This window comes from Rhizobium album (assembly GCF_003122325.1).
GTDB classification, from domain to species: Bacteria; Pseudomonadota; Alphaproteobacteria; order Rhizobiales; family Rhizobiaceae; genus Metarhizobium; species Metarhizobium album.
This window is the reverse complement of record NZ_QFBC01000007.1, coordinates 112,080-222,952: the sequence shown is the minus strand read 5'-3', so window position 1 is coordinate 222,952 and position 110,873 is coordinate 112,080. Positions and strand designations below refer to the sequence as shown.

The 110,873-nt window shown below is 63.0% G+C and carries 111 protein-coding genes, 1 tRNA gene, 1 pseudogene and 1 riboswitch (2 of these 114 cut by a window edge); of the genes and pseudogenes, 68 read left to right on the top strand and 45 right to left on the bottom strand.

Translation table 11 applies throughout. The features are described from left to right. Nucleotides 1–1,412, bottom strand: partial view of an MDR family MFS transporter gene (locus DEM27_RS17320; RefSeq protein WP_109459493.1) — the 5' portion only. The gene continues 91 nt to the left of window position 1, outside the view; only the first 1,412 of its 1,503 coding nucleotides appear in the window; its start codon is at nt 1,410–1,412; the stop codon falls past the left edge of the window. A 113-nt stretch (nt 1,413–1,525) separates the two neighbouring features. Here DEM27_RS17320 and DEM27_RS17315 point away from each other — a divergent pair, with 113 nt between their 5' ends. Continuing rightward, complete coding sequence (locus tag DEM27_RS17315) at nt 1,526–2,065, top strand: MarR family winged helix-turn-helix transcriptional regulator (protein WP_109459568.1); 540 nt, start codon at nt 1,526–1,528, stop codon at nt 2,063–2,065. Nucleotides 2,066–2,123: 58 nt separating this feature from the next. On the opposite strand, the gene DEM27_RS17310 is transcribed toward DEM27_RS17315, so the two are convergent. The 5 genes from DEM27_RS17310 to DEM27_RS17290 all read right to left on the bottom strand — a co-directional run bounded on the left by DEM27_RS17310 (nt 2,124) and on the right by DEM27_RS17290 (nt 6,831). Beyond that, nucleotides 2,124–3,149, bottom strand: coding sequence for an aldose epimerase family protein (locus DEM27_RS17310; protein ID WP_109459567.1), 1,026 nt, complete (start codon nt 3,147–3,149; stop codon nt 2,124–2,126). Between the two features lie 89 nt (nt 3,150–3,238). Then, nucleotides 3,239–4,423, bottom strand: a complete 1,185-nt coding sequence (locus DEM27_RS17305; RefSeq protein WP_109459492.1) for a vWA domain-containing protein — start codon at nt 4,421–4,423, stop codon at nt 3,239–3,241. Between the two features lie 6 nt (nt 4,424–4,429). Continuing rightward, entirely contained in the window at nt 4,430–4,882 is a 453-nt protein-coding gene (locus tag DEM27_RS17300) for a GNAT family N-acetyltransferase (protein ID WP_109459491.1), read from the bottom strand. Continuing rightward, a complete protein-coding gene (metA, locus tag DEM27_RS17295; RefSeq protein ID WP_109459490.1) occupies nt 4,879–5,811 on the bottom strand; it encodes a homoserine O-acetyltransferase MetA in 933 nt (310 codons plus the stop codon). The genes DEM27_RS17300 and metA overlap by 4 nt, the downstream gene beginning before the upstream one ends. Nucleotides 5,812–5,862: 51 nt before the next feature. Then, nucleotides 5,863–5,940: riboswitch (SAM riboswitch) on the bottom strand. A gap of 54 nt (nt 5,941–5,994) precedes the next feature. Then, nucleotides 5,995–6,831 carry an AAA family ATPase gene (locus tag DEM27_RS17290; RefSeq protein ID WP_109459489.1) on the bottom strand — a complete coding sequence of 279 codons (837 nt, stop codon included), beginning with the start codon at nt 6,829–6,831 and terminating at the stop codon, nt 5,995–5,997. 167 nt (nt 6,832–6,998) lie between these two features. On the opposite strand from DEM27_RS17290, the gene DEM27_RS17285 reads away from it, so the two are divergent. Next, the gene (locus DEM27_RS17285) at nt 6,999–8,783 is read left to right on the top strand and encodes an ABC transporter ATP-binding protein/permease (RefSeq protein WP_109459488.1); all 1,785 of its coding nucleotides are present in this window, start codon (nt 6,999–7,001) and stop codon (nt 8,781–8,783) included. Nucleotides 8,784–8,804: 21 nt separating this feature from the next. Here DEM27_RS17285 and DEM27_RS17280 read toward each other — a convergent pair whose 3' ends face one another. The 3 genes from DEM27_RS17280 to DEM27_RS17270 all read right to left on the bottom strand — a co-directional run bounded on the left by DEM27_RS17280 (nt 8,805) and on the right by DEM27_RS17270 (nt 11,506). Then, complete coding sequence (locus DEM27_RS17280; RefSeq protein WP_109459487.1) at nt 8,805–10,625, bottom strand: ABC-F family ATP-binding cassette domain-containing protein; 1,821 nt, start codon at nt 10,623–10,625, stop codon at nt 8,805–8,807. A 3-nt stretch (nt 10,626–10,628) separates the two neighbouring features. Beyond that, the gene (locus DEM27_RS17275) at nt 10,629–11,279 is read right to left on the bottom strand and encodes a thiamine diphosphokinase (RefSeq protein WP_109459486.1); all 651 of its coding nucleotides are present in this window, start codon (nt 11,277–11,279) and stop codon (nt 10,629–10,631) included. A 152-nt stretch (nt 11,280–11,431) separates the two neighbouring features. Beyond that, nucleotides 11,432–11,506: transfer RNA gene (locus DEM27_RS17270), tRNA-Gly, on the bottom strand. Between the two features lie 265 nt (nt 11,507–11,771). Between DEM27_RS17270 and DEM27_RS17265 the strand changes: the two genes are divergently transcribed. The 4 genes from DEM27_RS17265 to DEM27_RS17250 all read left to right on the top strand — a co-directional run bounded on the left by DEM27_RS17265 (nt 11,772) and on the right by DEM27_RS17250 (nt 14,260). Then, entirely contained in the window at nt 11,772–12,281 is a 510-nt protein-coding gene (locus DEM27_RS17265) for a prolyl-tRNA synthetase associated domain-containing protein (protein WP_109459566.1), read from the top strand. A 72-nt stretch (nt 12,282–12,353) separates the two neighbouring features. Next, nucleotides 12,354–13,319 carry a thioredoxin gene (gene trxA, locus DEM27_RS17260; RefSeq protein WP_109459485.1) on the top strand — a complete coding sequence of 322 codons (966 nt, stop codon included), beginning with the start codon at nt 12,354–12,356 and terminating at the stop codon, nt 13,317–13,319. A gap of 96 nt (nt 13,320–13,415) precedes the next feature. Beyond that, on the top strand, nt 13,416–14,072 hold the full coding sequence (locus tag DEM27_RS17255; protein WP_109459484.1) for an LON peptidase substrate-binding domain-containing protein: 657 nt from the start codon (nt 13,416–13,418) through the stop codon (nt 14,070–14,072). Next, nucleotides 14,072–14,260: a Trm112 family protein gene (locus DEM27_RS17250; protein ID WP_109459483.1), complete on the top strand. Its 189-nt coding sequence runs from the start codon at nt 14,072–14,074 to the stop codon at nt 14,258–14,260. Before DEM27_RS17255 ends, DEM27_RS17250 begins: the two co-directional genes overlap by 1 nt. Before the next feature lie 7 nt (nt 14,261–14,267). Here the strand turns inward: DEM27_RS17250 and DEM27_RS17245 are convergent, their stop codons facing one another. After that, nucleotides 14,268–15,482: a ubiquinone biosynthesis hydroxylase gene (locus tag DEM27_RS17245; protein ID WP_109459482.1), complete on the bottom strand. Its 1,215-nt coding sequence runs from the start codon at nt 15,480–15,482 to the stop codon at nt 14,268–14,270. Between the two features lie 85 nt (nt 15,483–15,567). Here DEM27_RS17245 and tesB point away from each other — a divergent pair, with 85 nt between their 5' ends. The 6 genes from tesB to DEM27_RS17215 all read left to right on the top strand — a co-directional run bounded on the left by tesB (nt 15,568) and on the right by DEM27_RS17215 (nt 23,024). Beyond that, nucleotides 15,568–16,452, top strand: a complete 885-nt coding sequence (gene tesB, locus DEM27_RS17240; RefSeq protein ID WP_109459481.1) for an acyl-CoA thioesterase II — start codon at nt 15,568–15,570, stop codon at nt 16,450–16,452. A gap of 219 nt (nt 16,453–16,671) precedes the next feature. Then, the gene (locus DEM27_RS17235) at nt 16,672–17,022 is read left to right on the top strand and encodes a P-II family nitrogen regulator (RefSeq protein ID WP_165823466.1); all 351 of its coding nucleotides are present in this window, start codon (nt 16,672–16,674) and stop codon (nt 17,020–17,022) included. Between the two features lie 26 nt (nt 17,023–17,048). Then, a complete protein-coding gene (locus tag DEM27_RS17230; protein WP_109459480.1) occupies nt 17,049–18,413 on the top strand; it encodes an ammonium transporter in 1,365 nt (454 codons plus the stop codon). A 261-nt stretch (nt 18,414–18,674) separates the two neighbouring features. Further along, on the top strand, nt 18,675–21,329 hold the full coding sequence (locus DEM27_RS17225; RefSeq protein ID WP_109459479.1) for an FtsK/SpoIIIE family DNA translocase: 2,655 nt from the start codon (nt 18,675–18,677) through the stop codon (nt 21,327–21,329). Between the two features lie 83 nt (nt 21,330–21,412). Further along, complete coding sequence (locus DEM27_RS17220) at nt 21,413–22,108, top strand: outer membrane lipoprotein carrier protein LolA (protein ID WP_245445897.1); 696 nt, start codon at nt 21,413–21,415, stop codon at nt 22,106–22,108. Between the two features lie 112 nt (nt 22,109–22,220). Beyond that, nucleotides 22,221–23,024, top strand: a complete 804-nt coding sequence (locus DEM27_RS17215) for an exodeoxyribonuclease III (RefSeq protein WP_109459478.1) — start codon at nt 22,221–22,223, stop codon at nt 23,022–23,024. Nucleotides 23,025–23,049: 25 nt separating this feature from the next. Here the strand turns inward: DEM27_RS17215 and DEM27_RS17210 are convergent, their stop codons facing one another. After that, nucleotides 23,050–23,505, bottom strand: a complete 456-nt coding sequence (locus DEM27_RS17210) for a cyclic nucleotide-binding domain-containing protein (RefSeq protein WP_109459477.1) — start codon at nt 23,503–23,505, stop codon at nt 23,050–23,052. Between the two features lie 17 nt (nt 23,506–23,522). Next, complete coding sequence (locus DEM27_RS17205) at nt 23,523–24,206, bottom strand: response regulator transcription factor (RefSeq protein WP_109459476.1); 684 nt, start codon at nt 24,204–24,206, stop codon at nt 23,523–23,525. Nucleotides 24,207–24,354: 148 nt separating this feature from the next. Here DEM27_RS17205 and DEM27_RS17200 point away from each other — a divergent pair, with 148 nt between their 5' ends. Together DEM27_RS17200 and DEM27_RS17195 are read left to right on the top strand one after the other, a co-directional pair. Beyond that, nucleotides 24,355–24,900: a L,D-transpeptidase family protein gene (locus DEM27_RS17200; RefSeq protein ID WP_109459475.1), complete on the top strand. Its 546-nt coding sequence runs from the start codon at nt 24,355–24,357 to the stop codon at nt 24,898–24,900. Nucleotides 24,901–25,019: 119 nt separating this feature from the next. After that, a complete protein-coding gene (locus tag DEM27_RS17195; RefSeq protein WP_109459474.1) occupies nt 25,020–25,850 on the top strand; it encodes an aldo/keto reductase in 831 nt (276 codons plus the stop codon). 212 nt (nt 25,851–26,062) lie between these two features. Here DEM27_RS17195 and DEM27_RS17190 read toward each other — a convergent pair whose 3' ends face one another. From DEM27_RS17190 to ffh, 10 genes are all read right to left on the bottom strand, one after another. Next, a complete protein-coding gene (locus tag DEM27_RS17190; protein ID WP_109459473.1) occupies nt 26,063–26,584 on the bottom strand; it encodes a SixA phosphatase family protein in 522 nt (173 codons plus the stop codon). 16 nt (nt 26,585–26,600) lie between these two features. Then, nucleotides 26,601–28,010: a 3-isopropylmalate dehydratase large subunit gene (leuC, locus tag DEM27_RS17185; protein WP_109459472.1), complete on the bottom strand. Its 1,410-nt coding sequence runs from the start codon at nt 28,008–28,010 to the stop codon at nt 26,601–26,603. A 283-nt stretch (nt 28,011–28,293) separates the two neighbouring features. Further along, nucleotides 28,294–29,112: an amino acid ABC transporter permease gene (locus DEM27_RS17175; RefSeq protein WP_109459470.1), complete on the bottom strand. Its 819-nt coding sequence runs from the start codon at nt 29,110–29,112 to the stop codon at nt 28,294–28,296. Nucleotides 29,113–29,149: 37 nt separating this feature from the next. Beyond that, the gene (locus tag DEM27_RS17170) at nt 29,150–29,947 is read right to left on the bottom strand and encodes a basic amino acid ABC transporter substrate-binding protein (protein ID WP_109459469.1); all 798 of its coding nucleotides are present in this window, start codon (nt 29,945–29,947) and stop codon (nt 29,150–29,152) included. 204 nt (nt 29,948–30,151) lie between these two features. Then, nucleotides 30,152–30,679, bottom strand: a complete 528-nt coding sequence (gene rplS, locus DEM27_RS17165) for a 50S ribosomal protein L19 (protein ID WP_109459468.1) — start codon at nt 30,677–30,679, stop codon at nt 30,152–30,154. A 172-nt stretch (nt 30,680–30,851) separates the two neighbouring features. Then, the gene (gene trmD / locus DEM27_RS17160) at nt 30,852–31,568 is read right to left on the bottom strand and encodes a tRNA (guanosine(37)-N1)-methyltransferase TrmD (protein ID WP_109459467.1); all 717 of its coding nucleotides are present in this window, start codon (nt 31,566–31,568) and stop codon (nt 30,852–30,854) included. Beyond that, a complete protein-coding gene (gene rimM / locus DEM27_RS17155; RefSeq protein WP_109459466.1) occupies nt 31,565–32,113 on the bottom strand; it encodes a ribosome maturation factor RimM in 549 nt (182 codons plus the stop codon). The genes trmD and rimM overlap by 4 nt, the downstream gene beginning before the upstream one ends. 120 nt (nt 32,114–32,233) lie before the next feature. After that, nucleotides 32,234–32,593: a 30S ribosomal protein S16 gene (gene rpsP, locus DEM27_RS17150; protein ID WP_109459465.1), complete on the bottom strand. Its 360-nt coding sequence runs from the start codon at nt 32,591–32,593 to the stop codon at nt 32,234–32,236. Between the two features lie 35 nt (nt 32,594–32,628). Then, nucleotides 32,629–32,946, bottom strand: a complete 318-nt coding sequence (locus tag DEM27_RS17145; protein ID WP_109459464.1) for a chorismate mutase — start codon at nt 32,944–32,946, stop codon at nt 32,629–32,631. A 19-nt stretch (nt 32,947–32,965) separates the two neighbouring features. Then, nucleotides 32,966–34,534 (bottom strand): signal recognition particle protein, encoded by a 1,569-nt coding sequence (ffh, locus tag DEM27_RS17140; protein WP_109459463.1) that lies wholly within the window; start codon nt 34,532–34,534, stop codon nt 32,966–32,968. A gap of 331 nt (nt 34,535–34,865) precedes the next feature. On the opposite strand from ffh, the gene dapF reads away from it, so the two are divergent. The 5 genes from dapF to DEM27_RS17115 all read left to right on the top strand — a co-directional run bounded on the left by dapF (nt 34,866) and on the right by DEM27_RS17115 (nt 40,000). Continuing rightward, complete coding sequence (gene dapF, locus DEM27_RS17135) at nt 34,866–35,771, top strand: diaminopimelate epimerase (RefSeq protein WP_109459462.1); 906 nt, start codon at nt 34,866–34,868, stop codon at nt 35,769–35,771. Next, nucleotides 35,768–37,042: a tRNA (N(6)-L-threonylcarbamoyladenosine(37)-C(2))-methylthiotransferase MtaB gene (gene mtaB / locus DEM27_RS17130; RefSeq protein WP_109459461.1), complete on the top strand. Its 1,275-nt coding sequence runs from the start codon at nt 35,768–35,770 to the stop codon at nt 37,040–37,042. The genes dapF and mtaB overlap by 4 nt, the downstream gene beginning before the upstream one ends. Before the next feature lie 15 nt (nt 37,043–37,057). Continuing rightward, on the top strand, nt 37,058–38,614 hold the full coding sequence (gene ftsY / locus DEM27_RS17125) for a signal recognition particle-docking protein FtsY (protein WP_109459460.1): 1,557 nt from the start codon (nt 37,058–37,060) through the stop codon (nt 38,612–38,614). A 118-nt stretch (nt 38,615–38,732) separates the two neighbouring features. Further along, on the top strand, nt 38,733–39,410 hold the full coding sequence (locus DEM27_RS17120; protein WP_109459459.1) for a septation protein A: 678 nt from the start codon (nt 38,733–38,735) through the stop codon (nt 39,408–39,410). Further along, nucleotides 39,407–40,000, top strand: a complete 594-nt coding sequence (locus DEM27_RS17115; RefSeq protein ID WP_109459458.1) for a DUF2585 domain-containing protein — start codon at nt 39,407–39,409, stop codon at nt 39,998–40,000. Before DEM27_RS17120 ends, DEM27_RS17115 begins: the two co-directional genes overlap by 4 nt. Nucleotide 40,001: 1 nt before the next feature. Here DEM27_RS17115 and DEM27_RS17110 read toward each other — a convergent pair whose 3' ends face one another. From DEM27_RS17110 to ccmA, 5 genes are all read right to left on the bottom strand, one after another. Further along, nucleotides 40,002–40,592, bottom strand: a complete 591-nt coding sequence (locus tag DEM27_RS17110; RefSeq protein ID WP_109459457.1) for a DsbE family thiol:disulfide interchange protein — start codon at nt 40,590–40,592, stop codon at nt 40,002–40,004. Then, entirely contained in the window at nt 40,589–40,762 is a 174-nt protein-coding gene (gene ccmD / locus DEM27_RS17105) for a heme exporter protein CcmD (RefSeq protein WP_109459456.1), read from the bottom strand. Before ccmD ends, DEM27_RS17110 begins: the two co-directional genes overlap by 4 nt. A gap of 4 nt (nt 40,763–40,766) precedes the next feature. Beyond that, nucleotides 40,767–41,528: a heme ABC transporter permease gene (locus DEM27_RS17100; protein ID WP_109459455.1), complete on the bottom strand. Its 762-nt coding sequence runs from the start codon at nt 41,526–41,528 to the stop codon at nt 40,767–40,769. A gap of 45 nt (nt 41,529–41,573) precedes the next feature. Beyond that, nucleotides 41,574–42,233 carry a heme exporter protein CcmB gene (ccmB, locus tag DEM27_RS17095; RefSeq protein WP_109459454.1) on the bottom strand — a complete coding sequence of 220 codons (660 nt, stop codon included), beginning with the start codon at nt 42,231–42,233 and terminating at the stop codon, nt 41,574–41,576. A 346-nt stretch (nt 42,234–42,579) separates the two neighbouring features. Beyond that, the gene (ccmA, locus tag DEM27_RS17090) at nt 42,580–43,227 is read right to left on the bottom strand and encodes a heme ABC exporter ATP-binding protein CcmA (protein ID WP_109459453.1); all 648 of its coding nucleotides are present in this window, start codon (nt 43,225–43,227) and stop codon (nt 42,580–42,582) included. 272 nt (nt 43,228–43,499) lie between these two features. Here ccmA and acnA point away from each other — a divergent pair, with 272 nt between their 5' ends. From acnA to DEM27_RS17075, 3 genes are all read left to right on the top strand, one after another. After that, nucleotides 43,500–46,193: an aconitate hydratase AcnA gene (acnA, locus tag DEM27_RS17085; protein ID WP_109459452.1), complete on the top strand. Its 2,694-nt coding sequence runs from the start codon at nt 43,500–43,502 to the stop codon at nt 46,191–46,193. 261 nt (nt 46,194–46,454) lie between these two features. Further along, a complete protein-coding gene (locus DEM27_RS17080; protein WP_109459451.1) occupies nt 46,455–47,198 on the top strand; it encodes a DUF1223 domain-containing protein in 744 nt (247 codons plus the stop codon). A 266-nt stretch (nt 47,199–47,464) separates the two neighbouring features. Further along, a complete protein-coding gene (locus DEM27_RS17075; RefSeq protein WP_109459450.1) occupies nt 47,465–47,866 on the top strand; it encodes a DUF2794 domain-containing protein in 402 nt (133 codons plus the stop codon). 137 nt (nt 47,867–48,003) lie between these two features. On the opposite strand, the gene DEM27_RS17070 is transcribed toward DEM27_RS17075, so the two are convergent. From DEM27_RS17070 to DEM27_RS17060, 3 genes are all read right to left on the bottom strand, one after another. After that, entirely contained in the window at nt 48,004–48,741 is a 738-nt protein-coding gene (locus DEM27_RS17070; RefSeq protein WP_109459449.1) for a Bax inhibitor-1/YccA family protein, read from the bottom strand. 192 nt (nt 48,742–48,933) lie between these two features. Beyond that, nucleotides 48,934–51,483 carry an ABC transporter permease gene (locus DEM27_RS17065; protein WP_109459448.1) on the bottom strand — a complete coding sequence of 850 codons (2,550 nt, stop codon included), beginning with the start codon at nt 51,481–51,483 and terminating at the stop codon, nt 48,934–48,936. Next, nucleotides 51,480–52,190: an ABC transporter ATP-binding protein gene (locus tag DEM27_RS17060; protein ID WP_109459447.1), complete on the bottom strand. Its 711-nt coding sequence runs from the start codon at nt 52,188–52,190 to the stop codon at nt 51,480–51,482. The genes DEM27_RS17065 and DEM27_RS17060 overlap by 4 nt, the downstream gene beginning before the upstream one ends. Nucleotides 52,191–52,277: 87 nt before the next feature. Here DEM27_RS17060 and DEM27_RS17055 point away from each other — a divergent pair, with 87 nt between their 5' ends. From DEM27_RS17055 to DEM27_RS17015, 9 genes are all read left to right on the top strand, one after another. Beyond that, nucleotides 52,278–52,931 (top strand): arylesterase, encoded by a 654-nt coding sequence (locus DEM27_RS17055; RefSeq protein ID WP_109459446.1) that lies wholly within the window; start codon nt 52,278–52,280, stop codon nt 52,929–52,931. A gap of 65 nt (nt 52,932–52,996) precedes the next feature. Next, the gene (gene thpR / locus DEM27_RS17050) at nt 52,997–53,587 is read left to right on the top strand and encodes an RNA 2',3'-cyclic phosphodiesterase (RefSeq protein ID WP_109459445.1); all 591 of its coding nucleotides are present in this window, start codon (nt 52,997–52,999) and stop codon (nt 53,585–53,587) included. Nucleotides 53,588–53,643: 56 nt separating this feature from the next. Continuing rightward, nucleotides 53,644–53,949, top strand: a complete 306-nt coding sequence (locus tag DEM27_RS17045) for a 4a-hydroxytetrahydrobiopterin dehydratase (protein WP_109459444.1) — start codon at nt 53,644–53,646, stop codon at nt 53,947–53,949. A 22-nt stretch (nt 53,950–53,971) separates the two neighbouring features. Beyond that, nucleotides 53,972–54,382, top strand: coding sequence for a YkvA family protein (locus DEM27_RS17040; protein ID WP_109459443.1), 411 nt, complete (start codon nt 53,972–53,974; stop codon nt 54,380–54,382). Nucleotides 54,383–54,684: 302 nt separating this feature from the next. Further along, the gene (locus DEM27_RS17035; protein WP_109459442.1) at nt 54,685–55,188 is read left to right on the top strand and encodes an invasion associated locus B family protein; all 504 of its coding nucleotides are present in this window, start codon (nt 54,685–54,687) and stop codon (nt 55,186–55,188) included. A 231-nt stretch (nt 55,189–55,419) separates the two neighbouring features. Next, complete coding sequence (gene rlmN, locus DEM27_RS17030) at nt 55,420–56,661, top strand: dual-specificity RNA methyltransferase RlmN (protein WP_109459563.1); 1,242 nt, start codon at nt 55,420–55,422, stop codon at nt 56,659–56,661. Nucleotides 56,662–56,752: 91 nt separating this feature from the next. Beyond that, the gene (locus DEM27_RS17025; RefSeq protein ID WP_109459441.1) at nt 56,753–57,706 is read left to right on the top strand and encodes an ABC transporter substrate-binding protein; all 954 of its coding nucleotides are present in this window, start codon (nt 56,753–56,755) and stop codon (nt 57,704–57,706) included. Between the two features lie 122 nt (nt 57,707–57,828). Beyond that, on the top strand, nt 57,829–58,707 hold the full coding sequence (locus DEM27_RS17020; protein WP_109459440.1) for an ABC transporter permease: 879 nt from the start codon (nt 57,829–57,831) through the stop codon (nt 58,705–58,707). Next, on the top strand, nt 58,704–59,498 hold the full coding sequence (locus tag DEM27_RS17015) for an ABC transporter ATP-binding protein (RefSeq protein WP_109459439.1): 795 nt from the start codon (nt 58,704–58,706) through the stop codon (nt 59,496–59,498). Before DEM27_RS17020 ends, DEM27_RS17015 begins: the two co-directional genes overlap by 4 nt. 146 nt (nt 59,499–59,644) lie before the next feature. On the opposite strand, the gene DEM27_RS17010 is transcribed toward DEM27_RS17015, so the two are convergent. Then, a complete protein-coding gene (locus DEM27_RS17010) occupies nt 59,645–60,508 on the bottom strand; it encodes an SDR family NAD(P)-dependent oxidoreductase (RefSeq protein WP_109459562.1) in 864 nt (287 codons plus the stop codon). A gap of 83 nt (nt 60,509–60,591) precedes the next feature. On the opposite strand from DEM27_RS17010, the gene DEM27_RS17005 reads away from it, so the two are divergent. Together DEM27_RS17005 and DEM27_RS17000 are read left to right on the top strand one after the other, a co-directional pair. Continuing rightward, the gene (locus DEM27_RS17005) at nt 60,592–60,705 is read left to right on the top strand and encodes a type II toxin-antitoxin system ParD family antitoxin (RefSeq protein ID WP_165823464.1); all 114 of its coding nucleotides are present in this window, start codon (nt 60,592–60,594) and stop codon (nt 60,703–60,705) included. A gap of 447 nt (nt 60,706–61,152) precedes the next feature. After that, entirely contained in the window at nt 61,153–62,376 is a 1,224-nt protein-coding gene (locus DEM27_RS17000) for an argininosuccinate synthase (RefSeq protein ID WP_109459561.1), read from the top strand. Nucleotides 62,377–62,534: 158 nt separating this feature from the next. On the opposite strand, the gene DEM27_RS16995 is transcribed toward DEM27_RS17000, so the two are convergent. After that, nucleotides 62,535–62,981, bottom strand: a complete 447-nt coding sequence (locus DEM27_RS16995; protein ID WP_109459437.1) for a MarR family winged helix-turn-helix transcriptional regulator — start codon at nt 62,979–62,981, stop codon at nt 62,535–62,537. A 122-nt stretch (nt 62,982–63,103) separates the two neighbouring features. On the opposite strand from DEM27_RS16995, the gene DEM27_RS16990 reads away from it, so the two are divergent. Next, entirely contained in the window at nt 63,104–63,745 is a 642-nt protein-coding gene (locus tag DEM27_RS16990) for a LysE family translocator (protein ID WP_109459436.1), read from the top strand. Nucleotides 63,746–63,815: 70 nt separating this feature from the next. On the opposite strand, the gene DEM27_RS16985 is transcribed toward DEM27_RS16990, so the two are convergent. After that, nucleotides 63,816–64,247, bottom strand: coding sequence for a hypothetical protein (locus tag DEM27_RS16985; protein ID WP_109459435.1), 432 nt, complete (start codon nt 64,245–64,247; stop codon nt 63,816–63,818). A gap of 211 nt (nt 64,248–64,458) precedes the next feature. Between DEM27_RS16985 and DEM27_RS16980 the strand changes: the two genes are divergently transcribed. The 4 genes from DEM27_RS16980 (at nt 64,459) to DEM27_RS16965 (ending at nt 70,931) form a co-directional block, all read left to right on the top strand. Further along, on the top strand, nt 64,459–66,561 hold the full coding sequence (locus DEM27_RS16980; protein WP_109459434.1) for a M3 family metallopeptidase: 2,103 nt from the start codon (nt 64,459–64,461) through the stop codon (nt 66,559–66,561). Nucleotides 66,562–66,709: 148 nt separating this feature from the next. Further along, complete coding sequence (locus tag DEM27_RS16975; protein ID WP_109459433.1) at nt 66,710–68,287, top strand: alkaline phosphatase D family protein; 1,578 nt, start codon at nt 66,710–66,712, stop codon at nt 68,285–68,287. Nucleotides 68,288–68,409: 122 nt separating this feature from the next. Continuing rightward, nucleotides 68,410–70,230, top strand: coding sequence for a translational GTPase TypA (typA, locus tag DEM27_RS16970; RefSeq protein WP_109459432.1), 1,821 nt, complete (start codon nt 68,410–68,412; stop codon nt 70,228–70,230). A 194-nt stretch (nt 70,231–70,424) separates the two neighbouring features. Continuing rightward, nucleotides 70,425–70,931, top strand: coding sequence for a GNAT family N-acetyltransferase (locus DEM27_RS16965; protein WP_109459431.1), 507 nt, complete (start codon nt 70,425–70,427; stop codon nt 70,929–70,931). Between the two features lie 61 nt (nt 70,932–70,992). Here the strand turns inward: DEM27_RS16965 and DEM27_RS16960 are convergent, their stop codons facing one another. Continuing rightward, nucleotides 70,993–71,607, bottom strand: coding sequence for a hypothetical protein (locus tag DEM27_RS16960; protein WP_245445894.1), 615 nt, complete (start codon nt 71,605–71,607; stop codon nt 70,993–70,995). A gap of 215 nt (nt 71,608–71,822) precedes the next feature. On the opposite strand from DEM27_RS16960, the gene ppa reads away from it, so the two are divergent. Beyond that, nucleotides 71,823–72,359, top strand: coding sequence for an inorganic diphosphatase (gene ppa, locus DEM27_RS16955; protein ID WP_109459429.1), 537 nt, complete (start codon nt 71,823–71,825; stop codon nt 72,357–72,359). A 100-nt stretch (nt 72,360–72,459) separates the two neighbouring features. Here the strand turns inward: ppa and DEM27_RS16950 are convergent, their stop codons facing one another. From DEM27_RS16950 to hemC, 8 genes are all read right to left on the bottom strand, one after another. Continuing rightward, a complete protein-coding gene (locus DEM27_RS16950) occupies nt 72,460–72,780 on the bottom strand; it encodes a DUF167 domain-containing protein (protein WP_109459428.1) in 321 nt (106 codons plus the stop codon). Beyond that, nucleotides 72,777–73,067: a YggT family protein gene (locus DEM27_RS16945; RefSeq protein ID WP_109459427.1), complete on the bottom strand. Its 291-nt coding sequence runs from the start codon at nt 73,065–73,067 to the stop codon at nt 72,777–72,779. Before DEM27_RS16945 ends, DEM27_RS16950 begins: the two co-directional genes overlap by 4 nt. 218 nt (nt 73,068–73,285) lie before the next feature. Next, nucleotides 73,286–74,011, bottom strand: a complete 726-nt coding sequence (locus DEM27_RS16935; RefSeq protein WP_109459425.1) for a glutamine amidotransferase — start codon at nt 74,009–74,011, stop codon at nt 73,286–73,288. Continuing rightward, entirely contained in the window at nt 74,001–74,483 is a 483-nt protein-coding gene (locus DEM27_RS16930; RefSeq protein ID WP_109459424.1) for a tellurite resistance TerB family protein, read from the bottom strand. Before DEM27_RS16930 ends, DEM27_RS16935 begins: the two co-directional genes overlap by 11 nt. A 21-nt stretch (nt 74,484–74,504) precedes the next feature. Beyond that, nucleotides 74,505–76,127 (bottom strand): heme biosynthesis protein HemY, encoded by a 1,623-nt coding sequence (locus DEM27_RS16925; protein WP_109459423.1) that lies wholly within the window; start codon nt 76,125–76,127, stop codon nt 74,505–74,507. Nucleotides 76,128–76,140: 13 nt separating this feature from the next. Continuing rightward, on the bottom strand, nt 76,141–77,322 hold the full coding sequence (locus DEM27_RS16920; RefSeq protein ID WP_109459422.1) for a COG4223 family protein: 1,182 nt from the start codon (nt 77,320–77,322) through the stop codon (nt 76,141–76,143). Nucleotides 77,323–77,413: 91 nt separating this feature from the next. Then, nucleotides 77,414–78,139, bottom strand: a complete 726-nt coding sequence (locus DEM27_RS16915) for a uroporphyrinogen-III synthase (RefSeq protein WP_109459421.1) — start codon at nt 78,137–78,139, stop codon at nt 77,414–77,416. Between the two features lie 51 nt (nt 78,140–78,190). Further along, nucleotides 78,191–79,120: a hydroxymethylbilane synthase gene (gene hemC, locus DEM27_RS16910; protein WP_109459420.1), complete on the bottom strand. Its 930-nt coding sequence runs from the start codon at nt 79,118–79,120 to the stop codon at nt 78,191–78,193. A 73-nt stretch (nt 79,121–79,193) separates the two neighbouring features. Here hemC and tsaD point away from each other — a divergent pair, with 73 nt between their 5' ends. From tsaD to DEM27_RS16885, 5 genes are read left to right on the top strand one after another with little or no spacing between them, the layout of a single operon-like run. Continuing rightward, on the top strand, nt 79,194–80,288 hold the full coding sequence (tsaD, locus tag DEM27_RS16905; protein ID WP_109459560.1) for a tRNA (adenosine(37)-N6)-threonylcarbamoyltransferase complex transferase subunit TsaD: 1,095 nt from the start codon (nt 79,194–79,196) through the stop codon (nt 80,286–80,288). After that, nucleotides 80,285–81,280: an NAD(P)H-dependent glycerol-3-phosphate dehydrogenase gene (locus tag DEM27_RS16900; protein WP_109459419.1), complete on the top strand. Its 996-nt coding sequence runs from the start codon at nt 80,285–80,287 to the stop codon at nt 81,278–81,280. Before tsaD ends, DEM27_RS16900 begins: the two co-directional genes overlap by 4 nt. Before the next feature lie 25 nt (nt 81,281–81,305). Further along, a complete protein-coding gene (locus DEM27_RS16895) occupies nt 81,306–81,599 on the top strand; it encodes a YciI-like protein (RefSeq protein WP_109459418.1) in 294 nt (97 codons plus the stop codon). 6 nt (nt 81,600–81,605) lie between these two features. Further along, entirely contained in the window at nt 81,606–82,037 is a 432-nt protein-coding gene (locus DEM27_RS16890; protein ID WP_109459417.1) for an EVE domain-containing protein, read from the top strand. 9 nt (nt 82,038–82,046) lie between these two features. Continuing rightward, nucleotides 82,047–82,697: a class I SAM-dependent methyltransferase gene (locus DEM27_RS16885; RefSeq protein ID WP_109459416.1), complete on the top strand. Its 651-nt coding sequence runs from the start codon at nt 82,047–82,049 to the stop codon at nt 82,695–82,697. Here the strand turns inward: DEM27_RS16885 and DEM27_RS16880 are convergent, their stop codons facing one another. Then, nucleotides 82,698–83,042 (bottom strand): hypothetical protein, encoded by a 345-nt coding sequence (locus DEM27_RS16880; protein WP_109459415.1) that lies wholly within the window; start codon nt 83,040–83,042, stop codon nt 82,698–82,700. It abuts the gene before it with no gap. Between the two features lie 310 nt (nt 83,043–83,352). Here DEM27_RS16880 and sdhC point away from each other — a divergent pair, with 310 nt between their 5' ends. The 17 genes from sdhC to lpdA all read left to right on the top strand — a co-directional run bounded on the left by sdhC (nt 83,353) and on the right by lpdA (nt 101,431). Next, a complete protein-coding gene (gene sdhC / locus DEM27_RS16875) occupies nt 83,353–83,745 on the top strand; it encodes a succinate dehydrogenase, cytochrome b556 subunit (protein WP_109459414.1) in 393 nt (130 codons plus the stop codon). A gap of 12 nt (nt 83,746–83,757) precedes the next feature. After that, nucleotides 83,758–84,138 (top strand): succinate dehydrogenase, hydrophobic membrane anchor protein, encoded by a 381-nt coding sequence (gene sdhD / locus DEM27_RS16870; RefSeq protein WP_109459413.1) that lies wholly within the window; start codon nt 83,758–83,760, stop codon nt 84,136–84,138. A 7-nt stretch (nt 84,139–84,145) separates the two neighbouring features. Continuing rightward, a complete protein-coding gene (gene sdhA / locus DEM27_RS16865; RefSeq protein ID WP_109459412.1) occupies nt 84,146–85,987 on the top strand; it encodes a succinate dehydrogenase flavoprotein subunit in 1,842 nt (613 codons plus the stop codon). 15 nt (nt 85,988–86,002) lie between these two features. Further along, nucleotides 86,003–86,782 carry a succinate dehydrogenase iron-sulfur subunit gene (locus DEM27_RS16860; RefSeq protein ID WP_109459411.1) on the top strand — a complete coding sequence of 260 codons (780 nt, stop codon included), beginning with the start codon at nt 86,003–86,005 and terminating at the stop codon, nt 86,780–86,782. A 4-nt stretch (nt 86,783–86,786) separates the two neighbouring features. After that, nucleotides 86,787–87,584, top strand: coding sequence for a nucleotidyltransferase domain-containing protein (locus tag DEM27_RS16855; RefSeq protein WP_109459410.1), 798 nt, complete (start codon nt 86,787–86,789; stop codon nt 87,582–87,584). A gap of 246 nt (nt 87,585–87,830) precedes the next feature. Then, on the top strand, nt 87,831–88,358 hold the full coding sequence (locus DEM27_RS16850; RefSeq protein ID WP_109459559.1) for a protease inhibitor Inh/omp19 family protein: 528 nt from the start codon (nt 87,831–87,833) through the stop codon (nt 88,356–88,358). Between the two features lie 50 nt (nt 88,359–88,408). Continuing rightward, nucleotides 88,409–89,569 carry a cell division protein ZapE gene (gene zapE, locus DEM27_RS16845; protein ID WP_109459409.1) on the top strand — a complete coding sequence of 387 codons (1,161 nt, stop codon included), beginning with the start codon at nt 88,409–88,411 and terminating at the stop codon, nt 89,567–89,569. Nucleotides 89,570–89,748: 179 nt separating this feature from the next. Next, the gene (mdh, locus tag DEM27_RS16840) at nt 89,749–90,711 is read left to right on the top strand and encodes a malate dehydrogenase (protein WP_109459408.1); all 963 of its coding nucleotides are present in this window, start codon (nt 89,749–89,751) and stop codon (nt 90,709–90,711) included. 31 nt (nt 90,712–90,742) lie between these two features. Continuing rightward, nucleotides 90,743–91,936 (top strand): ADP-forming succinate--CoA ligase subunit beta, encoded by a 1,194-nt coding sequence (gene sucC, locus DEM27_RS16835; protein ID WP_109459407.1) that lies wholly within the window; start codon nt 90,743–90,745, stop codon nt 91,934–91,936. 18 nt (nt 91,937–91,954) lie between these two features. Continuing rightward, nucleotides 91,955–92,857 carry a succinate--CoA ligase subunit alpha gene (sucD, locus tag DEM27_RS16830; RefSeq protein WP_109459406.1) on the top strand — a complete coding sequence of 301 codons (903 nt, stop codon included), beginning with the start codon at nt 91,955–91,957 and terminating at the stop codon, nt 92,855–92,857. A 161-nt stretch (nt 92,858–93,018) separates the two neighbouring features. After that, on the top strand, nt 93,019–96,003 hold the full coding sequence (locus DEM27_RS16825; protein WP_109459405.1) for a 2-oxoglutarate dehydrogenase E1 component: 2,985 nt from the start codon (nt 93,019–93,021) through the stop codon (nt 96,001–96,003). Nucleotides 96,004–96,084: 81 nt separating this feature from the next. Then, nucleotides 96,085–97,311 (top strand): 2-oxoglutarate dehydrogenase complex dihydrolipoyllysine-residue succinyltransferase, encoded by a 1,227-nt coding sequence (gene odhB, locus DEM27_RS16820; protein ID WP_109459404.1) that lies wholly within the window; start codon nt 96,085–96,087, stop codon nt 97,309–97,311. 11 nt (nt 97,312–97,322) lie between these two features. Continuing rightward, nucleotides 97,323–98,069, top strand: coding sequence for a DUF4241 domain-containing protein (locus DEM27_RS16815; protein WP_109459403.1), 747 nt, complete (start codon nt 97,323–97,325; stop codon nt 98,067–98,069). Continuing rightward, nucleotides 98,066–98,596: a hypothetical protein gene (locus DEM27_RS16810; protein ID WP_420028832.1), complete on the top strand. Its 531-nt coding sequence runs from the start codon at nt 98,066–98,068 to the stop codon at nt 98,594–98,596. Before DEM27_RS16815 ends, DEM27_RS16810 begins: the two co-directional genes overlap by 4 nt. Then, nucleotides 98,593–99,345, top strand: a complete 753-nt coding sequence (locus DEM27_RS16805) for an SDR family oxidoreductase (RefSeq protein ID WP_109459402.1) — start codon at nt 98,593–98,595, stop codon at nt 99,343–99,345. Before DEM27_RS16810 ends, DEM27_RS16805 begins: the two co-directional genes overlap by 4 nt. A 16-nt stretch (nt 99,346–99,361) precedes the next feature. Continuing rightward, the gene (locus tag DEM27_RS16800) at nt 99,362–100,000 is read left to right on the top strand and encodes a LysE family translocator (RefSeq protein ID WP_109459401.1); all 639 of its coding nucleotides are present in this window, start codon (nt 99,362–99,364) and stop codon (nt 99,998–100,000) included. Nucleotides 100,001–100,024: 24 nt separating this feature from the next. Then, the gene (lpdA, locus tag DEM27_RS16795; protein WP_109459400.1) at nt 100,025–101,431 is read left to right on the top strand and encodes a dihydrolipoyl dehydrogenase; all 1,407 of its coding nucleotides are present in this window, start codon (nt 100,025–100,027) and stop codon (nt 101,429–101,431) included. Nucleotides 101,432–101,530: 99 nt separating this feature from the next. Here lpdA and DEM27_RS16790 read toward each other — a convergent pair whose 3' ends face one another. Both DEM27_RS16790 and DEM27_RS16785 read right to left on the bottom strand, forming a co-directional pair. Continuing rightward, nucleotides 101,531–102,613, bottom strand: coding sequence for a TraB/GumN family protein (locus tag DEM27_RS16790; protein WP_245445891.1), 1,083 nt, complete (start codon nt 102,611–102,613; stop codon nt 101,531–101,533). A gap of 154 nt (nt 102,614–102,767) precedes the next feature. After that, nucleotides 102,768–103,703: a tyrosine recombinase XerC gene (locus tag DEM27_RS16785; protein ID WP_109459399.1), complete on the bottom strand. Its 936-nt coding sequence runs from the start codon at nt 103,701–103,703 to the stop codon at nt 102,768–102,770. Nucleotides 103,704–103,851: 148 nt separating this feature from the next. Here DEM27_RS16785 and DEM27_RS34630 point away from each other — a divergent pair. The 7 genes and pseudogenes from DEM27_RS34630 to DEM27_RS16750 all read left to right on the top strand — a co-directional run. After that, a pseudogene (locus tag DEM27_RS34630) lies at nt 103,852–103,956 on the top strand (acyltransferase); the annotation flags it as partial. 142 nt (nt 103,957–104,098) lie between these two features. After that, complete coding sequence (locus DEM27_RS16775) at nt 104,099–105,235, top strand: AAA family ATPase (protein ID WP_109459398.1); 1,137 nt, start codon at nt 104,099–104,101, stop codon at nt 105,233–105,235. 54 nt (nt 105,236–105,289) lie between these two features. Beyond that, entirely contained in the window at nt 105,290–107,509 is a 2,220-nt protein-coding gene (locus tag DEM27_RS16770) for a primosomal protein N' (protein WP_109459397.1), read from the top strand. A 136-nt stretch (nt 107,510–107,645) separates the two neighbouring features. Then, nucleotides 107,646–108,032 carry an AGROH133_08824 family phage infection protein gene (locus tag DEM27_RS16765; protein ID WP_109459396.1) on the top strand — a complete coding sequence of 129 codons (387 nt, stop codon included), beginning with the start codon at nt 107,646–107,648 and terminating at the stop codon, nt 108,030–108,032. A 264-nt stretch (nt 108,033–108,296) separates the two neighbouring features. Further along, nucleotides 108,297–108,863 carry a F0F1 ATP synthase subunit delta gene (locus tag DEM27_RS16760; protein ID WP_109459395.1) on the top strand — a complete coding sequence of 189 codons (567 nt, stop codon included), beginning with the start codon at nt 108,297–108,299 and terminating at the stop codon, nt 108,861–108,863. Continuing rightward, nucleotides 108,863–110,392: a F0F1 ATP synthase subunit alpha gene (atpA, locus tag DEM27_RS16755; RefSeq protein WP_109459394.1), complete on the top strand. Its 1,530-nt coding sequence runs from the start codon at nt 108,863–108,865 to the stop codon at nt 110,390–110,392. The genes DEM27_RS16760 and atpA overlap by 1 nt, the downstream gene beginning before the upstream one ends. Nucleotides 110,393–110,418: 26 nt before the next feature. Then, nucleotides 110,419–110,873: the 5' portion of a F0F1 ATP synthase subunit gamma gene (locus tag DEM27_RS16750; protein ID WP_109459393.1), read on the top strand. The gene runs 436 nt beyond the window's last position; the window shows 455 of its 891 coding nt (coding positions 1–455); the start codon lies at nt 110,419–110,421; the stop codon falls past the right edge of the window.

Here is a 110,873-nt window from a genome sequence, read left to right as displayed (position 1 = left end):
AGCGGCAGGAAGGCATGCGAATAGGTCTCGGCGATCGCCTGCCGCGTTTCGGCCGGCAGGGCGGCCAGCATCTTCGGCGTCAGTTGCTCGATATCGGCAACGCCGGGCACGATCTCGCCCAGGCGGGCGATGCCCGAGGCGACGACGGCGCCGTAGATCGAGATGGCGATGGCCGCGCCCGACATGCGCGTCAGCGTCACCGCGCCGGTTGCCGCGCCGATATCGCCTTTTGCGGCAGCATTCTGCACGCCGAGGATCGGAACCTGCTGGCCGAGGCCCACCCCGAACCCATGCAACAGCAGGATGGCGGAAATGACGACGATCGACGTGCCGGCATGGACCTGCGTGAACAGGCCGAGCGCCAGCAGGCACAACGAGGTGCTGGCGATCGAGAACGGCTTGTAGCGTCCGTAGGCGGCGATCAGCCGGCCGGCGGACAGCGAACCGCAGACGATGCCGCCGGTGAGCGCGATGAACAGCAGGCCGGCAGCGGTGGGCGACAGGCCGGTGGTCGTCTGCAGAAACAGCGCGTAATAGTTGACCAGCCCGATGCCGATGGCGCCGCTTGCCAGCGAGATGACCAGCAGCAGCGTGAAGGTCGGATTGCTAAACAGCGACAGCGGCACGACCGGTTCCGGCGCCCGGCGTTCCACCACCACCCAGGCGACGGCGCACAGAATGCCGGTGGCGACGATGGCGGCACTTTGCACCGAGACCAGCGAGCCGAACAGTTCGGCGCTGTCGGCCGCCAGCACGACGCTCGCCACGGCGGCGGCGAGCAGCAGCGCACCGGCGTAGTCGATTTTCGGCTGGCGCGCCGGGCGGCGGTAGGGCAGCAGGAACATCAGGCCGGTAAGCACCAGCAGGCCGATCGGCACGTTGACCAGGAAGATAGAGCGCCAGCCGAAAAAGTCGCTCATCGTGCCGCCGAGCGTCGGGCCGATGGCGCCCGACGCCATCAGCATCAGGCTGGAATAGCTCTGGTATTTGGCGCGTTCGCGCGGTGCGAAAAGATCGGCGTTGATCGAGAAGATTGACACCATCAGTCCGCCGCCGCCTAGCCCCTGCAGCACGCGGGCGGCGATCAGCGTGTTCATCGATACCGCCAGACCGCAGACCATCGAGCCGACGACGAAGATGACGACAGCGGCGATCATCACATATTTGCGGCCGAACAGGTCGCCGAGCTTGCCATAGAGCGGCATCACGGCGCTGGAGGCGAGCAGGTAGGACGAGCCGACCCAGCCGAACCTTTCCATCTGGCCGAACTCGCCGACGATGGTCGGCAGGGCGGTGGAAACGATCTGGTTGTCGAGCGTTGCCATGAAAAGGGCCGTCATCAGCAGCGAGAAGACCAGCAGGCGGCGCCGGTTGTCGGTGACAAGCGGCAGAGGGGTGGGTTGCATATCCATAAAAAAGGTCCGGTGACGTTGAGCAATTTATGTGCTTTCAGCATATAATTGTCAACAGCATGTTTTTGTCGCCGGCATATTTCCATTCCGCGGCGGTTTTGCTATGGGAAATCATGGACGACAGCACGATGACCGAATCCGGTACGCAAGAAAAACCCGAAGCGCTCGGCGTCGAGCGCATCGGCCAGGCCATGTCGCGTATGCGCATCATGATCGGCCGGCGTGTCGTCGGGCGCGTCGCGCTGCAGAACGTGGCGCCGGATCTGGATATTTCGCATATCGACGTGCTCGACGTCATCAAGCGGGCGGAGCGGGACAGCGAGGTAACGGTCGGCACGATTGCCGAGCGCATGCGCATCGATCCCTCGCGCGCCAGCCGCGTGGTTGCCGACATGGTCGAGCGGGGCGTGTTGCGCCGCGAGGCGTCTCAGGCGGATGCGCGGCGCATCGTCGTCGTCCTGACCCCGCTCGGGCTGAAGCTCCTTGAAGAAATTCGTGCGGTAAAACTGGCGGCGATCGCCGAAATCGTCGCCGACTGGCCGCAGGCCGATATCGAGAGCTTTTCGCGGCTGTTCGAGACGTTCATCGGTGGTTTCGAGGCGCTGTATGTCCAGCGCGAGAAGAAGCTCCAGGACGGCGGTTCGTCGGCCTGATCGTGGCCGCCTTTCCTTCTCCCCGTCAGGGAAAAGGAGGCAGGCGGCACGCGCGCAATCAGCTCTTGCTGAAGACGTAATCCGTTTCCTGTTTCAGCGTCTGGCCGGGCCGCAGGATGGCGTTCGGGAAATCGGCGTGGTTGACGGCGTCCGGCCAGACCTGCGTTTCCATGCAGAAGCCGGCGAAGGCGCCGTAGCGGCGGCCTTCCAGGCCGGGCACCGGTACGTCGAGCTTGAAGCCGGCATAGAACTGGACGCCGGGTTCAGTGGTCCGCACCTCCATGGAAACGCCGGAATTGATGCTGCGGGCCAGCGCGATGCTGCGTTTTGCCATGCGCTGGCGCGACAGGCAGAAATTATGGTCGAACAGCACCTGCTCGCCGTTTTCGAACCGCTTCATCGGCCCCATTTCGCGGAAATCGAAAGGGGTGCCGGCGACAGGGCGAAGCTCGCCGGTCGGGATCTGCGCTTCGGTGGTCGGCAGGTAGTGATCGGCGGCGATCATCAGGTCATGGTCGAGGGCGTTTTCGCGGCCGTCGAGGTTGAAGTAGGAATGCTGGCACAGGTTGACCGGCGTTGGCGCATCCGTGCTTGCCTCGTAGGTCACCGAAAGAACCCCGTCGCCATGCAGGTGATAGGTGGCGGTGATGTCGCAGTTGCCGGGATAACCGGCACGGCCGGCCTGGTCGACGATGCGCAGGACGACACTGTCGGCAGCCTGGTCGACGATCGTCCAGTTCTGCTTGGCGATGTTGCCGGTGCCGCCATGCAGGTGGTTGATGCCCTTTTCGTTGCGATCGAGCTGGATTTGCTCACCGTCGAGCACGAAGTGGCCGCCGTCGATGCGGTTGGCGCAGCGGCCGGGCGTGGCGCCGAAATAGGAGGAATATTGCGGATAGCTGGCAAAATCGTCGAAGCCGAGCACCAGCGGCGGCGCATGGCCATCGAGGCGCAAGTCCTGGATGACCGAACCCCAGGTCATCACCTTCGCCGTCAGCCCGCCGCCCCTGATCGTCACCCGGTAAACGGGCTCGCCGGCCGCCGTCGTTCCGAAAACTTCGCTTTGAAAACCTGTATCCGCCATATCCGCGTCGCCTGCCATGTGCTTGAGAAATTCGAGTGCAAAATGCTGCAGTTTTCGGCAAACCGCAATTAGTAATATTTTTGCCGCGTTCAGCGGGAGAGGGCGCGTGTCGCCTGTTCCAGACCGCCGAGCGTCAGCGGATACATCTGTCCGGCAAACAGGTGCCGTACGATACCGATCGACGAGGTATATCCCCAATAATCCTCACGGACGGGATTGAGCCAGATCGATCTGCGGAAGTGTCCGGTCAGGCGCGACAGCCAGACTTCGCCGCTCTCCTTGTTCCAGTGCTCGACCGAACCGCCGGCATGGGTGATCTCATAGGGACTCATGGCCGCATCGCCGACAAAGACGGCGTGATGGTCCGGTCCGAAGGTGCGGATGATGTCTTCGGTCGGCGTTACGTCGACGCGTCGGCGGCGATTGTCCTTCCACACGCCTTCATAGGGACAATTGTGGAAATAAAAATAATCCATGTGCCGGAATTCGGCGCGGGCAGCGGAAAACAGCTCCTCGACGATACGGATGTGATCGTCCATCGAGCCGCCGACATCGAAGAACATCAGAAGCTTGACGGCGTTGCGGCGTTCCGGCCGGGTCTGCACATCGAGATAGCCGTGTTCGGCGGTGGCGCGGATCGTGCCGCCGAGGTCGAGTTCGTCGGCAGCACCGGCGCGCACCCAGCGGCGCAGGCGTTTCAGCGCTACCTTGATGTTGCGGGTGCCGAGCTCGACTGTGTCGTCGAAATTGCGGAACTCGCGGCGATCCCAGACCTTGGCGGCGCGGCGGTGGCGCGATTCGTCCTGGCCGATGCGCACGCCTTCGGGATTATAGCCATAGGCACCGAAGGGCGAGGTGCCGGCGGTGCCGATCCATTTCGAGCCGCCCTGGTGCCGGCCCTTCTGCTCCGCCAACCGCTGCTGGAGCGTTTCCATCAGCTTGTCGAAGCCGCCGAGGCCTTCGACAAGCTTCTTTTCCTCGTCCGTCAGGTATTTTTCGGCAAGCTTGCGCAGCCAATCTTCCGGAATGGCGGCGTCCTCGACGGCCCCGCCGCCGGCGACGGCTTCCAGTCCCTTGAAGCGGCTGGCGAAGACCTGGTCGAAACGGTCGATGAACCGCTCGTCCTTCACCAGCGCGGCGCGCGCCAGGAAGTAGAATGCCTCGATGTCGAAATCCGCCAGCCCTTCCCGCATGCCTTCCAGCAGCAGCAAAAATTCCCGCAATGTCACGGGAATTTTTGCGGCCTTGAGCTCGAGGAAGAAAGGAATGAACATCGGGGCCTAGAAATTGCGCTGGTAGACCAGGAAGGGCGTCTTCTCCGCCAGCCTATCATAGAGGCGCCGGGCGGTGGCATTGAATTCCTGCGTCATCCAGTAGACTTCCTTCGAGCCCCGGCTGGTCGCCTTTTCATAAACCGCCTCGATCAGCGCCCGGCCGATGCCGGTGCCGCGCACATCCGGGTCGGCATAGAGGTCCTGCAGGTAGCAGATGTCGTCGATATGCCAGCAGGAGCGATGGAAGAGATAGTGCGCCAGGCCCACCGGCCTGCCGTCGAGCACGGCGATCAGCCCGTTATATTCATTGGGCTGGCCGCTGAGCAGCCGGACGAAGGTGGAGCGATAGATCTCTTCCGGCAGGACTGTTTCGTAGAAGGCGAGGTAGGCCGTCCAGAGCCGGCGCCAGTCCGGCTCGTCCTCGGCACGCAAGGGTCTGATCTCGAGGCTGCCGCTCATGGTTTTTTTCCTCCCGCGCCGATTTCCGACAATTCGTAGGGTGTCGTCTGGTAGATCTCGTTGATCCAGTTGCCGAAGAAAAGATGCGCATGGCTGCGCCAGCGGTTCAAGGGCGGCAGGTCCGGATCGTTGTGCGGAAAATAGTCGTGCGGCATCTTGATCGGCACGCCGGCATTGATGTCGCGGAAATATTCGTCCGCCAGTGAGGTCGAATCATATTCGACATGGTTGAACATGTAGAGCCGCTTGCCCGCCTTCTCGTGCAGCAGGCAGACGCCCATCTCCTTCGATTCCATCAGGATTTCCAGGCCTTCCGCCTTTTCGATGTCGGCGCGGCGCACTTCGGTCCAGCGTGATACAGGCACGCCGAAATCGTCGGAAAAACCGTTGAGATAGACGGAGGACGGTTTCAGGTTGAGGTGGCGATAGACGCCAAACGCCTTTTCCTTCAGTTCGTGTTTCGGCACGCCGTGGAAATGATAGACCGCGGCCATCGCCCCCCAGCAGACATTGAGCGTCGAATGGACATTGGTCGCGGTCCAGTCGAAGATCTGCTGCATCTCGTTCCAGTAGGTCACCTGTTCGTAGGCCAGCGTCTCCACCGGCGCGCCGGTGATGATGAAGCCGTCGAACTTGCGGTGCTTCACCTCCTCCCACGTCTCGTAGAAGGCGAGCAAATGGTCTTCCGAGGTGTTTTTCGCCTTGTGGCCGCCGATGCGCACCAGGGACAGTTCGACCTGCAGCGGGGTGGCGCCGATCAGGCGCGCCATCTGGATTTCCGTCTTGATCTTGTTCGGCATGAGGTTCAGGAGCCCGATCTGCAGCGGCCGGATGTCCTGGCGCCCGGCCAGGGTCTCGGTCATCACCCGCACGCCCTCGTTCACGAGGGTTTCGTAGGCGGGCAAGGTATCGGGGATCTTGATAGGCATGTGCTGTCACTCGTCCAAAACGAAAAACCGGCGGCATGAAAAACTGCTATCGGTCCGTGACGCACGGCCCTTTAGCAAGTTGTTTAACGTGGCTGCAAGCCGGCCGGCCAAATCACCACAGGTCTCTAGATAATCCCGGAGTGATGAAGAATCAATCTCCCTGAGCGAATCCTATGCGATGGCTCAATCCCGCCGCGCCATGAAGGCCAGCCGTTCGAACAGGTGCACGTCCTGCTCGTTCTTCAGCAGGGCGCCGTGCAGGCGGGGAAGGGCATTCTTCGCATCCGCCCGGAGGTCGGCGGGATCGATGTCGTCGGCAACCAGCAGGCGGATCCAGTCGAGCGCTTCCGAGGTCGAGGGTTTCTTCTTCAGGCCCTGCATGTCGCGGATCTCGAAGAACTGCGTCAGCGCCGCTTTCAGCAGGGTCTGCCGGATACCGGGGTAATGCACCTCGACGATGCGGGCGAGCGTATGGGCATCCGGAAAGCGGATGTAGTGGAAGAAACAGCGGCGCAGGAAGGCATCCGGCAGTTCCTTTTCGTTGTTGGAGGTGATGATGACGATCGGCCGGTGGCGGGCGCCGATGGTCTCGCCGGTTTCGTAGACGTGGAATTCCATGCGGTCGAGTTCCTGCAGCAGGTCGTTGGGGAACTCGATGTCGGCCTTGTCGATCTCGTCGATCAAAAGCACGCATTTCCTGTCCGTTTCGAAGGCCTGCCACAGCTTGCCGCGGCGGATGTAGTTCTTGACGTCGTTGACGCGCTCGTCGCCGAGCTGGCTGTCGCGCAGCCGCGAGACGGCGTCGTATTCATACAGTCCCTGCTGCGCCTTGGTGGTCGACTTGACGTTCCACTCGATGATGTCGAGGCCGAGTGCGGCGGCGATCTGGCGGGCGAGTTCGGTCTTGCCGGTGCCGGGCTCACCTTTCACCAGCAGCGGCCGCTCGAGGCGGATGGCGGCGTTGACGGCGATCATGAGATCCTTGTCGGCGATATAATCGGCGGTACCCTGAAACTGCATCGGTATTTGACTTTTCCTTAGCGAAGACCGGCGCAAACTAGGGAGCCCGGACGGCAAGCGCAAGGGTGGCCGTGGCTCTTGCCGGCGGCAGCGCGTCAAACTGTCGTTCGACAAGTGCCGGGTGCATGCTTATGTGAAGATCGGACATTCCGCAGCAGAAGGTTTCCATGGCCCAGGTCGAACCTGCCGTGTCGGCTCCCGCCGATGATGTCGCCGAACCGGCGATCGGTTTTTTTGCGCAGGTTGCGATGATGTTGCGGGCTCTGTGGGGCGCCAGGGTCCGCAACCTGCTGCTGCTTCTGGCGGCGATCATGCTGGCGATCATCCTCGCGACGGCCTATGTGCAGGTCCTGCTCAACCGCTGGAACGTGCCCTTCTACGATGCCCTGCAGCGGCGCGACCTCGACGCCTTCCTCATGCAGTTGCAGCAGTTCGCCATCATCGCCAGCCTGCTCCTGCTGCTCAACGTGGCGCAGACCTGGTTCAACCAGCTCGTCGGCCTGAAGATGCGCGACGGTCTGACCCGTGACCTCGTCGACCAGTGGCTGAAACCGAAACGGGCGCTTCGCCTGTCGACCATGGGCATTCTCGGCGTCAATCCCGACCAGCGGCTGCACGAGGATGCCAGCCACCTCTCCGAAATGACCACCAGCCTGACGATCGGTCTGGTGCAGGCGACCATCATGCTGGCGAGCTTCGTCGGTGTCCTGTGGGAACTGTCGAGCGGTTTCGTCTTCACCTATCGCGGCGACAGTTTTTCGATACCCGGCTACATGGTCTGGGCGGCGATCGTCTATGCGGCGTCGGCCTCGCTGCTCAGCGCCGTCGTCGGCCGCAAGCTGGTGACGCTCAACGCCAACCGCTATTCGAAGGAAGCGGAACTGCGCTCCTCGCTGATGCGCACCAACGAAAACCTCACGGCGATCGCGGTGCTGAAAGGCGAGGGGGCCGAGCGCAAGCGCATCGATCTCGACATCGCCGCCGTTCTCGCGACCATGTGGCGGCTGGCGCTGGCACTGACCAACCTGCGCTGGGTGTCGGCCGGTTACGGCTGGCTGACGGTGATCGCGCCGATCCTGATTGCCGCCCCGGTCTATTTTGCCGGCGGGCTGACCTTTGGCGGGCTGATGATGGCGGTGGGCGCCTTCAACCAGGTCTATGCGTCGTTGCGCTGGTATGTCGACAATTTCGGTGCCATCGCCGATTGGAAGGCGACACTGATGCGTGTCGCCAATTTCCGCTACGCGCTCTTGCAGATGGACAACGAGACGGCGACGGAGGGCGACATCCGGTTCGAGCAGAGTGTCGATGACAGCCTGTCCCTGCGCGATATCAGCATTTCCAGTGAAAAGGGTGGAGACCCCTCGGAGGCCGGTTTCCGGCTGCAGGAAGGCGAACTGGTGGTGCGTCCGAACGACCGGGTGATGATCAACGGCGACCAGAGCGTCAACCGCCACCTGCTGTTCCGGGCACTGGCCGGCTGGTGGTCATGGGGCACAGGAACGATTGCCGCGCCGGCGGAAGGCGATATCCTGTTCCTGCCGCAGGTCGGCTACCTGCCTTATGGCACGCTGCGCGAGGCGGTGTCGTTTCCGCAGGATGCCGGCACCTATTCCGACGAGGCGATCAAGGCGGCGCTCGACCGTGTCGGCCTTAGCCATTTCCGGGAGATGCTCGATACCCGCTTGCGCTGGGACAAGGTGCTGGACCATGACGGCCGTACGGCGCTTGGCGTCGCGACGGTGTTGCTGCGGCCGCCGCGCTGGCTGGTGATGGAGGATACGCTCGAAGGACTGGAGCCTGCGGCAGCCGACCACCTGGCCGGCGTGCTCGCCGGTCTGTCGCAGACGGCGTTGGTCTATATCGGCCGCTCGGAAAGTTTCCTCGAGGAAACCAGGCCGCGCATCTTCCATCTCGAAGCCCTGCCGTCATCGCTGGCGCTGCCGGGCTGAGGCGGAGGCGATGCGGCGGGATCAGCCTTCCAGCTCTTCCCGCAGCATTTCGAGTTCCAGCCACTCCTCTTCCATCTTTATCAGGCTGTCGCGCAGTTTTTCCATTTCAGCGGCAAGCTTGTTGAAGGTGGCGGGGTCCTTGGAGAAGAGATTGGGGTCGGCCATCTTTTCCTCGCGCCTGGCGATCTCGGCTTCCGCCTTGGCCATGTCCTTCGGCAGGTTTTCCAGCGCGAATTTCTGCTTGTAGGACAGCTTGCCCTTGGCTTTCGGGCTTTCGGCAGTCGCCGTTTCCGTCGTCTTCGCCTTTTCCGCCTTCTCGGCCTTGCGCTTCTCGTCGAGTGCGCCCTTGCGCTGCGCCAGCATGTCGGAGTAGCCACCGGCATATTCGATCCAGCGGCCGTCCGGGTCCTCCGGATTGGCCGGCGCGATCGTAGAGGTCACGGTGCGGTCGAGGAAATCGCGGTCGTGGCTGACGAGGATGACGGTGCCGGGAAAGCCGGCGACGATCTCCTGCAGCAGGTCGAGCGTCTCGATATCGAGGTCGTTGGTCGGTTCGTCGAGGATCAGAAGGTTTGCCGGCCGCGACAGGATGCGGGCCAGCATCAGCCGCGCCCGCTCGCCGCCGGAGAGGCTGAGGATCGGCGTGCGCGCCTGTTCCGGCTGGAAGAGGAATTCCTTCATGTAGCCGGTGACATGTCGCTGCTCGCCATTGACCAGCAGGTTTTCGCCGCGCCCATCCGTCAGGTAGTTGGCCAGCGTGTCGTTGAGGTCGAGATCTTCGCGCTTCTGGTCGAGGGTGGCGATTTCGAGATTGGTGCCGAGCTTGATCGTGCCGGAATCGGGTTCCAGCTGGCCGGTGAGCATTTTCAGCAATGTCGTCTTGCCGGCGCCGTTCGGGCCGACGAGGCCGATGCAATCGCCGCGGTGGACGCGGATGGAGAAGGGCGCGACGATGGTGCGTTCGCCGTAAGCCTTGGTGATCTTGTCCGCTTCTATGACCAGCTTGCCGGATTCGCGCGCATCGGAGACGGTGGCCTGCACCGTTCCCTGCGGTCCCTTGTGGCCACGATAGGTGGCGCGCATGGTCTGCAGCTCGCCGAGCCGGCGCATGTTGCGCTTGCGTCTCGCGGTGACGCCGTAACGCAGCCAGTGCTCCTCGCGCTCGATCGCCTTGCCGAGCTTGTGCTGTTCGAGCTCTTCGGCTTCCAGAACCTGGTCGCGCCAGGCCTCGAAATGCGCAAAGCCGCGGTCGAGGCGGCGCGAGGTGCCGCGATCGAGCCAGACGGTCGCCGTCGAGACCTTTTCGAGGAAACGCCGGTCGTGCGAGATCAGGATGAGGCTGGACCTGGTTTTCTGCAGTTCGCCTTCCAGCCATTCGATGGTCGGCAGGTCGAGATGGTTGGTCGGCTCGTCGAGCAGCAGGATATCCGGCTCGGGCGCCATGACGCGTGCCAGCGCCGCACGGCGGGCTTCGCCGCCGGAAAGGCTCTGCGGCGCCTCGCTGCCGGTGAGGCCCAGATGTTCGAGCAGATACGCCACCCGGTAAGGATCGTCGCTGGGGCCAAGACCGGCCTCGGCATAGGCCTGAACGGTGTCGTAGCCGTCGAAATCCGGTGCCTGGTGCAGGTAGCGCACGGTGGCCGAGGGATGGCGGAAGACTTCGCCGGACTGCGCTTCGACCAGGCCGGCGGCGATCTTCATCAGGGTCGATTTGCCCGAGCCGTTGCGGCCGACGAGGCAGATGCGGTCGCCGGGTTCGAGCTGCAGGTTCGCGCCGTCGAGCAGCGGCGCGCCGCCGAAGCTGAGACGGATATCGTCGAGTTTGAGAATAGGAGGCGCCAAGGGTCAGGCTCCGCTGAAATCGAAGGGACGGGCAAGGATCAGGGCCTTGCCGGCGTGAAGGGTAAAGGTCACCGGACCGTTCGCGACGTTGGATATGGTTCGTGACGAGCCGAAGGGCAAATGGAAGCGCTCCAGCGGATACCGAACGTTTTCAAGCGACAATCCATCGAGTTCGGTAAAGCCGAGCACGGAAAACAGCGAGCCGGCCGGCAGGTCGAGCGTCTTTTCGCCGGGCAGCAGCGGCACGGCTTCCTCGTCGCCCGAGGTCAGGAGCACGTCCTTGCCGGTTTGCGCCAGGCCGATGGCGGAAAGATAATGCTGCAGCGCGTGGTCGCTGCGGTCGCCGCCAAGCGCCCCGGCCAGGATGATGCGGCCGGCGCCGCGCTCCAGCGCCTCGGAAACGGCGATCTCGCCGTCGGTCTCGGTCTTGGCGGCCGGGTAGGGCTGGCGCGGCACGTTCGGCCAGGTGTCGAGAAGCTGCTGCGAGGTCGAATCGAAATCGCCGACCCAGAGTTCGGGCTCGACGCCGAGGGCCGCCGCATGCCGCATGCCGCCGTCGGCGGCAATGAAGCGGGCACCGGAGAGAGCCGTCTTCAGCCGATCGTTCGGCGTCAGCGCGCCACCGAGCAGGATCGCAAATGTTTCATGGTTCATGGGCACTGCCCATAACGCAAAGTGGCATCAAAGGGAAAGGCTTTCCCGCGATGGCGGGACGCAGTCACGGCCATGTTGTTTCACGAACGACGAAATTGCGGCCAAGGGCAGCCACAAGGCCGATTTTTAATTTCGATGTGTCTGGGAGAAATTGGAGCGGGCGAAGGGATTCGAACCCTCGACCCCAACCTTGGCAAGGTTGTGCTCTACCACTGAGCTACACCCGCTCATCATTCCATCGGTCTGTGGTAGTTAGCTGGACCGTGGGTCGCTCGTTGCCGGCGACGGGCGCTATATCGCCCAAACGATTTTCAAATGCAACAGGGAAATGACGATTTCTTCGAGAAAAATTTCGGCCAGCGGATTTTGGGCGGCAAAAGGCCTGGAAATGCTGGGTTTTGATTGGACATCAACGATTGCAAAAGCGGTCCGCGGATCGTATCAGAGGCGGCCGGGCCTCCGGCGCATCGATTTCGACCCATGGGAATGGACATGACAGAGACGGCACCAAAGACGCGCGACGAGCTTTTCCGGTTTCTCGACGAACTGGGCATAAAGCATGCCACCAAGGATCACCCCCCGGTCTATACCGTTGCCGAATCGGTGTCGTTGCGGGACGAAATTCCCGGCGGCCACACCAAGAACCTGTTCGTCAAGGACAAGAAGGACCAGTTCTTCCTGCTGACCGTCGAGGAAAATGCCGCCGTCGACCTGAAGACGGTGCATACGCTGATCGGCGGCGCCAGCAAGGTTTCGTTCGGCAAGCCGGAAAAGCTGATGGAATATCTGGGTGTGCAGCCCGGCTCCGTCACGGCCTTCGGCGCCATCAACGATACCGGCCACAACGTCACCTTCGTGCTCGATGCGGACCTGATGGAACACGACATCATCAACTGCCATCCGCTGTCCAACGATGCCACGACATCGATTGCGCGCGACGATCTGATCCGCTTTATGGAAGCGACGGGCCACAGGCCGCTTGTCTTGAAAGTCACGGCCTGACATACGATTTAAGCCGGCAGGCGATGACCAGTGAAAACGGCCGGACAGGCCGATGATGGCGGGAGAGATTTGATGAGCGGCGTGAACAACAATCCTTATGGCGGTTCCTTCGGCAGCCAGATGTCGGCGTCCGTCGATCTCGGCGGCGCGCCGGCGGCGGGCGGCCACATCAAGGACACTACGACGGCTGCCTTCTCCAAGGACGTGCTGGAAGAATCGCGTCGCCAGCCGGTTCTCGTCGATTTCTGGGCGCCCTGGTGCGGCCCGTGCAAGCAACTGACGCCGGTGCTGGAAAAGGTGGTCGACGAGGCGCGCGGCCGCGTCAAGCTGGTCAAGCTGAACATCGACGATCATCCGTCCATTCCCGGCCAGCTCGGCATCCAGTCGATTCCGGCGGTGATCGCCTTCGTCAACGGCCGTCCGGTAGACGGTTTCATGGGCACGGTGCCGGACAGCCAGATCCGCCAGTTCATCGATCGCATCGCCGGACCCGCCGCTGACGATCCGGCCGTCGAGATCGCCGCCGTGCTCGACGAGGCCGACGGCCTTGCCGCCGCCGGTGATTTCGAGGCGGCCTCCCAGCTTTACGGTGCCGTGCTGCAGGCCGATGGTGAAAACGTCCGGGCGCTGGCCGGCCTCGCCGAAAGCCTGATTGCCGGCGGCGAGCACGGACAGGCGCGCGAATTGGTCAGCAGCCTGCCCGAGGACATCGCCAAGGATGCGGCGATCCAGGCGGTGGTGAAAAAGCTCGACCAGATCGAGGAAGCGCGCAAGCTCGGCGATCCCGTCGCCATCGAGCACGAGCTGGCACTCAATCCGGAACATCACGAAGCACGAATGAAGCTTGCCAAGATCCTCAACGTCGAAGGCAAGCGCGACGAGGCGGCAGACCATCTGCTGTTCATCATGCGCCGCGACCGCGCTTTCGACGACGATGGCGCCCGCCGCCAGTTGCTGCAGTTCTTCGATGTCTGGGGCGTAAAAGATCCGGCGACGATTGCGGCGCGGCGCAAGCTCTCCTCGATCCTGTTTTCGTAAAACATCTTGTGTTTTCCGGCGAACGCACCAAATTAAGGTGCGGACGCCGGATCACGGACGAAGGAGCCGGCATAAAAACAGACGGGACGTGCTCTGATGCAAGCGGGAAACGCCAGATATCTGAAACAGGGTGATCTGCCGGAAACAATCCCGATCTTTCCGCTGTCCGGGGCGCTGCTGCTGCCGGGCGGACAGTTGCCGCTGAATGTCTTTGAGCCGCGCTACCTGATGATGTTCGACGATGCGCTTGCCCACAACCGGCTGATCGGCATGGTGCAGCCGTCCTATTCCGAGCAGATCCATTCGGAATTCTGCCAGGTCGGCTGCCTCGGCCGCATTACCTCCATCGCCGAGACCGGCGACGGGCGCTATATCACCTCGCTTACCGGCATCTGCCGTTACCGGCTGATCGAGGAGGTGGCAAGCCACAAGCCCTACCGCACTTTCCGCATTGCGCCGTTCATCGCCGATCTCACCATGGCGAACGAGGACAGCAGCATCGACCGCCAGGCGCTTTTGGCGGCGTTCCGCGCCTATCTCGATGCCAACAAGCTGGAAGCCGACTGGGACAGCGTCGAGCGGGCAAGCAACATGACGCTGGTCAATTCGGTGTCGATGATGTCGCCCTTCGGGCCGGCGGAAAAGCAGGCGCTGCTCGAGGCGCCCGACCTGAAGACACGAGCGGAAACACTGATCGCCATCACCGAAATCGTCATCGCCGGCGGCGACGATTCCGACACGGTCCTGCAGTGATGGATGAAAAGCTCAGCAAGGTCGATCCGCGGCTCTTGGAACTGCTCGTCTGCCCGCTGACCAAGGGGCGCCTTTCCTTCGATCGCGACACGAACGAACTCGTTTCGGAGCGCGCCAGGCTCGCTTATCCTATCCGCGACGGGATCCCGATCATGCTGGTGTCGGAAGCCCGTCGGCTGGAGGATTGACCGCCGTTCAAATCGGCTGCCCCGCCAAAAGGCGCGGATTGTTTTTCGCCGTCAGTCCGGCCGCCTCGCCGATGAAATAATCCTTGAGTTTCGGCATGCGCTCCACTAGGCCGAGGCCGAAATCGCGCATCAGCCGCAGCGGGCCGATATCGTTGGAAAACAGCCGGTTGAGCACATCGGTGGTGACGCCCATGCGGAACGTGTCGAAGCGGCGCCAGGTCTGGTAGCGCTCCAGGATCGTCAGCGAGCCGATATCGAGGCCGAGGCGGTCGGCTTCGACGATGGTTTCCGCCAGTGCCGCCACATCCTTGAAGCCGAGATTGAGCCCTTGCCCGGAAATCGGGTGGATGCCATGGGCCGCGTCACCCGCAAGCGCAAAACGCGGCGCGACGAAATCGCGCGCCAGTGTCAGGCCGAGCGGGAAGGCGCGCCGGTCGCCGACGACGGCAAGGCGGCCGAGCTTGTGGCCAAAGCGGCGCTCCAGTTCTTCCTCGAAGACGAGATCGTCGGCGCGCACCAGGCGGTCGGCATCGGCGGTGCGTTCGGTCCAGACCAGCGAGGAGCGGTTGTTCTTCAACGGCAGGATGGCGAAGGGGCCGGCGGGCAGGAAATGTTCTTCGGCGCAGCCGTCATGCGGCCGTTCGTGCTCGACCGTGGTGACGATGCCGGACTGGCCGTAGTCCCAGCGCACCGTCTTGATACCGGCCATGTCGCGCAGTTTCGAGCGCACGCCGTCGCAGGCGACCAGCAGGCGCGCCTGCAAGGGCGAGCCGTCCGCCAGGGTGACGTCGACATGGGTGCTGCCGGCCGAGAAACCGGATGCCGTCGTGCGGTGGCGGATCGTTACGCCGAGACGTTCGCAGGCCTGGCGCAGGGCGCCGACGAGGGCGAGGTTGGGGATCATGTGGGCAAAGGGTTTGCCCTCCGTCACCTCGCCGGCAAAGGTCAGGAACACCGGGCGCACGGGATCGCCGGTGCGCGAATCGGTGACGACCATGCGGGTGATCGGCTGGGCTTCGGGTTCGATATCCTGCCAGACGCCGAGGATGCCGAGCAGTTGCGAGGCGGCGGCGATGATCGCCGAGGCGCGGCCGTCGTTGCGCCAGGCGTCTTCGGGTGCGGCCTCCAGCACCTCGACGGCAAGGTGCGGGGCGGCCTGCTTGACGGCAACCGCAAGCGAAAGGCCGACATAACCGCCACCCACCACCAGCATATCGATCATTGTCCGCTCCCTAGTTGCTTGAGTATCCGAAGGCCCGACTATAGAGGATGTGTCGGTCCCTTCCTACCGCCGGAGTTTGTTCAAAATGTCGCGACCCGAAAACTCCCTTTCCCCGATGGAGCAGCTTCTCGACCTCCTCGATCTCGAAAAGATCGAGGAGAACCTCTATCGCGGCCAGAGCCCGCAGACCGACTGGCAGCGGGTGTTCGGCGGCCAGGTCATCGCCCAGGCGCTGATGGCGGCGCAGCGCTGCGTCGATGCGGACCGGTTCGTGCATTCGCTGCACGCCTATTTCATGCGACCCGGCGATCCCTCGGTGCCGATCCTCTACCAGGTCGAGCGCATGCGTGACGGCGCCAGCTTCACCACGCGGCGCACGGTGGCGATCCAGCACGGCAAGCCGATCTTTTCCATGTCGGCCTCCTTCCAGCTGGAAGAGCCGGGATTTGATCATCAGATCGGCATTCCTGCGGTGCCGCAGCCGGAAGAACTGCTGGACGAGGAGCGCGTCACGAGCGAGTTTTTGGCGCATGCTTCGGAGCCGATCCGCCGTTACTGGACGCGCCGGCGGGCCATCGAGATCCGCCCGACCGCCCTCACCCATTACGTTTCGGCGGAAAAGCTGCCGCCGCGCCAGGATGTCTGGGTGCGCACCACCGGCCCGGTGCCGGCCGACCGAAGGCTGCAGGCGGCGATCCTCGCCTACCTCTCCGACATGACGCTGCTCGATACCTCGCTTTATGCCCACGGCACGTCGATCTTCGACCAGACGCTGCAGGTCGCCAGCCTCGACCATGCCATGTGGTTCCACCGTCCCTTTCCGCTCGACGACTGGCTGCTCTACACTCAGGACAGCCCGAGCGCATCAGGCGCCCGCGGCATGACGCGCGGCAGCCTGTTTTCCCGCTCCGGCCTGCTGGTGGCCTCGGTGGCGCAGGAAGGTTTGATTCGGAAAAAGGCAAATGAATAAAAATTACTCATTTTATTGATGTTGCATAAATTTTGCGCATTCAAAAGCCGGCCAGTTGCCCGTTTCTTGGCTGTTGAAATTATAGCTTTTACTTTTCAATAACTTAAACCCGTCCAGCGAATCTGGCACGCGCCTTGAATGGTGTGGGCCAGTCGCTGCTTGATTGTTCTTGCCAGCGGCAAGGAGAGTCGGCTCAGCGCCGAGGTAAAAATCAAGAGGATGGGATACCAAATGAAAATTGTGATGGCCATCATCAAGCCGTTCAAGCTGGATGAGGTGCGTGAAGCCCTCACGGCGATCGGCATCCAGGGCCTGACCGTCACCGAAGTCAAAGGCTACGGGCGGCAGAAGGGGCACACGGAAATCTATCGCGGCACGGAATATGCCGTCAGCTTCCTGCCGAAACTGAAGATCGAGATCGCCGTGGCTTCCGAACTCGCCGAAAAGGCCGTCGAGGCGATCGCCGCTGCCGCCAAGACCGGCCAGATCGGTGACGGCAAGATCTTTGTCTACGCGATTGACCATGCCGTGCGCATCCGTACCGGCGAAACCGATTCCGAAGCGCTGTAATCCGGCTGATCAGGGAGTTTTTTCAGATGTCTTTTTCCAAGCTTTCCCCGCTGTCGAGCCGCATGGCAGCCGCCAGCGCGCTGCTCCTGGCGCCGGTCGTCGCCTTCGGGCAGGAGACCGCGCCGGCTGCGACTGAAGCCGTCGCCGCTGTCGCACCGGTTCCGGACAAGGCCGATACCGCCTTCATGTATCTGGCGACCATTCTCGTCCTGTTCATGCTTATTCCCGGTCTGGCGCTGTTCTATGGCGGCCTCGTGCGCGCCAAGAACATGCTGTCGGTGCTGATGCAGTGCACGGTCATCGGCGCGACGATGATGATCGTCTGGGTGGTCTACGGCTACTCCTTCGCCTTCGGCGGTTCGACCAGCGCCTATTTCGGCGGCTTCAGCAAACTCTTCCTGTCGGGCGTGACCGGTAACAGCACCTCCGCCACCTTCACCGACGGCGTCGTGATTTACGAATACACGTTCATCGCCTTCCAGATGACCTTCGCCGCGATCACCCCGGCGCTGATGATCGGCGCCTTCGCGGAGCGCATCAAGTTCTCGGCCGCCGTGCTGTTTACCATCCTCTGGGCAACGTTCGTCTATTTCCCGATCGCCCACATGGTCTGGGACGGCAGCGGCCTGATCTTCAACATGGGCGCACTCGACTTCGCCGGCGGCACGGTCGTTCACATCAATGCCGGCGTTGCCGGCCTGGTCGGCGCGATCATGGTCGGCAAGCGCACCGGCTTCGGCAAGGACATGATGGCCCCGCACTCCATGACGCTGACGCTGGTCGGCGCCGCGATGCTGTGGTTCGGCTGGTTCGGTTTCAACGCCGGCTCCAACCTCGAAGCGAGCGGCGGCGCGGTTCTCGCCACCATCAATACCTTCCTGGCGACGGCCGGCGCCATCGTGGCGTGGGCACTCGTCGAAACCTTCGCTCGCGGCAAGGCCTCGATGCTGGGCGCCGCCTCGGGCATGATTGCCGGTCTCGTCGCCGTCACGCCGGCTGCCGGCTCCATCGGTCCGATCGGCTCGATCGTTCTCGGCCTGATCGCGTCGCCGGTCTGCTACTTCTTCGTCTCCACGGTCAAGAACAAGTTCGGTTACGACGATACGGCTGACGTCTTTGGCGTCCACGGCATCGGCGGCATCATCGGCGCCGTCGGCACCGGCATCCTGACGGCTCCGGCGCTTGGCGGAACCGGCGCGGCGGATTTCTCCATCGCCTCGCAGACCTGGACCCAGATCGTCGCCGTCGTCATCACCATCGTCTGGTGCGCCGTCGTGTCCGCGATCCTCTACAAGATCGTCGACGTCATCGTCGGCCTGCGCGTGCCGGTGGAAGCCGAGCGCGAAGGTCTCGACCTCGCCTCGCATGGTGAAGCTGCCTACCACAATTAAGAAAGTTTGCGGCGCCGGGGGACAGCAGGCGCCGCTGAACATCCCGTCGCGGCCTATGCAAATAGACCGCTTTTGGCCCGGACCCCTCAAGGTTCAGGCTTTTTTTGTCGCCGCGGATTTATCTGCCGTTAACCGCCTTCAACGGCTGGATGGTTAATGCGACTTTAACCGTCATCTGCCTAGGCTGTGCTGGAATAATGCGAGTCCGGTCCCTGTGGCCGTCGATTCGCGCCACCGAAAGAGCATGGACGGACCGCAGATATGGGCAGAAGCACTTCGGCAGCGATGGATGGGCGCCATCGCTTCACGCTCACGACATTCGTATGGCGGCAGGCACTGGCGCTCGCCGGCCTCGGGCTTTTCCTCTGCCTGGCGCTTGCGGTTGCGGCGCTGGCGACCTGGAATGTTTCCGACCCGAGCTTTTCCTACGCCACCAGCAATGCGCCGACGAATATCCTTGGCCATAGCGGCGCTGCCTTCGCCGATCTGATGATGCAGTTCCTCGGCCTGTCGAGCGTCATCTCGCTGCTGCCGGTGCTGGCCTGGTCGCTGGCGATGGTCAGCGGCCGCACCATCAACCGCATTCCCGCCCGTATTGCCGCCTGGCTGTGCGGCGCCATCGTCTGCTCCGCCGTGGTCGGCTGCTTTCCGGCACCGCTCACCTGGCCGATCCCCAACGGCATCGGCGGCGTCATCGGCGACATGATCCTGCGCTTTCCGGCATTGTTCGTCGGCGCCTATCCCACCGGCACCTTCGCGACCGTCCTCGGCATCGTTTTCGCCATCCCGACCGCCTGGCTTATGCTTTTCGCCTCCGGCCTCGTCGGCCGCGAAGTGCCGGAGCGTTACGAAGAAGACGTGCCGGCGACCCCCAGCAAGGCGCGCAGCATTCGCGACGAGGAAGAGGAAGACGAATATTATCCCGGCTTCGTGGCGTTGCGCGGGGCGCTGACCCATATGCGCTACACGGCGCAGGCGCGCTTCCGGCGGCTTTTCGGTTTTGTCGGGCGGCGTGACAGCCATTACGAGGAACCCTACGATTTCAACGAGGACGAATTCGGCACGCTCAACGAACCGGTGCGCGCCAAGACGCCGCCGTTGCGTGGCGGTGAGCGCCTTGAGCCGACGATGGAGCCGTCCGCCCGCCGTTCCGTCGCCGCGCCGCCGATCGCCCATGACGACGAGAATTTTTACGACGAAGATGACGACGCCTTCGATGCGCCACGTCCGGCCGGCATCCTGCCCGACGACGAGGACGACGACAGCTGGGCCGCACCGCAGGCGCGCAGCCCCGCCGCCGGCCAGGGCCGGCAGGGCCGCGTCTCGGTGCCGCTGCAAAGGCCGAAGCCGACGGCATTTGCCGACAGCCGGCCGCGCAATGCCGCTCCGGGCGCTTTCGAGTTGCCGCCCGTGAACCTGCTCGCCGAGCCGAAAAGCGTCGTGCGCGATTCGACGCTGAGTTCGGAGGCGCTGGAGCAGAATGCCCGCATGCTCGAAGGCGTGCTGGAGGATTTCGGCGTCAAGGGCGAGATCATCCATGTCCGTCCCGGTCCGGTGGTGACGCTCTACGAACTGGAGCCGGCGCCGGGCATCAAGTCGTCGCGCGTCATCGGCCTGGCCGACGACATCGCCCGCTCGATGAGCGCCATCGCCGCCCGTGTCGCCGTGGTTCCCGGCCGCAACGCCATCGGCATCGAGCTGCCGAACCAGACGCGCGAAATGGTCTACCTGCGCGAACTGATCGCCAACCGCGATTTCGGCGGCACCAAGGCCAAGCTCGCCATGGCGCTCGGCAAGACGATCGGCGGCGAACCCGTCGTCGCCGACCTCGCCAAGATGCCGCACCTGCTGGTCGCCGGTACCACGGGTTCGGGCAAGTCGGTCGCGATCAACACCATGATCCTGTCCTTGCTCTACCGCATGACCCCGGAGCAGTGCCGCCTGATCATGATCGATCCGAAGATGCTCGAACTGTCCGTCTACGACGGCATTCCGCATCTTCTCTCTCCCGTCGTCACCGATCCGAAGAAGGCCGTCGTGGCGCTGAAATGGACGGTGCGCGAGATGGAGGAGCGCTACAAGAAGATGTCGAAGATCGGCGTGCGCAACATCGACGGCTTCAACAGCCGCGTCGAGCAGGCGCTTGCCAAGGGCGAGGCGATCAGCCGCACGGTGCAGATCGGCTTCGACCGGGAAACCGGCGAAGCGCTCTACGAGACGGAAGAATTCGACCTGCAGCCGATGCCGTACATCGTCGTGATCATCGACGAAATGGCCGACCTGATGATGGTTGCCGGCAAGGACATCGAAGGCGCGGTGCAGCGCCTTGCCCAGATGGCGCGTGCCGCCGGCATCCACGTCATCATGGCGACGCAGCGGCCCTCCGTCGACGTCATCACCGGCACGATCAAGGCCAACTTTCCGACACGCATCTCCTTCCAGGTGACGTCGAAGATCGACAGCCGCACGATCCTCGGAGAGCAGGGCGCCGAACAGCTGCTCGGCATGGGCGACATGCTCTACATGGCCGGTGGCGGCCGCATCCAGCGCGTCCACGGCCCCTTTGTCTCCGACGTCGAGGTCGAGGAGATCGTCGCCTACTTGAAAACCCAAGGGTCTCCCCAATATCTCGATGCGATTACCGAAGATGACGGCGAAGACGGCAGCAGCAGCGGCGGCCCGACCGGCACGGCGAACCTTTCGGATTCGGACGATCCGTACGACCAGGCGGTGGCGGTCGTGCTGCAGGATGGCAAGGTCTCGACCTCCTACATCCAGCGGCGCCTCGGTATCGGCTACAACCGGGCGGCCTCGCTGATCGAGCGCATGGAGAAGGAAGGCCTGATCGGTCCCGCCAACCATGCCGGCAAGCGCGAGATCCTGGTGCCGACCGCGGCAGATATCATCGAACGCTGATCCGCTGGGACGGCCGTTCGCCCTGTGACGAAAGCCCGCGCGGCGTCATGAAGGCGCCGCGTTTGGTCGTCATGGAAGCGCGTATGAAGGAGATTGAAATGACAGACACTGTATCGGACAAGCGCGGCAACAACGGTTCGTTCGACGGCATGACACGGCGGCGGATCGTCGGTGCCGGACTGCTCGCGGCGGCGGTCGCGGCCGGCCTCGCCCCCGCGCCGGCCTTCGCCCAGGCGGCGGCATCGGCCAGTGCCGCCCAGCAGATCGCCGACCATTTTTCGTCGGTCAAGACCATGCAGGGCGAGTTCGTGCAGTTCGGCCCGCGCGGCGAGCAGACCGGCGGCAAGTTTTTCATCGAGCGTCCCGGCAAGCTGCGCTTCAACTATGATGCGCCTTCGCCGATGCGGGTGATTTCCGACGGCCGCAACGTCGTCATCGGCAACAGCAAGCTGAACACCTGGGATATCTATCCGCTTTCGAAGACACCGCTCAGCCTGCTGCTCAGCGAGCGCATCGACCTTTCGGCCAAGATGGTGCGCAACGTCAAGGAAGAACCGGACCTGATCACCATCGTGCTCGGCGACCGGACGATCTTTGGCGATTCCACCATCACGATGATGTTCGATCCGAAGAGTTTCGAGCTGCGCCAATGGACGATCACCGATGCCCAGGCCAAGGACACCTCGGTGATGATCTTCAATGTGAAGACCGGCGTAAAATTCGATGCGAGCGTCTTTGCCGTGCCCTACGATGCGATCCAGAAGAAGGACAATCGTTAAACGGCTCTTTACCGGCATTGCGAAAAGGGCTGTCATGTCGGTGACGGCCTTTTTTGCTGTTTTGCGGCCGGAAAATTGCTAAACCGCCCCGATCAGAGCAGAGAGGGCGTCCATGGCATTTTCGATCACCACCTGGAACATCAATTCCGTGCGGCTGCGCATGCCGATCGTCGAGCAGTTCGTCCTGAAGCACCGGCCCGATATCCTCTGCCTGCAGGAAACCAAGGTCCCCAACGACCTGTTTCCGGCTGCGCCGCTCCGGGCGATGGGTTACGATCACATCGTCATCCACGGACAGAAGGGCTATCACGGCGTGGCGATTGCCTCGCGCCTGCCGCTGGTGGAAGATCACCGCCAGGATTATTGCGGCGTCGGTGACGCCCGCCACATATCGGCGATCTTCGAGCGTGGCGGCCGGCGCATCCGCCTGCACAATTTTTATGTTCCCGCCGGCGGCGACGAGCCCGACCGCACCATCAACCCGAAATTCGGCCACAAGCTCGATTTCGTCGAGGAGATGAAGCGGCTGAAGGCGGCGGGCGAAGCCAATACTTCGGCGATCCTCGTCGGCGACCTCAATATTGCGCCCTTGGAAAACGACGTCTGGTCGCACAAGCAGCTTTTGAAGATCGTCAGCCACACGCCGGTCGAAACCGAGGGTCTGCTCGAGGTGATGAAGCGCGGCGGCTGGCTCGACCTGATGCGCCACAAGGTGCCGGATACCGAAAAGCTCTATACATGGTGGAGCTACCGCGCCAAGGACTGGGAAGCCGCCGATCGCGGCCGGCGGCTCGACCACATCTGGTCGTCGCCCGATCTCGGCCCGCACCTGCAGCGCGTCGATATCTTCAAGGAAGCCCGCGGCTGGGAACGGCCGTCCGACCACGTGCCGGTGACGGCGCATTTCGATCTTTGAAGAAAGAGTTGGGCCTTGGGAAGGCTCAGGCGAAAAAGCGCTCCAGCGCGGCGATGTCGTCGATCATGCCGGCGATGTTGTCGCGCAGTCGCGCCTCGGCCCGTACGGCGACGACGGGATATTCCTCCATCAGCCGCTGGAAGAGGGCGCGGGTGATGCGCAGCACCTCGGCGTCGCCTTGGGCCACCGCGGTGTATTTCCGTTCCACCAGCGTCATCAGCGCCAGTTCGGAAAGCAGCATGCCGGGGCCGACGGTCTCTTTCAGCACCGGCTTGCCGTCGCGGCCGTTCGCCATCAGTTCGATCCGGCCTTCCGCGACGATATAGGCGCATTCGGCCGGCGCCTTCTCGCGGAACAGCGTCTGCCCGGCGGAGAGATGCCGGCGCTCGGCGCCGAAGGCCACCAGCCGCATCTGGTCGTCGTTCATGCCGGCAAACAGCGGCACCGTCGACAAGATGCGGATATCGTCCTGAAGGCCCATGCGTTCGAAGTCCCCGTTTAAGGTATGATCTTGTAGCCGCCGTTTTCGGTGACCAGGATTTCGGCGTTGGACGGATCGCGCTCGATCTTCTGGCGCAGGCGGTAGACATGCGTTTCGAGCGTGTGTGTCGTGACGCCGGAATTGTAGCCCCAGACCTCTTCGAGCAGCACGTCGCGGGTCACCACCTTCTGATCGGCGCGGTAGAGATAGCGGATGATCGCCGCTTCCTTCTCGGTCAGGCGGATCTTCTGGCCGTCTTCCGTCGTCAGCAGTTTCTGGCTCGGCTTGAAGAGATAGGGGCCGACGGTGAAGGTGGCGTCCTCGCTCTGCTCGTGCTGGCGCAACTGGGCGCGGATGCGCGCCAGCAGAACGGCGAAACGGAAGGGTTTCGTCACATAGTCGTTGGCGCCGGCTTCCAGGCCCAGAATGGTGTCGGAATCGGTGTCGTGGCCGGTCAGCATGATGATCGGCGGTTTGAAGCCGCCCTTGCGCAGCAGTTTCACCGCCTCGCGACCGTCCATGTCGGGCAGTCCGACATCCATGATCAGCAGGTCGACCGTGCTGCTGCGGGCCGTTTGCATGCCCCTGGTGGCACTCGGTTCCTGGAGGATGGAGAATTCCTCGTAGAGCGACAATTGTTCGACGAGCGTCTCGCGCAGGTCGTCGTCGTCGTCAACGAGAAGAATCGTCCGGGCTGTCATGCGTTGGCTGCCTTTCGTTTTGCCTCTTCACTCCTACGCCAAATTGTTGTTTTGGCAAGACTGTGGCGGAGCGGAGCCTGTGTTGTCCTGATCAAAGTGCTATGATTTCAAACCATATCACGCGCAAAGCAAATACTTGTGAGATCGCATGCGAAAGACAAGCCCGTCCGCCCGTTCCCGACCGATCATCTGCGTTCGCCAGAAACCGGGCAGCCGCCAACAGGCCATCGTTTCGGTCGGCGGGCTGACGCTTAAGGCCGCGATCGGCCGTTCGGGGCGGACGGCCTTCAAGCGCGAGGGCGACGGGGCGACGCCGATTGCGGCGATGAAGCTGCTTTCCGGCTTCTGGCGGCCGGACCGGGTGCGCGGCCTTTCCACCGCCCTGCCGATGCGGCCGATCCGCAAAGACATGCTCTGGTGCGACGCTTCCGGCCACCCGGCCTATAACCGGCCGGTCAAGGCGCCGTTCAAGCAGAGCCATGAAGAGCTGGCACGCCAGGACGATCTCTACGACATCTGCATCGTCCTCGACTGGAACATCCGCTCGCGGCGGCGCGCTCGCGGCTCGGCGATCTTTTTCCACCTCAGCAGGCCGGGCTACGAGCCGACCGCCGGCTGCGTCGCGCTGCAGCTTCGCGACATGCGCCGGCTGCTGCCTTTCCTGCGCAAGGGGTCGGTCCTGCAGGTTTTTTAATCGAAGGGGTGATAATTGCCGAGGGCGCGCCTATATGAACCGTCCGGCACCCGGTCGCACCTGGCGACCCCGGCCGGATATCTTCATTTCATCACGCTTCAATCTCCCGGAGGCACAGTGTGACCCACACTCCCATCATCACCTTCCATGACGGCCACTCCATCCCGCAGGTCGGCCTCGGTGTCTGGCAGACGCCCAACGACATCGCCGCGCCGACGGTGAAGGCGGCCATCGATGCCGGCTACCGTCATGTCGATACCGCTGCGATCTACGAAAACGAGGAGGGCGTCGGCGAAGGCATCCGCTCGTCCGGCATCGACCGCAAGGATCTCTTCCTGACCACCAAGCTCTGGAACGACGAACAGGGTTTCGATTCCACCCTGAAGGCGTTCGACAAGAGCCTGAAGCGGCTCGGCACCGACTATGTCGACCTCTACCTCATTCACTGGCCGGCGCCGAAGCGCGACCGCTACGTCGATACGTGGAAGGCATTCCTGCGGCTCAAGGAAGAGGGCCGCGCCCGCTCCATCGGCGTCTCCAATTTCTATCCGGAGCATATCGACCGGCTGGTGCAGGAAACCGGTGTGGTGCCTGTCATCAACCAGATCGAACTGCATCCGGATTTCCAGCAGAAGGCGGCGCAGGACGCGCACAAGAAGCTCAACATCGCCACCCAGTCGTGGAGCCCGCTCGGCCAGGGCAAGCTGCTCGACAATGCCACGATCGGCGCAATTGCCGCCAAACACGGCCGCACGCCGGCGCAGGTGATCATTCGCTGGCACATCGACAGCGGTTTCGTCGTTATCCCGAAGTCGATCACGCCGAGCCGTATCGTCGAGAATTTCCAGGTCTTCGATTTCAAGCTGGATGCCGATGACATCGCCGCCATCGCCGCGCTCGACAACGCCGGCGCCCGCATCGGGCCGGACCCGAAGACGGCGACGTTCTGATATCGAGGCCGCCGGTTCATGGCTCTGCTTCTCCTTCTCCCCGGCGGGGAGAAGGTGGCCCGAAGGGTCGGATGAGGGGGCGAGACACGAAAACTTTTCCCTTGTGGCGCCCCCTCATCCCCTGCCGGGGCCTTCTCTCCGCGGGGGAGAAAGGGCAAGCAAGACGTTTTCAGCCCACATGAAGCCGCGCTGAGTTTACCAACCTCTGCCAATCAGCCCAGCATCTTCGGCATCACGAACCGTTCCAGCGTTCCGCTGCCCGGCGCCAGCTTCGCCCAGCTTTTCACCTTGAAATCGATGACGGCCAGGCCGCAGGTGGGGAATTTCGTTTCCAGCCGCAGGCGATCGTCCGTTTGGCCCGCGCCGATCAGTAGCCGGGCAAGATCTTCCAGGCCGGGATTGTGGCCGAGGATCAGCACCGAGCGGCGATCCGCCTCCAGCGTCCTGATGACGGCAAGCACGGTTTCTGCAGAGGTCTCGTAGAGATCGTCGATATCGCGCCTGCCGGGCGCTTTTGGCCACGCTCGGCGCAGCAATGTCCAGCTTTCCTGCGTCCGGCGCGCCGGCGAAACGAGCGCCAGGTCAGCATTCAATCGTTCGCGGGCGAGGTAGGCGCCCATCACGGGCGCCGCCTTTTCGCCGCGCGGCGCCAGCGGCCGTTCCTTGTCCGCCACGCCTTCCGGCCAGGCGGACTTTGCATGCCGCAGGAGAAGAAGCCGCCGCCCATGGTTCATGTGCGGCGGCCCCGTATCAGTTCCACTCGCGGATATCGATGAAGTGGCCGGCGATCGCCGCCGCCGCGGCCATGGCCGGGGAGACGAGGTGCGTGCGGCCCTTGAAACCCTGGCGGCCTTCGAAGTTGCGGTTGGAGGTGGAGGCGCACCGCTCGCCCGGTTTCAGGCGGTCGTCGTTCATGGCCAGGCACATCGAGCAGCCCGGCTCGCGCCAGTCGAAACCGGCGGCCTTGAAGATCTTGTCGAGGCCTTCGGCTTCCGCCTGTTCCTTCACCAGGCCGGAGCCCGGGACGATCATGGCGGAAACGGTCGAGGCGACCGTCTTGCCGTCGACGACCTTGGCGACGGCGCGCAGGTCCTCGATGCGGCCGTTGGTGCAGGAGCCGATGAAGACGCGGTCGACGGCGATGTCGGTGATCTTGGTGCCCGGCTTCAGGCCCATGTAATCGAGGGCGCGCCACTTGGAGGCCCGCTTGTTCTCGTCCTGGATCTCGTCGGGGTTCGGAACGGCGCCCTGGACCGATATGACGTCTTCCGGCGAGGAACCCCAGGAGACGATCGGCGGCAGGTTGGCGGCGTCGAGCACGACGACGCGGTCGAAATGGGCGCCTTCGTCGGTGTGCAGCGTCTTCCAGTAGTCGAGCGCCATCTCCATGGCCTTGCCCTTCGGGGCGCGCGGCTTGTCCTTGACGTAATCGAAGGTCGTCTGGTCCGGCGCGATCAGGCCGGCGCGGGCGCCGCCTTCGATCGTCATGTTGCAGATCGTCATGCGGCCTTCCATCGACAGCGAACGGATCGCCTCGCCGGCGAATTCGATAACGTAGCCGGTGCCGCCGGCAGTGCCGATCTCGCCGATGATGGCGAGGATGATGTCCTTGGCGGTGACGCCCGGCGGCAGCTGGTTGTCGACGCGCACCAGCATGTTCTTCGCCTTCTTCTGGATCAGCGTCTGCGTCGCCAGAACGTGTTCGACTTCGGAGGTGCCGATGCCATGTGCCAGCGCGCCGAAGGCGCCGTGCGTCGAGGTATGGCTGTCACCGCAGACGATGGTCATGCCCGGCAGGGTAAAGCCCTGTTCCGGTCCGACGATGTGGACGATGCCCTGGCGGACGTCGTTTTCGGAGTAATATTCGACGCCGAAATCCGCGGCATTCCTGGCGAGCGCCTCGACTTGGATGCGGCTTTCCTCATTCTTGATGCCCAGCTTGCGGTCGGGCGAGGTCGGCACGTTGTGGTCGACGACGGCAAGCGTCTTTTCCGGATGGCGGACCTTGCGGCCGGCCATGCGCAGGCCTTCGAACGCCTGCGGGCTGGTCACTTCGTGAACCAGGTGGCGATCGATATAGAGAAGACAGGTGCCGTCTTCCTGCTGGTTGACGACGTGGTCGTCCCAGATCTTGTCATAAAGGGTGCGGGGTGCGCTCATGGCTCATATCCACTCGATATAGGGGTATAGGGATTTGGCAGTCGGCGACTGCCGGATGCTTGACGCTTCAGCGTTCAAGCAAGGCGGCTGTTGAGCGCCCCGGAAACGCGCGCAAAGAAACGGGCCGGCAGGCGCTTGTGATCCTGCAGCACGTAAACAAAAGGCGCGAGACATCCGAATTTCGATCCCATGGCCGCGCTTCTAGCAATTTTTCGGGCTTTCGGCAACGGATTTCCAGTGCCGGCGTCATCTGGCCGTCACAAGATCCGGCCCCGCCGTCGGTTCATCTCTCGGTCTTTCGCCGCATCCTCTTTTCGAACGACCGCAGCATCAGCGACAGGCCGATCGTCAGGATGAGATAGATGTAGGCGACGATGGAATAGGTCTCGAAAAAGCGGAAGGAACCGGAGGCGTAGACCTTGCCCATCTGGGTGATGTCGGCGACGCCGAGCACGGACACGAGCGACGAATCCTTCACCATGGCGACGAAATCGTTGGAGAGCGGCGGGAAGATCACCCGGATCGCCTGCGGAAAGACGACAAGGCGGAAGCGCTGGACACGCGACAGGCCGAGCGCCTTCGACGCCTCGATCTGGCCCTTGTCCACCGACTGGATGCCGGCGCGGAAGATCTCGGCGATGAAAGCGGAATAGCCGATCGTCAGGGCCATGATCGCTCGCCACATCAGCGAGAAGTCGCGCACCAGCAGCGGTTCGGCAAGCCCGGCGCGGGTGAGCGGCGTGATCAGCCAGTTATAGGCGGCAACAAAGCCTGGGGCGCCGACGAAGGCGATGTAGAAGAGCAGCACCAGCATCGGTATGCCGCGGATCACCTCGATGTAGAAGCGGGAGATCTGGCGCAGCGCATTGCTGTCGGAAAGGCCGAGAAGCGCGATGCCGAGGCCGAGCAGGGTGGCAAGGCAGAAGGCGACGAGCGTGACGAAGATCGTCACGCCGATGCCGTTTGCCACGGTCAGGAACACCTGGGCGTAGATGCCGTTGAAAAAGATGACGGCGGCAAGCACCACCGCCGACACACAAAGGGCGACCAGCCACCAGGGATAGTCGCCCTTGCCGCCCCTGGGCAAAGTCTGGAAGCCCATCAGTGGTCAGTTTTCATCATGGCCGGCATGAGGGCGCTCATTCGCCCATCTTGTAGTCGAGGAACCACTTCTTGTTGAGGGCATCGATCGTGCCGTCGGCCTTCAGCGCCGCGATGGCGGCGTTGACCGGCGCCACGAGATCGGAGCCCTTCGGGAAGATGAAGCCGAAATCCTCGCTGCCGAGCGGGCCTCCGACGACCTTGAGGCCGCCATTGGAGGCATCGACATAGCCCTGAGCGGCGACGCTGTCGGTCAGGACGACGTCGACGTCGCCGGCCTTGAGGGCCTGCACCGTGGCGCCGAAGGTCTCGAACAGCTTGATGCGCGGGTTCTGCTCGTTGCCGTCAAGGATGTTGTAGACCGCGGTATAGAAGGGCGAGGTGCCCGGCTGGGCGCCGATCAGGCCGTCCTTGAACTCGCCGAAGCTCTTCGCATCCGTGAAGCGGCTTTCGTCGCCGCGCACCAGCATGAACTGCTCGGACCGCATGTAGGGATCGGAGAAATCCACCTTCTCCTTGCGTTCGTCCTTGATGGTGATGCCGGTCATGCCGATGTTGTACTGGTCGTCGGACACCGCCTGGATCATCGCGTCCCAGGAGGTGTTCTGGTACTCGACCTTGACGTTCAGGCGCTTGGCGATCTCGTTCATCGCGTCGTATTCCCAGCCCTTGGCCTCGCCGCTCTTCGGATCGACGAACTGCAGCGGCGGATAGGCATTTTCCGTCACCACCACCACGGTACGGCCGCCGAGATCCGGCAGGTCGGCTGCAGCGGCGGCAAACGGCATGAGGGCGAGGGCGGTCAGCCCGGCAAGGAACGAGCGTCTGGACGACATGGAATTCTCCCGATTTTGTGGCGTGCGGAAAGTGTCACAGTTTCAAAGCCGATGGCAAGACCAAGGCGATTGCCTTTACGGCAAAAATGACAAGCGTTGTCGCCGGATACCGGGCCTTCCCGGAAGATTTTTCCTTTCGCCAGCTACAGGCAACAAAAAAGGCGGCCCGAGGACCGCCTTTCGTATAGTCCCGGATGGGAAAACTTACTCGCCCTTTGCCTCGGCAGCAGCTGCTGCTTCCGCTGCAGCGGCGGCTTCGGCTGCTGCCTTTTCGGCGGCGAGAGCCTGGGCTGCTGCAACCTTCTCGGCTTCGATGCGGGCCTTTTCCTGGGCGGCTGCGGCGCGCTCGGCGTCGTTGAGCTTGCGGGCGCGAACGCCGGTGTCTTCAACGATACGGGCAGACTTGCCGCGACGGTCGCGCAGGTAATAGAGCTTGGCGCGACGGACCTTACCGCGGCGAACGACTTCGACGCTTTCGATCATCGGCGTGTAGATCGGGAAAACGCGCTCGACGCCTTCGCCGTAGGAGATCTTGCGAACCGTGAAGCTCTCGTTGATGCCGCCGCCCGAACGGGCGATGCAGACACCTTCGTAAGCCTGTACGCGGGTGCGGTTGCCTTCCTTGACGCGGACGTTGACACGAAGCGTGTCGCCTGGCGAGAATTCCGGAAGGGTGCGCTGTGCGGCGATCTTGGCGGCCTGTTCGGCTTCCAGCTGCTGAATGATGTTCATGGGTCTAACCTTTGCATTTTTCTGAAACAGCCAGAGCGCTCTCGATTGTCCTCCGGTCAAAACCTCGGGAGTAAGCCGGCGAAGGCTGGAGCGGATTCGCCATTCTTTGATTGGCGGTCGACGGACAAAGCCCGAATTCCGAGCGGGCGTATACAGGAAGATTCCCGATATGTCACCCCTGTGACGTCGATTTTGTCGCCATTTTCGCCAGGAGGTCCGGCCGGCGCTCGGCCGTCAGCTTCAGGGCCTCCGCCTTGCGCCACTTGTCGATGGCGCCGTGGTTGCCGGAGGTCAGCACGGCGGGGATTTCCCGGCCTTCGAAGACCTGCGGCCTTGTATAGTGCGGATGCTCCAGCAGCCCGTCTTCAAAACTTTCGTGCAGGCCGGACAGGTCGTTGCCCATGACGCCCGGCAGGATGCGGACGACGGCGTCGAGCACGATCAGCGCCGCCGGCTCGCCGCCGGAGAGGATGTAGTCGCCGATCGACACTTCCTCGAGGCTGCGCGCCTCGATCACTCGCTGATCGACGCCCTCGAAGCGGCCGCAGACGATCACCACGCCGTCGCCGGCGGCGAGTTCGCGCACGCGGGCCTGGGTCAGCGGTTTTCCGCGCGGGCTCATCAGCAGCCGGGGGCGGCCCTCGCCGACATGGTCGATGGCGCGGGCGAGCACGTCCGGTTTCAGCACCATGCCGGCGCCGCCGCCGGCCGGCGTATCGTCGACAGTGCGGTGGCGGTCGGTGGCAAAATCGCGGATCTGCACGGTATCGAGCGACCATTGTCCGCGCTCCATGGCGCGGCCGGACAGCGACGTGCCAAGATGGCCCGGAAACATTTCCGGATAGAGCGTCAGCACCGTCGCCCGGAACGACCTGCCATCGACGATCATTGATCGGAGCCGGGAAGATTGTCGGGGCTGTCGATCAGCCCGGCGGCCAAGGGGTCGATGAGGATCGTGCCGCCTTCGAGATCGATGTCGAGCACCGCCTTTTCCGAGAAGGGAATGAGCACCGGCCGGCGGCCCGGTCCTTTGAGTTCCAAGAGGTCGCCGGCGCCGAAATCGTAGATGGCGCTGACGGTGCCGTAACTCTTGCCGTCGCTGTCAACGGCTTCGAGGCCTTCGAGGTCGGCATAGAAGAATTCGTCGTCGTCGAGCTCGTCGTCAGGCAGGTTGTCGCGTTCGACGTAGAGTTCCAGGCCGTTGAGGGCTTCGGCGGCGTTGCGGTCGTTGACGCCGCGGAAGCGGACGATGACGACGTTCTTGCCCTCGCGGATATCGAGGACTTCAAAGGTCCGGCCGTCGAGGCTGTGCAGGTTGCCGTAATCGCCGAGCGCCATGGGATCGGCGCTGAAGGCCTTGACGCGCACTTCGCCGCGCAGCCCCTGCGCCGCGCCGACCGTCGCCATCAGGATGGGATTCTCTAACTTGCTCATGCGGCTGGATCCGGTTTTTTCCAAGCGTCGGGCTCTATTATGTCGAAGTTTGCAAAATTGGAAACGAAAACGGGCGGCATGAGTTCACGCCGCCCGCTTTCGATAATGATGGTAAGCCGATTATTCTGCGGCAGCAGCGGCGTCGGCGGCCTTCTGGGCCTTCTCGGCGGCGCGTTCCTGGGCCTTCTTGCCCGGCTTGCCCTTTTCCGGGTTGCTGCGCGCGTCGCGCTTGGCAATGCCGGCTTCGTTGAGGAAGCGCAGGACGCGGTCGGTCGGCTGGGCGCCCTGGTCGAGCCAGTGCTTGATGCGGTCGGCGTTCAGTTCGACGCGCTTTGCGTCTTCCTTGCCGAGCATCGGGTTCCAGGAACCGAGCTTTTCGAGGAAGCGGCCGTCACGCGGCGAACGGGCGTCGGCAACGACGACGGTGTAGTAAGGGCGCTTCTTGGAACCACCGCGGGCGAGGCGAATTTTCAGGGACATGTCATTACTCCTTGGGCTGTTTTGGACCGCTGTGTTCAGGCGGTGTGCTGGGTGCTGCCGTGTTCGGCAGCGATGGCTTCATGATGCCGGATCACTTCGGTGATGATGAAGTTCAGGAACTTTTCCGCAAAATCCGGGTCCAGGCTGGCATCCTTCGCCAGGCGGCGAAGGCGGCTGATCTGGTATTCTTCGCGCGCCGGGTCGGCCGGCGGCAGGTCATGCGTGGCTTTCAGTACGCCCACTGCCTTGGTGCAGCGGAAACGTTCGGCCAGCATATGCACGAGAGCGGCGTCGATATTGTCGATCGACTGGCGGTAGCCGCTCAGTTGTTCTTTGACGTCGGGATCGATCATTTTAAGGTTTTTCCTCCCCTCACTTCTTCTTCGGCAGGCCGGGAAGACCGGGGAAACCACCGCCGAGACCCGGAAGCTTCGCACCGCCGAGGCCGGGCATGCCGCTGCCGAGACCGGGCAGGCCGCCAGGTTTGCCGAGGCCGGCGGCTTCCGCCTGCTTCTGCAAGGCTTCCAGCTGCTTCGGATCGAGGCTCGACAGGTCGGGCATGCCTCCCATGCCCCCCATGCCGCCAAGACCCATCTTCGAGGCCAGGCCGCCCATCATCTGCTTCATCATGCCGCCTTTGCCCTTGCCCCCCATCATCTTCATCATGTCGGCCATCTGCCGGTGCATCTTCAGAAGCTTGTTGATGTCGGAGGCATCGGTGCCGGAGCCGGCGGCGATGCGTTTCTTGCGCGAATGCTTGAGCAGGTCGGGGTTGGACCGCTCGGCCTTGGTCATCGAGGAGATGATGGCGAGCTGGCGCTTGAACACCTTGTCGTCCAGGCCGGCGGCGGCCATCTTGTCCTTCATGCCCGACATGCCGGGCATCATGCCCATGATGCCGCCCATGCCGCCCATCTTCTGCATCTGGCCGATCTGGTCGGCGAGGTCGTTCAGGTCGAACTTGCCCTTGGCCATCTTAGCGGCCATGGCCGCCGCCTTTTCGGCGTCGATGTTTTCGGCGGCCTTCTCGACCAGCGAGACGATGTCGCCCATGCCGAGGATACGGTCGGCGATGCGGCGGGGGTGGAATTCCTCCAGCTCGCCCATCTTTTCGCCGACGCCGATCAGCTTGATCGGCTTGCCGGTGACGGCACGCATCGAAAGGGCCGCACCGCCGCGGCCGTCGCCGTCCATGCGGGTGAGCACCAGGCCGGTGATGCCGACGCGTTCGTCGAAGTTGCGGGCGAGGTTGACGGCGTCCTGGCCGGTGAGGCTGTCGGCGACGAGCAGGATCTCGTGCGGATTGGACTTCTTCTTGATGTCCGCCATCTCGACCATCAGCGGCTCGTCGATATGCGTACGGCCGGCGGTGTCGAGGATGACGATGTCGTGGCCACCGAGCCTGGCCGCCTGCACGGCGCGTGCGGCGATATCGGTCGGCGACTGGCCGGCGATCACCGGCAGCGTGTCGACGCCGGTCTGGACGCCCAGCTGGCGCAGCTGCTCCTGCGCGGCCGGACGGCGCGTGTCGAGCGATGCCATCAGCACCTTCTTGCGATCGCGCGTCTTCATCCGGTTGGCGATCTTCGCCGTCGTCGTCGTCTTGCCCGAGCCCTGCAAGCCGACCATCATGATGACGACCGGGGCCGGCGCATTGAGGTCGATGCTTTCGCCCTCGGAGCCGAGCATCTCGATCAGCTCGTCATGGACGATCTTGACGACCATTTGGCCGGGCTTGATCGACTTCAGCACTTCGGCGCCGACGGCCTTTTCGCGCACACGGTCGGTGAATGAGCGAACGACTTCCAGCGCCACGTCGGCTTCGAGCAGCGCGCGGCGAACCTCCCGCAGGGCGGCGGAAACATCGGCTTCCGACAGCGCGCCACGGCCGGTCAGTCCATTCAGGATGGAACCAAGACGGTCCTGGAGGTTCTCAAACATTAGCTCTTCCTTCTTCGTTTCAAGATCACCTGAAACGTCGGTATATCGCTTGACGAAAACAAGACGCAAAGCCAAAAAGCACCCGAGGGCGCATCGCGCTGTCGGGTGTTGACCTCCGGGATCTCTTTATACCTTCACGGGTCCCGGTCGGCGGCTCGGAGTGCTTGTCTCGTCGCAGATTTGCCGCGATTAACAGCAAAATCCCGGCAAAGTCAAGGATTCAATCCTTCCGATCTGCTTTTCGGTCGGCAACGACGCCTGTCCGTGCCCCGTACCACTGGTAATTCGGCGAGGATTCGGCCATATAGCCCGGAGAACAAGGACTGAATCCATGAGTTATACGGTCGAATTCGCGAAGATGAACGGGCTTGGCAACAAGATCCTGGTGGTCGATATGCGTGGCCGGAAAGACAAGGTGACCCCGGAAGCGGCGATCGCGCTGAATGCCGACCCCGCCACCCAGTTCGACCAGATCATGGCGGTCTATGATCCCAAGGCGGATGGCACGGATGCCTGGATCGACATCCTGAATTGTGATGGCTCCAAGGCGCAGGCCTGCGGCAACGGCACGCGCTGCGTCGTGCAGGCGCTCGCCGCCGAGACCGGCAAGAAGACCTTTACCTTCCAGACGGTGGCCGGCATCCTCAATGCCGTCGAGCATGCGGACGGCACGATTTCCGTCGACATGGGCAAGCCGGTGTTTGCCTGGGACCGCATTCCGCTGGCGGAGGAATTTTACGATACCAGCCGCATCGAGTTGCAGATCGGCCCGATCGACAATCCGGTGCTGCATTCGCCCTCAGTCATGTCGATGGGCAATCCGCATGCCGTCTTCTGGGTCGACCAGGACGTGATGTCCTATGATCTGCACCGTTTCGGCCCGCTGCTCGAAAACCATCCGATGTTTCCGGAAAAAGCCAATATCACGCTGGCTCAGGTCACCTCGCCGTCGTCGCTGACCACCCGCACCTGGGAGCGCGGCGCCGGGCTGACGCTCGCCTGCGGTTCGGCCGCCTGCGCGTCGGGTGTTTCCGCCGCCCGCACCGGCCGCACCGGGCGCAATGTCACCATCACCGTCGCCAGCAGCCCGAACCGCGGCAGCCTCACCATCGAATGGCGCGAGCGCGACGACCATGTGATCATGACCGGCCCGGCGGAATGGGAATGGTCCGGCACGCTCGATCCTTCGACCGGCGCCTGGGCGCGCGAAACGGAAGCGGGGGCCAAGGCGCAGTGAGCGGCGTCGAGGTCATCACCTTCGGCTGTCGTCTGAACACCTACGAATCCGAAGTCATGCGGGCGCAGGCGGAAAAGGCCGGGCTCAACAATGCGGTGCTGGTCAATACCTGTGCCGTCACCGGCGAGGCCGTGCGCCAGGCGCGCCAGGCCATTCGCCGCGCACGGCGTGAAAATCCGCATGCCCGCATTATTGTCACCGGCTGTGCCGCCCAGGTGGAGAAGGATAGCTTCGCCGCAATGCCCGAGGTGGATGCGGTGCTTGGCAACGAGGAGAAGTTGGCCTCCGCCTCCTACCGCGCCCTGCCGGATTTCGGCGTTTCGGCCGAAGAGAAGCTGCGCGTCAACGATATCATGAGCGTGCGCCACACGGCGCCGCAGATGGTGAGACACATCGACGGCCATGTGCGCGCCTTCATCCAGGTGCAGAACGGCTGCGACCACCGCTGCACCTTCTGCATCATTCCGTATGGCCGCGGCAATTCCCGCTCGGTGCCGATGGGCGCCGTCGTCGACCAGGCGCGAAAACTGGTCGAGGGCGGTTATAGCGAGATCGTGCTGACCGGCGTCGATGCCACCAGCTACGGCGGAGACCTGCCGGGCGGGCCGAGCCTCGGCCTGCTGGCGAAAACCCTGCTGAAGCATGTGCCGGATATTCGCCGGCTCAGATTGTCGTCGATCGACAGCATCGAGGCCGACCGGCACCTCTTCGACCTGATCGCCGAGGAGCCGCGCTTCATGCCGCATCTGCACCTGTCGCTGCAGCATGGCGACGACATGATCCTGAAACGCATGAAGCGGCGCCATGCCCGCGCCGACGCTTTGCGTTTTATCGAGGATGTGCGGCGGCTGCGGCCGGACATGAGTTTTGGCGCGGATATGATCGCCGGTTTCCCGACCGAAACCGACGCCATGTTTGACAATGCCGCCTCGATGGCGCGCGAGGCGGGCATCGCCTTCCTGCACGTCTTCCCTTACAGCCCCCGGCCCGGAACGCCGGCGGCGCGCATGCCGCAACTCGACCGGGCGCTGGTGAAGGAGCGGGCGGCACGGCTGCGGGCGGTGGGCACGGACCTCCACAATGCCCATCTCGATGCGATGGTCGGCAGCGAGCAGATATTGCTGGTTGAAAACAACGGGCTTGCGCATACGGAAAATTTCACGCTTGTGGGCGCGGCGGGGCTGAAGCCGCGCGACCTTGTGCCGGTCGTCATCACCGGCCACAATGGCAAGCACCTCGATATGCAATTGAAGGCGGCGCAGGCGGCCTGACGTCACGGATCATTCATGGCCCTCGGTTTCATCAAAAAAGTCTTTACCTTCGGCAAGGAAAAGCCGGTCGAGCAGGCGCCTCCGTCTCCTTTCGCGCTGACGCCCGAAGAAAAGACCGCAATCGCGGCGGAGACCGAGCCGCATGCGCGCAAGGAGGATCTGCCGGTATCACCGGCAGATCCGGTGGCGCCGGAAGTCATGGACACGGCCGGCGGCCCGTCCGACGACGGGGTGGAGGAAGATCCGCCGCTGCTGCCGGCTGTCGACCAGATCGGCGATCTCGGCGTGACACCTCTGTCATTGCTGCAGGCGGAAGCGGCCGTCGAGGCGGTTGAGGACGTCGCCGCTGCCGAACCGTCATTCGACCAGGCGCTTCGCGATGCAGGGGAAGAGGATCGCCGGGGAGATTCTGGTGACGGTCCCGTCCAGGCTGTCGCTGTTGCCGGCGACGAAACGCTGGTGGAAGCCGCCCGTGATGCCGACAGCGTCGCGGCGCCCGAGCCCGTGGATGAGCCGGCTGCGCATCCTGTCGGGGCAATTTCCGACGAAGCGGAAGAGGTGCAAGTAACCGGCCGCGCCGATCCGGCCTTGCCCAAAGGTTTTTCCACCGGTCCGGCCGTCATTGAGCCGCTGCCGGTCGCGCCGCAGGCAAAACTTTCCTGGTTCCAGCGCCTGCGCCAGGGACTTTCGCGCACCTCCTCGCAGCTGACCGGCCAGATCGCCGCGCTGTTCACCAAGCGCAAGCTCGACGAGCAGACGCTGCAGGATCTCGAAGACCTGCTGATACAGGCCGATCTCGGCGTCGAGACGGCGATGCGTGTTACCGATACGCTGTCTTCCGAGCGCTACGGCAAGGATGTCACCGGCGAGGATGTCAGCCGCATCATGGCATCGGAAATCACCAAGGTGCTGACGCCGGTCGCCAAGCCGCTGCAACTCGATCTCAACCACAAGCCGCATGTCATCCTCGTCGTCGGCGTCAACGGTACCGGCAAGACGACGACCATCGGCAAGCTGGCGGCAAAACTCTCCGGCGCCGGGCTGAAGGTCATGCTGGCCGCCGGCGACACGTTCCGCGCAGCCGCCATCGAGCAGTTGAAGATCTGGGCCGACCGCACCCAATCGGAATTCATCGGCACCAAGCTCGGCGCCGATGCTGCCGGCCTCGCTTACGATGCCTTCGAGCAGGCAAAGGCGAAAAAATGCGACGTGCTGATCATCGATACCGCCGGCCGGCTGCAGAACAAGGCCGAGCTGATGGCCGAGCTTGAAAAGATCGTCCGCGTGCTCGGCAAGCTCGATCCCGACGCGCCGCACACGGTGCTGCAGACGCTCGACGCCACCACCGGCCAGAACGCGCTGTCGCAGGTGGAAATCTTCCGCAACGTCGCCGGCGTCAATGGCCTGATCATGACCAAGCTCGACGGCACGGCGCGCGGCGGTATTCTCGTCGCCATCTCGGCGAAGCACAAATTGCCGGTCTATTTCATCGGTATCGGCGAGGGCGTCGACGATCTCGAACCGTTCGAGGCCAACGATTTCGCGCGGGCGATTGCAGGCATCGCGCAATGATGTCACAGATTGGCCACGGATAAGGGGCAAAGGCCGCGCCTTCATCAGCAAGTCCGGCACCAGGCGGAACGCGGTTCGGCGTCCGGCATTGCGAAGAGAAAAACAGGGTTCCGAAACGATGACGACCACGCAAAGCGAAAATGCCCCGAGCCGCGCCGAGCGGCAGCATCCGATGCTGAAGCTGGCGCTGGAGCTTGGCCCGCTGCTCGTCTTCTTCTTCGGCAACCTGCGCGGCGAGTGGCTGGCGAAAACCTTTCCGGAACTGTCGGCGATCGGCGGCCCGCTGCTGATCGCCACGGCGCTGTTCATGGTGGCGACGGTGATCTCGCTGGTCATTTCCAAGATCGTCTTCCGCCACCTGCCGGTGATGCCTTTCGTTTCGGGCGTGGTGGTTCTGGTCTTCGGTTCGCTGTCGATCTGGCTGCAGGACGAAACCTTCATCAAGATGAAGCCGACCATCGTCAACACGCTGTTCGGCGTCGTGCTGCTCGGCGGCCTGTTGTTCGGCAAGTCGCTGCTGGGCTATGTCTTCAACGCCGCCTTCCAGCTCGACGACGACGGCTGGCGCAAGCTGACGCTGCGCTGGGGCATCTTCTTCCTGTTCCTGGCGGTGCTGAACGAAGTCGTCTGGCGCGGCGCCAACTGGTATTACCTGCCCGACAAGGACATGGCCGATTATCTCTGGGTCAATTTTAAAGTCTGGGGCACCATGCCGATCACCATTCTCTTCACTCTGGCGCAGATGCCGCTGATCATGCGCCACACGGTCGATGCCGTGGCGGAAGGTGAGAATTGACAGTCGCCGGGCAGGCCGAGGCTGCCGGAGGCCAATCGGCGCGCTACTGGCTTTTCGCCGGCTTTTGCGTGTTTCTCGTGCAGATCCTGGCCGAATACTGGATGGGCCGGCTGCCGATCTGTGAATGCGGCTACGTCAAGCTCTGGGAAGGCACGGTCAATTCCAGCGGCAATTCGCAGCACCTGTCCGACTGGTACACGCCGTCGCACATCATCCACGGCTTCCTGTTCTACGGATTGGGTTTCCTGGTTCTGCGCCGCAAGCCGCTGGCGGCAAAGCTGCTTCTGGCGCTCGTCATCGAATCCGCCTGGGAAATCCTCGAAAACTCGCCGATCATTATAGATCGTTACCGCACGGCGACGATCTCACTCGATTATTATGGCGACAGCATCCTGAATTCGGCGATGGACACGGTGTTCATGACGCTCGGCTTCTTTTTTGCCGCGCGCGCCCCGGTGTGGGTGACGGTCGTCATCGCCATCTTCTTCGAGATTTTTACCGGCTGGATCATCCGCGACAACCTGACGCTCAACGTCATCATGCTGGTCTGGCCGCTGGAAGCGATCAAGACCTGGCAAAGCGGGCTCTGATTTATTTGACAGCCAGCGCCTTTTCGATCGCCGGATACAGGCCCTCCTGCACGCTCTTGTCGTCGAAGGGGCCGACGCGCTTGTAGAGGATCGTGCCGTCGGCGGCGACCAGGTAGGATTCCGGAATGCCGTAGACGCCCCAGTCGATCGCCGCCTTGCCGTTGGGATCGACGCCGATGGCGGCATAGGGGTTGCCGAGTTCGCCGAGGAAGCGCAGGGCGTTTTCCTGCCGGTCCTTGTAGTTGATGCCGACGATGGTGATGCGGCTGTCCTTTGCCAGCTCCTTGAGGATCGGGTGTTCCTGCCGGCAGGGCACGCACCACGAGGCGAAGACGTTGACCAGCGACAGCTTGCCCTTGACGGCGGCATCGGTCAGCGCCGGCACGTTGGCGCCTTCGAGCGCCGCCAGGTTCAGCACCGGGGCCTTTGTGCCGATCAGCGCCGAGGGGATCTCGGAAATATCCTTGCCGGAGCCGAGTTGCATCAGGAACACGGCGGCAAGGCCGGTGAAGACAATCAGCGGCAGGAGCGCCAGCAGAATGCGCAGTCCACGCCGCGGCGGCGGGGCTTTTTCCTCGATATCGCTGCTCATGATTTTGTCTCGTCGGCGGGTTTGGCCGAGCGCCGGCGAATGCCCGACGCTTCCAGCGTCCGCAGTTCCTGCTGGCGGGCGCGGCCATCGAGCCAGGTCCAGCCGATAAGACAGCCGATGATGATCACCGTGACGACATAGGAGGCATAGACGTAGAAGGCGTGGCTCATCCGCTCATGCCTCCCGCGCGGCCATGCGGGCGGCAAGCCGGCGCTGGGCGCTGACCCGGCGGCGCAGGATCTCGTTGCGCATCGCCGCCAGGTGCAACGTGAAGAACAACACGGTGAAGGCAACGGCCATGACCAGCAGCGGCCGTAAAAACTCCGGATCGATGGTCGGGCCGTCCAGCCTTACGACGCTGGCCGGCTGGTGCAGCGTATTCCACCATTCGACGGAAAATTTTATGATCGGAATATTGACGAAACCGACGAGGATCAGCACGGCGCTGACGCGGGCGGCCTTCGACGGATCGTCCATGGCGCGGTTCAGCGCGATCAGGCCGAGATACATCAGGAACAGCACAAAAACCGAGGTCAGCCGCGCATCCCACACCCACCAGGTGCCCCACATCGGCTTGCCCCACAGGGAGCCGGTGATCAGCGCGATCAGCGTGAAGCCGGCGCCGAGCGGTGCCGCGGTCTTGGCGGAGACATCGGCAAGCGGATGGCGCCAGACCAGCGTGCCGATCGCCGAGGCCGCCATGACGGTGTAACACATCATCGACAGCCAGGCTGCCGGCACATGCACATACATGATCCGTACCGTCTCGCCCTGCTGATAATCGCCTTCGGCGGCAAAGCCGAGATAGAGGCCGAGCGCAAAAAGCAGCACGGTGGTGCCTGCCATCCACGGCAGCAGGCGGGCGACCAGTGTCAGGAACCGGGTCGGATTGGCAAGATCGCTGAATTTGGTGATGGCCAGGCTGTTTTCGCTCATGCCGGATGTTTAGCCTGATATCGCGCAGGCTGCAATTGATCTCGGTCACTCCGCGCTGTTGCGCAGCGCCAGCGCCGCCGCCGCGGGACCGAGAGCGGCAAAGAACAGGGTGATGGCGACGAGAATCAGGAAGGGCGGCATAAACGGCGCCGGCTCCTGGACGGCGGCATAGGTGGCGCTGACGCCGAAGATCAGCACCGGAACCGTCAGCGGCAGGACGAGGATCGACACCAGCAGCCCACCGCGCGGCAAAACCACCGCCACCGCTGCTCCGACGGCGCCGATGAAGGTGATCGCCGGCGAACCGACGATCAGCGTCAGCATCACGGCAGCGATCGCCGTCTCGTCCATGTTCATGAACAGGCCGAGCAGGGGGGATGCGATCACCAGCGGCAGGCTGGTTCCCACCCAGTGGGCCAGGCATTTGACGGCGACGGTCAGCACCAGCGGCGTCTCGTGCATCAGGAGGAGATCGAGCGAGCCGTCCTCGCGCTCGGCCTGGAACAGCCGGTCGAGGCCGAGAAGGGCGGACAGCAGCGCGCCGATCCAGACGATCGCCGGGCCGATGCGAGCGAGCAGATTGAGGTCCGGCCCGACGCCGAAGGGAATGACGGCAACGATGGTCATGAAGAACAATACGCCGATGAGGGCGCCGCCGCCGGCACGGATCGACAGTTTCAGGTCGCGGAGGAAGAGGGCGATCAACGGCCGGCCCTCCCAGGTGTGCTCGTTATCTCGACCGTCTTCCCGGAAAAGGAGAAAGGGGACAGTATAAATGCGAGAAGCGGTGCCGCTCGTCCCCTTCTCCCCTCGGGGAGAAGGGGGCCCGAAGGGTCGGATGAGGGGGGGGCGAAAAGGGCAGGTTTTGCCGTGTAGCACCCCCACATTCCCCTGCCGGGACCTTCTCCCCGTGGGGGAGAAGAGGTCAAGCCGGATCGTCTCATCCCATCTTCGAGCGTACTGGACAGAGCAACAAGAAGGCCGTCAAGCCGGATAAGGGTTTGTAAAGGCAAACGGGAGGGCATGAATGGGTCGGTCGGATGGCTGGCTTTCACGCCCATACCTCCGCGTCCACCCCGGCAAAGCCGGTCATGCGCAATTGCTGCGCGCCTTCCAGCCCGAGCGGCTGGTGCGTGGCGGCAAGCGCGATGCCGCCGGCCGCGAGGTGGCGGGTGACGAGGTCGGCGAACATCCGGTCGGCGCTGGCGTCGAGGGCGGCGGTCGGTTCGTCGAGGATCCAGATCGGCCGGTAGGCGACGAGCAGCTTGGCAATGGCGAATCGCCGCTGCTGGCCGGCGGAAAGATATCCGAACGGCAGGTGGGTGATGCCGCCGAGGCCGACGGTGTCGGCGGCGTCTTCGATCGTCATTGCGCTTCCTCCGGGCGCGTCGCCGAGAAAGACCTGCCAGAAACGCAGGTTTTCACCCACGGTCAGTTCCTTTTTCATGGCGTTGCGATGGCCGAGATAATGGCTGAATTCGCCGGGCCGGCTGCCGGATTCGACCCCTTCGCCGGCAATTGAGACATGGCCGGTTTCCGCGGGCAGAAGCCCGGCAATGACGCGCAGCAGCGTCGATTTTCCCGAGCCGTTCGGACCGGTCAGAACCAGCGCTTCACCTCTGCCTAAGCGAAAGGAAACATTCACGAATATCAGGTCTTCACCGCGCCGCGCGGCAAGGCTTTCGGCGGTCAGAAGCATGCCTCGTCGCTTTCGTTAGGATTTTAGTCATTGCGTTGCAAAAAATGTCCCAAACCGGCTCTCTGTGGTCTGGAACCTTTCTTAGAAATTATCTATAAGACTTGCAACCACGCCAGCGGTCGGCGTGATCTTCATCCTTCCGCCGAACTTCGGGGATTGCGGGCAGCAGTTCCCACGTGCGGACAGCGGAAATGGCCGTACCCGCATCCTGATGTGCATGAAGTGCATGGGCGTTCGCACGACTGTGTTGGCAATCAGAAACGGGGTCTCTCGTGTCTCAATCTCTCGACAGTTTCAATTGTCGTTCCACGCTCACGGTGGACGGCAAGGACTATGTCTATTTCAGCCTGCCGAAAGCGGAAGCCAATGGCCTCGCCGGCGTTTCCAAGCTCCCCTATTCGATGAAGGTGCTGCTGGAGAACCTGCTCCGAAACGAAGACGGCCGCTCGGTCACCAAGTCCGACATCGAAAACATTGCCGGCTGGCTGGTCGACAAGGGCACCGCTGAAAACGAAATCGCCTATCGCCCGGCCCGCGTGCTGATGCAGGACTTCACCGGCGTTCCTGCCGTCGTCGACCTGGCGGCCATGCGTGACGGCATCAAGGCGCTCGGCGGCGATCCGGAAAAGATCAACCCGCTCGTTCCCGTCGATCTCGTCATCGACCACTCGGTCATCGTCGACGAGTTCGGCACGCCGAACGCCTTTGCCCGCAACGTCGAGCTCGAATATGAGCGCAACGGCGAGCGTTACCGCTTCCTGAAGTGGGGCCAGCAGGCATTCAAGAATTTTCGCGTGGTTCCCCCGGGGACGGGCATCTGTCACCAGGTCAACCTCGAATATCTCGGCCAGACCGTCTGGACCAAGGAAGAGGACGGCGAAACCGTCGCTTATCCCGACACCTGCGTCGGCACCGATTCGCACACCACGATGATCAACGGCCTCGGCGTGCTGGGCTGGGGCGTCGGCGGTATCGAAGCCGAAGCGGCCATGCTCGGCCAGCCGGTCTCGATGCTGCTGCCCGAAGTCATCGGCTTCAAGCTCACCGGCAAGGTCAAGGAAGGCGTCACGGCGACCGACCTGGTTCTGACCGTCGTGCAGATGCTGCGCAAGAAGGGCGTCGTTTCGAAGTTCGTCGAATTCTTCGGCCCCGGCCTCGATTCGATGTCGCTCGCCGACCGCGCCACCATCGGCAACATGGGTCCGGAATACGGCGCCACCTGCGGCTTCTTCCCGGTCGACGGCGAAACCATCAACTACCTCACCATGTCCGGCCGCAAGACCGACCGCATCGCGCTGGTCGAAGCCTATTCGAAGGCGCAGGGCATGTGGCGCGAGGGCGACGGCTCCGACCTCGTCTTCACCGACACGCTGGAACTCGACCTCGGCGACGTCGTGCCGTCGATGGCCGGCCCGAAGCGTCCGGAAGGCCGCCTGCCGCTCGAAACCATCGCGCCGAACTTCGCGACGGCGCTCGAAAACGACTACAAGAAGCCCGGCCAGCTGACCAACCGGTATGCCGTCGAAGGCGAAGACTTCGATCTCGGCCATGGCGACGTGGCGATCGCCGCCATCACCTCGTGCACCAACACCTCCAACCCGTCGGTGCTGATCGCTGCCGGCCTGCTCGCCCGCAATGCGGTCGCCAAGGGGCTGAAGTCGGCGCCGTGGGTGAAGACGTCGCTGGCGCCGGGAAGCCAGGTCGTCGGCGAATACCTTGCCAAGTCCGGCCTGCAGGCCGACCTCGACAAGCTCGGCTTCAACCTCGTCGGTTTCGGCTGCACCACCTGCATCGGCAACTCCGGCCCGCTGCCGGCGCCGATCTCGAAGACGATCAACGACAAGGGCCTGATCACCGCGGGCGTCCTGTCGGGCAACCGCAACTTCGAAGGCCGCATCTCGCCGGACGTCCAGGCGAACTACCTCGCCTCGCCGCCGCTGGTCGTCGCCTACGCGCTGGCCGGCACGGTGCAGAAGGACCTGACCACGGAGCCGATCGGCAACGACCGGGACGGCAACCCGGTCTATCTCAAGGACATCTGGCCGACGTCGCACGAGATCCAGGAATTCATCCTGAAATACGTCACGCGCGAACTGTACGAAACCAAGTATGCCGACGTGTTCAAGGGCGACGCAAACTGGCAGGCCGTTCAGGTTCCCGCCGGTCAGACCTATGCCTGGGACGACAAGTCGACCTACGTGCAGAACCCGCCCTACTTCGTCGGCATGGGCAAGACCGGTTCGGGCCTGAAGAACATCAAGGGCGCCCGCGTCCTCGGTCTCTTCGGCGACAAGATCACCACCGACCACATTTCGCCGGCCGGTTCGATCAAGGCGGCCTCGCCTGCGGGCGCCTACCTTACCGATAACGGTGTCGCCGTCGCCGACTTCAACCAGTACGGCACGCGCCGCGGCAACCATGAAGTGATGATGCGCGGCACCTTCGCCAACATCCGCATCCGCAACCACATGCTCGGCCCGAACGGCAAGGAAGGTGGCTTCACCATCCACTATCCGTCGAAGGAAGAGATGTCGATCTACGATGCGGCCATGAAGTACAAGGCCGAAGGCGTTCCGCTCGTCATCTTCGCCGGCGTTGAATATGGCAACGGCTCGTCGCGTGACTGGGCGGCCAAGGGCACCAACCTGCTCGGCGTCCGCGCCGTCATCGCCCAGTCCTTCGAGCGTATCCACCGCTCGAACCTGGTGGGCATGGGTGTCGTTCCCTTCGTCTTCGAGGAAGGCACGACCTGGGCGAGCCTCGGTCTCAAGGGCGACGAGATCGTCGAGATCGACGGCCTCGAAGGCGACATCAAGCCGCGCGAGAAGAAGGTGGCCAGGATCACCTATGCCGACGGCAGCGTTAAGGACGTTCCGATCCTTTGCCGCATCGATACCCTCGACGAGGTGACGTATATGAACAATGGCGGCATCCTGCAGACGGTTCTGCGCGACCTCGCAGCCTGAGTTTTCGGGAAGAAAATTTCGCCTTTTGCTGCCGGGGAGGAAACTTCCCGGCAGATTTGTTTCATATGTGCAGTATCACCCCATCGTGACTTCCCGTTGATGGAGCAACGTTGTAGTTCTACCGCCAACATCGGGCCATGGCCCGTCCGGTCGCATAAGCGGGGTGGCTTTGCGGATCGGAAACGATTTTGCTTTATGACCGACGTTTGAAGCATTGCCGCTCCAGCCGGGCGGCGATGTTCTGGAAAGAGGTGTGGACTGATGCCCGTTGTGCGTTTCGTTTCCTGTCTGGTGCTCGGCGTCACGGTGACGGTGCCGATCTGCGCCGAGGAAGCGGTAAAGCCCAAGGGCGTGGTCGAGTTGTTTACCTCGCAGGGCTGTTCCTCCTGCCCGCCGGCTGACGCGGCGCTGGAGAAACTGATCCGGCAGGGCGACGTCGTGGCGATCGCCTATCACGTCGATTACTGGAACTATCTCGGCTGGAAGGACACGATGAGTTCCAAGGAAAATACCGAGCGGCAATATGCCTATGCCCGCACGCTCGGCCGCGCCAACGTCTATACGCCGCAGGTGATCGTCAATGGTCGCGCCCATATGAAGGGAACTGACCTGCAGGCGATCAACGCAAAGCTCGACAGCCTGAAATCCGCCGGTGACGGCCTTAGCGTCGGTGTCGAGGCGTCTCTGCGCGGGGACGAACTGGAAATCAATATCGGTCCCGGCACCGGCAAGGCCAATGTCGTCATCGCCTATTTCGACAAGCAGCAGGTCATCAAGGTCGACAAGGGCGAGAATACCGGCCGGGAAATCACCTACTGGCATACGGTGACCGACGTGCAGACGGTCGGCATGTGGGAAGGCATGCCGCTGCGCATCGTTCTTCCCGCCAATGTCATCGGCAACGACCGGCGCGACGGCTGCGCCATCCTGCTGCAATCGGCCACCGGCAAAGGCGACCCGTCCGCTATCTACGGCGCAACCATGCTGACAGCGCCATCGCACTGAGGGGTTTGCTGTTTCCCGAAAGCGCATTCGGCCCGGCACCGTTGGGGATGGGGCAGGGGTTGACGGTGCCGGGCCGGGCCTGAAAGCGGACGGACCTCGCCGCCACGGAAGGCATCATTCCAACAAAATTGGGCATGGGTTTGTTCGGAATGCGGCATATCGCCTCATCTCGTGCGTTGCGTCGTGCCTTCCCCAGGCTTGCATTTTGGTAAAGCTGAGGCACACTGTCATGGCGCTGTTACATTCACAGGGATCGAGGAGTGTCCATGACTGATCAGCCGGATTTGTCCCGCGGCGAAAACAGATCTATCGACAGTTCCAGTTCCGATGTCATCGACCTTCGCGAATATCGGCAAAATCTCGATCCCTTGCCGGTGACCTTCCACCGCCGTGAGCTGGATGCCATCCTGTGGATCTACGGCCGTATGGTCGGCGAAGGCGAATGGCGTGACTATGCCATTGATCATACGAAGGAAAAGGCGATCTTTTCCGTCTTCAAGCGCTCCGGCGAAATGCCGCTCTACCGCATCGAAAAAAATCCGAAGCTGGCGGCCAAGCAGGGAGCCTTTTCCGTCGTCAACACCGGCGGCATGGTGTTGAAGCGCGGGCACGATCTTTCCCAGGTTCTCAAGGTTTTCGACAAGGTGCTGAAACTGGTCGAAACGTGAGGCGTCGGCCGATTCGCCGTCTCAGGGCATGGACCGGGCTGCGGGGATGATAATCCCTCCTATTACCGCTTCTCCCGCAGGTCATGAAAAAAGGCGGCCCGTGAGGACCGCCTTGCTTGTCTTCATATCCGTTCCGCTTAGTTGTTGCGGTTGCCGAACAGCTGCAGCAGGAACAGGAAGAGATTGATGAAGTCGAGGTAGAGCTGCAGGGCGCCCATGATCGCCTTGCGGCCCATCACGGAAACGTCGTCCTGGTCGAAATACATCTCCTTGATCCGCTGCGTGTCGTAGGCGGTCAGGCCGGCGAAGACCAGCACGCCGATCACCGAGATGGCGAACTGCACGGCAGACGACTGCAGGAAGATGTTTACGATCGAGGCGATGATCAGGCCGAACAGGCCCATGATCAGGAACGAACCCATGCCCGACAGGCTGCGCTTGGTCGTATAACCGTAGAGCGACAGTCCGCCGAAGGCGGCAGCGGTGATGAAGAACGTCTGCACGATGCTCTGGCCGGTATAGACCAGGAAGATCGACGACAGCGACAGGCCCATCAGCGCGGCATAGATCCAGAACGTCGTCTGGGCAGCGGCGACGGACATCTTGTGGATGCGGTAGCTCAGGAAGAACACCAGGCCGACCGGAGCGAGCATGACCACCCACTTCAGCGGCGAGACGAAGATCAGCTGGGCAAAGGCAGGGTTCGAAACCGCCAGCGCAAAGGTGCCGTAGGCGGCGGCGCCGGTGATCGCCAGGCCAAGCGCCATCAGGTTGTAGACCTTGAGCATATAGGCGCGCAGGCCCTCATCAATCAGTGCACCGGATTGCGCGCCCGAATAGGTCGACCGGTTCTGGTAGTTACGAAGATCAGCCATTGTTTCCTCTTACGAAAGCTCCGGAGAATTTACGGTGTCGGGATATCCCGGGCGCCGCTGCGAAGCCTCAGCATGCCTGAGAAGAATATGATGTGACTTTGTGTTGCTTACAAGGCCCAGCCCGACGGAAATGCCGGCGCGGCGGCCGCGGGATGCGGATTTACGGTAGTTGGTTAACAGACGGGCGCCCGCTTACAGTTCGCGCAGCACGGGCGCCGCCTTCTGCCCCAGGACCCGCCAGGTTCCAGCCAGGCCGATGCCAACCGTCATCACCAGCGCGATGACAAGCGTCGTCACGGCGACATCGGCGAGGAAAACGGAGGGTAGTTTCATGATCCTGCTCACCACGTACCAGGCGGAGACGCCGCCGGCAAACAGCGCGAACACCGCCGTCGCCAGGCCGAGGATCATGTATTCGTAGGAGAAAGCGCGGATCAGCATGGCGCGGGTTGCACCAAGCGTCTTCAGGATCACCGCGTCGTGGGTACGTGCCCGGTTGCCGGCGGCGAGCGCGCCGGCGAGCACCAGCACCGAGGCGACCAGCGCCACGGCGGCAGCGGCGCGGATGGCGGTCGCCAGCTGTCCGACCAGCTTGTCGACGATCTCCAGCGCATCCTTGACGCGGACGCTGGTGATCGTCGGATAGGCGTTGGTCACGGCTTTCAGGATGGCTGCCTCCTGTGCCGGCGTGGCCGTCGCATCCGTCAGCGTCGCCAGCCAGGCATGCGGCGCGCCCTTGAAGGTGTTCGGCGAAAAGACCATGACGAAATTGATCGACAGCGATTCCCATTCCACCTGGCGCAGGTTGGCGATGCGAGCGGTGAGGCTGCGGCCGAGAACGTTGACGGTGACGGTGTCGCCGATCTTCAGGCCGAGTTCGCCCGCCTCCTCTGCGGAGAAGGAGACGAGGGGCTCGCCGTCGTAGTCCGGCGCCCACCATTCGCCGGCGGTCAGCTTGGCGTTTTCGGGCAGGGCCTCGGAATAGGTGATGCCGCGGTCGCCGCGCAGCACCCAGCGGCCGTTCGGCGGCACGTCCATCTTGGTGACGTCCTGGCCGTTGAAGGCGAGGATGCGGCCGCGCAGCATCGGCACTTCGGTGATCTTGCCCTCCGGCGCCTGCTGGCTCACGATCCGGCGGAAACCCTCGACCTCGCTGCCCTGGATGTCGACGAAGAAGAAGTTCGGCGCCCGCTCCGGCAGGTTGCCGGTGAGTTCACGCCGAAGATTGCCGTCGATCAGCGTCAGCGTCACGAGCAGCGCAAGCCCCAGCCCGAGCGACAGCACCACGGAGGAGGTCAGCGCGCCGGGCCGGTGGATGTTGCCGATCGCCAGCCTGAGTGCCGGCGAATTGACGCGCGGGCTGCGCCGGGCAATCGCCGCCACCAGCACGGCGACGAGCCGCAGCAGCACGAAACCGAAGGCGACGGCGGCAAGGAAAACGGCGGCGACGAAGCGGTCGAAGGCGGTCAGGATCACCAGCGCGGCAAGGGCGGCGAGAATGATGCCTGTCGCCAGCAGATAGGGCCAGGAGGGCAGGCGGGTCGGCTCGAAGCCCTGCTCGCGAAACAGCGCGGTCGCCGGTACTTCGCGGGCATGGCCGAGCGGCAGGATGGCAAACGCAAGCGTCGTCAGCAGGCCGAACAGGGCGGCGAGTGCCAGCGGCCCGGGATAGATCGCCGGTGCTGCCGAAATCGGCAGGAAGCCGGCCAGGAACGGCGCCACCGCCATCGGTGCCAGCGCGCCGACAACGAGGCCGATGCCGATGCCGGCCAGCGCGATCAGCAGGATCTGGAACAGGTAGATCGCCACCACCACGAAGGCCGGTGCGCCAAGGCACTTGAAGGTGGCGATGGTGGTGCGTTTGGAATCGAGGAAGGCGCGCACGGCATTGGCGACACCGACGCCGCCGACGATCAGCGCGGTCAGGCCCACCAGCGTCAGGAACTGCGAAAACCGGGTGACGTTGTCGCTGAGCGCCGGGGCGGCTCGGTCGCTGGCACGGATCGACCAGCCGGCATCGGGGAATTTTTGCGCGGCGTCCTGCTGGATGCCGGCCGCCGGCGGCGAGCCGGCTTTCAGGCGAACCTTGTAGACGTGTTCGACGAGGCTGCCGGTCTGCATCAGGCCGGAGGCGGTCAGCGCCTCGCGGCTGACGATCAGCCGCGGTGCAAAACCGAAACCTTCCGAAATGGCGTCGGGCTCGCTCTTGACGGTGGCGGCGATCGCCAGCCGCGCATTGCCAAGCAGGACCTCGTCGCCCACCTTGAGGCCAAGTCGGTCGAGCAGCAACGGTGCGGCAACGGCGCCGTAGCGGCCGTCTTCGTGCCGTGCCAGCAGCGGCCACAGGGCGCCGCCCTCATTGGTCTCGAAGGTGCCGTAGAGCGGATAGATGTCATCGACAGCCTTGACCTCCACCAGTCCCTGATCGGCACCTCCGGGCAGGCGGGCCATGGAACGCAGGCCGGTCGAAATCGCCACATCGCCGAGGCTCTGGACGTAGGCGAGTTCCTGCGGCGTCGCCTCGCGGTTGTTGAGTTCGAAGCGCACGTCGGCGGCGAGCAGGGTGCGGCCTTCCGAAGCGATGGAATCGGTGATCGATCTCGAAACCGAGTTCACCGCCGCGATCGCCGCCGTTCCGAGCGCGATGCAGGCGAGGAAGATGTAAAAACCCGAAAGGCCGCCGCGCAGTTCGCGCAAGGCCAGCCGGAAAGCGAGGCACAGGCGGGAGCGCAGCGAAGTCATGCGAAGGCCGCTTGTTCGGCCGGCTGGTTGCGGCTGTCGCCGGCGATCTCGCCGGAGCGCACGCGGATCTGCCGCGAGCAGCGGGCGGCCAGCGATATGTCGTGGGTAACGAGCACCAGCGTCATGCCGCGCTCCTGCTGCTTGGAAAACAAGAGATCGGCGATCTGTCGTCCGGTTTCCGTATCGAGGTTGCCGGTCGGCTCGTCGGCGATCAGCACTGCCGGCGACGGCGCGAGTGCCCGGGCGATGGCGACTCGCTGCTGCTCGCCCCCCGAGAGCTGGCCGGGATAGTGGCTCAGCCGTTCGCCGAGGCCGACCGATTGCAGCTCGCGCCGGGCGATGTCGAACGGGTTGCGCACATTCGCCAGTTCCAGCGGCACGGCGACGTTTTCCAGCGCCGTCATGTTGGCGATCAGGTGGAAGGACTGGAAGACGATGCCGATGTTGCGGCCGCGGAAATCGGCCAGCGCATCCTCGCCCAGCCTGTGCAGCGGCGTGTTGCGGATGTGGATTTCACCCCTATCCAGCCGCTCCAGGCCGGCCAGCACCATCAGCAGCGTCGATTTGCCGGAGCCGGAAGGGCCAACGATGCCGACGGCCTCGCCCTCATCGATGCTGAGATCCATGCTCTTGAGCACATGGACCGAAGCGGCGTCGCGGCCCAGGGTCAGATCGGCTTTCTTCAGCTCGATGATGGTTTTTGTCAAAAGAAACGTTTCCTATATGGATGAGGGGAAGAACGAAGAACGCTACGAGCGGGCCGGCATGGTCTCCGCCAATTTAGGAAAAGGGTCATGAGATTTAAAGCCAGGCGCATTCAATTCATCGTCATCATGCTGGCCATGGTTTTTGCCGTCGCCGGCACGCCGGCTGCGGCCCGCACGCTCCAGCTGGTCGGTTTCGGCGACAGCCTGATGGCCGGCTACCAGCTGCCGCCCAACGATGCCTATCCCGCCCGCCTGGAAGCTGCCATGAAGGCGCAAGGCGTCGATATCGCCATCACCAATGCCGGCGTTTCCGGCGACACCACCTCCGCGGGCCTGGCGCGCGTCGACTGGTCGGTGCCGGACGGAACGGACGGCGTCATCCTCGAACTCGGCGCCAACGACGCGCTGCGCGGCATTCCGCCCGAGCAGACGGAAAAGAATCTCGACGCGATCATTAGCCGGCTCAAGGAGCGAGGAATTGCCGTGCTGCTCGCCGGCATGCTGGCGCCGCCGAACATGGGCGGCGATTATGCGGCGAAGTTCGATCCGATCTATACGCGGCTTGCGGAAAAGCATGGCGTGCCGCTCTATCCGCTGTTCATCGATGGAGTGGTGACCCAGGCGAAGCTGCAGCTCGAAGACGGCATGCATCCCAATGCCGATGGCGTCGGCGTCATGGTCGAACGGTCGTTGCCGGTCGTTAAGGCTTTCGTGGATATGATCTCGTCGGGAACAAAATAGGGGTTGCGCCGATTTTCATTGCGTGATTCGCTGTGAGCATCTGCACAAGATTCGGGGAGCTCGCCATGCCGAGACTGTTTACCGCCCTCGAAATTCCGCGCAATGCGGCGATGAGCCTTTCTCTTTTGCGCGGAGGCCTTCCCGGAGCACGCTGGATCGATGTGGAGAACTACCACATCACCTTGCGCTTCATCGGCGACGTCGACGGACGCACCGCAGACGAGGTCGTCGATCGGCTCGACCGCATCGACCGGCCGGAATTCCAGCTCGCCATCAACGGTATCGGCTCGTTTGGCGGCAAGAAACCGCATTCGGTGTGGGCGGGTGTTTCGCCGGCTCCGGAAATGTTTGCGCTGCAGGCGGAAATCGAGCGGATCTGCCAGCGCATCGGCCTGCCGCCGGACCCGCGCAAGTTTACCCCGCATGTGACGCTGGCGCGGCTGAAGTCGTCGCGTGTCGATGACGTCGTGCATTACCTCGCCGGCCGCGGCGATTTCCATACGGTGCCCTTCACCGTCTGCCGCTTCGTCCTTCTTTCGTCGCGCGATTCTGTGGGTGGCGGACCTTACCTCACAGAGGAAGTGTTCCAGCTGCGTGAGGCGCCCGCCGCTTCCGGCACGGTCAGCCAGCGCATCGAGGAAAAGAGCTTTATCTAGGCGGTTCCGAACCCGTCTTGTTTGCCGTATCCTGTTTCTGTCTTCAGGAGGATGCGATGAAACAGGAAAAGCTGAGTTCCGCTGCGATTGCCGAAAAGCTCGGCACCGTTCCCGGCTGGGCTTTGCGGGATGATGGTGGTGCGATCACCCGCAGCTTCAAGTTCCGCAATTTTGCCGAGGCTTTCGGTTTCATGACCGAGATGGCGCTTGCGGCGGAAAAGCTCGACCACCATCCCGAATGGTTCAACGTCTATGCGCGTGTCGATGTCACGCTCAACACCCACTCGGTCAAAGGTTTGAGCGACCTCGATTTCAAGCTGGCATCGTTGATGGACAAGGCGGCGGCGCGGCGGGCCGATTGAATTTCCGGGCACCGCTCCCCATATGGATTGCGCAGACCCTGGAGGCGCGAGCGTGACGACGGACGACATCAAATTTGGTGAAATTCTCCTGCCCGGCGACGAGAAGACGCAGGAAAGGCGGGAGCAGACGGTCAAGGCGAAGTTCTGGCCGAAATTTCGTCGCGCCGTGCGCCATATCCCCTTCGGACGAGACGTGGTGGCGAGTTTTTATTGCGCCATCGATCCGCAGACGCCGACGCGGGTGCGCGGAATCCTGCTGGCGGCACTCGGCTATTTCATCATGCCGGCGGACCTTGTGCCGGACATTCTGGCCGTGGTCGGCTTTTCCGACGACATCGCCGTGCTGAGTACGGCGCTGGCGATGATCCGCGGCCATATTCATGAACGGCACTACCAGTCCGCCGACCGGGCGCTGGCCGACCGGCCGGAGTGACGAAAGTCTCAACTCGTCGTGATCGGCAGGGGAACGGTTGCCCGTCCGACAAACTCTTGCCCGATTCTTTGTGTCATAAATCCCTCGGGATGCGTGCCTTCCGGGTCAAATTCAGCCGATACGTCCAGAAATCGACCAAAACGGCCGGTCTTCGACCCGGAGCGGCACATTTCCAACGGCTTTCTCTTCCTTGTTGACGGTTTGGTAACCTGAATTAAGTCAAAACGAATGAGATCATGAGCACGTTTAGCCTGGCCGCTTCGTCGGCCGGCGATTGATGGCAATAAAACCGGCAGGAAAACATGTTCGTAAGAAGTTTCACAACCGCACTTATCCTGATTTTGGCCAGCGCTGGCGTTGCCTCTGCTCAATCTCCGACCCGGATCCAGCAGTTCAAGGCCTGGGGCGCCTATTCCTACAAATCGGGCAACAGCAATGTCTGTTACGTTCTGTCCGTGCCGACCGCGAAGGAGCCGGCGAACGTCGATCACGGCGATATCTTCTTCATCGTGTCGCAGCGGCCGGGGCAGAATATCTCCTACGAGCCGCAGGCTATGATGGGCTACGTCATGAAGGAGAATTCCAAGGTCAACGTTACGATCGACAACAAGACCTTCGTGATGTTCGTCAAGGAGCGCGCGGCCTGGGTCGAGAATGCCGCCGAAGAACCGGCGCTCGTCATGGCCATGAAGACCGGCAAGTCGATGACGGTCAAGGCGACCTCCCGCAAGGGCACTGTCACCAGCTACGCTTATTCCCTGCAGGGCATTTCGGCGGCCCTGAAGCAGATCGAGAGCTGCAAATAAGCTTTTTGCCCGAGAAACCTTGAGGTGGAGGCTGGTCGTTGACCGGCCTTTACTGTTTTTGCAGCCGGTGGGTGACGCGCCCGCAATTTAATGCTAAAGCGCAGCCAATCTGGGCGAACGCCTCCTGGCCGTCAAGCGGCCCGTCCGCCCCATCTTCTTTTCATTCAGCCTGTGCTTGCCGGATCGATGTCTCGGCGGGGTGCAGCTATTGAGACCCTGGGATTGTTCGACATGGATGCCACTGAAACGACGATCGACCGTGCGCCGGCGAAGGCGCCGCCGCCGCTCCGGCCCGCCGATTTCGCCGTAAAACCGTCGCTGATCGGCCTGACGCGCGAGGATATGGCCGAGGCGCTGAAGGAAAAGGGCATTCCGGAAAAGCAGGTGCGCATGCGCGTCAGCCAGATCTGGCACTGGCTCTATATCCGCGGCGTCTCCGATTTCGATGCGATGACCAACGTCGCCAAGGACATGCGCGAAATGCTGAAGAAGCATTTCACCATTGCCCGCCCCGAAATCGTCGAGGAGCAGGTCTCCAATGACGGCACGCGCAAGTGGCTGTTGCGTTTCCCGCCGCGCGGCGCCGGCCGGCCTGTGGAGGTCGAGACCGTCTATATTCCGGAAGAGGGCCGCGGCACGCTGTGCATCTCCAGCCAGGTCGGCTGTTCGCTCACCTGTTCCTTCTGCCACACCGGCACACAGAAGCTGGTGCGCAACCTGACGGCGGAAGAAATTCTCTCGCAGTTGCTGCTCGCCCGCGACCGGCTCGGCGATTTCCCGGACCGCGATACGCCGCAGGGCGCGATCATCCCGGCCGAAGGCCGCAAGATCACCAACATCGTCATGATGGGCATGGGCGAACCGCTCTACAATTTCGAACCGGTGAAGACGGCGCTGCTGATCGCCTCGGATGGCGACGGCCTGTCGCTATCGAAGCGCCGCATCACCCTGTCGACCTCCGGCGTCGTGCCGGAAATCTATCGCACCGGCGAGGAGATCGGCGTCATGCTGGCGATCTCGCTGCATGCGGTGCGCGACGACCTGCGCGACATGCTGGTGCCGATCAACAAGAAATATCCGCTGAAGGACCTGATCGAGGCCTGCCGCGCCTATCCCGGCCTGTCGAATGCCCGGCGCATCACCTTCGAATATGTGATGCTGAAGGATGTCAACGACAGCCTGGAGGACGCCAAGGGCCTGATCCAGTTGCTGAAAGGCATTCCGGCGAAGATCAACCTGATTCCGTTCAATCCGTGGCCGGGCACCAACTACCAGTGTTCCGACTGGGCGACGATCGAGAAATTCGCCGATTTCATCAATGCCGCCGGTTACGCTTCGCCGATCCGCACACCGCGCGGCCGCGATATCCTCGCCGCCTGCGGTCAGCTGAAGTCGGAATCCGAACGGATGCGCAAGACGGAACGCCTGGCCTTCGAGGCGATGATGATCGCCAACCATGGCGAAGACGACTGATCAACAAGTTTGATCGTTCAAGAACCGGCGAGAGATTGATTTTTAGGCAAGTCTTACCTACAACGCCTAAAATTTACTCTCGGAGGTCATCATGCGTTCAATCCTGCTCGCTTTTGCCGCAAGCGTGGCGTTCATCCTGCCCGCCAGCGCGGAAAACGTCACCGTTGCCGTCACGGCGATCGTCGAACATCCGGCACTCGATGCCGCCCGCGACGGCGTCAAGGAAGCGCTGGAGGCTGCCGGCTACAAGGAAGGCGAAAACCTGACCTTCGTCTACCAGTCCGCCCAGGGCAATCCGGCCACCGCGGCGCAGATCGCCCGCCAGTTCGTCGGTGATGCGCCCAGCGTCATCGTTCCGATCTCTACGCCGTCGGCGCAGGCGGTCGTTTCCGCCACCCGCGATATCCCGGTGGTTTTCACTGCCGTCTCCGATCCGCTCGGCGCGCAGCTCGTCAAGGACATGGACAAGCCGGGCGGCAACGTCACCGGCCTGTCCGACATGTCGCCGGTTGCCGAGCATGTGGCGCTGATCAAGGAAATCCTGCCGAACGTCAAGACGATCGGCTACCTCTACAATTCCGGCGAAGCCAATTCGGTATCGCTGCTCGCCGTCCTGAAGGCCGAAGCCGAAAAGGCCGGCCTGACCGTGGTCGAATCCGCCGCCACCAAGTCGGCCGAAGTGCAGGGCGCTGCCCGCGCGCTGGTCGGCCGTGCCGATGCCATCTATATCCCGACCGACAACACGATCATCTCGGCGCTCGAAGGCGCGGTTGCCGTTGCCGAGGAAGCCAAGCTGCCGCTGTTCACCGCCGATACGGATTCGGTTTCGCGTGGTTCGATCGCCGCTCTCGGCTTCAACTACCATGATGTCGGCAAGCAGACCGGCGAAGTGGTCGTGCGTATCCTCAAGGGTGAAAATCCGGGCGATATCGCCGTGAAGGTTGCCGCCGGCAGCGATCTGGTCATCAACAAGACCGCCGCTTCCAAGATGGGCGTCACCCTGCCGGAAAGCGTCGTCAAGCGCGCCACCCGCACCATCGAATAAGGCGGCACTTCCCGCCATCCTGTTTGCCAATGCCGGCCGCCCTCATGACAATGAGGGCGGTTCGTCTATTATAACGAGGTGCCTCGCCGGAGGGCGGGGCCAGAGAAGAAGGGCCGAAAACCGTGAGTGTGATCGCTTTTTGGGGAGCCGTGGAGCTGGGGCTGGTCTATGCCTTCGTCGCCCTCGGCGTCTATCTTGCCTTCCGGGTGCTCGATTTTCCCGATCTGACGGTCGACGGGTCCTTTCCGCTCGGCGCTGCCGTGACAGCGGTGCTGATCATCGCCGGTGTCAATGCCTGGCTGGCCGCGGCGATCGCCATGGTTGCCGGTGCGGCTGCCGGCATGGTGACGGCGCTGCTCAATGTGCGTTTCCGCATCCTCAACCTGCTTGCATCGATCCTCACGATGATCGCGCTGTTTTCGGTCAACCTGCGGGTGATGGGCAAGCCGAACGTGGCGCTGATCAATGCAGATACCATGCTCAGCCCGTTCTTCGGCCTGGGCCTGCGTGATTTTTATGTCCGTCCGCTGTTCGTCGGCATCCTCGTCGTCATAGCGCTCATCATCGTCTGGCGCTTCCTGGAAAGCGATGCCGGTCTGGCGATGCGGGCGACCGGTGCCAATGCGCGCATGGCGCGGGCGCAGGGCGTGTCCACCAGCCGGCAGATCTATCTCGGCATGGCGATCTCCAATGCGCTGGTGGCGCTCGGCGGCGCGCTGTTTGCCCAGACCAACGGGTTTGCCGACGTGACGTCGGGTGTCGGCACCATCGTCGTCGGGCTGGCGGCGGTCATTATCGGCGAGACGCTGCTCGGCGCCCGCGCCATCCTTCTGGCGTTGATCGGCTGCGTGCTCGGTTCGATCCTCTATCGCATCGCCATCCAGCTCGCTCTCTCGAGCGATGTGCTGGGACTGCAGGCCTCCGACCTCAATTTCGTCACCGCATTCCTCGTGACGATCGCCCTCATTCTTCCCCGCCTGCGCCGTGGAGGTGCCGCATGATCGCGCTCAAGGATATCAAGGTCGTCTTCGGCAAGGGCACGCCGCTGCAGAAGCAGGCGCTGAACGGCGTCAGCCTGACGATCGAGCAGGGTTCCTTCGTCACCGTCATCGGCTCGAACGGCGCCGGCAAATCGACGCTGCTCGGCGTTCTCGCCGGTGACGTGCTGGCGAGCGAAGGCCAGATCCTGATCGGCTCGACCGACGTCACCAAAGTAGCGACCGCCGGCCGCGCCGGCCTCGTCGCCCGCGTTTTCCAGGATCCGCTCACCGGTAGCTGCGGTGCGCTGTCGATCGAGGAAAACCTGGCGCTGGCGGCCCGTCGCGGCGAAAAGCGCGGCCTCAGCGCTGCGCTTGGCACGAAGCGTCGCGAGCATTTTCGCGAACGGATCGCCGAACTGAACCTTGGCCTCGAAAACCGCATGCGCGACCGCATGGACCTGCTCTCTGGCGGCCAGCGGCAGGCCGTGTCGCTGGTGATGGCGACGCTGGCCGGCTCCGAAGTGCTGCTGCTTGACGAACACACGGCCGCCCTCGATCCGGGCATGGCCGAATTCATCATGAAACTGACCCAAAAAATCGTTTCCGAACGCAAGCTGACGACGCTGATGGTGACGCATTCGATGCGCCAGGCACTCGATTTCGGCCACCGTACCGTGATGCTGCACGGTGGCGAAATCGTGCTGGATGTCGCCGGCGACAACCGCAAGAACCTGCAGGTCGAAGACCTGATCGACATGTTCCGCAAGATGCGCGGCGAAACGCTCGATGACGATGCGCTGCTGATCGGCTGAGACGTCAACCGCGGTCATTCCGGCATCGATCGCCCGGTGCCGGTTCATGAGGATACGGCAGGCCTTTTGCGTCTATCCGCGTCTGCAGACCTGAAGAACATCGTTCGTCGTCGCTTTGCCGAGCTTGCCGGTGGTGCGTCGCCCCGTCATTCTTTGCCGCGTGCGAGGAATGCCTTGAACCTGTCGGAGAACTCGATGTGCCAGCGCGACAGCGGCGGGCGGTTTTCGACGATATCGCCGGCGGCCCAGAGGATGCGGCGCTCGTCGGTGGCGCGGTCGACGTCATTGTCGGGGCAGAGGATGTAGAAATCGCCGCTTTCCACGCTCTTCATCATGAAAGCGATCGTTTCGTCCGCCGTCCAGGCGCCACCAGGCTTTTCCGTGCGGCCATTGGCGGTCAGGCCAGTGAAGACGAAGCCGGGGATCAGCAGGTGCGCGGTGACATTGCAGTTCTCGGTGTTGCGCAATTCGTGCTGCAAGGCTTCGGTGAAAACTTTGACGCCGGCTTTCGCGACATTGTAGGCCGGGTCGCCGGGCGGGGTGGTGATGCCCTGCTTCGAGCCGGTGTTGATGATGATGGCGGGGTCCTTGTGGGCGATCATGCCGGGCCCGAAGGTGCGCGTGCCGTTCACCACACCCATCAGGTTGACCCCCAGCACATTGTCCCAGGCGACCTGCGGGCCGAAGATTGACGAACCCGGCTGGATGCCGGCATTGTTCATCAGCACGTGGACACGGCCGAAACGCTGGACCACCGCCCGCTCCAGGGCTTCGAGTGAATCGAGCTTCGAGACATCCGTTTCGATGGCGGCGACGTGCTCCACGCCGCCTTCGGCAAGCGCCACGGTCTCTTCGCAGGCCTGTGCCAGCTTGTCTCCGCCGAGGTCGGCGAGCACGACGCTCATGCCGCGCCGTGCAAACTCCTTGGCGGCGGCAAGTCCGATGCCGGAGGCTGCACCGGTGACGACGGCCACGTTCGATTTGGCAAAAGCAGAATGGGTATCGGCCATGTCTTTGCTCCTTTCGCGGATCATTGTCGGCAGCGGCAGATATGGTATGTTTGCCGGATAAGTCAAACATACAGGATGTGGGTGTGGGCAAAGTGACATCCGTTGCCATCGATGAAGGCATGGGCGCCTTCACCGGCGAGCAGATCGACAAGGGACGGTTCCGCACGGCCGAGGACGTCGTGGACGCGGCCCTGTAACTGCTGCGGCGGGAAGCGGAGATCGAGGCCATCAAGGGAGCGATCACCGAGGGGGAGCCCAAGGCGCGCCAGGATATCGAGGTGATCTGGCGTTACACGATGGAGAAATGGTCTGCTACACAGGCCGATCTTTCGATTATGGTGACCTCATAACCTGCTTTTCCGATCTGGCAAACAGCAGCAGGCATGGCCGGAGCATCGACAGCATTAAACCCGGTTATCGAGCCTTCGCATGTGGTTCCCATTCACAATCTACAAGGAAACCGTCAGCAACGTCCGCATCATCCGTATCCTGCATCGCCGTATGAATAACGGTGCGCATCTCTGACGCGCAGAAGCGGCCGGTTGTGCGCGGTTTTCCTTGCTTACGGCGACAATCTCGATAAAAGTGCCGGCCATTCGAAAGGCGGCGCGAGCCGCCTCAGGCTCTCAGACGGACCCTTCACCATGGCATCACACAAAGACGTAAAGAAAGTCGTCCTCGCCTATTCCGGCGGCCTCGACACCTCGATCATCCTGAAATGGCTGCAGACGGAACTCGGCGCGGAGGTCGTCACCTTCACCGCCGATCTCGGCCAGGGCGAAGAGCTGGAGCCGGCGCGCAAGAAGGCCGAGATGCTCGGCATCAAGGAAATCTACATCGAGGATGTGCGCGAGGAATTCGTCCGCGACTTCGTCTTCCCGATGTTCCGCGCCAATGCGGTCTATGAAGGCGTCTACCTGCTCGGCACGTCGATCGCCCGCCCGCTGATCTCCAAGCACCTCATCGACATCGCCCGCAAGACCGGCGCCGATGCCATCGCCCACGGCGCGACCGGCAAGGGCAACGACCAGGTGCGTTTCGAGCTTTCGGCCTATGCGCTCAACCCCGACATCAAGATCATCGCGCCGTGGCGCGACTGGTCGTTCAAGAGCCGCACCGACCTGCTCGACTTTGCCGAAAAGCACCAGATTCCGGTCGCCAAGGACAAGAAGGGCGAAGCGCCGTTCTCCGTCGATGCCAACCTGCTGCACTCCTCCTCGGAAGGCAAGGTTCTGGAAGATCCGGCCCAGGAAGCTCCTGAATACGTGCATATGCGCACGATTTCCCCGGAAGCGGCTCCCGACCAGGCGACGGTCATCAAGATCGGTTTCGAGCGCGGCGATGCCGTCTCCATCAACGGCGTGCGCATGACGCCGGCGACGCTGCTGGCTGCACTCAACAACTACGGCCGTGACAACGGTATCGGCCGTCTCGATCTCGTCGAGAACCGCTTCGTCGGCATGAAGTCGCGTGGGGTCTACGAGACGCCTGGCGGCACGATCCTGCTTGCCGCGCACCGCGCCATCGAATCCATCACGCTCGACCGCGGTGCAGCGCACCTGAAGGACGAGTTGATGCCGCGTTATGCCGAACTGATCTATTACGGCTTCTGGTTCTCGCCGGAACGCCAGATGCTGCAGGCCGCCATCGACCTGTCGCAGAAGGATGTCGAAGGCGAAGTGACCCTGAAGCTCTACAAGGGCAACGTCATGGTCATTGGCCGCGAAAGCGAAAAGTCGCTGTATTCCGACAAGCTCGTCACCTTCGAGGACGACCAGGGCGCCTATGACCAGAAGGACGCAGCCGGCTTCATCAAGCTGAACGCGCTGCGCCTGCGCACGCTTGCCAAGCGCAACCTCGGCAAATAAGCCGAGGCAAGCGTTTGGCGATCTTTCAGATTCGCCCTCACGCTTTTGCGCGACATGCTGTAAGGCATCCGGGAAACGAAAAAGCCGCGGGATCGTTCTCGCGGCTTTATATCTGAAATCGTGTTTCCCGGCCCTGAGCGGGACGGTGTGAAAAACCCTTACCGTGCCATCTTCTGCAGGTTGTTGCGGAACGTGCCGAGCGCTTCCTGCATCAGAAGCTTGGTTTCCTCGCCGATGCCACGGGTCGCTTCGGCCATCAGCGACTGCAGTTCGATATTGATGGAATCGATCATCGAGTCCGACGTCTCCGTCAGAACGATCTTCTTGGCGCGGCGGTCCGCCGGGTCCTGCTGCCGCTCGATCAGGCCGGAGGCCTGCAGCTTGTCGAGGAACGTACAGACGGTCATCGGTTCCACGCCCATGCGTGCCGCCAGGTCGAGTTGGCGGCTGCCGTTGTCCATGGCGACATGCAGCAACGTGCGCGCCTCGCCAGGCGTGAGGTTGAGACCGGCATCGGCAATGCGCTTTTCGAACGTCATGCGCATCAGTCGCGCACTGTCAGTGATGAGAAAACCCAGGGAGTCTGCACTAAGCTTTTTTGGCATCTATATCGTTTCGCCGCGACACGCGGCCAGTTGCGAATTTTAATCGAATGGTTGCGCTTCAGTGTGGAGCACTTGACGAAAGTTTCAAGCCCCTTACTCTGTGCATAGCAAGGGAAATTTTCATGTCGCAGACTTTATTAACGGGCGCATTTCTGGCAGCCCTCTTCTATGTACTTATTCCGGGTCCTGCATTTCTTGCCTTGCTCGGTATTGGTGCAGGCCAGGGGCGCAAGGCGGGTGCGCTGTTCATGATGGGCCATCTGATCGGCGATCTTTTGTGGTCGTCGCTGGCTCTCGTCGCCATCGTCGGCGCCCGCACCGTCGGTACGACGGTGTTCGACATTCTCGGTGTCTTCTGCGGGCTTTATCTCGCCTGGATCGGCTGGTCGGCGCTGAATGCCAAGCCGCGGGCGCCCGGACAGGCGCTGATGGTGGTGGAGCGTCCGCTGCAGCGTGGTCTCATCTTCGGTGTGACCAATCCGAAAGGATATCCTGTGGCGCTGGCGACCTTCACCGCGCTTCTGGCCGGTTCGGCCGATGCGCTGGAACTGGAAACGTTGCCGATGCTGCTCGGCGTATCGCTCGTCGGGTTTCTGGTCGCCGATGCCATCCTGATCGCCATCATCGGCGCCCGCATCGTCCGGCAGTTCTATCGGGCGCACGAGCGGCTGATCGTGCGTCTGTCCGGGGTGCTGTTCATGGGATTTGCGGTGCAGGCCCTGTGGCACGCGGCGCCGGGCCTGTTGGGATGGCGCAAACCCTGACGGGATCTTTTTCGCTGGCCGAGGGCAATTTCGCCAATGGTGACTCGCGGTTCGGCGCGCGGCGTGGCGTTTACCGGCCGTTGCCGATGAAGCTCATGATCGAGCGCAGCACTTCGGCAGAGGACCCGCTGCCGATGGACATGGCGATGTCCAGCTGGCTTTCGTAATAATCGCGAAAATTGAACGGCGTGTTGTCGCCTATATCCGACAAGTCGACGATTCGGCCGTTGACGTCGATGGTCTGCATCGGCAGGCCTTCGGAAATCGTCGCGAAGGTCTCCTGATCGATGAGGCCGTCTTCCAGGCCGACGCGCGCAACTTCGCGCAGATCCCGCGGCGTCATCGACGAGAAATCGAGGTTTGAAGCGTTTTGCTCCGATGTCTGCGCTGCGTTGGAAACGGGATTGGCCGTTTCGATTTCAATGCCGGGCGTCTTGGTATTTTTATTGGTGCTGTTTCGGAATGTACTATTGTAGTAAGAACGTAATGAATAAATCTCCATGGCAAAAAAATCCTTCGCGCCGGATATGCCTGCAATTTTACCGTCTATTGCGCAGTAGCGTCAATCGTTAACAAATCGTTAATTTTTGTATATGATTTCTTGCCTGCTATTTTTGGGAGAACGCCTGGTTCGGCCTTGTCGCCGCCGGTAGGAAATCGGTTTCGCATCGCCTATATAAGCGGCATCATTTTGCAGGCCGAAGGAATGACCGATGCCGTCTCATGCCGATCTCAATGCCTCCCTCAATCCCGCGCTTGTCGAATGGAACGGCCTGCATGGCTTGCCGCGATTCGATGCGGTCAGTGACGGCGATTTCGCGCCGGCCTTCGATGCGGCGTTGGCCGACCATGAGGCGGAGATCGATGCGATTGCCGGCAATGCCGAGCCGGCAAGCTTTGCCAATACCATCGTGGCGCTCGAAATTGCCGGCGACAATCTTTCCCGCGTCTCCGCGCTGTTCTGGAATCGCGCCGGCGCCCATACCAACGAGGCGATCCAGGCGCTGGAGCGCGAGATCGCGCCAAAAATGTCGCGGCATTATTCGAAGATCGGCATGAACGCCGTATTGTTTGCCCGCATCGACGCGCTGTGGGAAAGCCAGGCGGCGCTTGGCCTGACACTGGAAGAACAGCGGGTGCTGGAACGCCACTGGAAAGGTTTCGTCAAGTCCGGTGCCAAGCTTCCCAAGGCCGAGCAGGACCGGTTGGCGGCCATTAATGAGGAACTGGCCGGCCTTGGCGCCAGGTTCGGCCAGAACGTGCTGGGCGATGAAAAAGGCTGGTTCCTGATGCTGAACGGCGAAGCGGAACTGGCGGGCCTGCCGGAATTCGTGCGCGACGCCATGGCGGCGGCTGCCGTCGAACGCGGCGAACCGGGCAAATATGCCGTGACGCTGTCACGTTCGATCATCGAGCCGTTCCTGACCTTTTCGGATCGCCGCGACCTGCGCGAGCAGGCATTCAGAGCCTGGACGGCGCGCGGCGCCAATGGCGGCGACACCGACAACCGGGCGATCGTCGAAAAGACTTTGGCGTTGCGGGCCGAAAAGGCGAAGCTCCTGGGATACGACAATTTCGCCGCGTTGAAGCTCGACAACACCATGGCCAAGACCGCGGATGCCGTCAACGACCTGTTGCGCAAGGTCTGGGCCCGGGCGGTGGCGCGGGCGCGCGAGGAGGAAACGGAACTGGCCGCCGTGATTGCCGGCGAAGGCAAGAACCACGGGGTCAAGCCGTGGGACTGGCGCCACTACGCCGAAAAGCTGCGGGCCGAACGCTTCAACTTCTCGGAGGCGGAGCTGAAGCCCTATCTGCAGCTCGAAAAGATCATCGAGGCGTGCTTCGACGTGGCGCAGCGGCTGTTCGGCATCCGCGCCGTCGAGAGGAAGGGCGTTCCCGCCTATCATCCCGATGTCCGCCTCTTCGAGATCCGCGATGCGGCGGACAGGCTGGTCGCCCTGTTCCTCGGCGATTATTTCGCGCGGTCCTCGAAACGGTCGGGCGCCTGGATGAGCTCCTTCCAGTCGCAGCACAAGCTGCCGCTCAAGAACGGCGCCATCGGCGAGCTGCCGATCATCTACAATGTCTGCAACTTCGCCAAGCCGGCGGAAGGCAAGCCGGCGCTGCTGTCGCTGGACGACGCCCGCACGCTGTTCCACGAATTCGGCCATGCTTTGCATGGCATGCTATCCAACGTCACTTATCCCAGCGTTTCCGGCACCGGCGTGTCGCGCGATTTCGTCGAACTGCCCTCGCAGCTCTACGAACACTGGCTGACGGTGCCGGATATCCTCAAGACATATGCGGTGCATTTCGAGACCGGCGAGCCGATGCCGCAATCGCTGCTCGACAAGGTGCTTGCGGCCCGCACCATCAATGCCGGCTTCAATACCGTCGAATTCACCTCCTCGGCGCTGGTCGACATGGCGTTCCACACCCGCCCGGCGGGCGGTGACCCGATGGCGGTGCAGGCCGAGGTGCTTTCGGACATCGGCATGCCGGACGCGATCGTCATGCGCCATGCGACGCCGCACTTCCAGCATGTGTTTGCCGGCGACGGCTATTCCGCCGGATACTATTCCTACATGTGGTCGGAAGTTCTGGATGCCGATGCCTTCGCCGCCTTCGAGGAAACCGGCGATGCCTTCGATCCCGTCATGGCCGGACGCCTCAAGGACAACATCTATTCCGTCGGCGGCTCGATCGATCCGGAAGAGGCCTACAAGGCCTTTCGCGGCAAGCTGCCCAGCCCGGATGCGATGCTGAAGAAGAAGGGGCTTTCCACCTTCGACGAGCTTTCCGGCTCCGATGCATAATTGGGCCGCGCACCAGGGGCGCGTAACAAAATTGTAGCGAAAGCTTATAAAAATCGTCACCGGACGGTTAAGCGGCTGACACAAGCGGCCGCCAAGGCTCTCCACACGGGCGGATGATTCGTCCGTGTGACATCGGAGAGCCAGAATCATGTCAGCCGTCTCCCTGACCCGTCGCCGCTTCCTGTCCTCCATGAGCGCGGTCGGCGGTTTTGCCGTCGCCAGCCTGGCGATGCCTTACGTGGCGCGGGGCACGGCCAGCCGGCCGGTGTTCACCTCCGGCGTGCAATCGGGCGATGTCGATGCGACGTCCGGCATGATCTGGACGCGGGTGGACCGGCCTTCGCGGATCAGCATCGAATATTCGACGACCGAGCGGTTCGCCAACGCGACGCGGCTGGCGCCGGTCGATGTCGGGCCGGAGACGGATTTCACCCTGAAGACGCTGTTGGCCGACCTGCCGCCGGACCAGGATATTTTCTATCGTTTCGTCGCCGCCGACCTGCAGGAGATCAACGCCGTTTCCAATGCGGTGCGCGGCCAGTTCCGCACGGCGCCGAGCGAGCGGCGCGACGTGCGTTTCATCTGGTCGGGCGATACGGCGGGGCAGGGCTGGGGCATCGACGACGACGGCATGCGCACCTACCGCACGATCGCCGCCCACCGCCCCGATTTCATGATCCATTCCGGCGACACGATTTATGCCGACAATCCGATGCCGGACGAAATCCGGCTGCGCGACGGTTCGGTCTGGAAGAATCGCATCGTCACCGATGAAAAACGAGAGGTAGCGCGCACGCTCGACGAATTTCGCGGCCAGTGGAAATACAATCTGCTCGATGAGCATGTGCGCGACCTGCTCGCCCATTGCCCGGTCTTCCACCAGTGGGACGATCATGAGGTGCTGAACAACTGGTCGCCGTCCTCCGATCTTCGCGACGATGCGCGGTATGCCGGGCTGACTGTCGGGGAACTGGCCGCCCGCTCGTCGCGGGCTTTTCATGAGATGACGCCGATCCGTTATGTCGCCGAAGAGCCGGGACGGATTTTCCGCAAGGTCTCCTACGGTCCGCTGCTGGATGTGTTTTTCGTCGATTTGCGCTCCTATCGCGGGCCGAATACCCATGGGCTCGATCCGGTGCTGACGGACAGGTCGCGCATCCTCGGCGAAAAGCAGGTGGCCTGGCTGAAGCGGGAGCTCGCCCGCTCGGATGCTACCTGGAAGGTGATCTCCTGCGACATGCCGATCAGTCTCGTCATTTGGGACGACTACGGTAAAAAAAAGGGATCGGAAGCCGTCGCCAATGGCGATAATGGCGCGCCGCTCGGCCGGGAACTGGAGTTTGCCGATCTCCTGCGTTTCATTCGCGATGCCGGCATCGCCAACATCATCTGGCTGACGGCGGATGTGCATTACACCGCCGCCCACCACTACGATCCGGCACGGGCCGCCTTCAAGGAGTTTTTGCCGTTCTGGGAGTTCGTTTCCGGCCCCCTGCATTCCGGTACTTACGGGCCGCAGCAGCTGGACATGACCTTTGGTCCGGAAGTGCGTTTCATCAGGTCGGCACCCGGCGGCATCGAGCAGAACCTGCCGCCTTCCGCCGGCCTGCAGTTCTTCGGCATCGTCGATCTCGACGGGCAGACGGAGCAGCTGACGGTGCGCCTGATGGACCGCAACGACGTGGAACTTTGGAGAATAAGCCTCGATCCGGCCGTGGCGAGTTAACCCTTGCTGCGGTCCTCTATGCCCTCCCCCCTTTCGCAAACGCAAAAAACAGGCTATGAGCGCGCCAAATGTAATTGGCGCTTCATTCCCTTTTTCGCGCCCAAGCCTCAGAGATTGACAATATGGCACTTCGCAACATCGCGATCATCGCGCACGTTGACCATGGGAAAACGACCCTCGTCGACGAGCTCCTGAAGCAGTCCGGCTCGTTCCGTGAAAACCAGCGCGTCGCCGAACGCGTGATGGACTCGAACGATATCGAAAAGGAACGCGGCATCACCATCCTCGCCAAGGCGACCTCGGTCGAATGGAAGGGGCACCGCATCAACATCGTCGACACGCCCGGCCACGCCGATTTCGGCGGCGAGGTGGAGCGTATCCTGTCGATGGTGGACGGCGCGATCGTTCTCGTCGACTCGTCGGAAGGGCCGATGCCGCAGACGAAATTCGTCGTCGGCAAGGCACTGAAGGTCGGTTTGAAGCCGATCGTCGCGATCAACAAGATCGACCGTCCGGACGGCCGCCACGAGGAAGTGCTGAACGAGGTGTTCGACCTGTTCGCCAATCTCGACGCCACCGACGAGCAGCTCGATTTCCCGGTCCTCTACGGTTCGGGCCGCAACGGCTGGATGAACGTCAACCCGGAAGGCCCGACCGACCAGGGCATGGCGCCGCTGCTCGATCTGGTGCTGAAGCATGTACCGGAGCCCACGGTTGCAGAAGGCCCGTTCCGCATGATCGGCACGATCCTCGAAGCCAACCCCTTTCTCGGCCGCATCATCACCGGCCGCATTCACTCGGGCTCGATCAAGCCGAACCAGACCGTCAAGGTTATCGGCCAGGACGGCCATCTGATCGAAAACGGCCGCATCTCGAAGATCCTCGCCTTTCGCGGCATCGAGCGCACGGCGATCGATGAAGCCCATGCCGGTGACATCGTTGCGATTGCCGGCCTCACCAAGGGCACCGTTGCCGACACGTTCTGCGACCCCTCGATTTCCGAAGCGCTGAAGGCGCAGCCGATCGACCCGCCGACCGTGACCATGTCCTTCATCGTCAACGATAGCCCGCTCGCCGGCACCGAAGGCGACAAGGTGACGAGCCGCGTCATCCGTGACCGCCTGTTCAAGGAAGCCGAAGGCAACGTCGCGCTGAAGATCGAGGAGTCGGGTGAGAAGGATTCGTTCTTCGTCTCGGGCCGCGGCGAACTCCAGCTCGCCGTGCTCATCGAGACCATGCGTCGCGAGGGCTTCGAGCTTGCCGTGTCGCGTCCGCGCGTCGTCATGCACAAGGACGAGGCGACCGGCGAGATGCTCGAGCCGATCGAAGAAGTCGTCATCGACGTCGATGAGGAGCATTCCGGCGTCGTCGTGCAGAAGATGTCCGAGCGCAAGGCCGAGATGGTCGAGTTGCGCCCGTCCGGCGGCAACCGCGTCCGCCTCGTGTTCTTCGCACCGACGCGTGGCCTGATCGGCTACCAGTCGGAACTTCTGACCGACACGCGCGGCACGGCCGTCATGAACCGCCTGTTCCACAATTACCAGCCTTACAAGGGCGAGATCGGTGGCCGGGTCAACGGCGTGCTGCTCTCCAACGAGTCGGGTGAAGCCGTCGCCTACGCGCTGTTCAACCTGGAAGACCGCGGCCCGATGGTCATCGATGCCGGCGAGAAGGTCTATGCCGGCATGATCGTCGGCATCCACACGCGTGACAACGACCTCGAGGTCAACGTGCTGAAGGGCAAGAAGCTCACCAACATCCGCGCCGCCGGCAAGGACGAAGCCGTCCGCCTGACGCCGCCGATCAAGATGACGCTGGAGCGGGCGCTCTCCTGGATCCAGGACGACGAACTGGTGGAAGTGACGCCGAAGTCGATCCGCCTGCGCAAGCTCTACCTCGATCCGAACGAGCGCAAGCGCTTCGAAAAGCAGCGTTACGCCTGAGATCGATAGCAGGCACTTGATGAACCCCGGCTCCGGCCGGGGTTTTTATTGTGCGCTATGGTCATTCTCCCCTTGTCGAATTCCTTAAAAACGCGTTAAATTTTAGATATGTCCACGGGAAAAGCCTGTGGGAAGAACTTCATCGGCAATGATTGCCGGTGGCGGTTTGGTTATGGCAGGACCAAAGTGGCGTTATGAAGACGTTGTCGATTGAGATTCGGAGGGCTGAGCCGCAGGATGCCCGCGCGATTGCCGATGCGCATCGCCAGGCCTGGCAGCATACCTATGGCGGCATCATTCCCCATCGCCCCCTGACCGACATGCTCGAACGCCGCGGCGAAAGCTGGTGGCGGAAGGCGACGCGCGGCCCGGCAACCCTGCTCGTCGCGGATGTTGCGGGAACGATCGCGGGCTATGCGACCCTGGGGCTCAACCGCGCCCGCTCCCTGCCGCAGGAAGGCGAGATCTACGAAATCTATCTTCGCCCGGAATATCAGGGCATCGGCCTCGGTTACCGTCTCTTCGGGGAGGCACGCCGGCTCCTGAAGACGCTGGGCTGCAACGGCATGGTCGTCTGGTGCCTGGAAGAAAGCGAACATGCCGACCGGTTCTTCCGCTCCAACGGCGGCATGGACATTGCCGAAGGCATGGAAGCCTTCGGGGAAACTTCGCTGAAGAAGATCGGTTTCGCCTGGAACTGATCCGCTTTGTCCGATGCGTTGCGATTTTGTGCTCGAGCAGTACTTCCGCTGCAATCCCGGATTATTCGGGAAGGTGACGTGACGGTTCGCTTGCGCGTTCGCCCCGTTCTCCGTGAAAAGCCGGCTCGTCCTGTCCGCAGGTGAAGTTGGCGGCCATGTCGTCAGCCACCTGGCGGGCGAGACCGTTGGCATCTTTGTTTGCGAGGGCATCGACATAAGCTGCGACACAGCCGGATTCGTCGTCCGGCTGAGCGACACGGGAAATGACCAGGACCTGCCCTTCGAGCGCTTTTGTCGGCATGCCCGTTTCCGGGTCGAGATTGGAAATGAAATAGCGCAAGATGGCCGCGACCGGCGTTCCGCTGTCGTCGATGCGCCATTCGATCTTCTTGCCGACGTAGTTGAACATACCGAAGCTTTCGAAGCCACCGTCGAGGTAGGATTGGCTGACCGGACCGAAAAACACCGACTGGCGGGCATCGCCTTCCTTGAAATAGACCGGGTAACCATCGAGGCCGCGGCATTTCAGCGAGACGCTGCTCCCTTCTTCCTCATTGCTTGAAAGCGTGTTGCATCTGTCGGTGTTCATGTCGGTGTAGCTGCTCTCGTTGGCGCCGGCCGTGGCGGCGCAGAGCATGAGCATGGCAAAACACATACCGACCCGGATCATAGTCATCGCAAAACCCCCGTTTCCTGCTGCTTCGACGCAACGCCCGGCGCGCTTATTCGTTCGGCTCGACCGGTTTGCCATCCCTCTTCACGCTACAGCCCTTCGCTTGGCGGCGCGATGACTATTTCAGGTGGTCCGCTTCGTTCGAAAAGCCGTGTTGCGTTGCGGAATGAAAGCGATTATCTGCACAGCGATCTCTCCCTTACCCCCTGGAGGCCTGCATGCGCATCGACGCAATTTCCATCGGCAAGAACCCGCCGAACGACATCAATGTGATCGTAGAAGTTCCGGTCGGCGGCCAGCCGATCAAGTACGAGATGGACAAGGAAGCGGGCACGCTGGTCGTCGACCGTTTCCTCTATACGCCGATGACCTATCCCGGCAATTACGGTTTCGTGCCGCACACGCTCTGTGAAGACGGCGATCCGCTCGACGTCCTGATCTGCAATACCCGTCCGCTGGTTCCCGGCTGCGTCATCAACGTCCGCCCGATCGGCGTGATGATGATGGAAGACGACGGCGGCAAGGACGAGAAGGTTCTGGCCGTGCCGGTTCCGAAGCTGACGCGCCGCTACGACAAGGTGCAGAACTACACCGACCTGCCGGAAATCACCCTCAAGCAGATCGAGCACTTCTTTACGCATTACAAGGATCTGGAGCCCGGCAAGTGGGTGAAGATCGGCGATTGGCTGGATGTCGATGCCGCCCGGCGCATCATCCTCGAATCGATCGAGCGCGCCCAGGACGCGAAGGGCTGAGCCTTTGCGCGTTTCTTCGAAGCGCGAAAAGGCTCTATCTTCTGTTTCTACGCAATTCCAGACGCAAAACCGCTGCGCACTTTTGCTGGAATTGCTCTGATCAGCCCTCCGCGGCCAGCCGGTCGATCCGCAAGCACAAATTCTCCGCATCGCCGTCGATGCGGAGGATTTTTTTACGCGCGGTCTCGCCTGAAACCAGGGAAATCTTGGATTTCGCAATGCCCAGCCGCTTGGCGACCAGTGCGATCAGCGCCTTGTTCGCCTTGCCTTTCTCCGGGACCGCGGTGACGCGTGCCTTGAGCAGCGGCAGCCCGTCTGCATCCGCCTCGATGCCTTCGATCGCGTCGCGCCCGCTGTTCGGCGTCAGGCGAAGGGAGAGGCGGATGTGATCGGCAAACACCTGGTAGGGCGGCCGGCTCAAGCGACCATGGGATAGATTGTGTTCCACATCAGCGAGCGGATGAAGAAGATGATCAGAAGCAGGATGATCGGCGAAATGTCGATGCCGCCGAGATTGGGCAGCAGCCGCCGGATCGGCCGCAGCACCGGATCGGTGACATTGTAGAGGAACAGCGTCACCGAATTGACGAACTGGTTGTTGGCATTGATGACGTTGAAGGCATAGAGCCAGGAAAACACGGCACTGGCGATCAGGATCCAGGTATAAATATTCAAAGCCAGATCAATGGTTTGAAAAAGCGCGAGCATCGGCGTCTCCAATTCGTTGTTGACAGACATGTAGACATTGGCGAGTTAACGGGCAAGAGCCGCGGCCGATGGCAAGATGAATCATGTTTAACGCGCCGCTTTCGACCGGCATGGCCGGCAACTGGCTTCGGCACGCTTGCCGTCTCGATCATCTGGGCGATGGGTTTTCCGCAGCTGCGTCGCATCGATGCGCTCGACGCGCCCCGGCGGATCGGCGATCAGCGCTGAAGGTTTTCGGCGAAGACCAGGTCGAGGAAGGTCGACAGCCAGGAGCGCAGCGGCGCGTCGTGCAGGAAGCGGCCGTCGAGATGCGCCTTGCCGAGCTGGGCGTTGGGCATCGTAAAGCGATGCGCGCCGTGGACCACCCAGCGATGCATCATGGCGCGGGTCAGCTCGGCGTGGAACTGCAGGCCCCAGGCCGTCTCGCCGTAGCGGAAGGCCTGATGGGGATAGACGTCGCCTTCCGCCAGAAGCTCGGCGCCGGCCGGCAGGTCGAAGCCTTCGCGGTGAAAATGATAGACCATTTGCGGCCAGGGCAGCAGCGCCTTGCCGCTTTCGGTAGCGCGTAGCGGATACCAGCCGATTTCCGTCAGCCCGTCCCTGTGGCTGGCGACGGTGCCGCCAAGATGGCGCACCAGCATCTGCGCGCCGAGGCAGATGCCGAGATAGGGCCGGCGCTCCTTCAAGGGCACGCCGAGCCAGTCGATCTCGCGCTTGACGAAATCATCCGGGTCGTTGGCGCTCATCGGCCCGCCGAAAACGACGGCGCCCGCATGGTTTTCCAGCGTCACCGGCAGCGGATCGCCGAGCACCGGCCGGCGGATGTCGAGGTGGTATCCCTTCTCCACCAGCATCTGGCCGACGCGGCCGGGACTGGACCGCTCCTGGTGCAAGACGATCAGCACCGGCGGCTTGCGATGCGGTGACGCAGGGTCAATGATCATCGCCGCCTCCGGCGCTTTCCGGCGCACGGGCGGCGGCCTGACGGCGCTGGGTGATACGGTCATTGCCCGAAATGCCGAGCAGGTCGGCGATGCGCCAGATGACGTGGTCTTCCATCTCGTTGCGCACGCCGTCGGCATAAACGATGTCCCAGAGGATACCGATCAGTTCGATCCGCTGGTTCTCGTCGAGGTGCCGTTTCAGGTCGGCGGTGAAGCGATAATAATCGACGGCCTCGTTGCCGGCTTCGCGGCCGGCCTCGATCAGCGCATCGAGCTTGCTGCCGTCGAGATCGTAATGTTCGCGCAGCAGCGAGCGGAGCTTTGTGGTTTCGCTGTCCGAAACCAGGCCATCCGCCTCCATCACCTGGGTGCAGAGCGCGGCCACGGCGATCAATGGATCGCCGGGGGCAAATTCGCTGGTGGAGCGGCTGGTTGTCAGGCTTTGGAAAAACGTCTGCAGGCGCTCCAGCATCGGGTGTCGGTCCTCAAGGGTTCAGAAGAGACGCAAGCGCGTCTTGGAATCGGTTTCGCTGTCGCGGTTCTTGACGCCGGGATCATCCGGCGGGCGGCCGAAGAAAGGATCCGGTGCCGGTTTTTCCCTGGTGGCGACCGTCTCCGCCTTTTCGGTCTTTACCAGCTTTACCGGCGGCTGTTCGCGCAGCGGTTCGGCAATGAGAGTTTCCGTTCGCGCCGGAACCACCTCGGCCTCGATCACCTTCTCCTCTTCCGGAAACGGCTCCGGTTCGGACTCGACGGCGCTGAGCGGCGGCAGCGAGCGCAGCGCCTGTTCGCCGTTCGACAGCGAGCCGTCCTCGACCGGCCCGTCGAGCTGGCCGAAGGGCGCCTTCCATTCGAAGGCGTCCAGCCGGCCGGTGACTGGCGATACCGGCAGCCATTTGTCGGAAACGAAACCGTCGGCGACCCAGGCCGGATCGCGCGGCGCCCTGAGGGCCTGGGCGAGCCAGTGGCGGATACGGCCCTGGTCGCCGGTCTCGGCCTCCTCGATATCGGCGAGCAGCAGGAAGACGCCTTCGCGCGCATCCATGCGGGCGGCGGCCTCGGCCTTGGCGCGGGCGCGCCCGAACTGCCTGGCATCGAGTGCCGCGCGGGCGACGACGAGCAGCGATTCGACATTGTTGGGTTTCAGCGCTTCCAGCCGGTCGGCGCGCTTCAGCCGGTCGAGCACGCTGTCGCCGCTGCGGGCGCGGACATAGGCGCGGCCGATCTCGGCATCCGGCGCCATCTTCCACACCTGTTCCAGCACGGCGGAGGCCTTGCGGGTGTTGTCCTCGCGGAAATAGCTCCTGGCGGCGATCAGGGCGGCCGGAACCAGCCCGGGCGCAAGCTTCAGCGCCGCGAGCGCATCGTTGCGGGCGGCCTTCGGATCGGCTTCCAGCAGGTCGCCGGCACGCGCCGTCAAAAGCACGGCCTTGGTGCGTTCGGCGGCCTTCTTGTCGAGCACATGGGCGACGCGCTGCTGCTCCAGCAACCGGATCGCATCGTCCCAATGGCCTGCCTGACAGCGATATTCCAGCGTCGCCTGCGCCGCCCAGGGCAGGTAGGGCGCCTTTTCTGCGGCCTGCTCGGCATATTGCCGCGCCGCCTCGTTGGCGCCGAGCCGGCGGGCTTCGAGATAGAGGCCGCGCAAGCCGAGTTCGCGGGTTTCGGGATCGTCGGCCATCAGCTCGAATTTTTTCCGTGCCGCATCGTGCTTGCCTTCGATCAGCGCGGTCTGGGCTTCCAGCAGGTGAATGAGCGGTTCCTGGTCGGCGCTGATCAGGCCGCGGCTGCGGGCGGCCATCTTGGCGGCGAGAACGGCATTGCCGGCACCGGCGGCGATCAGCCCGGTCGACAGCGCCTGGTAGCCGCGGTCACGCTTGCGGGCGCGAAAATAGCGGGTGACGGAATGCGGCGAGGTCCAGATGGTGCGCACCAGCCACCAGACGATCATGACGGCGGCGACAAGCGCCACCACCAGGCTGGCGGCAACCATCAGGCTCATCTCGACGAGTTTGCCCTGCCAGAGGATGGAGAGCTCGCCTGGCCTGTCGGCAAGCCAGGAAAAGCCGAAACCGAGAGCGAGAACGAGGACGGCAAATATGAGAATTCTGATCATGTCGTCCTGGGCCTCAGATCTGTTTGTTGCCGGCGGTCACCGCCGCATTGACGAGGTCTTCGATCTGCATGCGATCGTCGAGCGCTTTCTTGAAGCCGGCGGCGGCGGTCTTGCCTGCCTCAGGCAGGCCGTCCCATTCGGCAACGGCTGCCTTGAGGTCGCCACGCTTCACCTTGTCTTCGATCCGGGCGATCACCGCTTCCGGTGCCGTGCCTTCGACGTTGCCGACATCGCGCACGGTCACCAGCGACAGGGCGCTGGTCAGCAGGCGGTCGCCAAGTCCGGCATCCGGATCGGGCTGGTTGATGGCTTCCAGGATCGCCGGGGCGGCGGTCTCGAACTCTTTGACGAGGTCGGCGCGGGACGCCACGCCTGCGGCTGCGAACGGCTGCAGGCTGGCCACGGCCGGATCGTCGGGGCTGACGCTGGCCAGCGTCTCCAGTTCGGTGACGAACGGGCCGCCGCGATCGATCGCCGCCTTGATGGCCGTCAGCGCGATGGTGCGGGCGACGGTGCCGTCGTTCTGCGGCTCGGACAGCTTCTTTTCGATGGCGTCGAGGCGTTGCGTCAGCTGGCTGGCGCCGCTCTGTGCCTCGCCGGCGGCACTGGAGAGGCGGTCGACGGTTTCCGTCAGGCCGGTTAGCTTGTCCTGCAGGGCGGAGACGGCGCCGTCGTCACCGGCCGCGGCCGGGCTGGCGGCAGCGTGTTCCAGGGCCGCAAGGCGCTGCTCGATAGCGCTGGTATCGGCCTGCGGGGCGGGGGTCGAAGCCAGCGTCGCGACCTTTGCCTTCAGCGCCGCGATCTCGCTGGTCAGCGCCGAATTGTCGATGGCAGGCGAAGCGCCGGGGAAATATCCGGCATATTGCATGCTGCCGGCACCGGCGAGCGCGACGATGCCGCCGAAGATGCCGGCAGCGATCAAGGCTGCCGTTGCCGGCTGTTGCCGCGGCTTTTCCACCGGCCGTTCGGGTTCGAAGACGGGCCGTGCTGCCTCGGCTTCCGGTTGCGGACGGTCGGCGGCATCGGCGGCGTTCTCGACGGTTTCCGCCTGTTCGACGGTCCCGGTCTCGACCTCTGCCGGCGGCTCGTCGGCGAGCCGGGATTTTTCCGCCTCGGTCACGTCTTCCGCGGACAGGTCGATGGTGACCGGTTCCTCGGGCGTTTTGGAGTGGCGTGACGGATCTTCCGGAATCATGGCTACCTCTTCTTCCATGCGCTGCAACAAAACTAGTCAGCAAAACCTGCCAAGAAAAGGCCTTCGCGAAATTTTGCGGCCTTTGCATGGTTCAGACAAGGTAAAGAAGATCGTCTTCCTCCGGAGATGCGGCAACGCCGATCTGCGTATCGAATTGCGGCGGCACGGCGTTTGCGATGTTGCGGCTGAGGCAGAGGAAGCGCGTCCGGCTGAGCGCGGCCTGGTCGCGGAGGAACACCGGCAGGCTGAAAAACCGCTCGACATTTTCCCGCGAGTAAAAAAGCACCACGTCGACAGGGCGCTCCACCAGGGTCTGGCGAAGATCGTCGGGGTCATGGTCGATCGGCAGCATGTGGTAACATTCGACAGTGCGGAAGGCGATGGCCGTCTCCGCCAGCGCCCGCTCGAAACCGGCGGCCCGCGGCCGGCCGGCGAGATAAAGCAGGGGATCGGCGGGGGTGCCGTGCCTGGCGAAATGATCTGCGATCAGGGCGGCAAGCTCCACGCCGCTGCCATCGGCGGAACGGGCTGCGGTGAAGCCGGCGTTCCGGGCCGCGGCGGCGGTCGCCTTGCCGACGGTGAAAAGCGTGGCGGCGCGATGCGGATCGAGCCCGTCCTCAAGCTTCGACAGGGCGCGAACCGCTTCGGCGCTGGTGATCGCCAGGGCGCCGTAGGGCTTTTCCAGCGCCCGTCTGGCGGCAAGCACGTCGTGGGTCGGCGCGGTCAACGGCAGCACCACCGGCACGTGGCCGCGCTGGCGCAGTCGCTCCGCGGTGCGGTGGCCGGAAAGATGCGGCCGAGTAACGATCACGCGCATGAAACCCTCCTTGCCGGTGTGTGGCCTGCTACCGGCGTTTCCGGAATTGCGTCAGCCCCATCCTTCGAAGAAAGCCGCACCGGCATCGTGACGCACCTTTTCGCCGGCGTCGTAGCCCAGCTTTTCGGCGGCGTTGCGTTTTCCGCTCATCTCCACCCGGTGCGACTGGCTGCCGTCCGGGCTCAAAACCATGCCGGAAAAATGCAGGTCTTCCCCGTCGCAGGTGGCATAACCGGCGATCGGGGTCCGACAGGAGCCGTCGAGCGCCGACAGGAAGGCACGTTCGCAGGTCACGGCGTCGAAGGTCGGTGCGTGGTTGATGGCCGACAGCAGGGCCTGGATCCGGTCGTCACTGACGCGGCTTTCGATGCAGATCGCGCCCTGCGCCGGGGCAGGGGGGAATTCCGCGGGGTCGAGCAGCTCGGTGACGATATCCGGCTTGCCGAGCCGCTTGAGGCCGGCAAAGGCGAGCAGCGTCGCATCTACCTGGCCTTCGGCCAGCTTGCGCAGCCGCGTATCGACGAGGCCGCGAAAGGTGATGACGTTGATATCCGGCCGCAGCCGGCGGATGAGCGCCTGCCGGCGCAGCGACGACGAGCCGACGGTGGCGCCCTCGGGCAGTTCGGTCAACTTCGGCGCGGTACGGCCGACCACGGCGTCGCGCGGATCTTCGCGCGGCAGGAAGGCGGAGAGGTGCAGGCCTTCCGGCAGCGTCGTCGGCATGTCCTTGGAGGAATGCACGGCGATATCCAGGTCGCCGGAGGTCAGCTGTTCCTCCAGCTCCTGGGTGAACAGGCCCTTGCCGCCGATTTCGGAAAGGGAACGGTCGGTGATCCGGTCGCCGGTGGTCGACAGCACGACGATCTCGAACATGTCGCCGGCAAAGCCGTGCGCCGCCATCAGCCGGTCTCGGGCTTCGTGGGCCTGGGCGAGCGCCAGCGGGCTGCCGCGCGTACCGATCCGGAAAGGTTTTGTTTGCATCCGCTCTGATCCGTTGTTACCGACAGTCTCCATAGAACAGGTTCACATGCGACTGCAATCCGACGACGACCCCATGGTAAGACCGCTCCGTATTCTCGGCATCGAAACAAGCTGCGACGAAACCGCCGCCGCCGTGGTGTTGCGCCACCCGGACGGTCGTGGCGAGATCGTTTCCGACGTGGTGCTGAGCCAGCTCGAAGAACACAGCGCCTATGGCGGGGTCGTGCCGGAGATTGCCGCGCGTGCCCATGTCGAAGCGCTCGATACGCTGATCGAGGAAGCGTTGCTGCGTGCCAAAGTGTCGCTGGCCGATGTCGATGCGATTGCCGCCACCGCCGGGCCGGGGCTGATCGGCGGCTTGCTGGTCGGGCTGATGACCGGCAAGGCAATCGCGCGAGCGGCGGGCAAGCCGCTTTATGCCGTCAACCACCTCGAAGGCCACGCTTTGACGGCGCGGCTGACGGACGGGCTCAGCTTCCCCTATCTCATGCTGCTGGTCTCCGGCGGTCATACGCAACTGATTCTGGTGCGCGGCGTCGGCAACTACGAGCGTTGGGGCACAACGATCGACGACGCGCTGGGCGAGGCCTTCGACAAGACGGCGAAATTGCTCGGCCTGCCCTATCCCGGCGGTCCGGCGGTGGAGAAGGCGGCTTTGACGGGCAATCCGGAGCGCTTTTCCTTTCCGCGGCCACTGGTCGGCGAAGTCCGGCTCGACTTCTCCTTCTCGGGCTTGAAGACCGCCGTGCGCCAGGCGGCGACCTCGATTGCGCCGCTGACCGAGCAGGATATCGCCGACATCTGCGCATCGTTCCAGAATGCCGTGTCGCGCACGCTGAAGGACCGCATCGGCCGTGGCCTTGCGCGTTTCCGGGAAGAATTCGGCTCGGTTGCGAAACCGGCGCTGGTGGTGGCCGGCGGGGTTGCCGCCAACCAGGTCTTGCGCGGCACGCTGCAGGCGCTGTGCAACAAGCATGGCTTCGATTTCATCGCGCCGCCGCTGCGATTGTGCACCGACAATGCGGCGATGATCGCCTGGGCCGGGCTGGAACGGCTGGCGGAAGGCCTGCCCTCCGACGATCTGGCGACGGCACCGCGTTCCCGCTGGCCGCTGGATGCCAAGGCGGAAACGCTGGTGGGTTTCGGCAAGCGGGGAGCCAAGGCATGACGGGCGGGCAACGGGAAAAGATCGTCGTCATCGGCGCCGGCGCCTTCGGCACGGCGCTTGCCGCCGTCATCGCCCAGGCCGGACGCTCAGACGTCATATTGCTTGGCCGCGACGTCTCGCTGATGGCGGACCTCAGGGCCGACGGTGTCCACGAGGCGGCGCTGCCGGGCATCCGCCTGCCGGACGACCTCGCCTATTCCGCCGAGCCGGATGTGCTGGCCGATGCCACCATCGTGCTTTTCGTCATGCCGTCGCAGGCGCAGGTCGAGGCCGCACGCCAGTATGGTCCCTATCTTGCGCAGGGCGCTGTCGTCGTCACCTGCGCCAAGGGTATCGACCGGGCATCCGGCCGGCTCTTGACCACGGTGCTGGAGCAGGAATTGCCGCATCACCCCGTCGCGGTTCTCTCCGGCCCCGGTTTTGCCGCCGATATCGCCCGCGGCCTGCCGACCGCCATGTCGGTCGCCGCCGCCGATATCGCCGTGGCGGAACGGTTGGCGCATGCCATATCCGGACCGACCTTCCGGCTTTACGCCTCGGCGGACCGCATCGGCGTGCAGCTTGGCGGGGCGCTCAAGAACGTGCTGGCGATCGCCTGCGGCATCGTCGAGGGTGCCGGGCTGGGTGATTCGGCGCGGGCGGCACTGATTGCCCGCGGACTTGCGGAAATGTCGCGGCTGATCGTTGCCGAAGGCGGCGAGGCGGATACGGTGCGCGGTCTTTCGGGCCTCGGCGACCTGGTGTTGACGGCGACCAGCCATCAATCCCGTAACCTGCGTTTCGGCATGTCGCTCGGCCGCGGCGAGCCGCTCGACGTCACGCGCGGCGGGCTGGTGGAGGGCGCCTTTGCGGCTTCCGTTGCCGCCCGCCTGGCGGAAGGGCTGTCGATCGACATGCCGGTGACGGAGGCGGTCGCGGCGATCATCGATGGTCGCCTCGACGTCAGGGCCGCCACCGAGCAGCTGATGACGCGGCCGATCACCACGGAATGACACCCACTTCAATCAGGAGAAACCCATGCTTTTTGCCTTTATCTGCACCGACAAGCCCGGCCACCTGAACGTCCGGATGGAAACCCGCCCGGCGCATGTCGAGCACCTCAACAAGCTCAATGCCGAGGGCACGCTGAAGATCGCCGGTCCCTTCCTCGATGCCGACGGCAAGCCGTGCGGCAGCCTGGTGATCGTCAAGGCCGACAGCATCGAAGCCGCGCAGGCGATTGCCGATGCCGATCCCTATACCAAGGCCGGCCTGTTCGAGACGGTCGAGGTGAAGCCCTACAACTGGGTCTTCAACAATCCGGAGGCATAAGGCGTCATGGCGCACTGGCTTTACAAATCCGAGCCGTCGAGCTGGTCCTGGGAACAGCAGAAGGCCGCCGGTGAAAAAGGCACGGAATGGACCGGCGTCCGCAACTACCTCGCCCGCAACAACATGCGGGCGATGCAGATCGGCGAGAAGGGGTTCTTCTACCATTCGAACGAAGGGCTGGAGATCGTCGGCATCGTCGAGGTCTGCGCGCTGAGCCATCCGGATTCCACCGCCAAGGGCGACCCGAAGTGGGATTGTGTCGATATCCGCGCCGTCTGCGACATGCCGAAGCCGGTATCGCTCAAGGATATCAAGGCCAATCCGGCCTTCGAGAAGATGTCGCTCGTCACCTCGATGCGGCTATCCGTCCAGCCGGTGACCGACGAGGAATATCTGGAGATCTGCCGTCTCGGCGGTCTCGACAATCCGCCGCTCTGAAGGCCGGCCGTGAAGACCGATCCCGAAACCTTCATCCTCGGCAATACCAGCCTGATCGCGCCGCCGCATGTGCCGGAAATCCGCCTGCACCTGGCAAGCGAGGTGCACGATCTCTGGCTGAAGACCGAGGAGGAGCTTCAGGATATCGGCCTGCCGCCGCCCTTCTGGGCGTTTGCCTGGGCCGGCGGGCAAGGACTTGCCCGCTATATCCTCGATCATCCCGAGATCGTGCGGGGCAAAAACGTGCTGGATTTCGCCAGCGGTTCGGGACTGGTGGCGATTGCGGCGAAGATGGCAGGTGCGGCCGACGTGCTTGCGGCCGATATCGATCCCTGGACCCGTACGGCGATTGCCCTGAATGCCGCCGCCAACGGCGTCGAGATCGGTTTTTTCGGGGAGGATCTGGTCGGACGTCCGGTCGATGCCGACGTGGTGCTGGCCGGTGACGTCTTTTACGACAGCGATTTTGCCAGGGCGCTCGTGCCCTGGTTCGAAGGCTTGTGCCGGCAGGGCAAGGTGGTGCTGGTCGGCGATCCCGGCCGCGCCTATTTGCCGAAACAGCAGCTGACGGCCTGCGCCACCTATCAGGTGCCGGTGACGCGGGTGCTGGAGGACAGCGACGTCAAGAAGACCACCGTCTGGCGGTTTGCCGCGGATTGATCAGGGCCGGACGACGCAGACGCCGGCTTCGTAGGAGCAGGCGCTCTTTTTTGCCGAGACATCGATGATCTTTGCCGCCGGCCGCCGGTATCCGGCCGCGCCGTTTCGGCTGAGATAACCGTCATAGGAAAAATAGATGCCGTTGCCGCGGACCTTCCGTCCCGAGATCGCGCCGGCATAGGTGCCCAGTCCGGGGATGATCGACGGAAGGCCGGAATGCACGATGCCGGAGGATCGGTCGGCGTGATGCCTGTGGTGACGGTCCCCGGCCGAAACCGGTAGGGCGAGCAGACCAACAAAAACGGCGGAAAGCAGCGGCGTTACCAGCGAGCGACGCAAAACCATGCCCGGACCTCCGATGACACGTTAACAAAAGGTTAAAGCCAATTTGCCGCATTTTTTGGCATATGTCACGGCTGCGATGGATTTTTTCACCCGATGGCAGGTGCAAGCGTGCTTTTAGACCTTGGTATTAAGGGAGTTTCAAACCCAATCGATTAAATTTTAAACCTGCATCAATTCCGCTTGTCGTACCGCCCATCGGTGATTAAACGTCGCTTTTGATGCAACGCACATGAAAATTCCGCACCGTGCGTTGTCCCCAGGCAATGAAGCCCGAAAAATCGGAGCGCACCCGTAACGCCGCGAGGTTTAGATGGCGAACGTGACAAACAACCGGCCCCTGTCGCCGCATCTGCAAGTTTACAAGCTGATCCCCACCATGCTCATGTCGATTGTGCACCGCATTACCGGCGGCGCGCTCTACTTCGGCACGCTTCTGGTCGTCTGGTGGCTGGTGGCGGCGGCTTCGGGCGAAGCCTATTTCGAATGGGCCAACTGGTTCATGGGCACCATCATCGGCCGGCTGATCCTGTTCGGTTACACCTGGGCGCTCATCCACCACATGCTCGGCGGCCTGCGCCACTTCATGTGGGATCTGGGCTATGGTTTCGAAAAACACTTCACCACCAAGCTCGTCAAGGTCTCGACCGTCGTCTCGATCTGTCTCACCGTGCTGGTCTGGGTGATCGGCCTTCTCATTCGCTAAGAGGACATTCTCATGGATATGCGTACGCCTCTCGGCAAAGTTCGCGGCCTTGGTTCGGCCAAGGACGGCACGGAGCATTTCTGGCGCCAGCGGCTGACGGCCGTTGCCAACGTGCCGCTTCTGACCTTCTTCGTCATCTTCCTGCTGATCCATGCCGGCGCGCCCTATGCGGATGTCGTCGCCGCGCTTGCCAATCCTTTCGTTGCCGTCGTCATGGGCCTTGTGGTGCTCTCCGCCACGATCCACATGAAGCTCGGCATGCAGGTGATCATCGAGGACTATATTCATTCGGAAGGCACCAAGATCATCCTGGTGATGTTGAATACCTTCTTCGCTTTCGCGGTGGCGGGCCTCTGTCTTTTCGCCATTCTGAAAATCGCATTTGCAGGGTAATCCGATCATGGCTTCCAATCCGTCCCTCGCTCAGAATGGCAAGGCTTATAAATATGTCGATCACGCTTATGACGTGATCGTCGTCGGCGCCGGCGGCGCCGGCCTGCGCGCCACGCTCGGCATGGCCGAGCAGGGCTTCAAGACCGCCTGCATCACCAAGGTCTTCCCGACCCGCTCGCACACCGTTGCCGCCCAGGGCGGTATCGCCGCCTCGCTGCAGAACATGACGCCCGACAGCTGGCAGTGGCACCTCTACGACACCGTCAAGGGGTCCGACTGGCTCGGCGACGTCGACGCCATGCAATATCTCGCCATGGAGGCGCCGAAGGCGGTCTATGAACTCGAGCATTACGGCGTGCCCTTCTCGCGAAACGAAGAAGGCAAGATCTACCAGCGCCCCTTCGGCGGCCACATGCAGAACTATGGCGAAGGCCCGCCGGTGCAGCGCACCTGTGCTGCAGCCGACCGCACCGGCCACGCCATCCTGCACACGCTCTACGGCCAGTCGTTGCGCAACAATGCCGAATTCTTCATCGAATATTTCGCCCTCGATCTGATCATGTCGGATGACGGCCGCTGCACCGGCGTCGTCGCCTGGTGCCTGGACGACGGCACGATCCATCGTTTCTCTGCCAAGATGGTGGTGCTGGCGACCGGCGGTTATGGCCGCGCCTATTTCTCCGCCACCTCGGCACACACCTGCACCGGCGACGGCGGCGGCATGATCGCCCGCGCCGGCCTGCCGCTGCAGGACATGGAGTTCGTACAGTTCCATCCGACCGGCATCTATGGTGCCGGCTGTCTGATCACCGAAGGCGCGCGCGGTGAAGGCGGCTACCTCGTCAATTCCGAGGGCGAGCGCTTCATGGAGCGTTACGCGCCGTCCGCCAAGGACCTTGCCTCGCGCGACGTCGTTTCGCGTTGCATGACCATGGAAATCCGCGAAGGCCGCGGCGTCGGCAGGAACAAGGACCACATCTTCCTGCATCTCGACCATCTCGACCCGGCCGTCCTTCATGAACGCCTGCCCGGCATCTCGGAATCGGCAAAGATCTTTGCCGGCGTCGATGTGACGCGCGAACCGATCCCGGTTCTGCCGACCGTGCATTACAATATGGGCGGCGTGCCGACCAATTATTGGGGTGAAGTGCTGAATGCCGACAGCAACAATCCGGAACGCATCGCGCCCGGCCTGATGGCCGTCGGCGAAGCCGGCTGCGCTTCGGTGCACGGCGCCAATCGTCTCGGCTCCAACTCGCTGATCGACCTCGTCGTCTTCGGTCGTGCCGCGGCCATCCGCGCCGGCCAGGTCATCGACAAGGCCGAACCGGTGCCGGCGCTCAACACGGCTGCCTGCGATAAGATCATGGAGCGCTTCGACCGCCTGCGTTACGCCAACGGCGGCACGCCGACGGCGGTGCTGCGCGACAAGATGCAGCGCGTCATGCAGGAAGACGCCGCCGTGTTCCGCACCCAGGAATCGCTGGAATCCGGCTGCAAGCGCATCTCGGCGATCTGGAAGGAGCTGCCCGACGTCAAGGTCACCGACCGTTCGCTGGTCTGGAACTCCGACCTGGTCGAGACGCTGGAGCTGGAAAACCTGATGGCCAACGCCATCACCACGGTCTACGGCGCCGAGGCCCGCAAGGAAAGCCGCGGCTCGCATGCCCGCGAGGACTACACCAGCGGCCCGTTTGCCGGACGCGACGACGAGAACTGGCGCAAGCATACGCTCGCCTGGGTCAATGAGGCCGGCGACGTCAGGCTCGACTACCGCCCGGTTCACACCGAACTGATCGCCGAAGGCATCGACCCCAAGAAGATCGCCCCGAAGGCGCGCGTCTATTGATCCGAGGATTTTGACATGGTTGAACTTGCTCTCCCCAAAAATTCGAAGATCAACGAAGGCAAGGTGTGGCCGAAGCCCGAGGGTGCGCGGCACACGAGGGAATTCCGCATCTACCGCTGGAATCCGGATGACGGCCAGAACCCGAGCATCGATACCTATTACATCGACGTCGACGATTGCGGCCCGATGGTGCTCGACGGTCTGCTCTACATCAAGAACAAGATCGACCCGACGCTGACGTTGCGCCGTTCCTGTCGCGAGGGCATCTGCGGCTCCTGTGCCATGAACATCGACGGCACGAATACGCTCGCCTGCACCAAGGGTCTCGAAGAGATCAAGGGTACGGTGAAGGTCTATCCGCTGCCGCATATGCCCGTCGTCAAGGATCTGGTTCCCGATCTCACCAACTTCTACGCCCAGCATCGCTCGATCGAGCCCTGGCTGAAGACGGTTTCGCCGGCGCCGGCGAAAGAATGGAAGCAGAGCCACGAGGATCGCCTCAAGCTCGACGGTCTCTATGAATGCATCCTCTGCGCCTGCTGCTCGACTTCCTGTCCGAGCTACTGGTGGAACGGCGACCGTTATCTCGGCCCGGCCGTGCTGCTGCAGGCCTATCGCTGGCTGATCGACAGCCGCGACGAAGCCAAGGGCGAGCGTCTCGACAATCTCGAGGATCCGTTCCGGCTTTATCGTTGCCACACGATCATGAACTGCGCCCAGGCCTGCCCGAAGGGGCTGAACCCGGCCAAGGCGATTGCCGAAATCAAGAAGATGATGGTCGAACGCCGGGTCTGACACCATGTTCGAGGGGTTGACGGAAGAAGCCGCAAGCGAAATCCGCCAGCGCCTCGACAGTGTCCGCGCCGAAGGATGCCGGATCGGCTTTGCGGTGGAAAGCGGCAGCCGGGCATGGGGTTTTCCGTCGCCTGACAGCGATTTCGACTGCCGCTTCGTCTATGTCCGCCCCGTGCGGCAGCATCTCGAATTCCGTCCGCGCCGCGATGTCATCGAGTTCCCGATCGTCGGCGACATCGATACCGGCGGCTGGGACTTGCGAAAGGCATTGCTGCTGGCCCTGAAGGGCAATGCGGTGATCGTCGAATGGCTCAAGTCGCCGCTGGTCTACGAAGAGGAGCCGGATTTTCGCGACCGGCTTTCCAGACTGCTGGAGGAGATCATGCAGCCGCAGCGGGTCGCCCGTCATTATGCCGGCCTGTTGCGCGAACATGCGCCGGAGAGGGATCTCAAAGAGGTCAAGCTGAAGAGATTTCTTTATGCGGTTCGCCCGGCCGTGGCGCTGCAATGGATGAGCGACCGCGATTTTTCCGCCCTGCCGCCGATGAACATGCTGGAATGCCTTGAAGGCGCCTCCGTGCCGCAGAATGTGCGCGACGAGATCCTGCGGCTCATCGCGCTCAAGAAGACGTCGCGGGAAATGGGCGAGGTATCCTTGCCGTCGTGCCTGCGCCACTTCGTTGCGCAAACGGATGCGGATTATGCCGGTCTTGGCAGCCGGTTCAAGGCGGATGGTGACGACGAGGCGGCCCGCTTTGCGGCAGCAGAACTGTTCTATCGGCTGGAGGTCGAGCGGACGTAAAACATATCGCGCAAAACTATGTGGCGGCCTGCGAAAACGGCAGGGGAAAACAAAGAGCGAAAGCGTGAGAGCGAATCTGAAAGATGGCGACGCGCTTTGTGTGTGATGCGGGCGATAGAATACCCTAAATCGAGGGGTTTGCGGCAAACATCCGTTGCAAGACTTGATTATGCAGGGTGTTTCACGATAATTCCGCCTTGATTGCGCCCCATCCTCCCGGGCGAGCGGACGATCAGGAGTGTCATGATGCAGTTGAAACATGCGGCGGTGGGCTTGGCGGTGGTTCTTTCGCTGGCCGGATGCCAGCGCACCACCTATAGCGATTTGAGCCCCACCCGCCAGGTGACGCCGCTGGAGGCGCAGCCGGTGCAGGGCGTGCAGACCAGCCAGTTGCCTGATCCGACGACAGGCGCGTCACAGTTTCCCGAAAAGCCGACCACCCTGCCGACGGATGTCAGCGCCCAGACGAGCGATGCGATGGCGGCGACCGCGCTCGACGTCAAGAAGGAAGGCATGGTCGGCAACTGGAAGGTCAACACCTCGGGCGTGACCTGCGACATGTTCCTGACGCTCACCAACCTCGGCAGCGGCTCGCGCGGCGGCACCCGTGGCTGCTCCGGCGAGTTGACGACCATGGGCTCGTGGGAAGTCGACGGCAAGCAGGTCATGCTGAAGGACCGCAGCGGCAATCCGCTCGGCCGCCTCTACAAGACAGCGGATACGCGCTTTGACGGAACGACGAATTCCGGCCAGCCCATCAGCCTCAGCCGATAATGTCTCAAGGCCGGCTCTCGCCGGCCTTTTTTCTTGAGTGGACCCCCTTTATGAAGCCCATGCCAGACTATTCGCTGAGCGTCAGCGAACGGCTGAAATCCTTGACGTCTTCGGGAACGCTGCAGGCCGACAAGGCGCAGATGGATGTCGCCGCCCGGCTCGACAAGGTTCTTTCAGCGCTCAAGGGGCGGCGGCCGGCGGCGAAGTCCAGCGCGCTCGGCTGGCTTTTCGCCAAGAAGAAGCGCGAGGAACCGGTGCATGGCCTCTACATCCACGGCAGTGTCGGCCGCGGCAAGACCATGCTCATGGACATGTTCTTCGAGATGGCGCCGGTCTCCCGCAAGCGCCGGGCGCATTTCCATGAATTCATGGCCGACGTCCACAACCGCATCCATGCGCATCGCCAGAAGCTGAAGAACGGTGAGACCAAACAGGCAGATCCGGTGCCGCCGGTTGCCGAAGCGCTGTTCGAGGAGGCGGAACTGCTCTGCTTCGACGAATTCACCGTGACGGACATTGCCGACGCGATGATTTTGGCGCGCCTGTTCGGCGAGCTTTTTTCGCGCGGTTGCGTGCTGGTCGCCACGTCGAACGTCGAGCCGGACAATCTTTACCGGGATGGCCTGAACCGGGGCCTGTTTCTGCCCTTCGTCGGCCTGCTGAAAAAACATGTCGATGTCGTCACGCTCGATTCGCCGACCGACTACCGGATGGAAAAGCTCGACGGGCTGCCGGTCTACATGGCGCCGGTCGATACCGAGGCCACCGAGGCGATGGACAAGGCCTGGAGTGCGGCGATCAACGGCCACAAGGTCGCCCCCCTCGACATCGACATGAAGGGCCGGGCGATCAAGGTGCCGCAGGCGGCCGGCCGTGTCGCCCGGTTTTCGTTTGCCGATCTTTGCGAAAAGCCGCTGGGAGCCTCAGACTATCTGGCGATCGCCGATCGCTTCGATGTCGTCTTCCTCGATCACATCCCGCATCTCGGCCCGGAAAAGCGCAACGAAACCAAACGCTTCATCATCCTGATCGACACACTCTACGATCATGCCGTGCGCCTGTTCGCCTCTGCCGATGCGATGCCGGAGACGCTGCTGACGGAAAAGCGCGGCACGGAAGGGTTCGAATTCGACCGCACGATTTCGCGCCTGTTCGAGATGCGCAGCGCCGATTACCTCGCCCTGCATCGCGAAAAACACAATTCAGTTTGACGGTTTTGTGTCAAAAATTCTTACGTTTACGTAAGAATTTTGCAATATAACCGATTGAAAATTATGGGCTAAAAATAACGCATTGCCATTTTTTTGCTTTGGGCGTATTGCGATTGGCCACAATGGCCGGTGTGACGGCATGCCTGCCTTGGGATTTGGATCGCAAAGGAAGCACTTCAATGGCGCGCAAAAAGATCGCACTTATTGGTTCTGGCATGATCGGCGGTACGCTGGCCCATCTCGCAGGACTGAAGGAACTGGGCGACATCGTCCTGTTCGACATCGCCGACGGCATTCCGCAGGGCAAGGGTCTCGACATCGCCCAGTCGTCGCCGGTTGAAGGCTTCAACGCCAATCTCACCGGCGCCAGCGACTACGCCGCCATCGAAGGCGCCGATGTCTGCATCGTCACCGCCGGCGTCGCCCGCAAGCCGGGCATGAGCCGCGACGACCTTCTCGGCATCAACCTCAAGGTCATGGAACAGGTCGGCGCCGGCATCAAGAAATATGCCCCGAACGCCTTCGTGATCTGCATCACCAACCCGCTCGACGCCATGGTCTGGGCGCTGCAGAAGTTCTCCGGCCTGCCGAAGAACATGGTCGTCGGCATGGCCGGCGTGCTCGACTCCGCCCGTTTCCGCCTGTTCCTTTCCCAGGAATTCAACGTTTCCGTCCAGGACGTCACCGCCTTCGTTCTCGGCGGCCACGGCGACACCATGGTGCCGCTCGCCCGTTATTCGACCATCGGCGGCATTCCGCTCACCGACCTCGTCAAGATGGGTTGGGTCACCAAGGAGCGCCTTGAAGAGATCATCCAGCGCACCCGTGACGGCGGCGCCGAGATCGTCGGCCTGCTCAAGACCGGTTCGGCCTACTACGCCCCGGCTGCCTCGGCCATCGAAATGGCTGAATCCTACCTCAAGGACAAGAAGCGCGTTCTGCCCTGCGCTGCCTATCTTTCCGGCCAGTACGGCGTGAAGGACATGTATGTCGGCGTGCCCACCATCATCGGTGAAGGCGGTGTCGAGCGCATCATCGAGGTCGAATTCAACAAGGCCGAAGAAGAAGCGTTCCAGAAGTCGGTTTCCGCTGTTGCCGGTCTTTGCGAAGCCTGCATCACCATCGCTCCGGCGCTGAAGTAAGCGCTTCGGCCGTCAATCAGGGATTATCCGCATGAACATTCATGAATATCAGGCCAAGGCTCTCTTGAAGAGCTATGGCGCGCCGGTCGCCGCGGGCGTGCCGATCTTTTCCGCCGAAGAGGCGGAAGCTGCCGCCAAGTCGCTGCCGGGTCCGCTCTATGTGGTGAAGAGCCAGATCCATGCCGGCGGCCGCGGCAAGGGCAAGTTTAAGGAACTCGGCCCCGAGGCCAAGGGCGGCGTCCGTCTGGCCAAGTCGATCGACGAGGTTGTCGCCAACGTCAAGGACATGCTCGGCAACACGCTGGTGACCGCCCAGACGGGTGAGGCGGGCAAGCAGGTCAACCGCCTCTACATCGAGGACGGTGCCGATATCGCTCGCGAGCTCTATTGTTCGCTGCTGGTGGATCGCTCCGTCGGCCGCGTCGCCTTCGTCGTCTCGACCGAAGGTGGCATGGACATCGAGGCTGTCGCGCATGACACGCCGGAGAAAATCCACACTATCGCCATCGACCCTGAAGCCGGCGTCACCGACGCCGACGTCGCGGCGATTTCCAAGGCTTTGGCGCTGGACGGCGCTGCGGTCGAGGACGCCAAGTCGCTGTTCCCGATCCTTTACAAGGCGTTCAACGAGAAGGACATGGCCCTTCTCGAAATCAACCCGCTGATCGTCATGACCAACGGCCACCTGCGTGTGCTCGACGCCAAGGTGTCGTTCGACGGCAACGCCCTGTTCCGCCACGACGATATCCGTGCGCTGCGCGACGAGACCGAAGAAGACGCCAAGGAAATCGAAGCCTCCAAGTGGGATCTCGCCTATGTCGCCCTCGACGGCAACATCGGCTGCATGGTCAACGGCGCCGGCCTTGCCATGGCGACCATGGACATCATCAAGCTGTACGGCAAGGAACCGGCCAACTTCTGCGACGTCGGCGGCGGTGCCGGCAAGGAGAAGGTGGCAGCAGCCTTCAAGATCATCACGGCGGACCCGAAGGTCGAGGGCATCCTCGTCAACATCTTCGGCGGCATCATGAAGTGCGACGTCATCGCCGAAGGCGTTGTCGCCGCGGTTCAGGAAGTCGGCCTCAAAGTGCCGCTCGTCGTGCGCCTCGAAGGCACCAATGTCGAACTCGGCAAGAAGATCCTCAACGAGTCCGGTCTCGCGATCACGGCGGCTGACGACTTGGACGACGCTGCCAAGAAGATCGTCGCGGCGATCAACGGCTAATCTGAAGGACCTTTACCCATGTCGATTCTCGTCAACAAGAATACCAAGGTCCTGGTTCAGGGCCTGACCGGCAAGACCGGTACGTTCCATACCGAGCAGGCGCTTGCCTATTACGGCACGCAGATGGTTGGCGGCATCCATCCGAAGAAGGGTGGCGAAAGCTGGACCGGCTCGAAGGGTGAAACCCTGCCGATCTTCGCAACCGTTGCCGAAGGCCGCGAAAAGACCGGCGCCGATGCGTCGGTGATCTACGTTCCGCCGGCCGGTGCGGCCGATGCGATCATCGAGGCGATCGACGCCGAGATCCCGTTCATCACCTGCATCACCGAAGGCATCCCGGTCATGGACATGGTGCGGGTCAAGGCCAGGCTCGACAAGTCGAAGTCGCGCCTGCTCGGCCCCAACTGCCCAGGCATCCTGACGCCGGAAGAATGCAAGATCGGCATCATGCCAGGCTCGATCTTCCGCAAGGGTTCGGTCGGCATCGTCTCGCGCTCCGGCACGCTGACCTATGAAGCGGTGTTCCAGACCTCGAACGAAGGCCTCGGCCAGACCACGGCTGTCGGCATCGGCGGCGACCCGGTCAAGGGCACCGAGTTCATCGACGTGCTCGAGATGTTCCTTGCCGACGATGCCACGACCTCGATCATCATGATCGGTGAAATCGGTGGTTCGGCGGAAGAAGATGCAGCCCAGTTCCTGATCGACGAAGCCAAGAAGGGTCGCAAGAAGCCGATGGCCGGCTTTATCGCCGGCCGTACGGCGCCGAAGGGTCGTACCATGGGCCACGCCGGCGCTGTCGTTTCCGGCGGCAAGGGCGATGCGGAATCGAAGATCGCTGCCATGGAAGCGGCCGGCATCAAGGTTTCGCCGTCGCCGGCACGCCTCGGCAAGACACTGGTTGAAGTCCTGAAGGGCTGAACCGACATAAGGACCGGGCGGATCGTCGCATCCGCGCCCGCCCGGTTCTCAAGCATGGCGGATGTGCCGCGGACAGGCGGCAGGTGGAAATGCGGCAGCCGGTTTTATGACCGGCACATTCATTTAAGTCGGGAGGCGGGCGGAAGCGTCCGCAAAACACCATGGCAAGACAAGAAGCGAACGAGCAGTTCCAGATCACGTCGTTTCTCGACGGCGCCAACGCTGCCTATATCGAGCAGTTGTATGCGCGCTACGAGGAAGATCCCTCGTCGGTCGACGAGCAGTGGCGCTCTTTCTTCAAGGCGCTGGACGACAATCCGTCCGACGCGACGAAGGCGGCCAAGGGTGCCTCCTGGCAGCGCAAGAACTGGCCGATCGCCGCCTCCGGCGATCTGGTCTCGGCGCTCGACGGCAACTGGGGCATCATCGAAAAGGCGATCGAGACCAAGGTGAAAGCCAAGGCCGAGGCCGCTGGCAAGCCGGCCAGCGATGCCGAGGTGCACCAGGCGACGCGCGACAGCGTCCGCGCCATCATGATGATCCGCGCCTTCCGCATGCGCGGCCACCTGCATGCGCAACTCGATCCGCTCGGCCTTGCCGCACCGGTCGACGACTATAATGAATTGTCGCCGTCCGCCTACGGTTTCACCGAAGCCGACTACGACCGCAAGATCTTCATCGACAACGTGCTTGGCCTCGAATACGCGACCATTCGCGAGATGCTCGACATCCTGGAACGGACCTATTGTTCCACGCTCGGTGTCGAATTCATGCATATCTCCAACCCGGAAGAGAAGTCCTGGATCCAGGAGCGCATCGAGGGTCCGGACAAGGGTGTCGCCTTCACCCCCGAAGGCAAGAAGGCCATCCTTTCCAAGCTGATCGAGGCTGAAGGTTTCGAGCAGTTCATCGACGTCAAGTACAAGGGCACCAAGCGCTTCGGCCTCGACGGCGGCGAAGCGCTGATCCCGGCGCTGGAGCAGATCCTCAAGCGCGGTGGCCAGGATGGCCTGGAAGAAGTCGTGCTCGGCATGGCCCATCGCGGCCGCCTCAACGTCTTGACCAACGTCATGGGCAAGCCGCACCGCGCCGTGTTCCACGAGTTCAAGGGCGGATCCTTCAAGCCTGATGACGTCGAAGGGTCCGGTGACGTCAAGTATCACCTCGGCGCCTCCTCCGACCGCGAGTTCGACGGCAACAAGGTGCACCTGTCACTGACGGCCAACCCCTCGCACCTCGAAATCGTCAATCCGGTGGTGATGGGCAAGGCCCGCGCCAAGCAGGACCAGCGCGCCAAGGTGTTCGAAGGCGACATCATTCCGCTCAAGGAGCGCTCGAAGGTGCTGCCGCTCCTGCTGCACGGCGATGCGGCTTTTGCCGGCCAGGGCGTCGTCGCCGAAATCCTCGGCTTGTCCGGCCTGCGCGGTCACCGCGTTGCCGGCACGATGCACGTCATCATCAACAACCAGATCGGTTTTACCACCAACCCGGCCTTCTCGCGGTCGTCGCCTTATCCGTCCGACGTTGCCAAGATGATCGAGGCGCCGATCTTCCACGTCAACGGCGACGATCCGGAAGCGGTGGTCTATGCCGCCAAGGTTGCCACCGAATTCCGCATGAAGTTCCACAAGCCTGTCGTCGTCGACATGTTCTGCTATCGCCGCTTCGGCCACAACGAAGGCGACGAGCCGTCCTTCACGCAGCCGAAGATGTACAAGGTGATCCGCGCTCACAAGACGGTCGTGCAGCTCTACGGCGAGCGGCTGATCGCCGAAGGGCTGATCAGCGAAGGCGAATTCGAAAAGATGAAGGCCGACTGGCGCGCCCATCTGGAGCAGGAATTCGAGGCTGGCCAGTCCTACAAGCCGAACAAGGCCGACTGGCTCGACGGCCTCTGGTCGGGCCTGCGCACGGCCGACAATGCCGACGAGCAGCGCCGCGGCAAGACCGCTGTGCCGATGAAGACGCTGAAGGATATCGGCCGCAAGATCTCCGAGATCCCGGCGGGCTTCCAGGCGCATCGCACCATCCAGCGCTTCATGGAAAACCGCGCCAACATGATCCAGACGGGCGAAGGCATCGACTGGGCGATGGCCGAGGCGCTGGCGCTCGGTTCGCTTTGCGTCGAAGGCACGAAGATCCGCCTGTCCGGCCAGGACGTCGAGCGCGGCACCTTCTCGCAACGCCACTCGGTGCTCTACGATCAGGAAACAGAAGAACGCTACATCCCGCTCGCCAACCTCTCCCCGACCCAGGGACGTTACGAGGCGATCAACTCGATGCTGTCGGAAGAGGCGGTTCTCGGCTTCGAATACGGCTACTCGCTGGCCCGTCCGGGCGCGCTGACGCTCTGGGAAGCCCAGTTCGGCGACTTCGCCAACGGTGCGCAGGTGGTCTTCGACCAGTTCATCTCGTCTGGCGAACGCAAGTGGCTGCGCATGTCCGGCCTCGTCTGCCTGCTGCCGCACGGCTATGAAGGCCAGGGTCCGGAGCACTCGTCGGCTCGCCTGGAGCGCTGGCTGCAGATGTGCGCCGAAGACAACATGCAGGTCGCCAACGTCACGACGCCGGCGAACTATTTCCACATCCTGCGCCGGCAGATGAAGCGCGACTTCCGCAAGCCGCTGATCATCATGACGCCGAAGTCTCTGCTGCGCCACAAGCGCGCCGTGTCGAGCCTTGCCGAGATGGCTGGCGAATCCTCGTTCCACCGCCTGCTGTGGGACGACGCAGAAGTGATCAAGGACGGCCCGATCAAGCTGCAGAAGGATGCCAAGATCCGCCGCGTCGTCATGTGTTCGGGCAAGGTCTATTACGACCTCCTGGAAGAGCGCGAAAAGCGCGGCATCGACGACGTCTACCTCCTGCGTATCGAACAGCTCTATCCGTTCCCGGCCAAGGCGCTCATCAACGAACTTTCGCGTTTCAAGAACGCCGAAATGGTCTGGTGCCAGGAAGAGCCGAAGAACATGGGTGGCTGGTCGTTCATCGATCCGTACCTGGAATGGGTGCTGGCGCATATCGATGCCAAGTACCAGCGTGTTCGCTACACTGGCCGTCCGGCCGCCGCTTCACCGGCAACCGGCCTGATGTCGAAACATCTGTCGCAGCTTGCCGCCTTCCTCGAAGACGCGCTCGGCGGCTGAGGACGCATCGGGGCGGCCGCCCCGTTCTCCCGCTCGCCTTCGCCGCTCAACAAGAACAAGTCACCCATCAGGATTTGAACAATGGCTACTGAAATCCGCGTCCCAACCCTCGGCGAATCCGTCAGCGAGGCAACTGTCGGCACCTGGTTCAAGAAAGTCGGAGATGTCGTCAAGGCCGACGAGCCGCTGCTCGAGCTGGAAACCGACAAGGTCACCATCGAAGTTCCGTCGCCGGCTGCCGGCACGCTGGCCGAAATCGTTGCCCAGGCGGGTGAAACGGTCGGTCTCGGCGCACTGCTCGGCCAGATCGCCGCAGGTGGTGCCGGTGCTGCCGTTGCCGCTGCGGCCAAGGCTGAACCGGCCGTTGCTGCCGCCATCCCGGTTGCCGCTCCGGCTGCTGCCGCTGCCGCCATGCCGCCGGCTCCGGCCGCCGCCAAGCTTCTGGCCGAGAACAATATCGCTGCCGGCGATGTCGACGGCTCCGGCAAGCGCGGCCAGGTGCTGAAGGGCGATGTCATCGCCGCCATCGCCAAGGGCCCGGCCACCACGGCCCAGGCGGCCGAGCCGGTCAAGGTTGCCGCCCGCGCGCCGTCGGCGGTCGAAGACGCGCCGCGTGAAGAGCGCGTCAAGATGACCCGCCTGCGCCAGACGATCGCAAAGCGCCTCAAGGACGCCCAGAACACCGCCGCCATGCTGACCACCTACAACGAGGTGGACATGAGCGCGGTCATGGACCTGCGCAACCGCTACAAGGACATTTTCGAGAAGAAGCACGGCGTCAAGCTCGGCTTCATGGGCTTCTTTACCAAGGCGGTGACGCATGCCCTGAAGGAACTGCCGGCGGTGAATGCCGAGATCGACGGTACCGACATCATCTACAAGAACTACTGCCACATCGGCGTTGCCGTCGGCACCGACAAGGGTCTTGTCGTGCCGATCGTCCGCGACGCCGACCAGCTGTCGATCGCCGGCATCGAGAAGGAGATCGGCCGCCTCGGCAAGGCCGCCCGTGACGGCCAGCTGTCGATGGCCGACATGCAGGGCGGCACGTTCACCATCTCCAACGGTGGCGTCTACGGTTCGCTGATGTCTTCGCCGATCCTCAATGCGCCGCAGTCGGGCATTCTCGGCATGCACAAGATCCAGGATCGCCCGGTCGTCGTCGGCGGTCAGATCGTCATCCGTCCGATGATGTATCTGGCGCTGTCCTACGATCACCGCATCGTCGACGGCAAGGAAGCCGTGACCTTCCTCGTCCGCGTCAAGGAAAGCCTGGAAGATCCGGAACGTCTGGTTCTCGATCTCTAGGGAGACCGGTCATGGGAAGCCGGCTTGGAAAAGCGGTCGGGGCATTGGTTTGCGCCGCTGCCTTGCAGGGGCCGGTTTCCGCCATGGCGGCCGATTGGGATGTGCATCGCATCGGCCGCAACTTCGACCTCGTCAATCTCGACGAGGCGGAGCTTGCCCGGCGGAGCATCAAGGTCCTCCATCTCGGTAAACTCGAATTGCAATCCGGCCGCATCGTCGCGACCGATCCGCTGGTGCAGCCGGAAAGGGCGCCGTTCGAGCGCACGGTGCCGCCGGGAGATTTTCCGGTGACCGTCTATGAGGCGCAGGGTCGCGTCGCCGCCGCCGTCGTCCGCTTCGGCGAAGGCAGGCCGGAGCGCTGGGGGCTCGCGACCGTTGCCGGCCAGAAGCTCGGAGAATTGAAGGGCGACCTGTTCTTCGGATACGGCGTCGATGCCGGCACCGGTTCCTTCATGGATGCCGATACGCCTGCCCTGATGCAGCAGCGCCTCGAAATCGAGATGAAGACCCGGCACAACGACGACGTCAATTATTACGACCATGTCCTGGCCGCCGATATCGACAGCGCCACCGCTTCCGTCATTCACCGGCCGATCGAAGGCAAGCGTGGCAACGTGGCCGTGTTTACCAGCGGCTGGGGCGACGGTTATTACCCGACGTTCTGGGGGCTCGCGGCGAGCGGCCGGCCGCTGGTGCTGATGACCGACTTTTTCGTGATCGAGAATGCGGATGGAAACAGGGAGCCGGCAAACCCATGAATGCGTTCGTTTCCCGCCTGTCGGTTTCCGCCCTTTGCCCTTCTATCGCTGCCGGCTTCGTGCTGCTGATGGCACAGCCGGCCTTATCGGCTGCCTGCAAGCAGGCCAATGCCGTCTATCAGGATCGTGATGCCGCCTACGAATTGCGTTTCACACCACTAGGCTCAGAAGCGGCTGCCGCCAGCAATCGTTTCAACGTCAAGATCAAATCCTCGTCGGTCGAAATGCAGGGATTCGTGCTGCTGTCTGAAGATCCGGAACGGTCCAACGCCATTCTGATGTTCAATTGCCCGGAAGGCGATACCACCGGCGAAGAGCTGGAAGCCTGCACTGTCTGGCAGGGGCCGGTCTACGGCATCGACGCCAAGGGCGAGATCGCCAATCTGAAGACGGAAGGCGGTGAGGCGGCGGAGAAGCTGATGCTGCCTGGCCTCGGCCCGGCGATGCGCGAATCGTCGCTGTGGGAGGCCGGCAAGGCGAATGTCGCTCCATGGGACGTGCTGACATATGGGGGATGTATCCAATGAGTGACAAACCGGTTCTTCTCGTCACCGGCGGCAGCCGCGGCATCGGAGCGGCGGTGTGCGTGCTTGCGGCGCAAAAAGGCTGGGCCGTTGCCGTCAACTACGTCTCGAACCAGGCGGCTGCCGACGCGGTCGTGGCGGAAATCCGGGCGGCAGGCGGTGAGGCGGTCGCGGTCCGGGGCGATGTCGGCGTTGCCGCCGATATCGATGCGATGTTTGTCGCCGTCGACAAGCACTTCGGCCGCATCGACGGCCTCGTCAACAATGCCGGCGTCATCGACCTGTCGCAGCGTGTCGACGAGATGAGCGCCGAACGCCTGGAGCGGATGATGCGCGTCAACGTCATCGGCTCGATCCTTGCCGCCCGCGAGGCCGTCCGGCGCATGTCGACCAGGCACGGCGGCAAGGGCGGGGCGATCGTCAACATCTCCTCGATGGCCGCCGTCATCGGTTCGCCGTCGCTTTACGTCGACTACGCGGCCTCCAAGGCGGCGATCGATACGTTCACCGTCGGGCTTGCCCGCGAGGTGGCCACCGAAGGCGTGCGCGTCAATGCCGTGCGACCGGGCATCATCGACACGGATATCCATGCCTCCGGCGGCGAGCCGGACCGTGCCCACCGGTCGGCGTCGATGATTCCGATGCAACGCCCCGGCACGGCGCAGGAGGTTGCCGACGCCATCGTCTACCTTCTTTCTTCGCCGGCTTCCTATATAACGGGCGCTATTCTCAACGTCAGCGGCGGTCGCTAGGCACCAGCGGGTCATCATGCAGTATATTCTGGAATTCCTCGGCCTGATGGCCGTCTTCTCGATCTTCATCGTCGTGCCGGGCGCGGATTTTGCCGTGATCCTGCGCCAGAGCATCGTGCATGGCCGCCGTGCGGCGATCATGACCGGGCTCGGCATGGGCTTTTCGCTGCTGTTCCACATCAGCTATACCATTCTCGGCCTCGGCCTGATCGTTTCGCAGTCGCTGATGCTGTTCAGCCTGATCAAATGGGCGGGTGTCGCCTATCTCGTCTATCTCGGCATCAAGTCCTTCCGCGAGCCCGGCTTCAAGGTCGGTGACATCGAGGTGACGGCGGAGGACCGCAAGCCGGTTTCGGCTCTCAAATGCCTGGCGACGGGTTTCGTCACCAATGCGCTCAATCCGAAGCCGGTGCTGTTCTTCCTGTCGCTGTTTTCGACGCTGGTGCATCACGATACGCCGGCGCTCATCCAGTTCAGCTATGGTATCGGCATGGCCACGGCGCTGGTTGCCTGGTTTGCCGGCGTCTCCGTCTTCTTCACCGTCAAGGCGATCCGCGACCGCTTCATCGCCAGCGGCAAATGGTTCAACCGCATTACCGGAGCGGCATTGGTCGGCTTCGGCTTCCGTCTCGCGCTGGCCCGTGCCGCCGACTAAACGACAAGATAAAGGAAAAGAAACATGTCCTACGATGTGATTGTTATCGGCACCGGCCCCGGCGGTTATGTCAGCGCCGTCAAGGCCGCCCAGCTCGGTCTCAAGGTCGCCGTGGTCGAGAAGCGCGCCACCTATGGCGGCACCTGCCTCAATGTCGGCTGCATTCCCTCCAAGGCGCTGCTGCATGCCTCGGAAATGTTCCATCACGCCCAGCACGGCATGGAAGCGCTCGGCGTCGAGGTGTCCGGTGCGACGCTGAACCTCGGCAAGATGCTCGCCCACAAGGACGCGACGGTGAAGTCGAACGTCGATGGCGTCGCCTTCCTGTTCAAGAAGAACAAGATCGACGCCTTCCAGGGCACCGGCAGGATCGTTTCCGCCGGCAAGGTGTCGGTTACCGGCGACGACGGCAAGGTGCAGGAGATCGAAGGCAAGAACATCGTCATCGCCACCGGCTCCGACGTGGCCGGCATTCCGGGTGTTCCCGTTGAAATCGATGAGAAGGTGATCATTTCCTCGACCGGCGGCATCGCGCTGGACAAGGTGCCGGAAACCATGGTCGTCGTCGGCGGCGGCGTCATCGGCCTCGAGCTCGGTTCCGTCTGGTCGCGCCTCGGCGCCAAGGTGACGGTCGTCGAATATCTCGACACCATCCTCGGCGGCATGGACGGCGAGGTTTCCAAGCAGTTCCAGCGCATGCTGGCCAAGCAGGGCATCCAGTTCCATCTCGGTGCCAAGGTGACCGGCGTCGAAAAGGCCGGCAACGGTGCCAAGGTGACATTCGAGCCCGTCAAGGGCGGCGACAAGGTGGTGCTCGATGCCGACGTCGTCTTGATCGCCACCGGCCGCAAGCCCTACACTGCAGGCCTCGGCCTTGAGGAAGCGGGTGTGGCGCTCGACAATCGCGGCCGCGTCGAGATCGACGGCCATTACCGCACCAATGTCGCCGGCATCTATGCCATCGGCGACGTCGTCAAGGGTCCGATGCTGGCGCACAAGGCCGAGGACGAAGGCGTGGCGCTGGCCGAAATCCTCGCTGGCCAGGCCGGCCATGTGAACTACGACGTGATCCCGAGCGTGGTCTACACCCAGCCCGAGGTCGCCTCGGTCGGCAAAACCGAAGAGGAGCTGAGGGCTGCCGGCATTGCCTACAAGGTCGGGAAGTTCCCCTTCACCGCCAATGGCCGCGCCCGCGCCATGCTGGCGACGGACGGTTTCGTCAAGATCCTGGCCGACAAGGACACCGACCGCGTGCTCGGCGGCCACATCGTTGGCTTCGGCGCCGGCGAGATGATCCACGAGATCGCCGTGCTGATGGAATTCGGCGGCTCCTCCGAAGACCTCGGCCGTACCTGCCACGCACATCCGACCATGTCGGAAGCGGTGAAGGAAGCGGCATTGGCGACGTTCTTCAAGCCGATCCATATGTGATCGGTCCCCGGCTCGACAAACAAAACCCGGCTTCCCATTGGGAAGCTGGGTTTTCGCTTTCGGGAGTCGTTTTTGAACGATGGCGTTTTGGCCAAACCGTCAATTCTCCGCCGTCACCGTATATCCCGCCTTGCGCAGCAAGGCCACCAGCCCGTCCTCGCCGGGCAGGTGCAGGGCGCCGACGGCCATGAAGGTCTTTCCCTTGGCGAAATAGGGGGCTGAGCGGCCGAGCATCACCTTGTTGCGGTCGATGATGATGCGTTGTTCGAAGGCGGCGTAACCCTGGTCGGCATCTTCGCCCGGCGGCGTCAGCGTCTTCAGCATCGGCATGGTGAGGCCGATGTCGCCGGCAAGGTAGAGCTGGATCATCGTCTCGACGACGTCGTTCATGCGATCGCCGAGTTCCAGCGTATCGATCAGCGCCTTCAGGTGGAATTCCATCGGCAGGGCGGCCATGGCAGCCAGCTGCTCGGCCATGGTTTCCAGGCCGACGAGGTGTTTGCCTTCAGCGACGGCGTCTTCGGCGATCTTCTTGTCGAGGAAAGCGGCCCCTTGCGTCTTGCGGGTGATCTCGCAGGGCGGCAGCGAGACGAAGCTCGAAATCATCCAGGGCTGCATGCGCGATACCAGCGTCAGCGAGATGCCGCGGCTTTTCAGGCCGGCCTCCAGCTGCTCCGTTTCCTGCGGCGACAGGAATTTGGTGATCGTCGAACCGTCGAGCAGCATTGTGAGTTCGGGCTTGGCGAGCAGGGCCGCCGCTGCCTTTTTTTCGTCGAGGATTTCGTCCGATTCGACGATGACCGTATCGGAGGCGGTCCAGGCGCGGCGGGCGGCGTCCGGCATGCTCAGCACGCGCGGATCGGTGAGATGCATCGTGCCCATCAGCCAGGAGGGCTCCAGCCCGGGCTTTTCGATTTTCCAGAAGATGCCCTTGCCGTTGACGATGCCGGCGCCTTCGTCGAGCACGGCTTCGTAGCGTGCCGGGTCGCTGGCCTGCAGGCTGCCGAGAATATTGCTGCCGTCGCATTTTTGCGCATCAGCCGCGTGGGCCGGCGAGAGCAAGACAAGCGTCAGAAGGAGCACGAGCGCAAGCAGCAGCGGGAATGCCGCCGCCAGATAGAGTGCGACATCGCCGAGGTTTCGGCTGCGGGCGAGCCCGCCGCGCATTTCGAAGAGATTCATGGGCAAGGATTCCGTTCTGACGTCTGCAAAACCTTACGGCCGGACGGGCTCACAAATGTTTAAGAAATTTGGTTAAGCCGCGCCGGGGTTGGAGCAATTCCAGCAAAAGTGCTGAGCGGTTTTGTGTCCGGAATTGCTCTATCTCCTGCGCCGTTCAGGCGCGCGGATGCGTGCGGTCGTAGACATCGAGCAGCCGGGTCGTATCGATGCCGGTATAGACCTGGGTGGTCGACAGGCTGGCATGGCCGAGCAGTTCCTGGATGGTGCGCAGGTCGCCGCCGCCGGCGAGCAGATGGGTGGCGAAGGAGTGCCGCAGGACGTGTGGCGTGGCGCTTTCCGGCAGGCCGAGGGCACCGCGCATCGTCTGCATCGCCCGCTGGATGATTGCCGGCTGCAGCTTGCCGCCCCGGACGCCGCGAAACAGCGGCGCGTTTGCCGGCAGGTGGTGGGGGCAGAGGTTGCGATATTTTTCGGCCGCGTCGCGTACGACGGCAAGCAGCGGCACGATACGGGTCTTGCCGCCCTTGCCGGTGACACGCAGGGTTTCGCCGCCGCCGGCAAAATCGTCCGGCGTCAGGTCGAGCGCTTCGGCGATGCGCAGGCCGCAGCCATAGAGCAGCGTGAGGACGGCGGCATTGCGGGCGGCGACCCACGGTTCGTCGTGCATCTGCATCTCGTCGCTGACGACATCGAGCGCCTGCGTATCGGTCAATGGTTTCGGCAGCGATCGCGGCTGTTTCGGCGAGCGGATCGCGGCAGCGCCGGCGGCATTGGCCAAGCCCTTCTTTTCGAGATGCCGGAGAAACGAGCGGATGCCGGCGAGGTTGCGACCGAGCGACCGGGCGCCGGTCCCGTCGCGGCGCCGGGCGGCGAGGAAGGCACGCAGGTCGGCGGGACGCAGCGTCGCGACATCGTCGAGGCCGGCCGGGCCGCCGACATGGCCGGTGAGGAATGCCAGGAATTGCCTTGTATCCCGCTCGTAGGCATCCAGCGTCTTGGCGGCCAGGCGCCGCTCCTGCCCGAGCGTATCCAGCCAGCCTTGCCGTTCGGCCATCAGGGAGGGATCGGCGATGATCAGCAACTCGGTCACGCGGTAACCCCGATCTTTGTCTTCAGGCGCTTGTCTTTGTCCATGGAAGCGGCATCTTCGGAGAACCGGGTTAGGGAATCGATAACGCCGCTTCGGCTGTCATGCTGAAATCATGTTCCGTTGTCAGGGAGACATATGGAAGGACGCGATGTCTCGGCGTGCTTCGCCGACGGCCCCCGGACAGTTTGCCGATGCCATTGCCTTGGTTTTCCACGGGCGGCCCGGGCATATCGTCGATACCCCGATTGCCGAGATGGTCATCCCGCAGACGCGACAACGGGCGCTGGAACGGCATATGGTTTTCGATCTTGCCGACGATGCGGATGCGGTCTTTGCGCCGTTCCGCCCGACCGTCGGACATTCTTTTTCCCCGATCGATCGTGTAGATGTTGCGCATGCTGCTTCGCTCGATGTCTGCCGCCAATTATCGTTCGCTACGTGCGATCCGCATGGATCTGGCGGGGGTGAACCTGTTCATCGGCGAGAACGGCGTGGGAAAATCCAATCTTTACCGCGCATTGCAACTCGTGCAGGCGGCGGTGCGCGGCAATCTTGCCTATGAGATCGCCGCCGAGGGCGGCATGGCGTCGGCGCTGTGGTCGGGTAAGCGGCGGCAGGGCGAGGCCGTCCGCATCAGGCTGGCCGTCGAGCTTCTCGACGAGGAGAGGGCGGTGACCTTCCGTTACCAGGTGGAGGCCGGGCTCCGACCGCCGAAGGCCGCAGCCGGCTTCGCCTTCGAGCCGCAGGTCAAGGCGGAGGAGTTTTCCATCGAAACCGGGTCGCGGCCGGTGACGATGATGCGGCGGGCCGGCCCGGGTATTACGGTGCGCGGCGAGACCGGCCGGCTGCAGGACTATCCCGAGCAGGCGATGACCTCCGAGACCGCCATCGCGCTTCTGGGCGACGCCGGCCATTATCCCGAAGTCGGCACTTTCCGCCGTGCCGTCGAAGGCTGGCGGTTCTTCCACGGGTTTCGCACCGACCGGGCTTCGGCCCTGCGGGCACCGTGCCTGGCAGTCACCGCGCCGCTGCTCGATGAGGACGGCGGCAATCTCGCGGCCGTCTTCGCGACGCTTGTCCATACCCGCGAGGACACGGTGGAACTCGACCGGGCGATCGCCGCCGCCTTCGGTGGTGCCCGGCTGCATGTGCCGGAGCCGGGCGAACATGCCGAATTTGCACTTTCCTTTCCGGATTTTCCGCAACGCCTGTTCCAGCCGCGCGAACTTTCCGACGGCCAGATCCGGTTCCTCGGGCTTGCGGGTGCCCTGATGTCCTACCGCCAGCCGGCATTGATCGCGCTCAACGAACCCGAAGCCAGTCTGCATCCGGACATGCTGGAGCCGCTGGCCGGGATGATCGCCCAGGCCGCGCAGCGCAGCCAGATCTGGATCGTCACCCATTCGCAAGCGCTGGCATCCGCCGTGGCCGCGCGCTGCGGCATCCGTCCGCGCCGGGTCATCCGCCGGGAGGGCGCCACCTGGATCGACGGCATGCGCCTGACCGGGCTGATGGACGAGGACGGCGACTGAGGTGGGCCGGTTTTGGGTTTTCTTTTGCGCCGTGGCGCGGCAAGGTCCGGCACGATGACAGGCGATTCGTCCGATCTGTTCGGCCCGCTCTCGAAGGCGCCGGCTGCAACGCGTGCCGTTCCGGTGCTGGTGCCCTTGCCGGCGCCCGGCCCCTATTCTTATGCCGTGCCGGAGGGCATGGCGGTGGAGCCCGGTTCCGTCGTGCAGGTGCCGCTCGGGCCGCGGCAGGTGATCGGCGTCGTCTGGGAGGGGCCGGAGGACGGCAAGGTCGACCCCAAGAAGATACGGCCGATCGAGAAGGTCTTCGATTGCCCGCCGCTTGATGCGCATATGCGCAGCTTCGTCAACTGGATCGCCGGCTACACGCTGACGCCGCCCGGGCTGGTGGCGCGCATGGCGCTGCGCGCGCCGGCCGCCTTCGATCCCGAACCGATGGTGGAGGGCTTGCGGTTTCTCGGCGGCATGCCGGAACGGATGACGCCGGCGCGGGCGCGGGTGATCGACATGGCCCAGGACGGCCTTTCCTGGACCCGCAGCGGTCTGGCGCATGCCGCCGGCGTTTCCCTGAGTGTCGTTGACGGGCTGATCACGCAGGGCCTGTTCGAAACGGTGTTTTTGCCGCCGCCGCCGGTCGTCGCCCGGCCCGATCCGGATTTTATCGAACCGCGCATCGAAGGCCCGCAGAAGGAGGCGGCTGCCGAGATCCTTGAAAATGTCGCGGCAGGCGGCTTCTCGGTCGCCCTGATCGACGGCGTCACCGGCTCCGGCAAGACCGAGGTCTATTTCGAGGCGGTGGCCGAGACACTCAGGCGCGGCAAGCAGGTGCTGATCCTCCTGCCCGAAATCGCCCTGACCGCTGCCTTCCTCGAACGCTTCCAGGACCGGTTTGGCGCAAAACCCGCCGAATGGCATTCCGATCTCAGCCCGCGCATGCGCGAAAAGGTCTGGCGCCAGGCGGTGACCGGCGAGGTCAGGGTCGTGGCCGGGGCGCGATCGGCGCTGTTCCTGCCCTTCGAGGAGCTTGGCCTGATCATCGTCGACGAGGAGCATGACCCCGCCTACAAGCAGGAGGACCGCGTCTATTACAACGCCCGTGACATGGCCGTGGTGCGTGGCCGGATCAGCGGCTTTCCCGTCATCCTCGTCTCGGCGACGCCTTCTGTGGAAAGCCAGGTCAACGGCCAGCAGGGGCGCTACAACACCATCCACCTGCCGACGCGCTTCGGAGATGCGGCGCTGCCGGACCTGCATCTGGTCGACATGCGCCGCCACCCGCCGCAGCGTGGCGGCTTCCTCTCGCCGGTGATGCTGCGCGCCATCGACAAGACGGTGAAGTCGGGGCATCAGTCGCTGCTCTTCCTCAATCGCCGCGGTTATGCGCCGCTGACGCTGTGCCGCGTCTGCGGCCACCGTTTCCAGTGCCCGCAATGCTCGAGCTGGCTGGTGGAGCATCGCTTCCGCGGCCAGATCCAGTGCCACCAGTGCGGTTATGCCGAGAAGACGCCGGAAGCCTGCCCGGAATGCGGCACGTTCGACCATCTCGTCGCCTGCGGTCCCGGCGTCGAGCGTATCGCCGAGGAGGTGGAGCAGCATTTTCCCGAAGCGCGCACCATCGTGCTCTCCTCCGACATCATGGGCGGCGTCAAGCGACTGCGGCTGGAGCTGGATGCGATCGCCAAGGGGGAGGCGGATATCGTCATCGGCACCCAGCTGGTCGCCAAGGGCCACAATTTCCCGCTGATGACGCTGGTGGGCATCGTCGATGCCGATCTGGGACTGGCGAACGGCGATCCGCGCGCCGCCGAGCGCACCTTCCAACTCCTGTCGCAGGTCACCGGCCGCGCTGGCCGAACCGGCCTGAAGAGCCATGGCCTGCTGCAGACCTACCAGCCGCAGCATCCGGTGATGCAGGCGATCGTTTCGGGCGATTCCGGCGCTTTCTACGATCGCGAAATCTTTGAACGGGAAAAGGCGGTGCTGCCGCCTTTCGGCCGGCTGGCCTCGATCATCGTTTCCGCCGATACGCGTCAGGATGCCGAAATTCATGCACGCGGCCTGCGGCAGGCGGCGCCGCAGGTCAGCGGCATTTCCGTCCTCGGTCCGGCAGAGGCGCCGCTGGCGCTCATTCGCGGCCGTCACCGGTTCCGGCTGCTGGTCCACGGCCGCCGGAACAGCGATATCCAGTCGTTCCTGCGTGAAATGCTGGCCAACGGGCCGAAGGAGCGCGGCAGCGTGCACACCCAGCTCGACATCGATCCGCAGAGTTTCCTCTGACGCTGCGGAAATCTTGTATTTCGAAGCGCTTATGTATGAAGAAATCGCTGTGGCCAGCCGGCTCGCCGCATTTCCCCATCCGAGGCTTCGTGTCATAAATCGGCACATCCAGAGGGGACGACACAGGGGCATTCGCATGGAGTTCTATTTTCCGGCCCAGCTTGGGGAGCAGCTGGCGTTTGGCGCGGCGGCGTTTACCGCCTTTGCCGGTTTTGTCATGATGTTCGCGCCGGGACTGACCTTCCGCTTCTTTCGCCTGCAGACCCGCGAGGGGCGCCCTAGCGCTTATGGCGAGGCGCGTTCGACGATCGGCGGTTTTTATCTCGGTTTCGGCCTTGCCGCGATCCTGCTCGCCCAGCCGATGGTCTATTTCGCCTTCGGCGCCTCGTTCGCCCTGGCAGCCTTTGCTCGTGTCCTGTCGATCATGTCCGACAGGGGCAGTGTCCCGTTCAATTTTCTACTGCTGATTGTGCAGGTCGTGCTCGCGGTGCTGCCGCTGCTTTACGTCTTCGGCTGGGTCTGAATTTGGCCGGCGACGGCGGAAAAGGAAGCCAATCCAGCTTTACGGTAATTTTGCCGCATTTCCTCTCCATGAATCCGACAGGAAAGGCGCAATCGTTGAATACGCGTGTTGCGAGTCCAAACGTCCTATGCTAGACGGACCCCGAATTTCGGAAAAGATCTGACGCCATGTTGGGTCATTTTCGGGGGAAACCGAAGCAATTTCAAGAACATGACACCGCTTTCGCAGGGGTGTACGACTCTTGAAGGAAAATCAGGGAAATTTGTGCCCGTGGCAGACACATCCCAGCTCATCTCAGGTGTAGCAGAAAGGTATGCGTCGTCGCTTTTCGAGCTTGCGCTGGAAGAGGGCGTCGTTGAAGGCGTGAGCGCCGATCTTGACCGTTTCCAGGCCTTGCTCGACGAGAGCGCCGATCTGAAGCGCCTGGTCGCCAGCCCCGTCTTTACGGCTGAAGACCAGTCGAAGGCTCTGGTCGCGATCTGCGAAAAGGCCGGCATCAGCGGTCTGGTCGCCAATTTCCTCAAGGTGGTTGCCGGTAACCGCCGTCTTTTCGCGCTGCCGGGCATGATCAAGGGTTTCAAGATCATCGCTGCCCGTCATCGTGGTGAAATTACCGCCGAAGTAACCTCGGCGCATGCGCTCGATCAGGCGCAGGAAAATGAACTGAAGGCGGCGCTGAAGGGCGTGACCGGAAAGAACGTGGCGATCGCCGTCACGGTCGATCCGTCGATCCTCGGCGGCCTGATCGTCAAGGTCGGGTCGCGGCAGATCGATACGTCGCTTCGCACCAAACTCTCTACTCTTAAGCTCGCATTGAAAGAGGTTGGCTGATGGATATCCGCGCCGCGGAAATTTCCGCAATCCTGAAAGATCAGATCAAAAATTTCGGCAAAGAGGCTGAAGTCTCGGAAGTCGGCCAGGTGCTCTCCGTCGGTGACGGTATCGCCCGCGTCTACGGCCTCGACAACGTCCAGGCCGGCGAAATGGTCGAGTTCCCCGGTGGCATCCGCGGCATGGCGCTGAACCTCGAAGCCGACAACGTCGGCGTGGTTATCTTCGGCTCGGACCGCGAGATCAAGGAAGGCGACACCGTCAAGCGGACCGGCGCCATCGTTGACGTTCCGGTCGGTCCGGAACTGCTCGGCCGCGTCGTCGACGCCCTCGGCAACCCGATCGACGGCAAGGGCCCGATCAATGCGTCGCGCCGTTCGCGCGTCGACGTCAAGGCGCCCGGCATCATCCCGCGCAAGTCGGTGCATGAGCCGATGTCGACCGGCCTCAAGGCTATCGACGCGCTCATCCCGGTCGGCCGCGGCCAGCGCGAGCTTGTCATCGGCGACCGCCAGACCGGCAAGACCGCCATCATTCTCGACACGATCCTGAACCAGAAGGCCATCCACGACAACGGCCCGGACAGCGAAAAGCTGTTCTGCGTCTACGTCGCCATCGGCCAGAAGCGTTCGACCGTTGCCCAGTTCGTCAAGGTTCTCGAAGAACGCGGCGCGCTGAAGTATTCGATCGTCGTTGCCGCTACGGCTTCCGATCCGGCGCCGATGCAGTACCTCGCGCCGTTTGCCGGTTGCGCCATGGGCGAATACTTCCGTGACAACGGCCAGCACGCCCTGATCGGTTACGACGACCTGTCCAAGCAGGCCGTTGCTTACCGCCAGATGTCGCTGTTGCTGCGTCGTCCTCCGGGCCGCGAAGCCTATCCCGGCGACGTTTTCTACCTGCATTCCCGCCTGCTCGAACGCGCTGCAAAGCTCAACGACGAAAAGGGTGCCGGTTCGCTCACCGCTCTGCCGGTTATCGAAACCCAGGGTAACGACGTTTCGGCCTTCATTCCGACTAACGTGATCTCGATCACCGATGGCCAGATCTTCCTTGAAACCGACCTGTTCTACCAGGGTATCCGCCCGGCCGTTAACGTCGGTCTGTCGGTTTCCCGCGTCGGTTCTTCGGCTCAGATCAAGGCGATGAAGCAGGTTGCCGGCTCGATCAAGGGCGAACTCGCCCAGTATCGCGAAATGGCCGCCTTCGCGCAGTTCGGTTCGGACCTCGATGCGGCAACGCAGCGCCTCCTGAACCGCGGTGCCCGCCTGACGGAACTCCTGAAGCAGCCGCAGTTCTCGCCGCTGAAGACGGAAGAGCAGGTTTCGGTGATCTTCGCTGGCGTCAACGGCTACCTCGACAAGATCGCCGTCAACCAGGTCGGAAAGTTCGAGCAGGGCTTCCTCTCCTACCTCCGCTCGGAAGGCAAGGCGATCCTCGACGCGATCCGCACCGAGAAGCAGTTGAGCGATGACACCCGCGCCAAGCTGAAGGCCGCACTCGACAGCTACGCCAAGTCTTTCGCCTGATAAGGCCAAGTTAGGACGGATCAGGGATGCCTTCACTTAAGGATCTGAAAAACCGGATCGCCTCCGTCAAGGCGACGCAGAAGATCACCAAGGCGATGAAAATGGTCGCCGCGGCGAAGCTTCGGCGTGCGCAGGAGGCGGCCGAGGCCGCCAGGCCTTATTCGCAGCGCATGAGCGCCGTACTCGCCAATATCGCCCAGGCGGTCGGCGGTGACGACAGCGTGCCGCGGCTGATGACCGGCACCGGCAAGGACGACGTGCACCTGCTCGTCGTCTGCACGGCCGAGCGCGGTCTCTGCGGCGGCTTCAACTCGCAGATCGCCCGATTTGCCCGCGACCATGCCCGCAGGCTTCTCGCTCAGGGCAAGACGGTCAAGATCTACTGCGTCGGCAAGAAGGGCTACGACAGCCTGCGTCGCGAATTCGCCTCGCTGATCGTCGGCCGCACGGATCTGCGTGACGTCAAGCGGGTTGCTTTCGA

Excerpts from the sequence above, each read along its gene's own strand:
- sdhD (WP_109459413.1), top strand. The coding sequence starts at position 83,758 with ATGGATATGCGTACGCCTCTCGGCAAAGTTCGCGGCCTTGGTTCGGCC.
- DEM27_RS16945 (WP_109459427.1), bottom strand. The coding sequence starts at position 73,067 with ATGCTCGCGCTTTTTCAAACCATTGATCTGGCTTTGAATATTTATACC.
- ccmD (WP_109459456.1), bottom strand. The coding sequence starts at position 40,762 with ATGAGCCACGCCTTCTACGTCTATGCCTCCTATGTCGTCACGGTGATC.
- DEM27_RS17190 (WP_109459473.1), bottom strand. The coding sequence starts at position 26,584 with ATGAACCATGGGCGGCGGCTTCTTCTCCTGCGGCATGCAAAGTCCGCC.
- DEM27_RS17290 (WP_109459489.1), bottom strand. The coding sequence starts at position 6,831 with ATGCAGTTTCAGGGTACCGCCGATTATATCGCCGACAAGGATCTCATG.
- DEM27_RS17230 (WP_109459480.1), top strand. The coding sequence starts at position 17,049 with ATGTCTTTTTCCAAGCTTTCCCCGCTGTCGAGCCGCATGGCAGCCGCC.
- DEM27_RS17110 (WP_109459457.1), bottom strand. The coding sequence starts at position 40,592 with ATGAGCAGCGATATCGAGGAAAAAGCCCCGCCGCCGCGGCGTGGACTG.
- leuC (WP_109459472.1), bottom strand. The coding sequence starts at position 28,010 with ATGAGCGCACCCCGCACCCTTTATGACAAGATCTGGGACGACCACGTC.
- DEM27_RS16825 (WP_109459405.1), top strand. The coding sequence starts at position 93,019 with ATGGCAAGACAAGAAGCGAACGAGCAGTTCCAGATCACGTCGTTTCTC.
- dapF (WP_109459462.1), top strand. The coding sequence starts at position 34,866 with ATGAGTTATACGGTCGAATTCGCGAAGATGAACGGGCTTGGCAACAAG.
- DEM27_RS16855 (WP_109459410.1), top strand. The coding sequence starts at position 86,787 with ATGTTCGAGGGGTTGACGGAAGAAGCCGCAAGCGAAATCCGCCAGCGC.
- DEM27_RS17205 (WP_109459476.1), bottom strand. The coding sequence starts at position 24,206 with ATGACAGCCCGGACGATTCTTCTCGTTGACGACGACGACGACCTGCGC.
- odhB (WP_109459404.1), top strand. The coding sequence starts at position 96,085 with ATGGCTACTGAAATCCGCGTCCCAACCCTCGGCGAATCCGTCAGCGAG.
- DEM27_RS17210 (WP_109459477.1), bottom strand. The coding sequence starts at position 23,505 with ATGGGCCTTCAGGACGATATCCGCATCTTGTCGACGGTGCCGCTGTTT.
- DEM27_RS17310 (WP_109459567.1), bottom strand. The coding sequence starts at position 3,149 with ATGGCGGATACAGGTTTTCAAAGCGAAGTTTTCGGAACGACGGCGGCC.
- DEM27_RS17065 (WP_109459448.1), bottom strand. The coding sequence starts at position 51,483 with ATGACTTCGCTGCGCTCCCGCCTGTGCCTCGCTTTCCGGCTGGCCTTG.
- DEM27_RS16965 (WP_109459431.1), top strand. The coding sequence starts at position 70,425 with ATGAAGACGTTGTCGATTGAGATTCGGAGGGCTGAGCCGCAGGATGCC.
- DEM27_RS16900 (WP_109459419.1), top strand. The coding sequence starts at position 80,285 with ATGACGGGCGGGCAACGGGAAAAGATCGTCGTCATCGGCGCCGGCGCC.
- sucD (WP_109459406.1), top strand. The coding sequence starts at position 91,955 with ATGTCGATTCTCGTCAACAAGAATACCAAGGTCCTGGTTCAGGGCCTG.
- sucC (WP_109459407.1), top strand. The coding sequence starts at position 90,743 with ATGAACATTCATGAATATCAGGCCAAGGCTCTCTTGAAGAGCTATGGC.
- rpsP (WP_109459465.1), bottom strand. The coding sequence starts at position 32,593 with ATGTCCCTGAAAATTCGCCTCGCCCGCGGTGGTTCCAAGAAGCGCCCT.
- rlmN (WP_109459563.1), top strand. The coding sequence starts at position 55,420 with ATGGATGCCACTGAAACGACGATCGACCGTGCGCCGGCGAAGGCGCCG.
- DEM27_RS16880 (WP_109459415.1), bottom strand. The coding sequence starts at position 83,042 with ATGGTTTTGCGTCGCTCGCTGGTAACGCCGCTGCTTTCCGCCGTTTTT.
- DEM27_RS16815 (WP_109459403.1), top strand. The coding sequence starts at position 97,323 with ATGGGAAGCCGGCTTGGAAAAGCGGTCGGGGCATTGGTTTGCGCCGCT.
- tsaD (WP_109459560.1), top strand. The coding sequence starts at position 79,194 with ATGGTAAGACCGCTCCGTATTCTCGGCATCGAAACAAGCTGCGACGAA.
- DEM27_RS16980 (WP_109459434.1), top strand. The coding sequence starts at position 64,459 with ATGCCGTCTCATGCCGATCTCAATGCCTCCCTCAATCCCGCGCTTGTC.
- DEM27_RS16770 (WP_109459397.1), top strand. The coding sequence starts at position 105,290 with ATGACAGGCGATTCGTCCGATCTGTTCGGCCCGCTCTCGAAGGCGCCG.
- DEM27_RS16800 (WP_109459401.1), top strand. The coding sequence starts at position 99,362 with ATGCAGTATATTCTGGAATTCCTCGGCCTGATGGCCGTCTTCTCGATC.
- DEM27_RS16975 (WP_109459433.1), top strand. The coding sequence starts at position 66,710 with ATGTCAGCCGTCTCCCTGACCCGTCGCCGCTTCCTGTCCTCCATGAGC.
- DEM27_RS17220 (WP_245445897.1), top strand. The coding sequence starts at position 21,413 with ATGAAGGAGATTGAAATGACAGACACTGTATCGGACAAGCGCGGCAAC.
- DEM27_RS17080 (WP_109459451.1), top strand. The coding sequence starts at position 46,455 with ATGCCCGTTGTGCGTTTCGTTTCCTGTCTGGTGCTCGGCGTCACGGTG.
- lpdA (WP_109459400.1), top strand. The coding sequence starts at position 100,025 with ATGTCCTACGATGTGATTGTTATCGGCACCGGCCCCGGCGGTTATGTC.
- DEM27_RS16890 (WP_109459417.1), top strand. The coding sequence starts at position 81,606 with ATGGCGCACTGGCTTTACAAATCCGAGCCGTCGAGCTGGTCCTGGGAA.
- mdh (WP_109459408.1), top strand. The coding sequence starts at position 89,749 with ATGGCGCGCAAAAAGATCGCACTTATTGGTTCTGGCATGATCGGCGGT.
- DEM27_RS17170 (WP_109459469.1), bottom strand. The coding sequence starts at position 29,947 with ATGTCGTCCAGACGCTCGTTCCTTGCCGGGCTGACCGCCCTCGCCCTC.
- sdhC (WP_109459414.1), top strand. The coding sequence starts at position 83,353 with ATGGCGAACGTGACAAACAACCGGCCCCTGTCGCCGCATCTGCAAGTT.
- DEM27_RS17000 (WP_109459561.1), top strand. The coding sequence starts at position 61,153 with ATGGCATCACACAAAGACGTAAAGAAAGTCGTCCTCGCCTATTCCGGC.
- DEM27_RS17015 (WP_109459439.1), top strand. The coding sequence starts at position 58,704 with ATGATCGCGCTCAAGGATATCAAGGTCGTCTTCGGCAAGGGCACGCCG.
- DEM27_RS16930 (WP_109459424.1), bottom strand. The coding sequence starts at position 74,483 with ATGCTGGAGCGCCTGCAGACGTTTTTCCAAAGCCTGACAACCAGCCGC.
- DEM27_RS17145 (WP_109459464.1), bottom strand. The coding sequence starts at position 32,946 with ATGATCGATCCCGACGTCAAAGAACAACTGAGCGGCTACCGCCAGTCG.
- DEM27_RS17035 (WP_109459442.1), top strand. The coding sequence starts at position 54,685 with ATGTTCGTAAGAAGTTTCACAACCGCACTTATCCTGATTTTGGCCAGC.
- sdhA (WP_109459412.1), top strand. The coding sequence starts at position 84,146 with ATGGCTTCCAATCCGTCCCTCGCTCAGAATGGCAAGGCTTATAAATAT.
- DEM27_RS17010 (WP_109459562.1), bottom strand. The coding sequence starts at position 60,508 with ATGGCCGATACCCATTCTGCTTTTGCCAAATCGAACGTGGCCGTCGTC.
- DEM27_RS16850 (WP_109459559.1), top strand. The coding sequence starts at position 87,831 with ATGCAGTTGAAACATGCGGCGGTGGGCTTGGCGGTGGTTCTTTCGCTG.
- DEM27_RS17300 (WP_109459491.1), bottom strand. The coding sequence starts at position 4,882 with ATGAGCGGCAGCCTCGAGATCAGACCCTTGCGTGCCGAGGACGAGCCG.
- trxA (WP_109459485.1), top strand. The coding sequence starts at position 12,354 with ATGAGCGGCGTGAACAACAATCCTTATGGCGGTTCCTTCGGCAGCCAG.
- DEM27_RS17315 (WP_109459568.1), top strand. The coding sequence starts at position 1,526 with ATGGACGACAGCACGATGACCGAATCCGGTACGCAAGAAAAACCCGAA.
- DEM27_RS17055 (WP_109459446.1), top strand. The coding sequence starts at position 52,278 with ATGAGATTTAAAGCCAGGCGCATTCAATTCATCGTCATCATGCTGGCC.
- DEM27_RS17120 (WP_109459459.1), top strand. The coding sequence starts at position 38,733 with ATGACGACCACGCAAAGCGAAAATGCCCCGAGCCGCGCCGAGCGGCAG.
- DEM27_RS16775 (WP_109459398.1), top strand. The coding sequence starts at position 104,099 with ATGCTGCTTCGCTCGATGTCTGCCGCCAATTATCGTTCGCTACGTGCG.
- DEM27_RS17215 (WP_109459478.1), top strand. The coding sequence starts at position 22,221 with ATGGCATTTTCGATCACCACCTGGAACATCAATTCCGTGCGGCTGCGC.
- DEM27_RS16925 (WP_109459423.1), bottom strand. The coding sequence starts at position 76,127 with ATGATCAGAATTCTCATATTTGCCGTCCTCGTTCTCGCTCTCGGTTTC.
- rplS (WP_109459468.1), bottom strand. The coding sequence starts at position 30,679 with ATGAACATCATTCAGCAGCTGGAAGCCGAACAGGCCGCCAAGATCGCC.
- ftsY (WP_109459460.1), top strand. The coding sequence starts at position 37,058 with ATGGCCCTCGGTTTCATCAAAAAAGTCTTTACCTTCGGCAAGGAAAAG.
- DEM27_RS16765 (WP_109459396.1), top strand. The coding sequence starts at position 107,646 with ATGGAGTTCTATTTTCCGGCCCAGCTTGGGGAGCAGCTGGCGTTTGGC.
- DEM27_RS17235 (WP_165823466.1), top strand. The coding sequence starts at position 16,672 with ATGGGATACCAAATGAAAATTGTGATGGCCATCATCAAGCCGTTCAAG.
- tesB (WP_109459481.1), top strand. The coding sequence starts at position 15,568 with ATGTCGCGACCCGAAAACTCCCTTTCCCCGATGGAGCAGCTTCTCGAC.
- DEM27_RS16935 (WP_109459425.1), bottom strand. The coding sequence starts at position 74,011 with ATGATCATTGACCCTGCGTCACCGCATCGCAAGCCGCCGGTGCTGATC.
- DEM27_RS16895 (WP_109459418.1), top strand. The coding sequence starts at position 81,306 with ATGCTTTTTGCCTTTATCTGCACCGACAAGCCCGGCCACCTGAACGTC.
- DEM27_RS17265 (WP_109459566.1), top strand. The coding sequence starts at position 11,772 with ATGACAGAGACGGCACCAAAGACGCGCGACGAGCTTTTCCGGTTTCTC.
- ppa (WP_109459429.1), top strand. The coding sequence starts at position 71,823 with ATGCGCATCGACGCAATTTCCATCGGCAAGAACCCGCCGAACGACATC.
- DEM27_RS16920 (WP_109459422.1), bottom strand. The coding sequence starts at position 77,322 with ATGATTCCGGAAGATCCGTCACGCCACTCCAAAACGCCCGAGGAACCG.
- DEM27_RS17175 (WP_109459470.1), bottom strand. The coding sequence starts at position 29,112 with ATGGGCTTCCAGACTTTGCCCAGGGGCGGCAAGGGCGACTATCCCTGG.
- DEM27_RS17225 (WP_109459479.1), top strand. The coding sequence starts at position 18,675 with ATGGGCAGAAGCACTTCGGCAGCGATGGATGGGCGCCATCGCTTCACG.
- DEM27_RS17250 (WP_109459483.1), top strand. The coding sequence starts at position 14,072 with ATGGATGAAAAGCTCAGCAAGGTCGATCCGCGGCTCTTGGAACTGCTC.
- DEM27_RS16790 (WP_245445891.1), bottom strand. The coding sequence starts at position 102,613 with ATGAATCTCTTCGAAATGCGCGGCGGGCTCGCCCGCAGCCGAAACCTC.
- DEM27_RS16960 (WP_245445894.1), bottom strand. The coding sequence starts at position 71,607 with ATGACTATGATCCGGGTCGGTATGTGTTTTGCCATGCTCATGCTCTGC.
- DEM27_RS17255 (WP_109459484.1), top strand. The coding sequence starts at position 13,416 with ATGCAAGCGGGAAACGCCAGATATCTGAAACAGGGTGATCTGCCGGAA.
- ffh (WP_109459463.1), bottom strand. The coding sequence starts at position 34,534 with ATGTTTGAGAACCTCCAGGACCGTCTTGGTTCCATCCTGAATGGACTG.
- zapE (WP_109459409.1), top strand. The coding sequence starts at position 88,409 with ATGAAGCCCATGCCAGACTATTCGCTGAGCGTCAGCGAACGGCTGAAA.
- DEM27_RS17275 (WP_109459486.1), bottom strand. The coding sequence starts at position 11,279 with ATGAACCATGAAACATTTGCGATCCTGCTCGGTGGCGCGCTGACGCCG.
- trmD (WP_109459467.1), bottom strand. The coding sequence starts at position 31,568 with ATGATCGTCGATGGCAGGTCGTTCCGGGCGACGGTGCTGACGCTCTAT.
- DEM27_RS16995 (WP_109459437.1), bottom strand. The coding sequence starts at position 62,981 with ATGCCAAAAAAGCTTAGTGCAGACTCCCTGGGTTTTCTCATCACTGAC.
- DEM27_RS16805 (WP_109459402.1), top strand. The coding sequence starts at position 98,593 with ATGAGTGACAAACCGGTTCTTCTCGTCACCGGCGGCAGCCGCGGCATC.
- rimM (WP_109459466.1), bottom strand. The coding sequence starts at position 32,113 with ATGAGCAAGTTAGAGAATCCCATCCTGATGGCGACGGTCGGCGCGGCG.
- hemC (WP_109459420.1), bottom strand. The coding sequence starts at position 79,120 with ATGCAAACAAAACCTTTCCGGATCGGTACGCGCGGCAGCCCGCTGGCG.
- DEM27_RS17285 (WP_109459488.1), top strand. The coding sequence starts at position 6,999 with ATGGCCCAGGTCGAACCTGCCGTGTCGGCTCCCGCCGATGATGTCGCC.
- DEM27_RS17200 (WP_109459475.1), top strand. The coding sequence starts at position 24,355 with ATGCGAAAGACAAGCCCGTCCGCCCGTTCCCGACCGATCATCTGCGTT.
- DEM27_RS17025 (WP_109459441.1), top strand. The coding sequence starts at position 56,753 with ATGCGTTCAATCCTGCTCGCTTTTGCCGCAAGCGTGGCGTTCATCCTG.
- DEM27_RS17040 (WP_109459443.1), top strand. The coding sequence starts at position 53,972 with ATGGATTGCGCAGACCCTGGAGGCGCGAGCGTGACGACGGACGACATC.
- atpA (WP_109459394.1), top strand. The coding sequence starts at position 108,863 with ATGGATATCCGCGCCGCGGAAATTTCCGCAATCCTGAAAGATCAGATC.
- metA (WP_109459490.1), bottom strand. The coding sequence starts at position 5,811 with ATGCCTATCAAGATCCCCGATACCTTGCCCGCCTACGAAACCCTCGTG.
- DEM27_RS17245 (WP_109459482.1), bottom strand. The coding sequence starts at position 15,482 with ATGATCGATATGCTGGTGGTGGGTGGCGGTTATGTCGGCCTTTCGCTT.
- ccmA (WP_109459453.1), bottom strand. The coding sequence starts at position 43,227 with ATGCTTCTGACCGCCGAAAGCCTTGCCGCGCGGCGCGGTGAAGACCTG.
- DEM27_RS17045 (WP_109459444.1), top strand. The coding sequence starts at position 53,644 with ATGAAACAGGAAAAGCTGAGTTCCGCTGCGATTGCCGAAAAGCTCGGC.
- DEM27_RS16985 (WP_109459435.1), bottom strand. The coding sequence starts at position 64,247 with ATGGAGATTTATTCATTACGTTCTTACTACAATAGTACATTCCGAAAC.
- DEM27_RS16915 (WP_109459421.1), bottom strand. The coding sequence starts at position 78,139 with ATGCGCGTGATCGTTACTCGGCCGCATCTTTCCGGCCACCGCACCGCG.
- thpR (WP_109459445.1), top strand. The coding sequence starts at position 52,997 with ATGCCGAGACTGTTTACCGCCCTCGAAATTCCGCGCAATGCGGCGATG.
- DEM27_RS17075 (WP_109459450.1), top strand. The coding sequence starts at position 47,465 with ATGACTGATCAGCCGGATTTGTCCCGCGGCGAAAACAGATCTATCGAC.
- DEM27_RS17100 (WP_109459455.1), bottom strand. The coding sequence starts at position 41,528 with ATGAGCGAAAACAGCCTGGCCATCACCAAATTCAGCGATCTTGCCAAT.
- DEM27_RS17305 (WP_109459492.1), bottom strand. The coding sequence starts at position 4,423 with ATGTTCATTCCTTTCTTCCTCGAGCTCAAGGCCGCAAAAATTCCCGTG.
- typA (WP_109459432.1), top strand. The coding sequence starts at position 68,410 with ATGGCACTTCGCAACATCGCGATCATCGCGCACGTTGACCATGGGAAA.
- DEM27_RS16990 (WP_109459436.1), top strand. The coding sequence starts at position 63,104 with ATGTCGCAGACTTTATTAACGGGCGCATTTCTGGCAGCCCTCTTCTAT.
- DEM27_RS17070 (WP_109459449.1), bottom strand. The coding sequence starts at position 48,741 with ATGGCTGATCTTCGTAACTACCAGAACCGGTCGACCTATTCGGGCGCG.
- DEM27_RS16810 (WP_420028832.1), top strand. The coding sequence starts at position 98,066 with ATGAATGCGTTCGTTTCCCGCCTGTCGGTTTCCGCCCTTTGCCCTTCT.
- DEM27_RS16860 (WP_109459411.1), top strand. The coding sequence starts at position 86,003 with ATGGTTGAACTTGCTCTCCCCAAAAATTCGAAGATCAACGAAGGCAAG.